Genomic DNA, 105,511 nt, shown 5'->3' on the forward strand with positions numbered 1-105,511 from the left:
TGAGAAGGCGCGCGATTGTTTTTATTCAGAAGCATTTTAAAGCACCAGAATCAAATTACATGACCGGGCTTCTTTTTGGATTTCTCGGAAAAGATTTTGGCGAAATGACAGATCTTTATACGCGACTTGGAATCATTCATTTATTTGCTTTGAGTGGCATGCAGGTCAATTTTTTTATCGCAGGATTTAGAAAAATTTTGCTTCGGTTAGGGATGACAAAAGAAAAAGTCGGGATTTTACAACTTCCTTTTTCTCTAAGTTATGCGTTTTTGACAGGACTTTCTGTCTCTGTTATACGGGCGTTACTTCAAAAAAACATCCGTTTAAAAGGAATGGATAATGTTTCTGCAACACTCATTTTGATCCTGATTTTGATGCCAAAAAGCATGTTGAGCATTGGCGGTCAATTGACGCTCTTTTATGCATTTGTCATTCAAATGATAGCGCCCAAAGTAGAGCGTTTAGGAAAAATCAAACAAAGTTTAGTTTATGCGCTCGCCTTATCTTTTCTTGTTTTACCCGTTTTAATCTTTGATTTTCATGTGTTCCAACCGTTTTCAATTTTATTGACATTTGCCTTTAGTTTTTTGTTTGATGTTTTGCTTCTCCCCTTACTTTTATTGAGCTTTTTATTTTCATTTTTAGGCATCATTTTGCCGATTCATGCGTTGTTTAACGGATTAGAAGCTGTCATTCACGGGATTGATCAAATCATTCATTATCCTTTGGTTTTTGGATCAATTGGAAGCTGGACGTTTCTATTGCTGTTGATTTTAGCGGGGCTGTTGATTGATTTTTGGAAAAATAAGAACTTTCGATTGTGTTTATTTATTTTAATTTCCTTGTGTTATTTGAGCTGCAAAATTCCGCTTCACCCAAGCATTACGATGATGGATGTCGGACAAGGAGATAGTATTTTTTTGCAGGATCAATGGAATCGACAAAATATTTTAATTGACACAGGAGGAAAAGTCAGCTTTAAACAAAAATCAGAGTGGCAAAAGTCAATTTGTTCAAGTAATGCTGAAAATACCCTTATCCCAGCACTTCAAGCGAAAGGAGTCTCTCAAATTGATCATCTGATTTTAACACATACAGATGATGATCATGTAGGAGATTTTGTTACTTTGGCTGATAAAATAAAAATCAAAGAAGTGTGCGTTACACCAGGTGAATTAACGTGCCCTGATTTCATTAAAAAATTGAAACAAGCAAGGGTTTTGATTCATGTGCTTAAGGTTGGCGATAAGATTCCCATTTTTGATAGCAGCTTAGATGTTTTATCTAATGGATATACGCGTCACGGAGATAATAATGATTCTGTCATTACGTATGGAAATTTTTATGGCACTCACTTTTTGTTCACTGGTGATTTGGAGAAAAAGGGAGAATTAGAACTTTTAAAACAGTATCCGACGCTTAAAGTTGACGTTTTAAAAGCAGGACATCATGGCAGTAAAACGAGTTCAGCACCCGAATTTATTAACGCCATTCAACCTAAAATTGCTTTAATTTCTGTTGGAAAAAATAATCGCTATGGGCATCCCAACCAAGAAACACTTGTCACATTTAAAAAATATCACGTTGCAGTGTTCCGCACCGACCAACATGGTGCCATCGCGCTTACGAATCGCTTAAAACAATGGCAAATGACAACGGTAAAATGATATAATAGAGAAACAAAACTGTCAGTACTGACAGAAGATCAAACTGGTTTTCAAAAGGCTGACGAGAGAATGAAAAGGAGTGACCAATGGCCATTATCAGTCTTGAATATTATAGCGAAGTACTTGGGATGAATCGAGAGGTAAAAGTGATTTATCCAGAGCAAAATAAAGTCGAAAACTTTACAGGAAAAGAGATTCCTGTGCTGTATCTTTTACACGGAATGTCTGGAAATGAAAATTCGTGGATCAATCGCTCTGGAATTGATCGCCTAATCCGAAAGACCAATCTCGCGATTGTAATGCCGTCAACAGATTTAGGGTTTTATATCAATACCACATACGGCATGAATTATTTTGATGCAATTGCGCTTGAACTCCCAAAAGTGATTCACAACTTTTTTCCAAATTTATCAACAAAACGTGAGAAAAATTTCATCGCAGGGCTTTCTATGGGCGGTTATGGTGCGTTTAGATTAGCGCTTGGGACAAATACCTTCAGTTATGCAGCAAGCCTCTCAGGCGTTCTTACATTCAACGGCATGGAAGAACATTTTGATGATAACCCTGCTTACTGGGGCGGACTTTTCGGAACAATGGAAAATTTTAAAGGATCTGAAAATGAGATTCTTCCTCTTGCAGCACGTTTTGAGGGAGAACGTCCAAAATTGTATGCTTGGTGCGGAAAGCAGGATTTGCTCTATTCAGGCAATGAGTATGTCGCAAATGAGCTTAAAAAGATGAATTATGACCTCACTTATGAAACTGCAGACGGCATCCACGAATGGTATTATTGGACCAGAAAAATTGAAACGGTATTTGAGTGGTTACCGATTAACTACATCAAAGAAGAGCGCGCATTTTAACAAAAAAACAGTTCTGTCAGTACTGACAGCATTTCTTAAGTTAAAATAAAGTCTATCTTATTGCCAGGCTTTATTATAAACGTTGAACCTAAAAATTATTGTTATCTAAACCCTCTTAGTTGGGTTATTTCTGTACATTTTAAAAAACTTTTAGTCATTAAAAATTTTGCTTAAAGTTGTTTAGACCATTAAAAAGTGGTAATATAAAAAATAAATAAAAAATAGAGGAATGCATGAAAAAAGTAACAATTAAAGATGTTGCACTCAAAACAGGTCTATCAGTAAGCAGTATTTCTAGAGTATTTAATAATTATAGCGATATCAGTGCTGACACAATCAAAAAAGTGACTTTAGCTGCAAAAGAACTTGGATATACTCCCAATAGTGCAGCAAAGCAACTTTCAAGTAAGAGGAAAAAAATCATTGCTTTAATTTTGAATGAAATTAATGTCACTCGAGGTGTTGCAATGCCTCTGGAAATTTTGGGTGGAGTTGTTGATAATTTAGATAGAACTGATTATGAATTTGTTTTTTATGCAACGAATTCAGAAAAACAAACTCAAAAAAGTTTAAGACAATTTTGTAATGAAAAAGATATTACAGGATTGATTATTCAAGGGTTGCGAATTTCAGATCCCTATTATCAAGAACTTGAAACGTTTGATTTACCGACAGTTGCAATTGATTTGGATATTCAAAATGAAAGAATAGGAACTGTTTCAACAGACAATGTAAGCGCCACATTTGAAATGACCCAATTATTAAAGCAATCAGGAAATAAAAGGATTATCTTTTTAAATGGAACAAAAACTGCAACCGTTGCTCAAGCACGTGAAAGAGGATATCGAAAAGCAGTTCAGAATGCTCAAGTATATGATGCAAATTTCTCAGAAAGTGAAGCCTACAAATGGGCAATAAATTACAGTAATGAAAATGGATTTGCTCAAATTGACGCCATTTTTGCTGCAAGTGATTTGATGGCGATTGGAGTGATTAAAGCTTTTAGAACGTTGCATTTAGATCAAAAAATTGCAATTGTTGGGTTTGATGATATTACTTTGGCGAGCTATGTGACTCCTTCTTTGACGACTATTCGACAAGATATAGGAAAAATCTCTGAATATGCAGTAAAAGATTTGATTCGTCAGATTGAAAAAAATGAGATTAATCATCGATTTGTTCCATATCAGATTATCGAGCGAGAAAGTGCAAAAATAAAAATATAATTTTTTTATTTTTTCTTGACAAATGAAAACGATTACTATATAATGATCTTAGTTAACTAAAACGTTTTAGTTAGTGCTGTATTTTCCTCAGTTAAGAGGACGAAAGGCGAAAAACATGAGGTATTTGATGCTAATTCAACGTTTATTAGCAAGCTTGATTGATTTGATCATTGTATATCTTCCTTGCTTAATCCTTGTTCATCTTATTTTTTCAGAAAAAGAACTTTCAAGTATCGCTAATTTATTAGCTGGAATCTTATTTGTTTTATATAATATGATTTCTGAGAGTAGTTTTCAAGGAAAAACAATCGGAAAATTTTTTGCGAAACTGAAAGTTAAAACAGTATCAACTGAATTAATGGAAGTAGGACAGCGTGAATGTGCTAAGTTATTATATTTTTTACCTTTTATAGGGTGGGCTTTTATTGTGATAAGTTTGGTTCTTTACTTAACAAATCACAAATTTTTGCATGATATAATCGGCAGAAGCGAGGTAATAATCAATGTTTGATGAAAACCATTTACCTCTTTTCCTTAAAATGCCTGTTTTACCATTAGCCTTTGTTTTTATTTTAACAATTGCAGTAGCTTATGGTATTGCATGGGGGTATCGTAATGACTATGATGGTTTGAAAATGTTAAAAATGTATCTGATTTACGGTCTTCCTTTTTCAATACTCAGTATATTTTGGGCGGTATTATTTTGATTTTTCGAAATCAGCATTATTTTGATCATTTATAGATTCGAGATATTTTTTAATTGTAACTAAAACGTTTTAGTTAGTTCGATTTTCTAACATAAAAATAATAAAATCATAAAGGAGAACTAAATTGAGTCTGATGAATTATGATCAGAAAAAACTTTGGCAAATTGAACAACAAGGTTTTGACGAACAACTTCTGGGAAAATCCGAAGCAATAATGGCTTTAGGAAATGGCTACCTTGGGAGTAGATCAAGTGAGGAAGAAGCATATATTGGAGAAATTCGCGATACTTTTGTTGCTGGAACGTTTAACTCGTTTGACGAAAATGAAGTCACAGAATTACCTAATCTTCCTGATATGTGGGGAATGTCATTTATTTTTAATGGGAGACGTTTTTCACTTGTCAATGGTCAGGTGAGGGATTATAAAAAAAGATTGAATCTTAAAAATGGAGAATTAACGCGTGAATTTATTTGGGAGTTTGAGGATCTAAAAATGAAATTCGAGTTCCGACGCTTTGTATCTCAAGCACGTCGTCATTTACTTGTAAGTCATGTGCGATTGACCAATTTAACGCGTATTCCCATTCATGTCAAAATGCGATCAGGCATTAATGGACAAGTTTCAAATGAGGGAAGTCAACATTTTACAGATGGTGAAAAAGGATTAGTTGAGGGAAAATTTATTCAAATGATGCCCGTGACAACTCACTCAAAAATTCAAATTATTCAAACTGTGGAACATAAGTTTAATATAACGATTTCAGAAAGACCAGAAACCTGTCGCCGTTCCTTTTTTATGAATTACGATTTTGATTTAGACGTGGAGAGTACGATTAATATTGAAAAAAGAGGCTCAATTTACACTTCGAATGATAAAGATATAGAAGATCATGAATTAAGTGCCCTAAGATCTGAAGGGGTTCATGAACTTCAAAAGATTGATCATTTAGATTATGAATTACTTCTTCAAGAATCCGCACGCGTTTGGCAGAAAATTTGGGAGAAACACCCTATTGAAATAAAATCAGAAAACTTCCGCGATCAGCTGGCGATAAGATTCGCAAAGTATCACTTGCATGCTATGGCACCAAGTCACGACGAAAGAATGAATATTGGCGCAAAGGGACTATCAGGAGAAGGATATAAAGGCCATGCGTTTTGGGATACGGAAATATTTATGTTGCCTTATTTTAATTTTACTCATCCTGATATAGCAAAAAAGTTGGTCACCTATCGCTATTTGGGGCTTGATGGAGCACATAAAAAAGCAAAAATTAATGGATATGAAGGGGCACAGTATCCGTGGGAAGCAGCAAACCCTGCTGATGGGGAAGTCACACCTGTCTGGGGTGCAGCTGATATTATAACGGGGCAGTCCACAAAAATCTGGTCAGGATTTATAGAACAGCATATCACATCAGATGTTGCCTTTGGTGTGAAACAATACATAGATGTAACAGGTGACCATGAATTTGAACTCGAAAAAGGTGACGAGATTCTGATTGATACAGCAAAATTTTGGGCAAGTCGCCTAGAATATAATCATGCGCTTGATAATTATGAAATTCGAGATGTTATTGGTCCTGATGAATATAAAGAGCATATCAACAATAATGCCTATACAAACTATACAGCACAATGGAATGTCGCCTTTGCCATTAAGCTTATTGAAGACTTAAGGAGAGATGAACCTGATTTTTATGAAAAATTAGACAAAAAACTAAATCTGTCAGTACTGACAGAAAATTTGTCAGCTAAAGTTGATAAAATTTTCTTACCTAAAGCAACTGATGGAGGAATTATACCACAAGATGATAGTTATCTTACAAAAAAAGTAATAGATTTAAGTAAATATCGAGAATCGGATGGTGTGGATAGTTTATTTCATGATTTTAATTTGGAACAGGTCAATCAGATGCAAATTACGAAACAAGCGGATGTTTTACTTTTGATGCTGTTGTTTGAAGATTTGTTTGACCGCGATCAGAAGTTGAAAAACTTTGATTATTATGAGCCAAAAACAACTCATGATAGTAGTTTAAGCTTTTCTACACACGCGATTTTGTCTGCAGATTTGGGAAAACTTGAGCAATCTTATGATTTCTTTAATAAAGCCATTAATATTGATATGGGAGATTATATGAAGTCATCTGACGCAGGGATTCATGCAGCGAGTCTTGGCGGTATTTGGCAGATGATCGTGTTTGGATATGGCGGAGTGCGGATGGTGAAGAGTCGGCTTCGAATTGAACCCCATTTACCAAAAAAATGGTCACTTCTGAAGTATGGCTTTGATTATCGTGGAGAAAATATTTCTGTCAGTACTGACAGAAAACGAATGATTGTGACAAAACCAGATAATGGGCATGAGATCAAATTTTTGAATAAAGACCAAGAATATACTTTAAAAAGTCAATTAATAATTTCCATATAGGAGGAAAATAAAATGAAAACTTGGAAAAAAGTTGCGCTCACAGGTGCAACAATGATGTCGGCTGCTTTTCTTGTTGCATGCGGAAACACAGCTTCAAAAAAACAATCAGGGTCAGTTAAGGGGGAAACATTAACTGTCGGGTATTGGAAAGGTTCTGATACTGAAAATGCGACGTTTGACAAACTGGTCAAAACATTTGAAAAAAAATATGATGTGACAGTCAAGCCCAAAGTCTATACTAATATCACACAACAACTCCCAACAGACCTATCAGGAGGCACTGCGCCTGATGTTTTCTATATTGATTCAAGTTTTTATCCGTATCTTCAAAAAGAAGGTGTACTCAACAAATTGAGCAAATCAGTAGCTGATCCAAGTAATTTCTACAAGACTTCGATTGGTGCCTTTACAACGAATGGTAATGTTTATGCTGTACCAAAAGACGTGTCCACGCTCGCTCTTTATGTGAATAAAGATATTTTTGCCAAAGCTGGCATTGATATCAATGCTATCCCAAAATCCTATGAAGATTTTCTAAAATGGGCACCTGCACAACAAGCCAAACTTGATGCGACTTATGGCACGGGCAAAGTCTATATGATGAATATGAATGCTGATTTGACAAGAAATTGGCAATTTATCACATCAGGAGATCAAAACCCTATAACTAAAGCTGGTAAAGGTGTTTCTAAACTTTCTGATCAAACAATTTTGAAAAATTTGACCTTTGTACAAAAGATGTTTAACGAAGGTATCGTAGCTACTCCACAACAAGTTGGTGCAGGTGATGAAGGAACGGGATTTGCTACAGGTAAATTTGCGATGGCATTGACAGGAAACTGGAATTACCAAGTTTATAATACGCAGTATAAAGATTTGCACTACACGATTATTCCTAACATGACTTACGATGGTCAAAAACAAACGATGCAATATACAGTGGGCTGGGGCGAATATAAGAATACAAAAGTGACTAATCTTGCAAATGATTGGATCAAATATGTCACAGGTAAAGCTGGTATGACCACATGGACTTCTGGGGTAGGAACACTTGCAACACGTCAAGATGTTAATGACAGTTCAACATTTATTAAACAAAATCCACTTTTGAAGATCCATTCAGACGAATTAACATATGCCCAACCTTGGCAAGATGGTGTGAACTTGACCACGGTTGTAACTTCCTATGATAACTTCATCACGAATGCTTTCAAAAAAGATGGAACACCAGCACAGCTTAAGTCAGCTTTGAAACAAGCAGATCAAGATGCAAACAGCAAGTTAAGTAAATAAGCGGCTCAGAGATTCGCTTTGATAAAAAATTACTGACAGACCGCATCATCAGTCTGTCAGTAAAATTTTTATCTTAGTAAAGGCTATTTACACAAATGAAAAGGAGTTTTCTATGGAAATGAAACCGTCCAAATCGAGACGCAGTAAAAGAGCGTTTGGCGAGATGATTCAAGGTTATGGCTTTCTTGCTCCCGCCTTGGTTATCATTTTGATTTTCTTTGTACTTTCAATCCTATTTGCAGTGTATCTGAGTTTTAACAATGTTGATTTAATTTCTCACACTTACACATGGAATAATTTTAAAAACTGGGCAAATTTGTTCACTGATAAGCAGTTGATTCGTGCACTTCAAAATACAAGCTTTTTTGCTTTGATTGTGGTTCCAGTACAGACTTTCATTGCACTTGTCATTGCTTACATTCTAGCCAATAAGTCTATTCATGGTAAAAAGATTTTCCGATTGGTTTATTTTTTACCTACGTTGACGAGCTCTGCAGCATTGACAATGATTTTTATGTTTTTGTTTAATTTAAATGGTCCCGTGAATGGTGTACTGCAAAGTTTGCATTGGATTAATCAACCGATTAATTTTATCAATGATACACACTGGACATTGAAGATTATCATGATGATGAATATTTGGTCAACGGTTCCTTATTTTATGACAATCTATCTTGCATCGCTCGTAGATTTGCCAGATTCAATGTATGAAGCAGCAGAAATTGACGGCGCTAATGTTATTGATAAGTTGCGTTATATTACGATTCCCTATTTACGTCCTATCACGACTTTCGTCCTTTTGACAGGAATTATTGGGACGTTTCAAATGTTTGATCAAGCTTACATCTTTTCAGGCGGTACGGGAGGTCCTGCAAATTCTACATTGACAGTTAGTCTTTTAATTTTCCAATATGCTTTTGGTACAAATAATCAAATGGGTTATGCTGCGGTACTTGCGATATTACTTGCTGTGATTATCTTTATCGTGACACGGATTGCTGAAAAACTTAACGGAGGGAATGGAATCAGATGAAAAAAACAAAGAAACAAAAAGTATTGAAAAGTCTGCTTTATATTGTTCTTATCGCTTATGCAATCATTACCTTTTATCCGTTTTTATGGGCAGTTGCGGCGAGTTTCAAACCCTTGTCAGAAATTACGAGTGGCTCAATGTCCCTGATTTCAAAGCATTTTACAACAGAGCAGTACCAATACTTATTTAGTCCGAAATCAGGCTCAATGTTTGTGACATGGTTTTTCAATTCAATGATTGTGTCTGTCATAGGGACGGCAATCAATGTGTTCTTAAACACTATGGCTGGTTACAGTTTGGCACGCCTGAGTTTTCCAGGGCGCAAGCAATTTTATTACGGAATTCTAGCCATGATGATGGTACCAGCTCAAGTGCTTTTGATTCCAAATTATTTGATTGTCAAAAACTTGGGGATGTTAGATACTTTCTGGGCTTTGATTTTGCCTGCAGCAATTAATATTGGAAATATTTTCATGATGCGACAATTTTTCTTAAGTTTTCCTAAAGATGTCGAAGAAGCAGCGCGAATTGATGGCTTATCGCGTGTGGGTACTTTTTTCCGTATTGTCATGCCACTTGCCAAACCCTCAATTGCAACACAGGCGGTCTTTGTCTTTATGGGGTTCTGGAATAATTTATTAGCACCGATGCTTTATATGCATACACCAAGTAAATTTACGCTAACGCTTGGTTTGCAAGTTTTACAATCTGCAGATCAAGGAGGACAAATGTGGAATCGTGTCATGGCAGCTTCTATACTGACGATTATTCCAATTATCATCTTGTATATCCTATTCAACGGTTATTTCTTACAGGGGGTACGAATGGATGGTGAAAAATAAAGTCTGTCAGTACTGACAAAGTAATAGAAAAAGAATATAATTTTACAGAAAACCAAAAGACTTCGAGTTGATAAAAAGCAAAAGAAGAGCGCGCATTTTAACAAAAAAACAGTTCTGTCAGTGCTGACAGAACTGTTTTAGTTCACATAATTTTCTAAATAAGGCAAATTATAAATCATGATCTTATTTTCGATGATATCAATCACACGTTCAGCTTTTAAATCATGAATGATCCGATTGACACTGGTTCGGGTTGAAATGCCACAGAAATTTGCAATGTCTTCATTGGTAATTGGAAAATCAATGAGAATCCCGTCTTTTTTCTGAATTCCAAAACTATCCACCAAATTATAAATACAAACGCAAACGGCCCCTTTTTTACCATTCGTCATCATCTCTTGCAAAATTCCCAAATTCAATGACAACCGACGTTGGTAAAATTCATCCACAATCCGAAGTAATTCAACATCAGTACTGACCCACTCCCAAAAATCTTTGCGAGGCACTTTATAAAAAGTAGCAAAATCAGTTTCAACACGAACATTAAAAAGAGCATAGACATTATTGGTTTGTTTGTTCTCAAGTAAAGAAACAAAATCAGGTTCAGTCACATAAGCAATATTAAATTCACGTCCATCGCGCAAAATATTGCTTATTTTTGCGACACCATCTTTTAAAATATAAATATAATCTGATTCAATCCCTTGATACATAACATAGCTGTGTTTTTTTCTGGTAATGGTTCCAACTTGTTTGTTTTTTAGCATTTCCATTAAATAATTAAAATTTTGCAGCATTCAATAATTTCCTTCTAATTCCACCTTTTTCTAGGAGGTTAAACTATTTCAATAGTAATTATACACTATTTTAGCGTAATCCATTACCCAAGAACTTTCTTATGGTTTTTACCATGAATTAAATAATAAATAATCCAAACAATCACTACCGCAGGCGCACTCAAAAGATAAAGATTACGGAATCCAACCATCCCGTGACCAAGTAATGGAATGATTGCACCTAACACGATAGGTCCACCGCCAACACCTAAATCAAGGAATCCAAAGAAAGTAGATGTAGCAACACCAATCCGTTCTTTGCCTGCTTCACGAATTGCAACTGCTTGGCCAAATGGAGCAACGCCCCCATAACCAAGACCAAAAGCAGCTCCCGCAACAAGTAACATTAAAAATCCAGACGTTGGATGGAAGTAACCAGCAACGCCAACTAAAAGCATCGCAACCGCAAAGAAGAGGAAAGTTGGATGAAAGACCCAATTGTCTCCCTTAGAATCGAAAATCCGACCAGTGAAAGGACGAGAAATAAAAATCAAAATGGCATACATTGTAAAGAACAGTGAACCTGCAGCAGGAACATGCAAATCCATTGAGAATGGTCCCATACCAGTCAAGATGGCTGAGTCGATAAATCCTGCAAGAAACGCGATAATTGAAATCGGAAGAGCAGATTTTTCAATGTATTTATCAATTCCCTTAGGTTGATGAGCCAGCGCGTGCTCACGTTCCTCAGCAGAGAATTCTTTCACCCGAACAAAGAAAATCATGATGAAAGTTAAAATAAGTAAAGCAAGGGCTAAAGTTAATAACGTTTTAAATCCAAAAGAAGAATAAATTTGAATACTTAATGCAGGACCAACGGCAGCAGCAAGAGTAACAGATAAGGCATAATAACCAATTCCTTCCCCCCGACGACTTGCAGGAACAACGTGTCCAGCAATCGTTCCTGAAGCTGTTGCACCAATCCCAAAACCAGCACCTTGGATGACACGAATTAAGAATAACAAAGGAATATTTGTTGTAAAATAATAACCAAAAGTCAAAATCAAAAAGATTAATCCACCAATATAAAGCAGACGTTTCATTCCTAATTTCGTCACCATAATTCCGGTCCAAACCCGACCGATCAAAGCACCAATAACAAAAATACTTGAAAGTGACAAACTAATCACTGTGGATTGATGCAATTGATTTAAAGCATAAGTCCCAATGGACGATGTTAAGACATAAAAGACAATATAAAATAAAAAGCTAATCAGCGTATTTATAATGAAAGTAGCGGTAAATATACTTTCCTTTTTCATAATTTTCCCATTTCTAATGTTTGACAGAAAGATGATAAGTAAAAAACTTATCGAACGACATAGACATCACAGAGTGAATGTCCGATAATATATTGTGAGACAGAACCCATTAAAATACGTTCCAAACGACTCATTCCAGTCGCCCCAATCACGATAAGATCGATGGCTTCTTTTTGTGGAATCGTCGTGCTCAATAAAACTTTTGGAGCACCCATTTCAAGAACAGTTTTAACAGAATGAATGCCTGCATCTTTTGCTTCTTGCGCAAAATCGTTCAAAAACTTTTCTGCTCCTTGCTGATGCGCATCGGCCCATTCTGGATCAAGTGAAGCAGCAGTTGAAAAAGAACGCAAATCAATGATGTGTGCAATTACAAGTTCTGCTTGATTTGAATAAGCCAGTTCAATAGCCTTATCTAGTGCTTTAAGTGACTCAACAGAGCCATCAAGACCAACTAAAATTCGTTGAGATTTATTTTTCATAATGCTCGTTTCCTAGGGGTGTGAGAATCTGCCGATGAAAGGGCGACAGATTCTTTGCAATTAGTTAATTTGTTGGATATTTCTAACTACAAATGCTAATTTCTTATCATCTGTAACCATAAATCCCCGATTTTTTGCGACATACTCAATCGCATTTTCCATTGTTTCAAATTCACGAACAACAGTAGGCATTTCTGCTTCCCCCATAAAGTTAGGGGTAACATCTTCTTCAAAGGGTGACAAACCTTTAAATTTAAATTTCATTTTAAAGACTCCTTATAAATAAATAAATTTTTTATGTTGTTATATCGTTTTCTACTATTAAAAAATAATCCATTTTCAAGTTTTATCTTTTGCTAGCTCCCAATCAATTTAACAAGTAACCTTATTTTAAACAAAAGAAATCCGATTCGCCACAATAAAACTAAACAACATTTGCTAACATAAAATGTTTCGCACTGAGGATGAAGCCCAATGAAATAAGCAAAGAAAACGAATACAATTATAATAGGAAAGAAAAACGAAAAAAATTTTTTTAAAAAAATAATGCTCAAATGAATGATACATCACTCAAAGTAGATAACAAAAGGCTTTAAACTATGTTTTATAGCTAAAAAACTAAAGATAATTACGAAAATTTGATATTTTATTTTGACAAACAAAAAGAATAAAGCTATAATTTGCTAGTAATATTAAATTGCGGAGCGTCAGATTCCGCTAAAATATAGAAAAGAGGTCTAAATATGACTATTGCCGCTCTTGGTGCTATCGCCATCGGTCTTGCTGCACTTGGTGCCGCTATTGGTGACGGGCTCATCGTCTCAAACTTCCTTCAATCAGTTGCACGCCAACCTGAACTTGAAGGAAAACTTCGTGGTTCTATGTTCATGGGTATTGCCTTCGTCGAAGGTACATTCTTCATTGCCCTTGCTATGGCATTCCTTTTCCGTTAAGATTTCGTTTTTAACAAAATTTTAAACTAGAAAGGAAGAACAGTATATGGAATCAACCTGGACCTTCAATATTGGACCGATTGCTTTTGATGGAACGATCACTGTGATGACCGTGATTACTTTAGCCATTGTATTTTGTCTGATATTCTGGGCTAGCCGCAACATGCAGCTAAAACCTTCTGGTAAACAAAACGTTCTTGAATGGGCGGTGGATTTTGTAAATGGCATAGGAAAAGATATGCTTGGTGCAAAAGAATCCCCACGTTACTCCCTCTTGAGCTTTACCCTGTTCTCATTCCTTCTTGTTGCTAACTCGATTGGCTTGATCACTAAATTGAGTAATACTCACGATGTCTCACTTTGGAAATCTCCAACAGCAAATGCCACAGTCGATTTGACTTTAGCATTGATGGTTGTCGTTCTTTCAAACGTCGTCGGAGTCCAAAAATTTGGCTTTGGAAAATATCTAAAAGTCGCCTTTTGGAAAGATCCAAAAGCATTACTTCCAATGAATATTTTGGAAGAGTTCACGAATACATTATCGCTTGGTCTTCGTCTTTACGGAAATATTTTCGCAGGTGAAATCATGCTTGGCTTGATTGCAGGAATGGTAAGTTCTACACCATTCATGTATCCCGTCGCAATTATTCTTGAAATTGCATGGATTGGATTCTCACTTTTTATCTCAGCCCTTCAGGCTTATGTTTTTGTCCTTTTGACAAATCTGTACATTAGCCACAAAATCTTAGAAGAAGAATAGGAGTAGATTATGTTTACATTGTTAGAAACTGCTCCGAATACCGTTATTGGTAACGTCATTGTTGCGAGCGGAGCTTTCATTATCCTGCTTGTATTGCTTCGTGTTTTTGCATGGAAAGCAATCACAGGAATCTTTGAACAGCGTGCAAAGAAAATCTCTGACGACATTGATGCTGCAGAAGTTTCAAGAACTCAAGCAGCACAATTAGTTGATCAAAGAACATCAGAACTCGCTGGTTCAAAAGCAGAAGCAGCAAACATCATTCAAACCGCCAATGATACCGCGAAACAAAATCGTGATAAAATTGTAGCCAATGCGAATGAAGAAGCTGCAAATACTAAAAAACGTGCTCAAGGAGAAATTGAACAAGAACGCAAAGAAGCGCTCAATTCAGTTAAAGGAGATGTTGCTGATATCTCAGTTAAAATCGCTGAAAAATTGATTGGTCAATCTCTTGATGTGAATGCACAATCTGAATTAATTGACACTTATATCTCTAAGTTAGGAGAATAAGATGACCAAGATAAATTCACAAAAATACAGTAAAGCCCTCCTTGAGGTTTCAAAAGAACAAAATAAAGTCGAAGAAGTATTAAAAGAAGTCAATGAACTCATTGAATTATTTAATCGGGCTTCATTAGCTGCCATTTTTGGGAGCGAAGTTTATTCTGAACAAGCGAAATCTCAACTTGTGGACACATTGAATCAATCAGCATCAGATCTGATGCACAATTTTCTAAATACTGTACGAGCAAACGGACGTTTATCTGATCTTTATGAAATCTTGCTGGAAGTAAAAAATACGGCAGATGACATGTTTAAAATAGGAGATGTTGAAGTAATCTCAAGTGTTGCATTAACGTCAGCCCAATTAGATAAAATGAATCAATTAGCTCGTGCAAAGTTTGATTTGAACACCGTAAAAATCATTAATACTGTTGATCCCAGTATCCTTGGCGGTTTTGTGATCAACTCACGAGGAAAAATTATTGATGCTTCAATTAAAACTCAATTAGCGAAAATCGCTAAAGAAATATTATAAGAAAGGAGCATATTCTTGGCAATCAATGCAAATGAAATCAGTTCGCTGATTAAACAACAAATTGAAAATTTCACACCAGATTTTGAAATTGCTGAAACTGGTGTTGTGACCTACGTTGGTGATGGGATTGCGCGGGCCTACGGTCTTGAAAATGCAATGAGTGGTGAACTTGTTGAATTTTCAAACGGTGTTTATGGGATGGCGCAAAACCTTGATGCTACTGACGTTGGTATTATTGTACTTGGTGATTTCCTCTCCATTCGTGAAGGAGACACTGTTAAACGTACAGGTAAAATTATGGAAGTACAAGTCGGCGAAGAACTTATCGGACGTGTCGTAAACCCTCTTGGACAACCTATTGATGGACTTGGAGACCTAAATACAGGTAAATTCCGTCCAGTAGAAGCCGCAGCTCCTGGCGTTATGCAACGTAAACACGTTGCTGAACCACTTCAAACAGGACTTAAAGCAATCGATGCCCTTGTTCCTATCGGACGTGGACAACGTGAATTGATTATCGGAGACCGTCAAACAGGAAAGACATCCATCGCAATCGATGCGATTTTGAACCAAAAAGGCAAAGATATGATCTGTATCTATGTTGCAATCGGTCAAAAAGAATCAACAGTTCGTACACAAGTTGAAACGCTCCGTAAATACGGTGCACTAGATTACACGATTGTCGTCTCAGCTTCAGCTTCACAACCTTCACCACTTGTATATATCGCGCCTTATGCTGGCGCTGCAATGGGTGAGGAGTTCATGTATAATGGGAAACACGTTTTAGTTGTTTATGATGATTTATCAAAACAAGCCGTTGCTTATCGTGAACTTTCACTCTTACTTCGTCGTCCACCAGGACGTGAAGCTTATCCAGGGGACGTTTTCTATCTTCATAGTCGTCTTTTGGAGCGTGCTGCAAAACTTTCTGATGACTTAGGCGGAGGTTCAATGACTGCTTTGCCATTCATTGAAACACAAGCAGGAGATATTTCGGCTTATATCGCGACAAACGTTATCTCAATTACAGATGGTCAAATTTTCTTGGATACAGATTACTTTAATTCTGGTGTTCGTCCTGCGATTGATGCTGGATTCTCAGTATCACGTGTTGGTGGAGATGCTCAAATTAAAGCCATGAAAAAAGTAGCAGGAACACTTCGTATTGACCTTGCTTCTTATCGTGAACTTGAAGCTTTCTCACAATTTGGATCAGATTTGGATGCAGCAACGCAAGCAAAACTTGAACGTGGGAAACGGACGGTTGAAGTTTTGAAACAACCTTTGCATAAACCTCTACCTGTTGAAAAACAAGTAATTATTCTTTATGCTTTGACTCATGGCTTCCTTGATGATGTTCCAGTTTCTGACATTCTTGATTTTGAAGAAAAAATGGATAATTTCTTTGATGCAAATTACGCTGAATTACTGAAAGTTATTTCTGAAACAAGCCAATTGCCTGACGAAGAAAAACTGGATGAAGCCATCAAATCCTTCAAAAATACAACGAATTACTAATAGGAGGTTCACTTTATGGGAGCTTCACTAAACGAAATAAAATCAAAAATTGCATCAACGGCTAAAACAAGTCAAATTACTGGAGCCATGCAGATGGTTTCTGCTGCAAAATTGCAGAAATCGGAAAATCACGCAAAAAAATATCAAACGTATGCTTCAAAGGTAAAGCAAGTAACATTAGACCTTGTGTCTCATGATAAAGGACCTTCAAAAAATCCGATGATGTTAAAACGCGAAGTAAAAAAGACAGGTTATTTAGTCATTACCTCAGATCGAGGACTTGTCGGAGGATATAATGCGAACATCCTAAAATCTGTAATGTCTGAACTGATGAAGAAAAAAAATGATGATGCTTTTTCAGTGATGGCTTTAGGCGGAATGGGAGCAGATTTTTTCAAGGCTCGGGACATTAAAGTTTCATACGAATTACGTGGTCTTTCAGATCAACCGAATTTTGAAGAAGTCCGTCACATCGTCTCAGAAGCTGTGAAATTATATCAATCTGAAGAGTTTGACGAACTTTTCGTCTGCTACAATCACCATGTTAATTCATTAACGAGTGAAGTTCGGATGGAAAAAATGTTACCTATCTCATTTGATGATGTCACATCAACACCAAGCCTAGATACGTTTGAGCTTGAACCAGATCGTGATCAGATTTTAGACCAATTGCTTCCGCAGTATGCTGAGAGTTTAATTTATGGCTCTATTGTAGATGCGAAAACGGCAGAACACGCTGCAGGAATGACAGCGATGCAAACTGCCACTGATAATGCGAATTCAGTAATTCATGATTTAACGATTCAATTTAACCGTGCCCGTCAAGCTGCAATCACGCAAGAAATTACGGAAATTGTCGCTGGAGCGGCTGCACTTTAACACATTTTGAAAGCAGTGATCTTGATTTTATCTTTCACGTTTTAGCTGAGAGCTAAAGTACGTATCATACGTTCATGGATCAGCATGCTATTTAAATCAAACATTAAAAATAATACAAGGAGGAAAAACATTGAGTTCTGGTAAAATTACTCAGGTTATTGGTCCTGTTGTTGACGTTGAATTTCCGTCTGGCAGCACCTTGCCTGAGCTTACTAATGCCCTTGTCGTTTATAAAAACGTCGATGGTGTTAAAACAAAAATCGTACTTGAAGTTGCACTTGAACTTGGTGATGGTGCTGTTCGGACGATTGCCATGGAATCAACTGATGGTTTGACTCGTGGACTCGAAGTCCTCGATACGGGTAAACCGATTTCAGTTCCAGTCGGTCCTGAAACACTTGGACGTGTATTTAACGTTCTTGGAGATACAATTGATCCAGGAGAAGCATTTGGAGAAGATGCACCGCGTAGCCCGATTCACAAAAAAGCACCAACATTTGATGAGTTGTCAACAGCGAACGAAATTCTTGTTACAGGAATTAAGGTCGTTGACTTACTTGCCCCTTACCTCAAAGGTGGGAAAATTGGACTTTTTGGTGGTGCCGGAGTTGGTAAAACAGTCCTCATTCAAGAGCTAATTCACAACATTGCACAAAATCACGGAGGAATTTCCGTATTTACAGGTGTTGGAGAACGAACACGTGAAGGGAATGACCTTTATTTTGAAATGAAAGAATCTGGTGTTTTGGAAAAAACAGCCATGGTCTTTGGTCAAATGAATGAGCCACCAGGAGCACGTATGCGTGTTGCACTGACTGGTTTGACACTTGCGGAATATTTCCGTGATGTGGAACACAAAGATGTGCTTTTGTTCATTGATAATATCTTCCGTTTCACTCAAGCAGGTTCTGAAGTTTCTGCCCTTTTGGGTCGGATGCCTTCTGCGGTTGGTTATCAACCGACATTAGCTACTGAAATGGGACAGCTTCAAGAACGGATTACATCAACAAAAAATGGTTCAGTCACTTCAATTCAAGCCATCTATGTTCCTGCAGATGACTATACTGACCCAGCGCCAGCAACAACATTTGCTCACTTGGATGCGACGACAAACTTGGATCGTAAATTAACTCAAATTGGGATTTATCCTGCTGTTGATCCGCTCGCTTCAAGTTCTCGTGCACTTTCACCTGAAATTGTTGGAGAAGAACATTATGCTGTAGCGATGGAAGTTCAACATGTTTTGCAACGATATAAAGAATTGCAAGATATTATTGCGATCCTTGGGATGGATGAATTGTCTGAGGATGAAAAGACTTTGGTTGGACGTGCGCGTCGAATTCAATTCTTCTTGTCACAAAACTTTTCAGTTGCAGAAACATTCACTGGTGTTCCTGGATCTTATGTTCCTGTTGAAAAAACAGTTGAAGATTTCAAAGGAATTCTTGATGGTAAATATGATTCAATCCCAGAAGATGCTTTCCGTGGCGTTGGTCCTATCGAGGATGTCCTTAAAAAAGCCAAAAACATGGGCTACTAAGATCGGAGGTCGCTAAATGGCTGAAGAATTAGAAGAAATGACTGTTCAAGTGATTACACCGAGTGGATTGGTGTATGATCATCATGGTTCTTTTGTACTTGCGCATACTTTGAGTGGGGATATGGGGATTCTACCTCATATGATTAATACCATTTCAGCATTGAAAATTGATGAGCTTAAAGTTCGTCGTCCAGAAGATAAAGATGGTAGAGTTGATTATATCGCTGTAAATGGCGGGATTATCGAAGTGAACCATAATCTGGTCACGATTATTGCAGATTCTGCAGAACGAGAACGCGACATTGATGTTTCTCGTGCAGAGCGCGCTAAAATCCGTGCAGAACGCGAAATTGAACAGGCTAAAGCCGAACATAAAGTGGACGATGTCAAACGGGCTGAGGTCTCACTTCACAGAGCTTTGAATCGATTAAATGTTGCTAATCATCTTTAATATCAAAGCAATTAATAAAAAACATTGTAAAAAAATTTCTTACGATGTTTTTTTGTGTGTTAATTTATAAAAACAATTGCGAAAATTGAATTATAATGATAAAATGGCTACAACTGAAAAAAGTAAGAAAAGGCAGAAGATGGTTGACAACGACTTTAGTGATTTGCTTCAGGCACTGATTTTATTAGAAAAGAAGATTAGGCAAATCGATGAATTAAAGCGAGAATTAAAAAAAGAAATCAATAAAATGATCAATCAAAGAGCAATTTTACTCTCAGGTGTGGTTTCAGTGATTTTAGTTTATATTTATGCGATTAATTATTCATTTTTATTTGAACAAGGGGCAAAAAAGGTTTCATTATTAGCTTCTTTTTTACAGATGTTTTTAGTGGGATTTGTTTCTTGGGGATTTAGCTTGATAATCAAAGAGTTTTTTAGAAGTTTATTATCCAAAAATGTGATTCCAGGGGGAAGGAAGCACATCGAGCGGATTCAAAAAAGAAAATATGTAAGTAAGAAAGAGGCAATTGAAAAAGAAATTGATGAAATTTTAAATCAAAAAGTGATTTTGAACTCTCGTGTGATGGTTGATTTGTTAAATTCGAGAACGCTGAATTATTTGATCGATGCTGTAAAAACAAAAGAAGTCAATTCTATTGATGAAGCGATTCATCTCTTGGAACTTGAAATTCAGGATGAAAAAGCCTATCACTTTTTACTGCCCGATGAGAATGTTGTAACGTATGCAAAGCATTTAAGTTTGTAAAATAATGTTTGAATGAAAGGACATGATGATTTTATCTTTAATAATTCCTTGTTATAATGAAGAAAAAAGCATTCCACTTTTTTTTGAGCGTACTGAACGTGTTCGGCTTCAATTAAAAGTGGATTTTGAGTATTGGTTCATTGATGATGGTTCACAAGATCAGACCTTATCTTATTTAAAGCGATTGAATAAACAACATGAGTATGTTCATTATCTTTCTTTTTCTCGTAATTTTGGCAAGGAAGCGGCGATGTTTGCTGGATTGCAGGTCTCAACGGGAGATTTTGTGACGATTTTGGATGCGGATTTGCAAGATCCTCCAGAAGTACTTATTGAAATGGTTGAAAAAATAGGATTAGAAAATGTAGATTGTGTGGCTGCCAGACGAATGAATCGTGTGGGAGAGGCTTATTTGACTTCTCTTGGATCAAAAGCTTTCTATTTTTTGATGAATAAAATGTCGCGCACTCCTGTTGTTGATGGGGTTCGAGATTTTCGCTTGATGCGTCGTCAGATGGTTGATTCAATTTTAAGTTTGACAGAATCAAGTCGTTTTTCAAAGGGATTGTTTACGTGGGTGGGATTTTCTACGGAATATGTTAGCTATCCCAATGAACAAAGAGTATCAGGATCAACAAAGTGGAAGTTCGGAAATAAAATTCGGTATGCGATGGATGGTTTAATTAATTTTAGCGAAATCCCTCTTAATTTTGTGACTTATAGCGGGTTATTGATGGTACTTATGACGATCTTGGCCATTATTGTTTTGGTTATTCGACAGTTGTTTTTCCATCACTCCGTTTCTGGATGGACTTCTATGGTTGTCATTTTACTTTTTTGTTTTGGTTTTACTTGGTTGACCTTAGGGGTAATCGGAAAATATATCAGTACCGTATTTTTGGAAGTCAAAAAACGACCAATTTATATCATTAAAGAAAAAAAATAATTTTTTGTTTCAAAATATTTCAAAATAATTGCATTTTGATGAAAATAATGTTAATATAGAAGCAGTTATTCATTGAATTGAAATATATTGGAAAGGGATTGGTAGGGTTAGTGAGAGGTTTTGAATACCAAGGTCATCAAAAATGGAGCGTTTTTCTATTTTTTTTCGTCACGATGATGGGCATTATTTTTTTTTCACAAAAAGCTCTTGCACAAGACTGGAGCACGTTTTCAAAAAATAGCTTGGCTGATAAGGGAAATAGAACTTCTTTTGATCATCAGATCAAGAATAATCCAATTCTTTTTTTACAAGAAAAGCATAGTGAGGGAAAAAAAGTTGTTTTTTCGTGGCAGAAGCATGATCGTGCTTTAGAAAATCAACTGCACCAGGAAGAGGAATTTCTCAAGAGCGAAAAAGGCGCTGTCAGTACTGACAAAAAGATTTTGCCCGATTTTTCTATTTTAAAAGATGACAGTATTGTGATTCCAAAGCTCGATTTTCCCAAAAAAGCAAATCAAATGGCAGTTTTTTCTAAATTTCAAAAGCAACATAAGACACATTCGTTCTTGCTCAGTGAAGGTAATTTAAAGAGTGATTTGGCTGCGTGTGGAGGAGTTGTTTCTGGTGGAGCTGCATCGTCACTTTTATTTTCTTTTGTCAGGCGAAAACTCTTGGGTTATAAGAAGTAGAATTTAATTCAAAAACGTAAAAAAAGTCAGCGCTCTGGCTTTTTTTGTGCTAAAATAAAATCAGTGTTTCTAAGGAAATGATCACGATTGAAAGATGAGGCAAAGTGATGCGTAAAGTAGGAATTATTGGACTGGGTCATGTTGGAGCTACAGTGGCTTTGGATATTGTTCAAGGTGGTTTTGCGGATGAATTGGTTTTGATTGATAAAAATCCTGAAATTGCTAGAGCAGAAGTATTTGATTTATGGGATTCATTAGCATTACAGCCCTATCATGTGAAGATTTATGCAGGAGATTATCATGATTTGAGGGATGCTGATGTTGTATTATCGACTTTGGGGCACATTGATGCGATCAAGCCTGGTGGAGACCGATTTACAGAATTGCGTTTAAATGCACCTGAGGTGAAACAGGTTTCTGACGATTTAAATGCGTCTGGCTTTTCAGGGATTCTAATTGCAACAACAAATCCTAATGATGTTATTGTAGAGATGTATTCACACTACTTGAACCTTTCGCAATCACGGATTTTGGGGACGGGGACTTATTTAGATACTGCTCGAATGAAAAGACAAGTCGCAGGACATTTAAACTTAGATCCGCGGTGCGTTGAAGGGTATGCGTTAGGTGAACATGGGAATTCACAATTCGTGGCTTGGTCAACCGTACGTGTGGCAGGACGTTTATTTTCTGAGATTGCAAAAGAAAAAGGATTGAACTTGGATGCGATTGAAGAAGATTCGCGTCAAGGTGGATTTGCCGTTTTTAACACAAAACATTATACGAACGTTGCGATTGCAGCGGCGACGGTGGGATTGATGAACCTGGTCCTTTCAGATGCAAAAAGTAGTGCTATTTGTTCACATTATGATCCACAATTTAATTCTTATATTTCTACCCCAGCGCTGATTGGGAAAAACGGGGTCGAAGGTCTGATTGAATTACCTTTGACGGCAGATGAAAAAGTTAAACTTCAAGCCTCTGCTGATGAGATTCAAAACAAGATAAAATTATTTAGTTAAGAACAAAAAACCACTTTTGTCAGTGCTGACAAAAGTGATTTTTAATGAATAAGTGCGAAAAAGATTCTGTCAGTACTGACAGAATCTTAAAATTATGCGTTTAATACTTTTGATAAGAAATCTTGTAAACGTGGGTGCTTAGGATGATCAAAGAGATCTTCTGGTGTCCCATCTTCAAGAATAACTCCACCATCGGTAAAGATAACACGATTGGCCACTTTACGCGCAAAGCCCATTTCATGAGTCACAATCAGCATGGTCATTCCTTTTTGAGCTAAATCTTGCATAACTCCAAGAACATCCCCGACCATTTCAGGATCAAGAGCAGAGGTTGGTTCATCAAATAACATGACGTTTGGATCCATTGCAAGTGCTCGTGCAATCGCAACACGTTGTTTTTGTCCACCAGAAAGCATCGCTGGCATCGCATCCTTCTTATCCATTAAACCAACCGTTTCAAGCAATTCGACTGCTTTTGTTTGAGCTTCACTTTTGGTTAATTTTTTAAGACCTACAGGAGCGTACATGATGTTTTCAAGCACGGTCATATTTGGGAACAAGTTGAAATGTTGGAAAACCATTCCTACATTTTGTCGGACAATATTAAGGTTTGTTCCTTTGTCTGTTAAATTGTAACCATCAACGAAAACATCTCCAGAAGTTGCAGATTCAAGCCCATTTAATGTTCTTAAAAAAGTGGATTTACCTGAACCGGAAGGTCCGATGATACACACCACATCGCCCTTATTGAACTTTGTTGTGATGCCTTTTAAAACTTCATTTTTGCCATAATATTTGTGAAGATCAGTGACTTCAATTTGTGTTTTTGCCATTTAGTTTAATCCTCCTTATTTCAATTTCTTTTCGACGTAACGTCCGAGCCACATGATTAATAAAAGAATAATCATGTAAATCAAACCAATGATTCCATAAACACGAAAGGCTTGGAAGTTACGCGCAACGATAATTTGTCCAGTTTGAAGCAATTCTACTAAGCCAATGACTGAGACCAATGTTGTATCTTTTGTCGTGATGACAAATTGATTGATCAAACTTGGAATCGTAATCTTAACGGCTTGTGGTAAAATGACTTTTCGCATCGTTTTGATGTAAGGCATACCAAGTGAGCGAGAAGCCTCCATTTGCCCAATTGGGACGGCTTTAACCCCACCACGAACAATTTCAGCAATGTAAGATGATTCGTTTAGCGTCAGCGCAATAACGCCTGCTGTGAACTCATTGAGCGGCGATTGGTGTCCAGTAATCATCTGGAGCAAGTTTGGAATTCCATAGAAAAGGAAAATCGTCAAAACAAGAAGTGGAAGCGAGCGGTTGATGTCAACATAAATTCTTGAAATCGCACGCAATGTAGGACTTGGAGAAACAGAGAATAATCCAAAAATAATCCCAACAATCATGGCTAAAACAAAGGAAACTAAAGCCAATTGAAGTGTAATCCAAAGTCCTTTAATGATTTGTTGCCAGTTGTTTTTAAGAATACCACCAACCGTTGTTTCATTTACGGTTTCTTTACTTGTGGATGAAGCGTTTGTTCCTAAGTACTTCCCAACAATCTTATCATATTGACCAGATGTTCGCAGTTGAGCTAATCCGTTATTGAACATTTCAATCAATTCAGGATTTTGCCCTTTTTTAACTGCAAAACCATACTGTCCATCAGCGATAGGTGGAAGTGGGGTTTTAAATTGCTTGCCTTGTTTGATGGCGTATTTGATCACAGGTTCGTCATCCATCAAAGCTTTGATGGAGCCATTATCAAGTGAGGAATACATTGTTGTAGCATCCGTAAAAGCTTTCACGGTAAAGCCATACTTAGAAGCATTCTGAGTGAGATAATCAAAAGAGGCTGTTCCGTTTTTAGCTCCTACCGTTTTTCCTTTAAGATCGCTCCAGGATTTGATGCTATCGTCTGTTTTTGGGACAGCAACAGTGAGGTTTGATGAAAAATACGCATCAGAATAATCAAAAACTTGTTTTCTAGCATCAGTGATGGTCATTCCTGACATCATCGCATCGGCATGACCTGCTTGAGTTGCATCTACTGCGGATTGGAATCCAATAAAATTCCATTTAATTTTGAACCCTTGATTTTTCGCGATAGCATTGAGCAAGTCAACATCAATTCCAGTGAATTGTTTATTCGAATTTTGAAATTCAAAAGGCGCAAAACTATTATCCGATGCAATGGTATAAACAGCTTTTTTCGGTGTTGCTTTTTTAGCAGTGCTGATGTATTTTGCTAAGATTTTATCATAAGTTCCATCAGCTTTCATTTGCTTGAGCGCACGATTAAAGTCATTTACTAACGCTTTATTTTTGCCTTTCATAACAGCAAACCCAAATCCACCAGGAATGGAAATAGAAGGCATATTTATTGATAAATTTTGACCTTGCTTAATGGCATAAGCGATGACAGGATAATCATCCATTGCACCGACAATGTTACCTGCAGCGAGTGCCGCATACATGTGTGTACCATCTGAATAAGTCTTAATCGAATAACCATATTTATCTTTGTTGGCAATTAACCAAGTTTGAGAAGCCGTCCCATTCTTAGCACCAACTGCTTTTCCTTTTAATTGACTATAATCAGTAATTTTATTTGCTTTTGTTGTGGCAATCGTCAAAGCAGATGTATAGTATGGATCAGAGAAATCAAAAGTTTGTTTACGTTGATCTGTGATGGACATGCCTGCAATGACTGCATCTGCTTGCCCACCTTGGAGATTTTGAAGTGCCGCATCAAAACCAGGGTAACTCATTTCAAGTTTCCAGTCATTAATCTTTGCGACCTCTTTGATGAGATCCACATCAATACCGACCCATTGTTTATCTGAATTCTGGAATTCAAAAGGTGCATAACTGTTATCACTTGCAACTTTAACAGTTGTTGAAGCGTGAACTGAACTTGCGACGATTGAAAATCCAGTGAAAAAGGCTAGCAAAGTAGCCAAAGATAGAAATAACTTTTTCATTTTCTTCCCCCTATTTTAGTATATTGGAATATTATATCACAAAAAAAGTGGATTACCAATATAATATGTTATAAAATATCACATAAAACACGTTGAAAACGTGAGAGAACGGACAAAAAAGTGATAATTTGTCATTTTTTTAATAAAAAATAAGAATTTTATGAAGAAAAGCTCATGATTTATAAATCATGTGTGCAAGCATTGTCAAAACGGATGAATTAGTGTAAAATTGAGAAAGTGACTTGTTTGCTAAAAAATTGGAAGAAAACAGGAATGTAATATGTTGATAAATTTATCTGTCTTTGGTTTTTTTAATGAATGGATCGCCCACTTTTTAAGTACGCCAGGTGCGCATTTTTGGGTTTATGTTTTACTTGGAGCGATTATTTTTATTGAAACAGGACTTGTGATTTTTCCATTTTTACCAGGAGATTCGATTTTGTTTTTTGTTGGATCAATGGCTGCGCTATATCCAGGTAAATTATCCCTTTTTTGGTTGATGGTAATCATGGGAACGATTGCGTTTTTAGCTAACGTTTTAAATTATGAAATTGGACGACGGTTTGGGGATGTGATTCCAAAGCACCCGAAATTGAGTCGATTTTTAAAACCTGAATATATGGATGAAGCGCATCTCTTCTTTAAAAAATGGGGCGCTTGGGCGATCTTTTTGGGACGATTTATGCCAATTATTCGAACCATTATTCCATTTACAGCGGGGGCTGGTAAAATGCCACAGAAAAAATTCTTATTTTTCAACTTTTTAGGTGGTTTTTCTTGGGTCATTGTTGCACTTGGGGCGGGATTTTTGTTTGGACAAGTCCCATTCATTAAGAAAAATTTTGAATTTGTGATGATTATGATTGTGATCATTTCACTATTGCCTGCAGTAATTGGTGGGGCTAGAAAATATTTTTCTTTGAAAAAATGATGTTTTCTTTAATAGAAAAAATGACTATAAAAGGATATAATAGTATTTACAAATTACTTTTATTTGTAAGTGCTATTTTTTTCATTAAGGAGCTTGCATGGAAATTTCTGGATTCACAAAAATGGCGGCGGTGGTTGCTCGCCCAATCAAACACTCACTTTCTCCTTTCATTCATAATGCTGCATTTTCAAAAACACAAACGGATGGCGTTTATTTGGCGTGGGATGTCGCAAAAGAAGATCTTCCTGATATGATTGCAAATATAAAAAAGCTAGACATGTACGGAATTAATCTTTCGATGCCGTATAAGCAAGAAGCGATGCCGTATATGGACGAGTTGACTGAGGAGGCAAGGGTGATTGGTGCGATCAATACAGTCGCATTGATTGATGGAAAATTAATCGGACATAATACAGATGGCATTGGATTTTTTAAAGCATTGGATGCTCATCATTTTTCGATGAAAAATCAAGAACTCACGATTTTAGGCGGCGGCGGAGCTGCGATTGCAATTATTGCACAAGCGGCACTTCTTCAAGCGAAAGCGATTCATGTTTTTGCACGGCACTCACAGTCGTATGAGCCACTAAAGGCACGTCTTGAACTTCTGTCAGCACTGACAAAAGTCCCAATCGATTTAACGGCGCTTTATCATCCAGAAAATAATCAAAATCAGCAAAAAGATGCGCGCAATCAGCAGCAGACAAAAAAAGAAGAAGGATTGAAACAGCTTTTACAAGATAAAATAAACGCTTCTTGTCTTTTGGTTAATGCAACCTCAGTCGGGATGGAGGAAAAACAACTGCCGTTGTCCGAAAATATAAAACTTCATCCACAGATGCTTGTGGTAGATGTGATTTATAAAGTTCTTGAAACGCCCTTTTTAAAATGGGCAAAAAATCAAAATGTTACTGCGCTCAATGGACTTGGGATGCTCTTGTATCAAGCTGCTGAAAGTTTTGAAATGTGGACGGGTAAAAAAATGCCTGTTGAAGAAATAAAAAATGAATTAAAAATGAAAATCGAAAAGAGTTAAAGGAGAAGGTCTTATGAAATTAAACGTGAATTTAAAAACACATCCGTATGATTTGATCATTGAGCGCGCAAGTCTTACTACTGCAGGAAACTGGGTTGCATCACTTTGGAATAAGCAAAAGATTTTACTCATTTCAGATGATCATGTGTTTCCTTTATATGGTCAAACAGTGGAGCAATCACTGCTTGATCAAGGATTTGAAGTGGCACACTTTGTTTTTAAAGCAGGGGAAGCCAGTAAAAATTTAAACACTGCCAATGAAGCGTGGAGTGCTTGTGCTGCGGCAAATTTGACACGTTCAGACGGTGTTATTGCACTGGGAGGTGGCGTTGTTGGAGATTTGGCTGCTTTTGTTGCCTCAACATATATGCGTGGCATTCATTTTTTGCAAATTCCAACGAGCTTAACCGCACAAGTGGATAGCTCGATTGGAGGGAAAACAGCAATTAATTCGGAGGTGGCTAAAAATATGATTGGAACATTTACTCAACCAGATGGGGTTTTGATTGATCCAGATGTGTTGACGACACTTGGAACGCGTGAATTTTGTGAAGGTGTTGGAGAAGTCATCAAATGTGGATTGATTGCTGATCGTGAACTTTGGGAGTTGCTTAAATCCGCGAAAAATGCACAAGATTTACTCGAAAATCATGCTGAAGCAATCATTTATCGCTCTTGTGAGGTGAAACGCAAGGTGGTTGTGGAAGATGAGCATGATTATGGCGTGAGATTACATCTGAATTTTGGACATACCATCGGACATGCAGTTGAATTAACAGCAGGCTATGGTCAAGTGATGCACGGAGAAGCTGTGGCAATTGGGATGGTTCAGATTTCTAAAGTTGCAGGAAAAAAAGGACTCATGCCAGAACATTTATTTCTTGAAATTGCTGAAATGGCACGTAAATTTAATTTGCCAACACAGTATGATCCTTGGGATGAAGCAGCGCTTTTTCAAGCACTTTTGCATGATAAGAAAGGAAGAGGAAAAAATATTAAAATCATCCTCGTGCCTGAGATCGGACGTGCAGAAATTCATGCGATTGAATTTTCAGAAATGAAAGCGTATCTTGAAAAGTAAAATCATCGCACAGCTTTTGATTAAAATAGGAGAGTGAGAGCTCCTTAAAACTCTAAATTAACACTTTGGAGGAGTAATGTATTTATATCTTGGTTTTGCTTTATTTGGTGGGTTTTTACTTGCCAATCAAAATCCAATCAATGCGGATTTCAAAAAAAGTTTGGGCTCTCCTTTTATTACTTCAGCCATTTCTAATCTGGTGGGATCCATTTTTCTTGGAATTATTACAGTGACAACGACGCGTCAACTTTTTCCAAGTGTTGGGTTCGTGATGAGTCATCCTGCATGGATTTGGTTGGGCGGAGTGCTTGGTGGGATTTTTTTAACATCAAATGTCCTACTATTTCCACGATTAGGTGCTGTTCAAACGGTAATCTTACCGATTCTTGGGCAAATTTTAATGGGAACTTTGATTGATACTTTTGGGTTTTTTGGCGCACTGCAAATTTCGTTTACAAAAATGCGTTTTTTAGGAATTTTGATCACTTTAGTGGGCGTTTTTGTTGCTGTCGTCTTTCCTAGTTTTAATAAAAAAAGAGCGTTAGAAAAGCCCAAGCATCTTTTCTTATGGTGGATTTGGGCAATCATTGTAGGGGGACTTTCTGCGATTCAACAGGCCATCAATGGCCATTTAGGCGTGCTTTTACATCTCCCAGCACAAGCGGCATTTGCTTCGTTTTTCATCGGATTTTTAGCGATTTTAGTGGTTTCGATGGTGGTGGATCATCGCATTTTGAAAATTTCTGAACTCAAAAAAGCAAAAGTATGGAATGGATTGGGAGGGATGCTTGGTGGATTATTTGTTTTGGCGACCGTCCTTGCTGTTCCTAAGATTGGAGCTGGATTGACCATTATGATGGGACTCATCGGACAGATTTTTGGATCAATGTTGGTCCAGCAATTTGGATTTTGGCGCTCTGAGCGTTATCGCGTTCAAATCTGGCAAATGATTGGAATTTTGGTGATGTTATTTGGAATTATCGTGGTGAAATTTTTATAAAAATGATGAACGGTTCTTAATGAAGCATTTAGAAAAGAGGAAAAGTAAAAAATGAGTGAGCAAATCATGTTTAATCAAAAATCGTTTGAGGTTTTTGATTGTGAAGGGTTAGAGGCGCGGATGGAGAAAATCAGATCTGAAATTCAACCTGTTTTTCAAGCTTTGGGAGAAAAATTTTTAGAATTTTTAAATCACAACTCTCCTGAAACGACGTTTTATCTGCACATTGCACAGCACCGCAGAAGAACAACCCATGCACCGGAAAATACCTGGTCTGCGATTTCAACTCAAAAGCGAGGATATAAGATGGAAGCGCATTTTCAATTGGGAATTTGGCATTCGTACGTTTTTTTGTACTTATCTCTTATCGATCAGCCTAAAAATCAGGAAAATTATGCAAAGCGGCTAAAACAGGTGAGCTTACCTGAGAATTTTGTCGTTTCAAAAGACCATACGCAAGAAGCATATTTTCCAAGTCAAGTCTTTTCAGATGTGGTCAATCGATTGGAAAAAGTGAAGAAATCTGAGTTGGAATGTGGTAGAATTTGGAAAGCGGAGAGATTTGATGGAAAAAATGATGAGAGAATTTTTTCAGAAATGTTAAAAACAATGGCGGATTTGCTTCCAATTTATGATATTTTAATGAAAGAATGAGTGAAAAATGATAAATTTGATATGGGATCTTGATGGAACATTGATCGATTCTTATCCTGTTTTTTTAGAAAGTTTAGAAGCGGTCTTTGAACACCACCATCTTCCTTTTGATCAAAAAGCGGTCAATCAAACGATCAAAAAGAAATCTGTCAACGCACTTTTAGAGCAACAGCAAGTTGGGTTTGAGCTTTTGAAGCATGAATTTACAATGGTTTCAAAAACTAAAAATGATAAAATTACACTGATGCCAGGAGCTAAAGTGGTGCTTGAGTGGACGAAACAATCGGGGGTTCGAAATTTTATTTATACGCATAAGGGGAAAAATGCGTTTGATTTATTGGATCAACTTGAGATTTCTGGCTTTTTTGAGGAAGTCGTGACGAGTGATCACGGATTTAAACGAAAACCAGATCCTGAAGGAATTCAATATTTACTTCAAAAGTACCACTTAAACAGACAAGAAACGTATTATGTTGGAGATCGATCACTTGATATTGAAGCCGCACAGCAAGCTTTGGTCTCATCCATTAAATTTATCGAACATCCTTATTCCATAAAAATCGATCAATTAACGGATCTTATTGATTATTTTAATGATAAAAAAATAAAAACACAATGAATGAAACATTTAAATGAGCGTTGAAAACAAAAAAGGAGAAAAAATGAGATATTTTACAGCTGGAGAGTCCCATGGACCACGCTTGACTGCGATTATTGAGGGAGTGCCAGCAGGGCTTCCACTCTTGGCACAAGACATTAATAGTGAACTCAAGCGACGTCAGGGCGGTTATGGGCGCGGAGGGCGGATGAAAATTGAGTCTGATTGCGTCGAGATTACCAGTGGCGTGCGTCACGGAAAAACGATCGGTAGCCCCATTACTTTGTCGGTGATTAATAAAGATTTCAAAAATTGGACGCAGATTATGGCTGTAGAGGATGTCCCTGACAAGATTAAATTGCAGCGCAAATTGACAAAACCACGTCCTGGACATGCTGATTTGGTCGGCGGGATGAAATATGATTTTGAGGATTTACGTAATGTATTGGAGCGCTCTAGTGCGCGTGAAACGACCATGCGTGTGGCTGTTGGTGCCGTCGCAAAGAAGCTTTTAAGTGAGCTTGGGATTGACATTGGCAATCACATTGTTAATTTTGGTGGATTTGACGTTTCTGTCAGTACTGACAGAAATTTGACGGTAAAAGAAATCCATGCGTCAGCACTGACAAACGATTTGTCCCTTGTTAATTTAGATCAAGCACAAGAAATTCGTGCCTATATTGATGAGATCAAAAAAGCGGGCGATACAATTGGTGGAATTGTTGAAGTGCGTGTAGAAAATGTCCCTGCAGGGTTGGGTTCTTATGTTCAATTTGATCGGAAATTGGATGCAAAAATTGCAAGTGCTGTGGTGTCAATTAATGCATTCAAAGGTGTGGAATTTGGGTTAGGATTTGAAGCAGGAAAACGGCGTGGTTCAGAAGTGATGGATGAGATTTTCTGGGATGAATCACAAGGCTACACGAGAAAATCAGATCGCTTAGGTGGATTTGAAGGTGGGATGACAAATGGCGAGCAGTTGATTGTGCGCGGTGTGATGAAGCCCATTCCCACACTTTATAAGCCTTTGATGTCTGTGGATACGAAAACTCATCAGCCCTACAAAGCATCCGTTGAGCGCTCAGATCCGACCGCATTGCCAGCAGCTGGTGTGGTGATGGAAAATGTTGTTGCCACAGTTTTGGCACAAGAAATCTGTGAAAAATTTCCATCGGATAACTTTAGTGAACTTCTGTCAGCACTGACAGCGTACAAAAAACGGTTAAAAGAATATTAAGAGAAGAGAAATCAAAACAAATGAATTCATCACTAGATCAAATTAAAGTCATGATCAATAAAAGAGAACTTATGATTTTTGATGAGATGCGCGAGTGCAATCAATTTATCGATAGTTTTACAATTGATTTTTATGATAATATCATTTTTGGAACGCCAAAAGAAACTTATCCAGATAAGATTGAAATGTCCATTATTTTTTATAATCCAAAAACGCAGAAACCTAAAGGGCAAGAAGTGGTTCTATTAGATGTTGAGATGCCTAAAGAAAAAAACTAGTCAATGCTAGTTTTTTTTAATATCTTACAAATTTGTAAGTTTATGTCATCGAATTCTTGATAAAATGAAGATATAAAATAAAGAGGATAAAAAAATGAAAAAAGTACTTATTGGTATGGTTGGTTTCATTATTGTGATTTGTGGTTTGGGCTATGGATGGTATCAGATGAGCTATGGTGGAACTCAGTATTATGTTCAGATCAGACAAGATGGTGAAAAAAAGATTGAGAAAAGTGATACAGGAGAAAAATTTGATTTTTATTATTATCATCAAAACGCTTATGATAAAAATGGAAAATCAAAAATGGTTCTTTTTTCAGCAGACCACAATCTCAAGCACGACGCTTATCTTAAATTAACATATAATGCCAAAAAAGGCGTGACAAGCTGGGAAGAAGTAAAAGAAAGTCAACTTCCAAGTCCAACTGCAAAAGCATTGAAAGCAAAATAAAGGAGTAAAAATGATGACGTTTTTTCAATTAGATATCGCTTTATTATCATTTACCGCAATAGCTGTAAGTCTTATGGCAGGCTGTTTATCTTATAGTATTCACACAGTGAAAAAGAAATTAGTAAAAGAAGAGGAAGATTAAAATGTTATTAGAAGTGAAACATCTCAAAAAAGTATTTAAAACGCGGTTTTCTAAAGAGGAAACGACGGCTTTAGTTGATATTGATTTTAGTGTGGAAGAAGGCGAATATATCGCCATTATGGGAGAATCTGGATCTGGAAAAACAACGCTGTTAAATATTCTCTCCACATTAGAACGGCCCACGCAAGGTCAAGTTTTACTTAATGGGGAAGAAATTACGGCCATAAAAGAAAATCAGTTGTCAAGTTTTAGACGTGATCATCTTGGATTTGTTTTTCAAGAGTTTAATTTGTTAGACACATTGAGTGTACGAGATAATATTTATCTTCCACTGGTTTTATCAAAACAAGCCCCGGAATTGATGAAAACGCGTTTAGATGCATTAGCGCCAAAATTAGCCATTTCAGAATTACTTGATAAACAACCTTTTGAGCTGTCAGGAGGACAAAAACAACGTGTTGCTGTAGCGCGCGCTTTGATTAGTCAACCTGATTTAGTTCTTGCTGATGAACCAACCGCAGCGCTTGACTTTAAGAATTCAGAAAATCTACTTGAATTGTTTGAAGAAATCAATAAAAGTGGACAAACCATCATCATGGTGACACACTCTACTCTTGCAGCAAGTCATGCAAAACGCGTTTTGTTCATTAAAGATGGCGTACTTTATCATCAATTGTACCGCGGAGAAAAAAATTCACAAGCATTTGCTAAAGAAATCACGCTATCAATGACATCATTTTTAGGAACCAGCGCGCAAGGAGAACAACATGCTTAGTTTAAAACTTGCCATGCGCAACATTAAAAAAGGAATGCGAAGTTTTGGACCATTTTTACTCGCTAGTTTAACCATTTATGTCATGCTTTTTGTGTCAACAGCAATTGCCGTTTCTCCTTCTTTGAAGCAGTTGCCCTTTGGTGGGGCAGCGTTGGGGCAAATGATGAGTCTTGCGATTGTTGTATTGACGGTTTTTGGAGCCATGATTTTGGTGTATAGTTATCGGTTTTTACAATTGCAGCGCTCCCGTGAATTTGGACTTTATGATATTTTAGGTTTTGGAAAAGGACGGATTGCGCTGGTCTCATTTTTTGAACTCTTGATGAGTTATGTGATCACGCTGATTTTAGGCTCCGTTATTGGCATTGCATTTTCAAAATTTTCATTTTTAGTTTTTGTGAATTTGATTGGTGGAAAAGCGTTTAATTTAAAAATTGATCCGATTGCAATTTTGATTGTCTCTTTTATTTTTCTAATCTTCTTTGTTTTATTGTTGTTGATTGGAACGTTCATCATCTGGAGATCCTCTAGTCTTGATTTACTTAAGGAAGCTTCAAAAGGAGAAAAAGAACCGAAAAGTAATATTTTCTTAGCACTTTTAGCTGTGATTTTACTTGGTGCAGGTTATTATATCGCGATTTCAGTAGCAAATCCGATTACTGCTTTGACGAAATTTTTCTTTGCTGTGATTTTGGTTATTTTTGGAACTTATTTTTTCTATGTGAGTTTTACAGTGTGGTATTTAAAACGTAAGAAAAAACGTCCTTCTTATTATCAACCAAATAATTTTATCACGACAAGTTCGATGCTCTATCGCATGAAAGCCAATGCTGTTGGGCTTGGAAACATTACAATTCTTTTAAGTATGGCAATTGTAACGATGGTGGTTACGGTCGGAATCTTCTTTGGAACAGAAGGAACCATTCGCGCACAATATCCGAAAGAAGGACAAGTGACTTCGTTCACTCTAAATCGAGAAAAATTAACCACAGCGATTCAAGAAACGGCACGTCAATCGAATATTCCCATTGAGAATCTTCAAGTGATCAAACCGCAGTACAATTTGATTAATAACGTTAAATTGGATCAAAAAACGCTAACGGTTAGTCAAAAACTTCCCAATCAAGAGATGATGTCTTTTGTTTTAGTCACACAAGCAGATCTTGAAAAATTGGGAAATAAGCTTCCAAAACTCGGAACAGATCAGATGGCTTTTTATCGTTTGTCAGGCAAAAAAGCACCGCTGCAATCAGTAAATTGGTTTGGAGAAAAATTTGACATCACTCACGAAATGACATCACTCAAGCATTTTCCAGAACAATCTCACTATATGGACTCGATTTTACTTATTGTCAGTGATGACAGCACGTTGAATCGGATGATGACAAGTTTTAATAAGACTTTGGAAAATGGAAATACACAGCTGATAGAAACAGTGGCGATGTTTGATATTGATGCACATCAATCGGAAAATTTTGGTAAAGTTTTGGCAAAAGTGAGTCCTCAAAAGCAAAACATGTACTCAAGAACACAGACGATTAAAGAAGCGCAATCGTTCATTGGTGGATTTGTCTTCATTGGTTTTCTTTTGGGCGTGAGTTTTATTTTAGGTGCTGCATTGATTATTTATTATAAACAACTCTCAGAAGGCGCACAAGATCAACGTTCATTTAAGATCTTGCAAGAAGTTGGACTCTCAAAAATTGAAGTTCAAAAAACAATCACTTCTCAAGTACGTTTGATTTTCTTTTTACCTATTGTAGTGACACTGATTCATTTTGGGTTCGCCTACATCATGGTAAGTAAAATTATCGGTGCTTTTGGCATCAATGACACAACAATGATTGCCCTTGTAAGTCTTGCAACGATAGTGGTTGTGGCACTTATTTATTATGCCATTTATAAATTAACCAGTCGCGTATATTATAAAATCGTTGAGCGATAATCAAAAAATTCTGTCAGTACTGACAGAATTTTTTAGGTTTAGAATATTTTGAAAAAAAACGGTATAATAGAGAAAATAAACATGGAGGGAAAACGTGAAGAAAGTAAACTTAAAACCTATTAGCTTGACGGATTTGGATGATGTGATGGCGCTTTATTCAGATGAAAGTGCAATGCAATTTTTTGGAAGAGCAATTACAAAGGATCCAAACGAAGTAAAAAAGATCATCCAAAGTAATATCAATTGGAATGAAACTAAAACGGGGATTCGATATGTCGCTTACGATGACAAAAAATTCATTGGAATAATCACATTGAAGCGCTACGATGAGCGATTTAAACGTGCAGAGATTGATTATATTGTAGCATCAAATTATCGTCAAAAAGGTTATGCAAGCGCAATTTTAAAAGATTTTTCTACTCTAGTATTTTCCAAATGGGATTTGAATCGAATTTCTGCTTATGTCGATCCTAAAAATCTTGCTTCCCAACGGCTTCTTAAAAAAATGGGATTTCTAAATGAGGGATATCTTAGAAATTGGGGGATATCAGCAGATGGAAAAGGTGAATCACTCTATGTTTACAGTTTGATTAAAGAAGATTTAGAAAGATGAAAAATGAATAAGATTTTTATTGTAGAAGATGATGAAACGATTGTAAAATCCATTCAATTAGCGCTAAAAGAGACTTTTCAGGTAAAAAGCGTTCTTAATTTTCGCGCTGTGAAACAAGAAATAGTGGAATTTGGCGCAGATTTGGTCTTGATGGACATCGGTCTTCCTTTTTATAGCGGATTTTATTGGACAACAGAACTCAGAAAGATTTCTCAGATTCCTATTATTTTTATCTCATCTTCATCGGATGACATGAATCAAATTACCGCGATGAATCAGGGCGCTGATGATTTTATCACAAAACCTTTTTCGCTCTCACTGTTACAGGCCAAAATCAAAGCATTGTTACGCCGCTCTTACGCATTTTCTGGTGCAGAAAAACTAGAATTCCTGAACTATACACTGACAGAAAACACACTCACGACAGACAGAGAAAGTATTGATTTGACAGCTTCTGAAAATAAGATTTTGACACTTTTATTTCGAAAAAAGGGAGAAGTAATCACAAAAGAAGTCATTTTGCATGAATTATGGCAAACCGATGAATTTATTGACGTCAATACACTCAATGTCAAAATGACCAGATTGCGTAAAAAGTTAAGTTCGGTTGGCCTTGACGCGCATATCATCACGAAACGAGGGGCAGGATATGTCTTGGCGTAATTATTTTCAAGCAAAATTTCCACAAATCGGTGTTTTTATTCTTCTGATTGGCATTTACATTATCAATTTTTGGCTGTGGCATTTGCCCTTGATTGCTTTTTTGAATTCGACCTTTCTTGCAACCATTATTTTTATCATTTATCTCCTTTTTTCTTATACACGCTGGCGCAATTTTCAAATGAAATGTGCTGATTTAGAAAAAGAAAACGCGCGTCTCCAAAAATTAATTGAAGATCAATCCCGACAAACACAGGAATTTACTGACATCATTAAAGTTTGGGCGCATCAAATGAAAGTGCCGCTTTCTGCGATTGATTTGATGACTCAAACTCAGATTGATGAAAAAGAATTAAGAAATCAGATTTTTACATTAGATAATTATTTGAAAATTTTATTAGAATATCAGCGCATCACTAACCTCTCTACAGATTTCAGATTTACTTCATTTTCTTTGTCAGTACTGACAAAAAAAATAATCAAAAAATACAGCTCATTTTTTATTCAAAAAGGACTTTTTGTGACGTTTGAAATGGATGAAGAGTGGATTCTCACGACTGATGAGCGCTGGTTTGAGTTGGCACTTGAGCAGTTTATTAATAATGCAATAAAATACACCAAATCTGGTGGACTCACCATTGTGATAACACCTGGCAGTATTGCGATTAAAGATACAGGAATTGGGATTTTACCTGAAGACTTGCCGCGCCTTTTTGAACACGGGTTCACAGGATTTAATGGAAGAATTCAGCAAAAATCAACTGGATTGGGATTATATTTATCCCGACTCATTCTTGATCAATTAGATTTTAAGATCACCATCACCTCAAAAATAGAGGTCGGAACCACCGTAACCATCCAAAAAAATAAATAATAAGTGAGAATAAAATGAAAAATATCATGATTATCGGTCTCGGATTGATTGGAAGCTCGATTGCTTTAGGAATTAAGCGGGATCACCCCGAGGTCAAAATTTATGGAGTGGATCAAGAAAAAACACTGGATTATGCACTCAAAAATGACATCATTGATGAAAAATCAGCGCTTGGTGCGGTCAATCAAATGGATGTTGTTTTTTTGGCGACACCGCTTGATAGTGCACTTGAGCTGATTCAATCACTCTCTGAACTGGTTTTTGATCATCCAATCTTGATTACAGATACAAGTTCGACGAAGGTGGAAATTTTAGCGCAAGCAAAAGCACTTTTGACACAACCATTGGTCACGTTTGTCGGCGGTCATCCGATGGCAGGATCACACAAATCTGGTGTCCATGCGGCAGATGTCAATTTATTTGAAAATGCGTATTATGTTTTGAGTCAAGAAAATGAAACACTAAAAACGCTCCTTTCTGGCTTACATGCGAAATTTATTATTGTCGATGCGAAAGAACATGATCAAGTGACTGCTCAAGTTTCTCATTTTCCTCACATTATCGCTTCATCATTGATTCAACAGTCTAATCACTATGCCAAAAATCATCCGCTTGTTAATTCCTTAGCAGCTGGTGGTTTTCGTGATATGACGCGCATTGCCGAGACGAATAGTAGCATGTGGACTCCCATTTTATTGTCAAATCCCAAAGCGATTATCCAACGGATTGAAAGTTTCAAAGCGCAATTAGATGGTGTTTCTAAGATGATTTCCCAAAAAGATGAGAAAGGGATTAATAATTTTTTTGATTCTGGCAAAAAAATGAGACAACGCATGGAGATTTTGGAAGGACGAGGGGCCATTCCTAATTTTTATGATCTTTATTTATCTGTTCCTGATGAAAAAGGAATTGTTTTGCGTGTTTTAGCACTTTTACAAGACATTTCCATCACAAATATCAAAATTTATGAAGAAAATCGAGAGGATATTCACGGTCAACTCCAAATCAGCTTTAAAAATGAAGCAGATTTGCAACGTGCGAAAGCCCTCATTTCGATAGCAACAGATTTTAAAATCGGAGAATAAATGGACATTAACTTAGAACTTGCGAAAAATGAACGGATGGAAACACCACGCTTGATCCTCAGAAAAATCGAATTATCGGATGCTAAGGATCTCTTTGAATACATGAATGATGAAAAGGTCGCTGCGATGTCAGGGATGAAGAGTAAAGAGAACATCTTATCTGTAGAAAAAAGTATTGCCCATTGGTTTATTCCAGAGCGTCTCATCATTTGGGGACTTGAGGACAAAAAAAGTCATCGCATCATCGGTCAAATTGAGCTTCATATTGATGGGGGACAAGCAGAGCTTGGATGGATGCTAAATGCTTCTTTTTGGGGACTTGGATTGATGCCTGAGGCGTGTCAACATCTGATCCGGTTTGCTTTTAAAAATTTAAAGCTTCAAGTTTTGACAGCAAAATGCAACTTTGAAAATCATAATTCAATCCGAGTGATGGAAAAGTGTGGCATGAAAAAATATGGACAGGTGTTTGATACAATTTCGGGCGAACTTGTTTTATCAGAATATTATGCACTTAAGCAAGATGAAATGAAAATCAGTCAAAATAAGAGAGAAGATTTTTCTGAGCAGTAAACAATACATCTATCACAGAACTGATGATTAAGAAAACACCTTAAAGGAGGAGATTTTTCTTATTGCAAAAACTTTCAGTTTTCTTTCGTGACTTGTGATATAATATAGGATAAATAAAATGATAGGAAATGCTGATGAAATTACAGACAAATGCTAAAGGACTTCGAGGCACCATCAAGGTTCCTGGGGATAAATCAATTTCGCATCGCTCAATTATGTTTGGTGCGATTGCGCATGGAAAAACAGAAGTTTTTGACATTTTGAGAGGAGAAGATGTCATTTCAACCATGAACGCTTTTCGTGCGATGGGAGTTGAAATCCTGGATGAAGAGGGAAAAATCACGATTTTGGGCAAGGGTTTTGAAGGATTGAAAGCACCCAAAACGCCGTTAGATATGGGGAATTCTGGGACGACGACACGCTTGATTTCGGGAATTTTAGCGGGATTACCTTTTGAAACAACGTTATTTGGAGATGATTCTTTATCAAAACGTCCGATGGATCGTATCGCACAGCCCTTACGAATGATGGGAGCTGAGATTTCAGGACAAACGAAGCGGGATTTACCTCCGATACAGATCAAAGGCACTCAAAATCTTCATGAGATGGATTATGAACTTCCTGTAGCATCAGCGCAGGTGAAATCAGCGCTTATCTTTGCAGCATTGCAAACAGATAAAAAAGCAGTCACGCGAATCATAGAAAAAGAAAAAACACGGGATCACACTGAGGACATGTTGGTTCAATTTGGAGGGGAGATTGCGGTTTCTGGGAAAAATATTTTAGTTCCTGGAGGGCAACGATTAACAGGACAAAAAGTTGTTGTTCCTGGAGATATTTCATCAGCAGCTTTCTTTTTAGTTGCTGGGTTGATTGTGCCAAATAGTGAAATTGAGCTACGTAATGTTGGAATTAATGAAACAAGAACTGGAATTCTTGATGTGATTGAGAAGATGGGTGCTCAGGTGATTCGACTTCAAGAAGATCGCATCAATAAATCAGCGACGCTTGTTGTTCGGACGAGTGAACTTCATGGGTGTGAAATTTCTGGTGAAATGATTCCTCGTTTGATTGATGAATTACCGATTATTGCACTTTTGGCGACTCAAGCAAAAGGTGAGACGATCATCTCTAATGCTGAGGAGTTGAGAGTTAAAGAAACGGATCGTATCGCAGTGGTAACGGAACTTTTGAGTAAGATGGGAGCTGAGATTACACCGACTTCTGATGGGATGATTATTAGAGGGAAAACGCCACTTCATGCGACGGATGTCAATACTTTTGGGGATCATCGCATTGGAATGATGGCTGCGATTGCGGCACTTTTGGTGCCAGAAGAAGAGATGAATTTAGCACGTTTTGAGTCCATTTGGACAAGCTATCCTGATTTCTTTTCAGATCTGGAAAGTTTGATGCCATGAGCGTGATTTTGATCGGATTTATGGGAGCTGGAAAAAGTACAGTAGCAAAGGCATTATCGGCAGATTATATTGATTTGGATCGAGTGATTGAACGTCAGATTCAACGCTCGATTGCATCTTATTTTGAGGAATTTGGTGAAGCACAATTTCGTGTGCTTGAAGGAGAAGTGTTGGCTGAGCAGCTCAAGAAGAATCTCCCGATTGCGACAGGTGGTGGAATTGTTGAGCGAATCGAAAATCGTAAACTTTTAAAGCAGCACATGCAAGTGGTTTATCTAAAGGCGGATTTTTCAGTGCTTTTTGATCGAATTTTAAATGATGCGACGCATGTGCGTCCACTGGCAAAAAATGGCGAAGCAGTGCTTAAAGCACGCTATTTAGCGCGTGAAAAATATTATGAAACATTGGCGAATTTGGTCATTAATGTGAATCAAAAAACACCTGAAGAAATCGCACGTCACATACGAGAGTGGCAAAAGGAGGGGGAAATTTAAAATGGAAGTGGCATATTTAGGTCCGATTGGTTCTTTTTCGTATCGGGCAGTCAAACTTGCGTTTCCGGATGCAAAATTAACGCCCGTTGCAACGCTTGTGGATGTCATCGAGGCTTATGAAGAAGGACGGGTGGATCTGGCACTGGTACCGATTGAAAATTCGATTGAAGGACCTGTGAATCTTACGATTGATCAATTATTCCATCAGAGTTCAGCACATGTTGTCGCAGAAATTGTGCTTCCGATTGTTCAAAATTTACTTGTTGTGGACGCCAAACGGGCACCTGAAAAAATATTTTCGCATCCACAAGCACTGGCTCAAACAAGAGAATATTTATCTGAGCATTTTCCACAAGCAAGCAGCGTTCCTGTAGCATCAACAGCACTCGCTGCGGAAATTGTTCAACAGCATCCAACACTTGCTTATGCTGCAGTCGCAAATCTTGATGCGGCAGATTTTTACGGACTTGTGCCATTGGCAAAAGGCATTCAGGATGTTGCGCAAAATAACACACGATTTTGGGTTTTAGGGGAAAAACAGCCTCACATTGCGCTGCCTTCTACAGCACAAAAAGTAACTTTGGCGCTGACTTTGCCTGAAAATTTACCGGGCGCATTGCATAAAGCAATCTCAACGTTTGCTTGGCGGGGAATTGATATGACAAAAATCGAATCTCGTCCATTAAAAACCGTTTTAGGACAATATTTCTTTATTATTGATCTTGTCAGTAATGACAACATTAAATATGCTTGTAAAGAAATGGAAAGTTTAGGGATTACAGTCAGAAACCTTGGAAAATACTGCATTTATGAAGGGGAGAAATGAAAATTTATTTTGTGCGTCACGGAAAAACACAGTGGAATTTAGAGCGTCGCTTGCAGGGGCAAACTGGAGATTCTCCGCTTTTGAGTGAGGCTTATGGACAGATTTCACGCGTTCATGAGTATTTGAGTACAGTTCCGATTGATTTGGTCCTTTCAAGTCCGTCAAAACGAGCAGTGACGACGAGCAAGCTTTTGACAGAACTTCCGATCAGTACTGACAAGAGATTGGCCGAGTGGAATTTTGGGGCATTAGAAGGCAAACCAATAAAAGAGGCGATTGCGCTTTATCCAGAAGAGATGCGGACGTCACGTTATGATTTGGCGCATTTTGATGGGTCTGCTTTTGGGGCAGAATCTGTTTTGTCAGTACTGACAAGATTTGACACACTGGCACAGACGCTCTTAGACAGTGGGAAACAAAACGTTTTACTGGTGGGACATGGTGCAAGTGGGACCGCTGGAATGCGCCATTTAGCAGGATTTCCAATTGAGGAATTGCGTGCTGAGGGCGGATTAAATAATAATTCTCTGACGATTTTGGAGTCGAAAAATCAAGGGTTTGAGATGAAACTTTGGAATCAGAGCTTATAAAAAATGCAAAAGACAGAAAAGAGCAGACCTGCTTATTCCGTTTTTTTTATTGCATTTTGAGAATAAAATCATTATACTTAAAGAATGAACGACAAAATCTATTTTACTGGTGAAATTGCTGCGCTCTTTTTTTCGAACTCAAGTAATTTTTATAAGGTATTACTTCTTGAAATTGACGATACGAATGCAGACTATGAAGACAGTGAAATCGTTGTGACAGGAACAATTGGTGAAGTGATTGAAGGCGATTCTTACACGTTTTTTGGGCATTTAACCACACATCCTAAATATGGTGAGCAGTTAGCTGTTGAAACTTATGAAAAAGCTGTTCCGACAAGTACAGCAGGATTAATCAACTATTTTTCTTCTGATAAATTTCCTGGCGTGGGAAAGAAAACGGCGGAAAAAATTGTCGCACGGTTTAAAGAAAATACGGTAGATCACATTCTTGAAGCACCAGAAGCGATTTCAGATTTACTTACACCTGCAAAACATAAACAATTTATTAAAAAATTAAGAGAAAATCATGGGATGGAAAAAATCCTCTCAAAGCTTGCTGAATACGGACTTTCAAGTAAACAAACTTTCCAAATTTATGAAATTTATAAGGAAAAAACATTAGAAATTATCGAAGAAAATCCATATCTTTTAGTTGAAGAGGTGAAGGGAGTTGGATTTAAAACTGCCGATCAAATGGCTAAAAATCTAGGAATCACATCAGACAGTGAGGAACGCTTCAAAGCAGCGCTCATGCACATCTTAAAGACAGACCCGATGGAGAGTGGAGATACTTATATTGAAGCTAAAACCTTACTTGATCGCACAGTGATGCTTTTGGAAGAAAGTAGAAAAGTTGAAGTGGCCACAGAAAAAGTTGCCAACGCACTACTTTCGCTTTTAGAAGAAGGTAAAATTCAAAAAGAAGGAACAAAACTTTTTGAAAATAGCTTATTTTTTGCCGAAGAGGGGATTAAAAAAAGTCTGTCAGCACTGACAAAGCGCCACGGACAAGATTTTAAAGAAGAAAAACTGCTGTCAGTACTGACAGAAATTGAAAAAGATTTGGGAATCACTTATGACGTCCTGCAAAAGCAGGCGATTATTGGGGCGATGAATCACCAATTTTTTGTATTGACGGGCGGACCAGGGACAGGAAAAACCACAATCATCAATGGATTTATTGAACTTTATTCAAGAATTTATAAGGTTGATTTGGATGAAACGCATTATAACGATGCTTTATTTCCGATTTTACTTGCAGCACCGACTGGACGTGCCAGTCGCCGGATGAATGAACTGACGGGACTTTCAGCAGCAACGTTGCATCGGCATCTCGGATTGAACACAGATGATGCTGAAGATGAAAAAGGGCAAGAACTATCAGGATCGCTTTTGATCGTGGATGAATTTTCAATGGTGGATACGTGGCTTGCCAACAAACTGTTTCAAGCAATTCCTGCATCAATGAAAGTGTTGCTTGTAGGAGACAGTGACCAGCTGCCTTCTGTTGGTCCTGGACAGGTGTTTGCAGATTTATTGCGGAGCGATAAAATTCCAGCAGTTCGACTCAATAAAATTTTTCGCCAAGATTCAGATTCCACGATTACATCGCTCGCACATGCCATCAAAGAAGGACAACTTCCAAAGGATTTTACAGCGAAAAAAAAGGATCGTTCTTATTTTGAAAGTTCCACGCAACAGGTGCCCGAATTCATTTCACAGATAGCTACTGCTTGGAAAAAAAGGGGAAATGATCCTTTTGAACTTCAAATTTTAGCCCCCATGTATAAAGGGCAAGCTGGAATTAATCACCTCAATGCACTGTTACAAGAATTGTTTAATCCTAAAGGAGACCGCCTTGAATTTAACTTCAATACCGTCCAATATCGCGCCGGAGATAAGATTTTACATCTGGTCAATGATGCACAAGCCAATGTTTTTAATGGTGATTTAGGCGTTATTACGGATCTTGTCGCAGCAAAATTTACAGACAGTAAACAAGATGAGATCATCATGGATTTTGATGGACAAGAACTGACCTACCCCCGTGCAGAGTGGTATAAAATAACTTTAGCTTATGCGATGTCGATCCATAAATCACAAGGTTCAGAATTTTCTACCGTCATTGTTCCAATGGTTTCAAGCTACTCACGCATGCTTGAGCGAAACCTCCTATATACAGCAGTGACACGTGCCAAACAAAGCTTGATTTTATTAGGAGAATCACGTGCATTTGCCCAAGCTGTAGCCAAAGAAGGATCAAATAGAAAAACCTATTTAGTTGAGCGATTGACCGATGAAACACAAAAAACAACGGACACGCTAGAGGTCAGCTTACACACACAAAAAAAATCATCACTTCCAAAAAAAGAAAGTTCAAATGAACTCACCCTCTTTTCAGAAGATGAGCCGATTAGCACTCAAAGTTACGCATTGACTGAAAAAATGATTCAATCCGGTGAGATTGATCCCCTTATTGGACTCACACCAACAGATCTTAAAATTTTTCAAGTCAAAGCATAAAAATAAGGTGTCAGGACTCAAAAAGGAGATTACATGACAAAAATTGCAATACTTTCTGATATTCATGGCAATCAGACCGCATTTGAAGCCGTTTTGGAAGATTCCAAAAAAGAAAACGTAGAAGAATATTGGATTTTGGGAGATCTATTTTTACCCGGACCCGCACATCAGGACATGATTGATCTGATGAAAAAAATGCCTATCACTATCATGGTGAAAGGGAATTGGGAAGATTGTGTATTAGAAATTTTGGATGGTACAACGTTAGATGATGCTTCAGAGGTTTACATCGCACGATTGAGTGAGTATTTATGCGAACATTTAACTCCTGAGAGCATTCAAATGATCCGTGATCTCCCATTGGTTGATCATCGCATCATTCATGGACTAACGATAGGAATTTCGCATAATCAACGCGATAAAAATTGGGGAGGAGCGTTACTCCCATCCTCAAATCAGCAGAATTTTGATGCGCTTTTTACAAAAGATCAAGACATCGCAATCTATGGACACGTGCATCACCAAATGCTGAGATATAGCTCAGATGATCGCTTAATCATCAATCCAGGAACAGTCGGCCAACCCTTTTCATTTTGGAAAAAATTAAGAAAGGATCGCCGCGCACAATATACGATTTTAGAGATTGATCACGCACAACACGTGGATGTTCATTTTAAAAAAGTCGCCTATGACATCGACATTGAACAAGCTTATGCCAAAAAAAATGAGCTTCCTTATCTTGAACTTTATGAAGAACAACTCAACACAGGCATCACTCATACTCATGACCTTGATTTTCTTGAAAAAATAAACCAAGAAAATGGCTATGTTGATGCTGTCAAAGATTATTTTAACAAAAAAACACGCGTGCCAAAGTGATCGTGTGTTTTTTGTCAGTGCTGACAGAAAAATAAAAAAGCTTGTCAGTACTGACAAGACAATTTATTATCCCAATTTAGCAGCAAGACGTGATTTATCACGTGCAGCTTTGTTAGCATGGATAAGGCCTTTTGAAGCAGCTTTATCGATTGCTGATGAAGCGGCTTTGAAAGTATCTTCACTTGGAGCTGCTACAAATTTTTTGATTGAAGTCCGCATTGCAGATTTTTGTTCTGAGTTGCGAACGTTAGCAGCAGTGTTCAATTCAGCACGTTTGATTGCAGATTTGATATTAGCCATTTTGTCCTCCCAATTTTTTTAATACCTATTAATTATACAGAAAAAAACAGGATTTGTAAACCATTGACCACCATGTTTTTAAAAATACATGCCGCTATTTGTTAAAGCACGTGACTTTTATTGTAATATCCTCATAATAATAGTAAAATTAGATGAGGACGTGATTCATTGATTTGTCAAATGAATTTTACAGCTCAATGATTTTTTTATCAAGAATAATCATGATAAAATAAATCTGTATTTATTATTGATTAAGATTATATTTCTGTCTTTACGCCCATTTTTAGGACATAAAATTGAAAAAATCTTAAAATTTTGGAGGTAAACATGTTAACTATTGAAAATTTAGCTCGTTTTCAATTTGGAATGACCACTGTTTTCCATTTCTTCTTTGTTCCGTTTTCAGTCGGAATGCTTTTCATGACTTTTTTATTGGAATGCATTTATGTGAAAACAAAAGATGAAAAGTGGAAACAACGCACGAAGTTCTTCGGATCAATCATGCTGCTAAGCTTTGCAGTAGGGGTTGTTACTGGGATTATTCAAGAATTTCAATTTGGGATGAACTGGTCAGATTATTCTCGTTTTGTAGGAGATATTTTCGGCGCACCACTCGCAGTTGAGGCTCTACTTGCCTTCTTTATGGAATCCACCTTCCTTGGGATTTGGATGTTTGGCTGGGATCGACTCAATAAAAAAGTCCACCTTTTGACGATTGGACTCACATTTTTTGGATCTGTGCTCAGTAGTTTATGGATTTTAACAGCGAATAGTTTTATGCAAAAGCCAGTCGGCTATGAAGTCGTCGATGGGCGTGCAACATTGACAAACTTTTTTGCTCTGGTTACAAACAGTCAAACAATCCTTGAGTTTTCACACGTGGTCACAGGGTTCTTTTTAATGGGAGGATTTGCAGTAGCTGGGATTTCAGCCTTCCAAATCTTGAAAAAACGTGGGGATGCAAACTTTTGGAAACCTGTTTTACGCGTTGGTCTTTTAATTGCATTGATTGGTTCTGTTGGGAACTTTGTTGCTGGCGATCAACAAATGCTTGAAGTGAAAAATTCACAACCCATGAAATTTGCAGCCACTGAAGGAGTTTATGAAAGAACTGGCGATCCTGCAAGCTGGGATATGGTAGCGTTTTTCGATGAAGCGCAACACAAAGAAATTTTCGGCGTTCGTATTCCTTATCTTTTGTCTATTTTGACTTATCATAGACCTTCTGGATCAGTAGAAGGAATGAATGAAATCAATAAACAATTGCAAGAAAAATATGGATCCGATAAAAATTATTATCCACCGACAACGGTATTATTCTATACCTTCCGGATTATGGCTGGCTTAAGCATGTACTTCATTTTGACGTCCATTTTAGGCTTGTTCTTTACGCGAAAGAAAAAACCATGGATGTTTGGAAACAAAATCATGCTTCGAATTTTTGGATGGTCGTTATTCCTTCCCTTTGCTGCCATCACCTCAGGGTGGCTCGTGACTGAACTTGGACGGTATCCATGGACGGTTTATGGCCTTTACACAATCAAAGAATCTGTTTCACCTAATGTTTCTGTTGGTTCATTATTATTCTCAAATATTGTTTACTTCTTACTCTTTTCATTGCTTGGCGCTTTGATGATCATGTACACACGGCGCATGATGATAAATAGTGATGTCGAACACGCTTCTACATCATACGTTGAGCTTGATCCATTTAGTAAAGAAGCATTTGAAGCAAAAGAAGAGGAGGAAAAAGAATGACAGTGATGCAATTAATATGGTTTGTTCTTATCGGCGTTTTGTTTGCTGGTTTCTTCTTTTTAGAAGGATTTGACTTTGGTGTTGGAATGAGTGCGATGGTTCTTGCCAAAGATAAACGTGAAGTAGATCAAACCATTGGAGCGATTGGTCCAGTTTGGGACATGAATGAAGTTTGGCTTTTAACAGCTGGTGGTGCAATGTTTGCTTCATTTCCTTACTGGTACGCTTCATTATTCTCAGGATTTTATAACATTCTTTTATTAATCTTAGTTGGATTAATTTTGCGCGGGGTTACTTTTGAGTTCCGCCACCACACACATTCTGAAAAAGCAAAAGCAGCATGGGTAAAAGTGCTTGGAATTGCCAGTTTTGCGATTCCGTTTCTGTTTGGATTACTCTTTACAGGAATGATTCAAGCGGTTCCAATGGATGCTAAAGGAAATGTTTACTCAACGTTTACGACATATGTTAACCCACTTTCTGTTGTAGGTGGTGTTGCTGTTGCTTTACTTTGTTTACTTCATGGGCTCAATTATTTAGCACTAAAAACCCAAGGAGAGTTAAGAACACGTGCGCATCAATGGGCAAATAAACTCTATTTTGTTTTGTATGCAGGTGAAGTGGTCTTTGCAGTATTACTTGCAATTTACACGGATTTCTTACAAAAACATTTGATTGGGACATTGATCACTTTAGTTTTGATTGTTGGATTATCTGTAATCGCTCATATCGCAGTGATGCAACACAAAGAAATGACGGCATTTCTTGCCTCAGGTTTGACATTTATTTCATTAGTGGCTCTGATTTTCCAAGGCATGTTCCCTCGTGTGATGATTGCAAAAGATCCAGCACATTCAATCTTGATTAAACATGCGTCTTCAACACCATATACACTGAAGACCATGACGATTATTGTAGCATGTTTTTTACCATTTGTATTGATTTATATGGGCGTATCTTACTGGGTTTTCCGCAAACGTCTCACAAAATAAGCATTGAATTAAAAGCAGTGGTGTCAAGTTCTAAACTTAAGACCACTCTTTTTATTTTAAAATCTAGTATAATGAAAAGAGCAATCAACTATTCACTCCCCACTCGATTTAAAATAAAAATGAAAAGGAAATAAAATGATCGATAAAGCGCTTTTTAAATTACCCGGATTACGCAGTAAAATGCCATTCATCGGGACTTTGGCTATTCTACAAGCTTTAGTTATCATCGGACAGGCATTTTTCATGTCCACAGCCATTACCAGGATGTGGCACGGAAAAGGACTTCAACCTGCCCTTTTATCAATCGGAGGATTCGCCCTTTGCTTTTTAGCACGAGAAGTCATTAATTTCTTTAGACAGCGCTTTTTAGACCATTATGCCTACCAAGCTTCTATTGAGATGAGAACTCAACTTCTGGACAAAGTATTTAAATTAGGCCCACAAGTCGCTGCTGAAAAAGGGTCGGGATCTTTGACGACGACTGCAATTTCAGGAATTGAGGACGTTGAAACTTACATCAAGTTGGTTTTATCAAAGATTCTGAATATGATGATTGTGCCAATGGTGATTTTAGTGGCAGTGATTTTTTTAGATTGGAAAAGTTCGATTGTTTTAATTTTAACCTTCCCAATTTCGATTTTATTCATGATCATCCTTGGTTATGCCGCTCAAGGACGTGCAAGTCAGCAATATGAATCCTATCAAGTCTTGTCTAACCACTTTTTAGATTCTTTGCGTGGAATTTCAACATTAAAATATTTTGGACGATCAAAAGAATATGCCAATTCGATTTATCATACCTCAGAACGTTTTCGTACCGCAACGATGCGCACATTAAGAATCGCTATTCTTTCTACCTTTGCCCTTGATTTTTTCTCGACATTATCTGTCGCAACGATGGCGCTTTTTTTAGGACTCCGCTTGATGGACGGAACGGTAACTTTATTTCCAGCACTTATGGCATTGATTTTAGCACCAGAATATTTCCTGCCATTACGTGAATTTGCAAGTGATTATCACGCAACATTGAATGGAAAAAATTCATTTCAAGCCGTCCAAGCCGTCTTAGCAATGGATGAGGGACTCTCTTTTCAGCTAGCTGCCCCAGTTTTTTGGACGGATCACTCAAAATTAACGCTGTCAGCACTGACAAAAGAATATGAGAATCAGCGTGGAGTAAAACAAGTTTCTGTCAGTATCGAGGGGATGAAAAAAGTAGCGATTGTTGGTGCTTCTGGCTCAGGAAAATCAACATTACTCAACTTGCTCTCTGGATTCTCAAATCCCACATCAGGTCGATTTGAATTGAACAATCAAAAAGAAATGACCTCGCTTAATGATTTGAATTGGCGAAAATCTGTCTCGTTTATTCCACAGAATACCTATCTTTTTTCAGCAAGTTTACGTGATAATTTAGCATTTTATCAACCTGATGCGACAGATGAAGCAATACTGGTCGCAGCAAAACATGCTGAACTTGAAAAATTAGTTGAAACACTTGGACTAGACTGCATGATTGGGGCAGGCAATCGGACGCTTTCAGGTGGTCAAATGCAAAGAATTGCTCTGGCGCGTGCTTTTCTATCAAACGATCGAAATATTATCTTACTAGATGAGCCAACGGCGCATTTAGACATCGAAACAGAGCTTGAAATTAAAGAAAATATCCTTCCAATTTTTGAAAACAAATTGGTCTTTCTTGCGACACATCGCTTGCATTGGCTTTCACAGATGGACATGATCATCGTACTCAATGAAGGAGAAGTCAAAGGGATTGGAACTCACGAAACATTGCTCAATGAAAGTCCATATTATCAACAATTAATTTCAGAAATGAGAGGGTAAATCATAAAATGAAAATGAAAGAAATTTTATTTAGTAACAACTGGATTACGCCCTATTTAAAAAAATATCGTTCAGGGTTACTTTTGGCTATTTTTTTAGGAACAATTACCATGCTTTGTGCAGGACTTTTAATGTTTTCGAGTGGATATGTGATTTCAAAATCCGCAACAAAACCTGAAAATATCTTAATGATTTATGTCCCAGTACTGATGGTTCGCGTGTTTGGAATAGGTCGTCCTGTGATTCGATATGTAGAGCGTTTGACCTCTCATAATTGGATTTTGAAAATCACCAGTGAATTACGGAAAAAACTTTATTTAAGACTAGAAAAAAGTTCAGTCACGATTGCGAATCAACTTAAAATTGGTGATTTACTTGGTATTTTAAATGAAGATTTAGCAAATTTGCAAGATTTATATTTAAGAACGATTTTTCCAGTGCTCATTTCTGGAAGTTTAAGTCTTGCATTGTTGCTCGCTGCTTCCTTTATTTCTTTGACTTTAGCCTTGATTTTAGCTCTATTTTTAGGTGCCTCATTAGTATTGATTCCATTTTTTTCTTACAAGTGGACCGTTGCAAGTGATACAAAACTTAAAAATTATCGCAATCAACTTTTTTCAGATTTAACAGATGACATTTTAGGCTTGCAGGATTGGACTTTATCAGGTCGTAAGAAGGATTTTCTAAATAATTACCGACATGCAGAACAAGAAACACGAAATGTTCAAAAAGGATTGTTTAGTTTCTCAAGAAAAAGAGGAATTGTGTTACAGCTGATCTATTCCGCTTTAGTTGTTAGTCTTTTGATTTGGTCTGGATTAAACTTAACATCGGGTGAATCGCTCAATTACATTGCCGCAATTTCACTAATGGCTTTTCCATTGTTTGATGCTTATGGTCCCTTGTCAGAAGCGGTCGTAGAAACTCAACGGTATGGCGATTCTGTAAAACGATTGAATGATTTACCTGATCCAGATGAAGCGATGCGGCATCAACTCATTGAAAAAGAAGAACTTACGATTGCTCAGATGAGTTTTGGATTTGAAGAAAATCAACCGCTCTTAAAAGAAATTAATTTAAAGATTCATAAAGGTGAGAATATCGTTATTTTAGGTCGTTCTGGTGTTGGAAAATCAACGCTTGCAAGTCTTATTCGAGGCGATTTGATCCCAACAAGTGGGACGATTAAATTTGGAGAGGTCGAACCTCATCTTGCATCAAATGTAGAAAAAAAGATTGGCGTGATCAATCAAAGTCCATATCTTTTCAACGCAACTGTAAGAAGCAATCTCGCGCTGGCTAATTTAGAAGCGACAGATGAGCAAATTTGGGAAACCTTGGCACTGGTTGGTCTAAAAAATAGAATTGAGCATTTGCCTCAAGGTTTAGATGAATGGATCAATGAGGCAGGATCGCAATTTTCAGGAGGTGAACGTCAAAGACTGGCACTTGCACGTATTTTACTATCAGATGCGTCATTGATTATTCTCGATGAACCTACCGTATCTTTAGATCCGATCACTGAAAATCAAGTATTGAGTCTCTTTTTTGATCGTTTAAAAGGAAAAACAGTACTTTTTATCACGCATCATTTGCTGGGCATTAAAAGAATGGACCGGGTCATATTTTTACAAGAAGGACGTGTAAAGATGGACGGAACTCCAGAACAATTATTAAATGAAAATGAAGATTTTAAACGACTTTATCAATTGGATCAAGGACTATAAAACAAGAATCAGCTCATGCTGATTCTTGTTTTTTATTGACACAACGAAATAATAAATATATAATTATTTCGTTAGATAAAAAAATAAAAAACTAACTAAATGAAGTCAAGTCATAAAGGAGAATAAAAGACATGTCTAAAAAAACAAATGAACTCCTCCACTTATTTTCAAAACTTTTGAGAAGTCCCCAGTTTGTGATGGCAATGCACATGGAAATGATATCCGCGCGACTTCATAATCGCAATAAACGCAATGGAGCACAAGGATTACTCGTTGAGCTCGGAAAACAAGACGGATTAACAAACTCAGAAATTTCTGAGCTTTTAGATATCAAACCATCAAGCGTCACTGCACAAGTCAAAAATCTTGAAGAAGAAGGATTTGTAGCACGTTGTCAAGATGAAAATGATAAGCGCGTGAGTCGGGTTTTTCTGACAGAAGATGGGAAAAAGGTTAATGAACAGCGTACAGACTTGAAAGATAATATTGGAAGCGAAATTTTTGATTGTCTTTCTGATGAGGAAATAGAAACGTTAGCCATTTTGCTTGAAAAATTGGTTGATATCAACGGTGGTGAGACGTACGATCTTTTAGAATGTGATCCTTTTGGTGGTCTGCGTGGAGGATTTTATGGTCGAAATTTTGATTTCAAAGAGATGCGTCAAGCAGCAGAAGAAATGCGGCGTGCAAGGAATGAAATGAGACATCAAATACGAAATCAAGCTTTGTTTGGTCAAGATTTTAAAGTCATGAAAGATCAACTTAAAGAGAATTTTAATCATCGTTTTGATGGAGATCACAATCCATTTCGTTTTAAAGATGGGATGAAAGAACGTCGTAAAAAAAACGACGGTGAATTGCATAAACCTTGGAATTTTGGACAACACCCTCAAAAACAAAAACCAGAAAAAAAAGAAGATGAGAATTGGAATGATTTTTAAGAAAAAATGAGCGATTTCGCTCATTTTTTTTGGATTGAATGTGAAGAGAAAACTCTCTTTTTTATGAAATATAGAATTGCAAAGATAAAGATGCCACCTAAAACAAGAACGGTGTAGCGGGAGTACTGATTTAACACAAGAGCAATCGTTTCCCAATTGTCTCCTAAAGCCCGCCCTAACATGACTAATACAATGTTCCAAATTAATGTCCCTAATGTCGTCAGCATTAAAAAGCGAGGTAATTTCATTTGGGCAGAACCAGCAGGGATAGAAATTAAACTACGAATCAAGGGAATAAACCGGCAAAAGAAAACTGTTTTTGCGCCACGTTTCAAAAACCACTGTTCAGCTTTTTTGATGTCTCCTTTTTTTAGACGTAAAACGGGCCCAAGTTTTCCCGAAATTAAAAGCTCAAGGCGCTCGACATGAAGCATGCGCCCGATAAAATAAAGGATTAATGCACCCAAAACAGAGCCAATAGTGGAAGCGATAATCATTCCAAAAAGATTTAACTGGGTATAAGTCGTCATGAATCCTCCGAAAGTTAAAATGACTTCTGAGGGGATAGGGGGGAAAATATTTTCAATCATGATGAGAAAAGCGACACCGAAGTAGCCAAATTGATTCATGATTTGAACGATCATTTCTTGCATGTTCTCTCCTTTTACTGGATGGGGTTAAAAAAATAGGCTTTGTCAGTGGCAAGGTCTATTTTTATGTTTCTTTTATTTTACCTCAAAGAGCTTAAGATAAACATAATTTTACTTATTCAGCAGCGAGTGCTTCGATGGTATTTAATTTGGCAGCCCGACCACTTGGTGCAAGACTTGCAAATAATGCAATCAACACAGCGATAATGACTGCAAAAATGATATTTCCAACCGAAATTTGAACGATGCTTGCGCCATCAAGGAATCCAGATAGAGCGCTGTTGATCCCCCATTCTCCAATAAACGCAGCAACGATAGCAATTACAGCAGAAGCCACACCAAGAATCAAACTTTCAAATGTGAACAAGCGTGAAATATCTTTTCGACGTCCCCCTAATGCTCGAATCACACCAATTTCTTTTGTCCGCTCCGCAACTGACATATATGTCGTAACAACAATCATAAAGATGGAGACAATTAATGAAATTCCTGCAATAGCAGCTAAGACGTAGGATACGATATTCGTGATGTTTGTCAAAGTATCCAAAATCGTTCCTAAATTGAAGGTTGCAAAAGCTTTTGTTCCGTTAATTTTGAGCTCTTGAATGGCTGTTGCGACAGTTTTCACGTGATCAACTTTATCCACGCTGACCACGGCATATGTAGCACCAGTTGCAGCTCCAGCACTTGAGAGTGCTGATTTTAATGTATCATAAGTGACCAGAACAGAAGTTCCGTCAGATGCCCCAGTACCAGCGGTAGATGGATTTTTTAGAATGCCAGAAACTTTGAATGCCTTTGTGACTTGCACAGTGCTATTTGCTGCTGTTTTTGCTGAGAACGTCAGTGTGAGCGTTTCGCCAATGACAGCTTTGTAATCACTGTTAAGACTTTTAGCTTCTTTTTGGTAAATTGCAATTTCACCATCACTTGGTTTGTGTCCAGCAACATAATCATCATTGATATTAGACGCATTGTAGGTTGTGATGGTAAATAATCCTGCTTTTGATTGATCTTTGTACTTAAGTGTAGTAAGACCACTCAAGTCATAAGTTGGTTCAACTTTTGTGACATTTTTTGTGTCTTTCAATTGATCTAAATGCGTTTGATCTAATAAATTGGCAGGTTGACCAATTCCTTGTTGAGATTGACGAAGGGCCTCGTTATTATTGATTTTATTATCTGTCGTGGTTCGTTTAAAAACGGTAATAATGTTAGGATTGACATTAGAAGTAATCATGTGATTCATGTATTTCGTCGCTCCATTCCCTAAACCAAGAAAGAAAATGACAGAAAATAATCCGATTGCAGTCCCAATCGCAATTAATAAATTAATTTTCCACGCATTTGTGAAGTGCTTAAAGGCTGTTTTGAAGGTATCAGAAAAAGATAATGCTTTTGATTTGACGCGTTCATGCTCAATCACAGGATAAGCGGGCTTAATACGCTCATCACCAATAATTTGACCATCTGCAAGTCGAATGATACGAGTGCCGTATTCTGCTACTTCTTGGGAGTGAGTTACCACAATAACGGTCTTTCCAGATTGAGCAATGTCACGCAGTAAAGCCAATACTTCTTTTGTATTTTGACTATCAAGTGCGCCGGTTGGCTCATCGGCAAGGATAATTTCAGGATCAGAAGCCAAAGCACGGGCGATTGCGACACGTTGTTTTTGACCACCAGAGAGCTGGCTAGGTTTCTTCTTGCGATGTTCGTAAAGTCCGACTTGTTTGGTGAGTTCAAGGGCTCTTTTTTGACGTTCTTTTTCAGATAAATCCGTCATTTTCAAACTAATCATGATGTTATCAAGCACAGATAAATAACTGACTAGGTTGAAGGATTGGAAGATAAAACCAATGGTATCACGACGATAAGCGTCCATTGCTTTTTCTTTTTTTGTTCTTTGAACAATCCCATCTACAATGACATCACCCTCATATTCCCGATCAAGCCCACCAATAATATTCATCAGCGTGGATTTACCACCGCCAGATTCCCCAAGTAAACTAACAAAGTCACCACGCTCGAAGTCTAAATCAATGCCTTTGAGAACAGGAAATTCTTCTTTTCCGAGGAAATAGGATTTTTTAATGTTTTTTAATTCTAATACTGTCATAAAATTCTTTCTAAATTTAGCTTCATAAAAATGAAGAAACAATTGCGTACCACATTAGAATAACATAAAAACCTTAAGTGTTTTTTAAGACTTAAGGCTGATTTTAGTGTTTTTCATTCATTAAAAAATCTAAAACGTTCATTCCAGAGCTGGTTTTTGATTTGTAAAGTTCTGTAAATCCGCATTGTGCACAAGAAATCGTGATAAATTTTTTATGCTGAACATTAAAAAGTTTTGAAAATTCGCCACCTGTGGATTGAAAATGATCTTGTTCAAAGTGATGATTTCCGCACTTGATACAACTGTATTGCCGCTCATAGCCGTTCATGTCAAATCCTCCTTAAAATTGCTTTCTTTTGTTTCTATTATACATTAATTCATGACAAAAATTGAATCATATCCATTTTTCATGTTAAAAAATACAGGAATGTGATTTTTTAAAAAATAATTTGATATAATGGAGTTCACATGAATTTTTAATAATGAAAGAAGAAAATGATGGGATATACAGTAAATTTTAAAACAGTTGAAACAAAAGGATTAGAGCAATCCCCTGTTGCGCAGGCACTAGCAGGACTGAGGGCAAATGAGGCGCGCTATTTTTGGAACAAATACAAAATCGAATATGTTGTCAAGCCGGCAAGCGAGCGAAAAAGTGAAGTGGATTGGTTAGAAAAATTATTAAAAGAAGAACGTGATTTGATCTTTTCTTCAAAAATTTTAGAGGTTTTTGTTTATGAAGATGAAACGCTTTACTGGCCAGAATTTTATTTTGAGGATGGTTTAGTCATCAATGTACTTTATGAGAAACAAGCAAGTACGCCAGGGAAAAAACCAAAGCGGGCTGTTGGATTGAAACTCTCTGAGGGGATGGAAATTCCAAAAGCATTAGAAGGTAAATTTAAGTTTGCACGTCAAAAATCAAAATTAGCTGGAGAAATTCGTGGCAGTTTCTTTGTTTTGAAGCAAGAATGGCACTAAAAGAGTAAAATCAAGGGTAATTTTTAAGAGCTATTGAGTGATTGAAAAAAATTTTTGTCAGATGTGAAACGATCGCGTCAGGATTTGCTTGATTTTTTTGGTATAATAGAAGGTGCACAAATAGAAAGTGTCAAGTACGCTGAATTTTTTGAACGTGCGAAATAAAATCAAACGTTCTTCTTACTTGTCCCTTTTTTGAGTAATTTGTGCTTACATTTTGATATAAAACAGATCAGACATGGAGGTGTGATTTTGAAGACAGAAGTCCGCGAGAAGTTGCGCGTGGCCTTATTGATGGCTTTATCAGCAGGATTTATTGATGGGTTTACTTTTTTTCATTATGATGGTCGATTTGCTGGAGCACAGACAGGAAATGTGATTCAAGCAGGTATTTCACTTGCGCAAGGGAAATTTAATCAGTTTTGGGATTTTGCGATTCCCATCTTCTTTTTCGTGGCAGGTGTGATGTTTAAAGTGTTCTACGCTCATTATTTGATGAAGCGAAGAAAATTTGATGCCCTTTATTTATTGAGTATTCAGCTGATTGGAATGACAGTATTTACAGTGATGTACGCAACTTTTTTGAATTTGCCAAATTCTGTTTTTGTTGGAATTGTTTCATTTTTTATGGCCATTCAATTTGACACATTTAATCGCGCACATGGTCTTGGTTATACTTCTGTTTTTACAACAGGAAACATCAAAAACTTTTCAGTGAATTTAGCACAATGGATTTTGACAAAACGAACTGAAAATCTTCATGTTGTTCGTGTCCTTGGTGCCATTATTCCGACATTTTTTGTTGGTGCATTTTTGGCAACAATTCTAGGAAAATATTTCGGTGCTTGGACACTGATGGGAGCTTGTATCCTTTATTTCCTTGTGTTTTTGATTTATCGGACAGAAAAAATTTAATGATAAAAAGAGCGCTGTCAGTACTGACAGCGTTTTGAAATCTGGTGTTTTTACTACAAAGGGCTTAAAAAAATTTCTGTCAGTACTGACAAAAATTTTTAAGTAGATTAAACCAGTCAAAAGGATCAAAAAACTGACGATTCAAATGGAATATAATAAAAATAACTTTTTCTTTTTAGTCTCTTTTGACCCTATTTGTGTGACATCTTGGTATAATGAAAGAAAGAATAAAGGAGGAAATCGGATGAAATTAACAGCACTTGGGGTATGGGGAGGCTATCCAACGAGAGACGCAGGGACGACGAGCTATCTGTTACAAAGTGAGTCAGGGTATAACTTACTTTTGGACTGTGGCTCAAGAGCAGTGACAGAGCTTGAGCATGAGCTGCAGCCGACACAGCTTGATGCCGTGATTTTGTCACATTATCATGAAGATCATATCGCTGATCTTGGAGCGCTTCGACAGTATCGGCAGCTCTTTCCTCTTGGAGAAGCTGGATGGGATGGCATGATTTTACCAATCTATGGGCATGCTGAAAACGAATATGAATTTTCAAAATTAACGCTTGAGCATGTCACTCAAGGTCATGCTTATGATACTGAAAATGGATTAAATCTTGGCCCGTTTGAAATTAGTTTTTTAAAAACAGTTCATCCAGTCACGAATTTTGCCATGCGTATTTTTGAGAAAAAAACAGGTCAAACCATTGTTTATACTGGCGATACAGGTTATTTTGATGCGTTAATTGATTTTTCAAAGCATGCGACGATTTTGCTCGCTGACGTTTATTTCTTCAAAGAAAAATCCAAAATGCCTAATCACTTATCCTCCGTTGAAGCAGGTGAAATTGCACAGCGTGCGGGCGTAAAAAAGCTTATTTTGACACATCTCCCACAATTTGGAGATTTAAACCTTTTGCAAAAAGAAGCACAAGATGCTGCAGGTTCTGTCAGTGTTGATCTGGCTTACCCTCACGAAAAATGGCAGTTGTAAGTGATGACAGAAGAAAAAATTGTATTGACACCAGCTGAAAAAGAATTTTTCATGAATGAAGCACTGATTGAAGCTAAAAAAGCCGCTGATAACGAAGAAGTTCCAATCGGATGTGTTCTTGTCAGTGCTGACAAAAAAATAATTGCTCGTGCATTCAATCGTAGAGAACTCGATCAGCGCTCAACGCATCATGCAGAGATTTGTGTGATTGATCAAGCTAATGCGCGCATCGGAAATTGGCGGCTCACAGACTGCGCGCTTTTTGTCACAATTGAACCTTGTGTGATGTGCGCTGGTGCGATTGGATTAGCAAGAATTCCACAAGTCTATTTTGGCGCAAGTAACCCAAAATTTGGCGGCACAGTCAGTCTTTATCAGATTCTCACTGATGAGCGACTAAACCATCGCGTCCAAGTAGAATCAGGGATTTTAGAGGAAAAATGCGCAGAAATTATGCAGACTTTTTTCAGAAATCGCCGCAAAAAGTGACGCAAAAAGTTGAAATACCAAAAAATTATGATATAATAATGATGGAGCAATAAGTCCCTTACGAAGCGTGTCAGGACCTGACGGTAGCAGCACTAAGTATGTGGCTTATGTGCTCTTTTTTTACAAATTCCTTTTCAAACCAGCTCTTCTAAAGTTCCAAAATGAGCAATCAAGAATAAATATTGAGTAAGAATTAAATTGGATATTATTTGAAGTACAAAAATTTTTTTGAATTTCAAAAAAGATGTTGACGTTTTCATTTTTTTGTGGTAAGATGAAGATATCTTAAATAGTGGCATGTTACTGTTAAGTCAGGCATAACCGAATTGAATTGAAAGATGTTTTTCTTTCTCTTTAATTCGGTTTTTTTATTTTTAACATGTAAAATAATTAAAGGAGATTGTACAATGGATGTACAAAAATTGGCAAAAGAAATACTAGAGTTAGTCGGTGGTAACGCTAATGTTTCTCACTTAGAACATTGCTCGACAAGGTTGAGATTTACGCTCATTGATGATTCTAAAGCAAATTTAGAGGCATTAAAAAAAACACCAGGAGTACTTGGAGCAGTCCAAAATGTTCAAACTCAAATTATTATTGGAAACTCGGTCGTGGAAGTGTATAATGAAGTTGACAAATTACTTGAAAATGATTTAGTGAATACTTTGGAAACAAATGCTAAAAAAATAAAATTATCAACACGATTATTAGATTTTATTGTTAGTATTTTTCAACCCCTTATTCCTGCTATTGCTGGAGGAGGAATATTAAAATCGTTTCTCATGTTGGCAGCATTATTAGGTTTATTAGATAAAACAACTCAAACCTATCAAATATTATTTTTTATTGGGGATGCACCGCTACGATTTTTACCATTATTAGTGGCAATGACGACCGCAAAAAAACTCAAGGTAAATCAACTTGTTGCAGTCTCAGCAGTTTCAGCTCTTTTAACTCCAGATTTAACCATGATGTTGACGAAAGGAGCACATTTATTTGGACAATCCTTAATCAATGTTAATTATGCTTATCAAGTATTTCCCGCAATTTTAACGGTAATTTGTTATGCTCAATTAGAAAAAGGTTTTACAAAAATTGTTCCAAAAGTAGTTCGAACGTTCTTTGTTCCGATGTTTAGTTTGGTGATTGTTGTACCATTGACTTTATTCATTTTAGGTCCTATCGGATTTACATTTGGACAAGGATTTGCTTCAGTGATTATGTTTATGTTTGAAAAATTTGGATGGATTGCTGTTGCGATATTAGCGACTCTCCTTCCATTTATGGTTGTTACCGGAATGCACAAAGCCATGATCCCGTACGTGATCACATCACTTGGACAAACTGGGAAAGAAATCATTTATAATGCTGCCTCACTAGCACACAATATCTCTGAAGCAGGAGCAACGTTTGCAGTAGCATTAAGAACAAAAAATAAAGAGCTACGCTCCACAGCCATTTCTGCTGGGATTTCGTCTCTATTTGGAATTACTGAACCAGCATTATATGGAGTGACAATTCTAAATAAACGTGTTTTATATGGCGTGATGATAGGGAGTTTTGTTGGTGGGGGATCGCTTGGGTTAATGGCTGTTGAAGCCTACGTAGCCGTAGGCCCAGGTCTTGCAACGCTATCAATGTTTATTTCTGAAAAATTACCAAACAACTTACTTCATGCGGTGATTGGATTAGTTATTTCATTTTTTGTCTCATTTATTGCCACAGTCATCTTATGGAAAGAACCAGATAATGAAGAGAACATTAAAAATTTAAAAGCAACAGTATTAAAAACACCAGTAGAAGGTAAAGTTCTTCCACTTGAAAACGTTAATGATGATGTTTTTTCCGCAAAAATACTTGGAGACGGTGTTGCAATAATTCCTGATAAAGGTGAAATTTATTCTCCTAGCGATGCGACTGTAACAATGGTTTATGCAACGAAACACGCTATTGGATTAAAAACAGATGATGGACAAGAAATATTAATTCATATTGGCATTGATACAGTAAATTTAAAAGGAAAATACTTTGATGTTCATGTAAAAGAAGGACAAAAAGTAAAAAGTGGAGAGCTTCTCATTACTTTTGATATTGAAAAAATTCAATCAGAAGGTTTTGACCCAACCACAATTATGGTCTTAACACAACCTAAAGCTGCTAAAATTGTTGTAACTGAATCAAATTATGTTTCTCAATTTGAGCAACTCATTACATTATAAGATGGAGGATTAACATGTCAGGATTTAAAAAGGATTTTCTCTGGGGAGGTGCATTAGCTGCAAATCAAATAGAGGGTGCGTGGAACGAAGGAGGAAAAGGGTTATCAGTTGCAGATGTGGCCATGTTTAAATCTAACTTAGATATAAATGATTACGCTGGACATAATTTGGTCACAAGTAAAATGATAGAAGATGCGGTAAAAACAAAAGATGCAAAAGATTATCCTAAACGAAGAGGAATCGACTTTTATCATAGATACAAAGAAGATATTGCACTCTTTTCGGAAATGGGGTTTAAAACATTACGTCTTTCAATCGCTTGGTCAAGGTTATTTCCAACTGGAAAAGAAGAAGTTCCGAATCAAAAAGGAATCGATTATTATAAAAAAATATTCGAAAGTTTGAAAGAAAAGAACATCGTCCCAATCGTAACCTTATCACACTACGAAATGCCATTACAATTGAGTATAGAGTATAATGGATGGGTTGATCGAAAGCTTATTGATTTCTTTGTGAAGTATTCAAAAGTATGTTTTGAAGAATTTGGTTCGTATGTCAAATATTGGTTGACGTTCAATGAGATTGATAGTGTCAGTCGGCACCCATTTATCACAGCGGGAATTGTCGAAGATCAATGTGAGCATTATACTTTAGATGAAGCAATCTATCAAGCGCTTCATCATCAATACGTAGCAGCTGCTAAGGTAACAAAAATGTGTCATGAAATGATTCCAGAGAGTAAAATGGGTTGTATGCTAACAAAATTGACCACTTATCCAAACACCTGCCATCCCGAAGACGTTCTTTTGTCTTTGGAAAGAAATTTAGACAATTATGCGCATGCAGATATTCAAATTTTTGGGAAATATCCAGATTTATATCTAAGAAAGTTAAAAAATAATAACATTCAAATTAAAGTAGCTCCAGAAGATGATGAAATTTTATTGCAAGGAAGATCAGATTATCTTGCATTCAGTTACTATATGTCGAGAACAGAATCAGCGGATCCAAATAAAGAAAAATCGGCTGGCAATACAATAATGAGTGTCAAAAATCCATATTTAGCATCTACAGAATGGGGATGGCAGATTGATCCAGTAGGCTTAAGAATTTCCTTGATTGAATTATATGATCGCTATCAGATTCCCTTAATTATTGTGGAAAATGGGTTGGGTGCGGTGGATACTTTAGATAAAAATAATAAAATCCACGATCATTATCGCATCAATTACCTTAGGGCACACATACAAGAGATGAAAAAAGCGATTGATATGGGGGTGGATCTCTTTGGATACACTAGCTGGGCACCAATTGACTCCATCAGTGTTTCTACCTCTCAAATGAGTAAACGGTATGGTTTTGTTTATGTTGATCAAGATGATTTTGGCAACGGAAATCAGCAAAGATATAAAAAGGATTCTTTTTACTGGTATAAAAAAGTAATCGAAACAAGTGGAGATGACCTAGCTTAGGAGTTGATTTTGATAAAAATTAAAAAATTAATGAATTCAAATGCAGTACTCGCCGTTGATGATGAAGGGAGTGAGTATATTCTTTTAGGAAAAGGAATAGGATACGGTAAAAAAATAGGCAGTGTCATTGAAGAAAATACTGTAAATCAAAGATTTATTCCGCTAAAAAATTCAAACCTTAAAGAGTATATGAGCATTCTGGAAGCAATTCCTCCTGAGCTTTTAGAAATTACTCGGAAAATAGTTTCAATAGCAGAGCAAGAACTTGAAAAACCATTAAATCCGAGTGTCTATTTTATGTTGGGAGATCATTTAAATTTTGCGATTGAACGTTTGAAAAATAATATTTTTGTAACTAATCGAGTTTTTTGGGAAATAAAAAATTATTATCCAAAAGAATTTAAGATTGGAGAATATTCACTAAAACTTTTAAAAAAAGAATTTGGCTTATTTTTACCAAAGGAGGAGGCAGCGAATATCGCTTTTCATATCATCAATGCGCAAAACTCAGATGAAAACCAAGCAGATGGTATGAATTATGCTAAGTTAATTTCTTCAGTAAATAATCTGATTAGATACAGTGTTCACGGGGAGCTAGACACAGAAAGCATTAATTATCAGCGTTTTATTTCTCATTTGAAGTTTTTCGCTGAAAGATTTTTTAACGGAAATCTTTTGAGTGAAGAAAATAATCAATTATTTGAACAAATTACCCTTATGTATCCTAAAGCAACGGAAATTTCTTTTTTGATAAAGGATCATTTAGAAACCATCTATTCAAAAAAGATTACTATGGATGAAATTACGTATCTCGCGATTCATATTAATCGTTTGTTAAATAGTCAAAAAATAGATGGTTTTAATAAATAATTTCTAAGTTAGCCAGGAGCTGTATCCGTCAGTGCTGGTGTGAAACTCACTGCTCTAGCACTGACGGATACTATGCAGCAATCAAAGCCAATTAAAAAACAGTTATGCAGGTTTTCGTAAAGTGAAAATCAAAATCAGTATTTTTCATTTCACAAGCAAAAAAATCTCATATCAAAAACCTGATTTCATCAAAAAATCAGGTTTTTTTCATCAAAATATATCATATGTGATATTTGTTTTTGTAAATTTCAACTTCATTTTTCATGATGTCAGCTAATTTAAAGCATCCCAATGTTTCAAAAGCGGCAATACACCTTTGGACTTTCTCTAATCGTTCAGGATTTTGTGGCGTCTCGCAAAATTGAAGTAATGCGCTGTGATATTCTAATCCAGCACGATCATAAAGATTTAAGTCAGAGCTGATATGTGTTTCCAAATAATTCAACCAGCCCTGAACAGGAGAAAAATGCTCGGTTTCAATAAAGTGACTGATTGTATTTAATAAAGCCAAATTAATTTCTTGTTGTGTTCGTTTGGAGACAATATTTTGATGTTTTGGATAAATCATTTGATTTACTAATGCTCTAGCTTGTACATCACTAAAAATCTCAGTGGTATTTGAAAATAACCACGCTTCATAAAAACTCCATTCCTTTATTCCACTCAAATAATTTACTAAAAATTGAATTTCATTTTTTGAGATTTGATAGTTGGGATTAAGACGATGGAGTGCCGCTTTAATATCAATCACATTGAGTTGATAACGTTGATTTTCTAAGTGCTTCGATTGTTTTTCTATCGCTTCTTTCAGTAAATATTCTAGTTTAGACGTATTTTTATTCCAAAACGCTTGACCGACTTGTCGATTGAAAAAAATATTTTCATGATGGAGAAGTGCGATTTCAGAGCGTGTCCGTTCATATTCTTCTACTGAAATGTTGATGGAATCAAGTAAGAAAAAGAGCTTTTCTACTGAAATCATTGATTTTCCAGCTTCGAATTTTAAAAGTTGTGGATAAGAGATGTGCTCACCCGCTAAAGCTTTTGCTTCAATATTTTTTGATTGACGCAGTCTTTTCAGCGCAAGTCCAAAGGATTGATCCATCTGTTTTGTTCCTCTCATATCTGATATTTTTTGATCTCATTTTTATTGAATCTCCGAGTGACATGTATTATTATACCACTATCAACAGCAGTTGAAAAAATTTATAAATAAATGAGGAACATCATGAAAAAAATTGAAAAACAGGTGGATTTTATAAGCGAACTTGAAAAGTTAAAAATTGTGACAAGACATAATAAAACGTTAGACGATAGATTTGAAAATAGTGCGGAGCATTCGTGGCAAAGTGCAATCACAGCAGTTATTTTAGAAGAATATTTTCCGATAACACTAGATATGGAAAAAGTAATGAAAATGTTACTTATCCATGATTTAGGGGAAATTTATGCAGGAGATACTTGGCTTTATGATGACAAAGGAAAAAAATACGCGCATGAAAAAGAATACTCTTCAATTCACAAAAGTTTAGGAATACTTCCTCAAAAACAAGCGCAAGTTTTGCAACAATTATGGTTAGAATTTGAAACTGGAAATAGCCCAGAAGCAAGATATGGACGGGTGATAGATGCGTTAATTCCACTGATTAATCATTTAGTGATATCGAAAAAAAATTATAATCCAGATCAATTAAGTACGGAAATGGTTTTAAAAAAGAAAAAATTTATCGAGAATGAATCTCAAGAGTTGTGGAATCTTGTCTTAAAACTTATCGCATTAAGTGTCAAAAAGGGAATTTATAAATAAGAGAGGAACATCATGAAAAAAATTGAAAAGAAAAATGCAAGTGTATTGATCACAAGCAGTAGTATTTCAAGAGCAGGGGATATTTTATTTGATTATGCGAGTAATACTTTTTTAGCGAGCATTAATCGTCATTCACTGATGCTTGTGGGAATTTATCAAACACTAGAAAATATGATCAGTGTTATCTTCAATCTTTTTGGAGGTGTGATTGCTGATCGTTTTCGAAGAAAACGGATCTTAATTCTCACTGACTTTTTCAGTGGATTGACCTGTTTAGTGGCGGCACTCATCAATGTGAGTCACATCTTAATTTTTGCCATCATTGGTGGCACTGTTGTTTTATCGTTGTTGAGTTCATTTTCAAATCCAGCTTATAAAGCGATCACTAAAGAAAGTGTTGAAAAAGAGACAATCGCAGAACTTAATTCCAATTTGCAAACGGCAAGTATGATTATGAAAATCTTTATTCCACTTGTTTCTGTAGGAATTTATCATATTATTGGGATTCATGGAGCGCTTGCTTTAGATGCTGTGTCATTCTTTATTTCTGCAAGCATTGTTTTGCTTATTTCTCCCATCATTGAAGAAGTAAAAATGCGTGAAAAATTTTCATTTTCGTTAATTTTTAAAGATCTTGCGAGTGGTTTTACTTATCTTTTTCACAAGAAGCGTATTTTTATTTTGATTATTTTAGCTGCTTTTGTCAATTTTTTTCTTGCTGCTTATAATCTTCTTTTGCCTTTTGGAAATCAAATGTTTCCAAAAATTATAGGAAATATTTATGGAAGTTATCTCACAGCAGAAGCAGTAGGCGGAATTATTGGTGCAGTCATCAGTGGAAAAATCAATAAAAAAATGGATGTGAATCAACTCATGTTGTATCTTGGAATTTCAGGAATTTCACTCGGATTAGCTCCAGTGTTTTATCACATTTATCCGACACTATATCTCCTTGTCCTTTCTCCTGCACTTTTTAATCTTTTTTTAGCACTTTTTAATATTCAATTTTTTTCTTTTGTTCAAAGAGAAGTTGAGAGTGAATTTTTGGGACGCGTTTTTGGGATTATTTTTACAGTGGCTATTTTATTTATGCCTCTTGGAACACTCCTTTTTACACTACTTTTAACGCCAAGCTTTGAATATAATTTTCTTTTTGTTGGCATGGGAATATTAATTTTATCCATTTTGTTTACAAAAATATACCAGAAGTATGCTTAAATTTTACAATCATACAAAAGAAGGTTTGAAAAATCAGTAAAATTAAGGTAAAATAGTATTATCTATTTGGAATTAAAGAAAGGCTCTTCATGTCGTATTCAAATTTGAAGTTGTTTGCACTCTCTTCTAACAAAGAACTGGCCCAAAAAGTAGCTAGAGAAATTGGAATTGAGTTAGGAAAAGCGACCATTAGAACATATTCTGATGGCGAAACGGAAATACATATTGATGAAAGTGTCCGCGGAGAGCATGTCTTCGTCCTTCAATCAACCAGTGCTCCAGTAAATGAAAATTTAATGGAACTCTTGATTATGATGGATACTTTGCGTCGCGCAAGTGCTGCCTCAATCAATATCGTAATGCCTTATTATGGCTACGCTCGCCAAGATCGTAAAGCAAGAGCACGTGAACCCATTACGTCTAAACTTGTTGCAAATATGGTTCAAATTGCTGGAGCTGATCGCTTAATTACATTTGATCTTCACGCACCGCAAATTCAGGGATTCTTTAATATTCCAGTGGATCATTTGATGGGATCTCCATTGATTGCGGATTACTTTAAGCGCAATTTTGTTGCTGCTGGAGATGATGTTGTCGTGGTTTCACCAGACCACGGTGGAGTTGGACGTGCTCGGAAATTAGCTTCATTTTTAAAAACACCACTTGCCATTATTGACAAACGTCGTCCACGGGCAAATGTTGCTGAAATTATGAATATTATCGGGGACGTGAAAGGCAAAAAATGTATCTTGATTGATGATATGATTGATACAGCTGGAACGATCACATTAGCAGCAAACGCACTCAAAGCGTTGGGGGCAACAGAAGTTTATGCTTCATGTACACATGCTGTATTGTCTGGCCCAGCAATCGAAAGAATTGAGAAGTCAGCGATTACAAAGTTGGTTGTTCTTGATACGATTGAAATCCCTAAAGCGCGCAAAAGCGATAAAATTGTGCAACTTTCAATTGCTAATTTACTTGCGGATGCAATCATTCGGATTCATGAAAAACGTCCGTTGTCTCCTTTATACGAACTTCGTCGTCCATCAGAGAACATTTAATCACTGATGAGAAAACAAAAAAGTCCATTCAAGCGACCGTTGGTCGCTTTTTTAAAAAAATGAAAACTAATGAAATTTTAAAGATTCAAGAACTCTATGAAAATGTAGATCAAAACCTTCTTAATGAACGAGAAAAAAAGCTATTAAAACTATTAAATATGGATCAAACACGGGCGTTATTTGATGAATTAAAAGATGGAAAATATCGGATCATTCAATTTAAAACGGCTTCTTTTGAAGAACTCGCGCAGAGTTTGAAAATGATCCTTCCAGAGCTTGAACAGATTGATTTTAATCAGCATTTTGTTATTGAGCGATGGTCTAATGAAACGCTGAGTAAATCAGAGCTTTTTGATGTGTTTCAAACATTATCTCAAGATATGGGAATTATGATTTCTGCTTTTGTCGGAATTTTTGTAGAGCAAGAAGAATTGGGAGCACTTTTTGAAGAAGAGCGCGCGGCGTTTTCTGAGAATAAAACGTTCAGTGAATATTTATTTTCAACAGTGCTTTCCTTATCAAAAAGTCAAACGTTACATCAACTTAAAATCCAATTGCATGAGCATCCAGAAGATCAATTGATTGTTAAAAGTCTTTATGAAACTTCTGGAAATCAGGCTGCGGCTGCTAAACTCTTATTTGTTCATCGAAACACTTTGCTCAATAAAATTAAAAAATTTGAGAAGTTTTATGGTTTAGAACTCAGTGGTAGTGATCTTGTTTTGGCATATCACTTGTTGTAAGTTTGTAAGAATTACTGGAAATCACAGCTTTTTTTGTTATAATATTATTATCGAAATAATCAGAAAATTAAAGGATAAAAAATGGAATATAATCATCAAGAAATTGAAGCCAAATGGCAAAAATTTTGGGCGGAAAATGATACTTTTCGCACTCAATCAGATAAAAATCGTCCTAAATTCTATGCGCTCGACATGTTTCCTTATCCATCAGGTGCTGGACTTCACGTGGGGCATCCAGAAGGATACACTGCAACCGATATTTTGAGCCGTTATAAACGTGCAAAAGGATTTAATGTCCTTCATCCAATGGGATGGGATGCGTTTGGACTGCCTGCTGAAAATTATGCGATGTCAACTGGACATGATCCTGCCGATTTCACAGCGGAAAATATTGCAAATTTTAAACGTCAAATCAATAGTTTAGGTTTTTCTTATGACTGGGATCGAGAAGTCAACACAACGGATCCAAAATTTTATAAATGGACGCAATGGATCTTTACGAAAATGTATGAAAAAGGCTTAGCTTATGAGGCACAAGTCCCTGTCAACTGGGTTGAAGAGCTTGGGACAGCAATCGCAAATGAAGAAGTCCTTCCAGATGGCACCTCTGAGCGTGGAGGATATCCTGTCGTTCGTAAGCCAATGCGGCAATGGATTTTGAAAATCACAGCGTACGCAGAGCGATTGCTTGCCGATTTAGATGAGTTGGATTGGCCTGAGTCTATCAAAGAAATGCAACGCAATTGGATTGGAAAATCGACGGGTGCAGATGTGCGCTTTAAAGTGGTGGATTCGGATCATACGTTTGAGGTTTTTACAACGCGACCTGATACGCTTTTTGGAGCGACGTACTGTGTTTTGGCTCCTGAGCATGCGTTGGTTGATGCGATAACACGTCCTGAGCAAAAAGAAGCTGTCGCAGAGTATAAACATCAGGCGAGTCTAAAATCTGATCTTGCCCGGACAGATTTGGCCAAAGAAAAAACAGGTGTTTTTACGGGTGCTTATGCAATTAATCCTGTAAATGGAAAACCAATTCCGATTTGGATTGCCGATTATGTATTAGCGAGCTATGGACATGGTGCAATTATGGCTGTTCCTGCTCATGATGAGCGAGATTGGGAATTTGCAAAAGTTTTTGGTCTTGACATCATTCCTGTTTTGGAGGGTGGAGATGTTACTGTTGCAGCTTTTACTGAGGACGGTAGTCACATAAATTCCGAGTTTTTGGATGGCTTAGATAAAGAAAACGGCATTGCTAAAATGCTTGAATGGCTTGAAGAGCATCAGGTTGGGGCAAAAAAAATCACCTATAAATTGCGCGATTGGCTCTTTAGTCGTCAGCGCTATTGGGGAGAACCAATTCCGATTATACATTGGGAAGATGGGACTTCAACGGCAGTCCCTGAGCAAGAATTACCTTTAATTCTACCTGTAACTTCTGATATTAAACCTTCAGGAACGGGAGAATCTCCTTTAGCAAATTTGACCGATTGGCTTGAAGTTACTCGTTTTGATGGTGTCAAAGGACGGCGTGAAACGAATACGATGCCTCAATGGGCAGGCTCTTCTTGGTACTATTTGCGATATATTGATCCGCATAATGATCAGGCACTTGCAGATCCTGAATTATTAAAACAATGGCTTCCTGTTGATATTTATGTTGGTGGAGCTGAACATGCAGTGCTGCACTTACTTTATGCGCGTTTTTGGCATAAATTCCTCTATGATTTGGGAATTGTTCCTACAAAAGAACCTTTCCAAAAATTATTTAATCAAGGGATGATTTTAGGGACTTCTTATCGGGATGCGCGTGGGGCGCTCGTTGCAACGGATAAAGTTGAAAAACGCGATGGTGGATTCTTTAATATTGAAACTGGAGAAGCGTTAGAGCAAGCACCTGCTAAAATGTCTAAATCACTAAAAAACGTGGTTAATCCTGATGATGTGGTGAAGCGATACGGAGCAGATACATTACGCGTTTATGAAATGTTCATGGGGCCACTTGATGCAAGTATTGCTTGGTCAGAAGAAGGACTTGAAGGAGCACGTAAGTTTTTGGACCGTGTGGTGCGGTTGATTAGTTCTGATAAAGTCGTTGATACAAATGATAAATCATTGGATAAAGTCTATCACGAAACAGTAAAAAATGTGACGGAACGTCTGGATGGAATGCTCTTTAATACGGCAATTTCACAGTTGATGATTTTTGTGAATGCTGCAAATAAAGTGGATACGTTACCTCGTGACTATGCAAAAGGATTTGTTCAATTGCTAGCACCATTTGCTCCTCATATTGCTGAAGAACTTTGGGTGAGTTTAGGGCAAGAAGCAGGGATTTCTTATGTGGCTTGGCCAGAATTTGATGCCAGCAAATTAATCGAGTCTGAAGTGGAAATTGTTGTCCAAATCAATGGAAAATTAAAAACAAAGGTGAAAGTTTCTAAAGATTTGTCACGTGAAGCATTGGCTGAGCTTGGACAAGAAGTGGTGAAAAAACATTTGACTGGAAATGTTGTGAAAGTCATCGCAGTCCCGAATAAACTGGTTAATATTGTGATGAAATAAAATAGAAATGATCCAAGATGACGTTTGGATCATTTTTTGATTGTGTTCAGTTCTTTTGTGATGAAAAAGTGCTGAGAAAAAGTGACAAAACTGATCACGATTTCACAATTTAATTCTGTCAGTACTGACAGAAATTTTTGATACAATAAAAAGGAGATGTGGAGGAGAAAATGGCGTTTTTTAAAACAAATGATGGGGTGGATATTCATTATCACACTTATGGTAAACAAGAAAATCAAGCGATCGTTTTAATCAGCGGCTATTCAGCAAGTGAGGTGACGTGGATTTGTCAAATCGAAGCATTGATGAATGCGGGATTTTTTGTCATTACTTACGATCATCGTGCGCACGGACGTTCTCAAAAAGTCAATTATGGATTGAGTTTGTCACGATTGGCGATGGATCTTCATCAGTTAATTGAGCATCTAAAATTGGAAAGTCCTGTTCTTTTGGGACATTCAATGGGAGCTGCGACAATCATGGCTTATGAGGAATTATTTACTGATCGTGCGATTTTACTTGTAATCACTGAAGACCAAGGACCAACATTTTTAAAACATCCAGATTGGTTGGATGGAAAAGAAGGGCGGTCATTTCATGAACTGGAAGGATTTATGCTGGAATTTCCTCGAATGAAATTAACAGAAAAGCAGCTGTCAGACGATCTTAAACGAGAACTTGGGAAAAATATGTATCCTTTTAATTTCAAAACTTACCAAGAATTGTTATTCAATGTAATCGTGCAAGATTGGAGAAGTACGATTGCTCAAGAATCAAAACCCCACTTGTTTCTTTCTGGAGGAAAGTCTCCGATTTTTTCTCCCGCATCAGCAAAAGCTGCGCGTGCACTGTCGCATCATCCAGCATCACAATGGATTGAATTTGAAGGGTGTGGTCATATTTTACATCTCGAGGATGCTGATAAATTTAATCAAACAGTCATTAATTTTATTCATGAAAATCAAAAAAACTGAGAAATTCTCAGTTTTTTGTTGCTTTTATTGAAGCTGCGTTGCATTTACTGTGACGTCTGATTTTCTATAATCAACGATTTCGATATTTGGAGCGATTAATTCTCCTGAACCCATGATTTCAATCAAAGGCCCATTCATCCGAATTTTCATGTCCTGATCCAGATACATTTTTGCCCAAGAATAGTAATAAATTGGGCCAAAATTTGACGGAATACTGGCGTCAAAGAAAGCGGGAATTTTTCCTTTATTTACGGCAACGATGCGATAGCGCGTGATTCCACAGCAGTCTTGGGAAATACTTTTTCGGCTCAAAGTATGGTTGAAATCTAATACAAAATCAGCAGCTTCATTTTCTGTCAGTACTGACAGACGTTTTTTGACGTGATCATCAAATGTAATGTTCATTTTTCTACCTCTAATTTCATTCTATCAGAGCTGACAAAAAAGTGCGAGTGCTTTGTTTATGAGAAAAATCTAATTATATTTTAATTAACTACTTATATTGTTTGGCGATTAATTAAAAAATTGTTAAAATGGAATAAAGTAAAGAAAGGAGGTGCTCAATGAGAACAAAACATATCGAAAATATCGAACAAGAGCATCCACACACAACAGAAACGAGTCATAGTCCAGCGATTGAAAGTGCCATTTTGAAATTGGTCGTTGATAGTTATATTCATGGGGCGCAAACTTGTCAGCTCCACGATGGAAAAGTATTAGGCGTGAGTATTCATCAAGGCGAAGCAGACAATATCCATCTCTTCATTGATGATTGTCATAAACTCACCGTTGAAGTGAAAAACGGCAACAGTCGTCTGTCAATTTTGACAAATAATCAACCAGAAGATATTGATTATGTGCTTCCGTTTACAAAATGTCTTGGATTATCACACGTCGCAGTGATGAAATCTTTTGATGAGGAATAACGTTAAGTAATGAAAAAAATTTCACAAAGTGAAAATAGAAATTGAAATCAAAACGAACGTGCTGTTTAGGGAACACTTCTTTTTTGAAAAATTAAAAATTGATTTTCTCATGAAAAGTTCATGAAAAACTTAGAAAGTTTGTGAAAAAATAGAAGAATATTTCACATATTATTTTGTTCACAAAAACTTTACAAAGAACTTTAAAAAAGTTATAATGAAAGTTGAATTATTATTATTTATAACTTATTAGGAGAAACATCTCAATGTCTAAGAAGAAAATCGTAGTCCTTGGGGCTGGTTTCGCTGGGGTTTCGGCAACTCGTCAACTTTCAAAAACGTTGAAAGACGAAGCTGAGATCACTCTGATTGACCGTCACAGCTACCAAACAAGCATGACACAACTTCATGAAGTTGCAGCAGGTCGTGTGCCATTTACAAATGCGCAATATGATCTTCAAAAATTACTTGGAAAACGTAAAAACGTTAGTCTTGTTACAGATTCCGTTGTAAAATTGGATAAAGAAGGCAAAAAAGTCATTACGAAAAATGGCGTATATGACTATGATTACGTTCTTGTAGCGATTGGTGGAGAACCAAATGATTTTGGTGTTCCTGGCGTGAAAGAATTTGGATTTACACTTTGGTCAATGGATGATGCGTTAAAAATCAAACGTCAATTGGAGCGGATGCTTCAAATGGCGTCTGTTGAAACAGATGATGAAAAACGTAAAGCCATGTTGACTTTTAATATTGCTGGATCAGGATTCACTGGAATCGAAATGGTCGGTGAATTGATTGATTGGCGTAAAAAAGCTGCGCGCGATTGGAAACTTGATGAAAGTGAAATCACGCTCAATGTCGTTGAAATGATGCCAACCATCTTGAACACTTTGGATCGTAAGCAAGCAGATAAAGCGCATGCTTATCTTGAAAAGAAAAATGTTCACATTCTCACGAATCACGGAATTACTGCAGCAACACAGGATCATATCGTTGTTTCAGTCGGTGCTCGTGGAGAGGATCACGTTGAAAAACAAATTCCATCTTATACATTAATCTGGACAACAGGGGTTCAAGGCAACACAGAAGCTCAAGCTTCAGAATTAACTGAAACAGAGCGTGGTCATCGTTTGCTTGCCAATGATTATATGGAAGCAGTTGGTTTTGAAGGTAAAGGAATCTATGTTGCTGGTGACGTTTCTGGTCACATGACTGATGGACGTCCTCAGCCACAAATCGTTGAAGCTGCTGAACAAACAGGTCATACTGCAGCAGCAAATATCATCGCTGAGATTAAAGGTGGAGAAAAACACAAATTTGTTGGGAAATATCAAGGAACAATGGTTTCGGTTGGCTCTCAATGGGGTGTTGCTGTTATTGGAAAAACACGGTTGACTGGTTTTTGGGCAATGGCCATGAAGAACTTTATTTACGTGCTTTATACTTTGCAACTTCGGTCTGCTTACTACTGTTTTACCTACATCAAAAATGAAATTTTCCATACAGAAGATGAACGGAATTTGTTCCGCGGTCATGCTTCACGCCGTGGAAATGTGCTTTGGCTTTTCCCACTTCGGATTTTCTTTGGCTTGGCTTGGTTGCTTGATGCCGTTCCAAAAATCTTTGGAAATGCTAGCCAAAGTTGGATGGGAAGTTCGCTTAAAATTTCAACATTCTTGAAAGATAATGGCGGATGGCTCCAAACCCCTGCAGAACTCAAAGCGGCAGCCGCTCATACAGCTTCTAAAGCCGCAGATGCAGCAACAGGAGCGAGTGCGGCAGTACATACAGATTCTACCAACGTTTCTGTACAACAGGCTGTTGCTGCGCTTGCTAAACACGGAATTAACATCACGAACATTAATCCAGCCAAAGGCATTACTTATGAATATGGAACAGTTCCAGCACCAATCACAAATGGGGTACCTCACTGGATGCAATCCATCATGAAAATTTTCATGCCAAATACTGAAACAGGATACAATATCGCTTTGTTCTTACAAAAAGTGATGTCATTTGTAGAGTTAGGCCTTGCACTTTGTTTGATTTTTGGTGCATTTACTTTCATCGCTTCAGCAGGGACAGCGGTACTCACTGTTATGTTTGCAACAACAGGAATGTTGACATGGGTTTCACTGTGGTATATTCCAGTAGCTATTGCATTGATGGCAGGATCTGGTCGTGCCATTGGTATTGACAAATGGCTTCAACCTTGGCTTCAAAAAGTCTTAGGAAAAGCGTGGTATGGTAAATCTAAGTCGATTTATAAGGAACGTTAATTAAAAATACTCACTTCGGTGAGTTTTTTTATTTAGATGAAAAATATGTTATAATTTTTAAAGAAAAAAATTTTTAATAAAATAAAAGTAAAAAGGAGTGATAAAGAATGGAAAACTTAAGGTATCGGAGTGTTTTTGATATTATCGGTCCGGTAATGATCGGTCCTTCAAGTTCACATACCGCTGGCGCCGCACGCATTGGAAAAATTGTGCGCTCGATTTTTGGAACATTACCAGAAAAGTTGGAAATTCATTTATATGAATCCTTTGCTAAAACTTATCGTGGACATGGAACGGACGTTGCGCTTGTTGCGGGGGTTTTGGGAATGGATACAGATGATAAAAATTTACCAGATGCGCCAAGAATCGCTTTTGAACAAGGGATGGAAGTGAGTTATGTTCCTCATCCACAAGAAAAAGCAGCACATCCAAACACAGCACGCTTGGTGTGTAAAAAGGGGAATCAAACAATGACTGTGACGGGGATTTCCATTGGTGGTGGAATGATTAAAGTGACGGAGTTAAATGGATTTGATATTTCATTATCTGCTGGGCAGCCTACTTTTGTGATTATTCACGAAGATGTCCCAGGAATGATTGCAAAAGTCTCAAGTGTTTTATCTGAGCATGAAATTAATATTGCAAAAATGAATGTCACTAGGGCAGCTAAAGGAGAGAAGGCCATTATGATTCTTGAGGTAGATACTCCAAATATTGATGAAGCATTAGCGGAAATGAGGAGTATTCCACGGTTGCATGCGGTGAATTTCTTTAATTAAAAAATGAAGGGGGCGGTTGATGTTTACAAATGTGAAGAGTTTGATTGAAGAATCAAAAAAATATCCTTCTGTTGCAGAAATGATGATTGAAATTGAAATTGAGCAAACAGGAAGAAGTGAAATTCAAATCAGAAACTTGATGGAGCGAAATTTAGAAACAATGCTTAATTCGATTTCTGAGGGGTTAAAGGGGAAAAAATCGACTACTGGGCTTACTGGTGGGGATGGTTTGTTGATGGATGAGTACATCAAATCCGAAAAAGGATTATCTGGGGATATTATTTTGGGCGCTGCTCGTGATGCTGTCGCGGTCAATGAGGTCAATGCGCAGATGGGATTAATCTGTGCAACACCAACAGCGGGCTCTGCAGGATGCTTACCTGGGGTTTTAACAGCAGCCACAAAAAAACTCGGATTGACACGAAAAGAACAGCTTGATTTTTTGTTTTGTGGTGGTGCGTTTGGACTTGCTATCGCAAATAATGCGACGATTTCTGGAGCTGAAGGAGGGTGTCAAGCAGAAGTTGGCTCTGCATCAGCAATGGCTTCAGCTGCACTTGTTTTAGCTGCGGGAGGATCAGTGGAACAGGCGGGAGTTGCAGTGGCGCTGACACTTCAAAATATGTTGGGATTGATTTGCGATCCTGTTGCGGGATTGGTTGAAATTCCGTGTGTTCATCGCAATGCAATGGGGGCTTCCCAAGCAATGATTTCAGCGGATATGGCACTTGCTGGAGTGAAAACAGTGATTCCTGTGGATGAGGTGATTACTTGCATGTACAATGTGGGTCGAAATTTGCCTGCTGCGTTTAGAGAGACGGCAGAAGGTGGACTGGCGCAAACCCCTACGGGGAAAAAAGTGATGGCTGAGGTTTTTGGAGAAAATTAAAGGCAAAAAGCCTTTTTTATTTGATCAAAATATTACGAATTGTGTACAAAATGATGTCATTTCGATTTTAATGTAATAAAATCTGACATGGATTGGGACAAAATCGAGCGATAGGTGTTATAATATCTAACATTAAGAAAAAGGAGAATTTTATGAATACAGGTTCAATTGCATTTATTCTGATTTGCTCAGCTTTAGTGCTGCTAATGACACCAGCCCTTGCCTTCTTCTATGGTGGATTAGTTCGTAGAAAGAATGTTTTAAACATGATTATGATGGTGCTCGCGCCAATGGCAATCGCTTCTATCCTTTGGGTTGTTTTGGGTTTTACGATGTCATTTTCAGGATCGGGAAGTTTTGTTGGGAATTTTAATCATTTGTTTATGAATGGTGTGGATATGGCGAAAAATACGCTTTTTCCAGCGAATCAAATTCCTGATGGTTTATTTAGCGGATTTCAAATGATGTTTTCCATTATTACAGTTGCCTTAATAACAGGATCGGTTGCTGGAAGAATGAGATTTACACCCTTACTTATTTTCATGGCGCTTTGGCTGATTTTAGTTTATTATCCTTTAGCTCACATGGTTTGGGGAGGTGGATTGTTGGCGAAAATGCACGCGATTGATTTTGCTGGTGGAGATGTCGTCCATATTTCAAGTGGGGTGACGGGCTTGGTGCTCGCACTGGTTGTTGGAAAAAGAAGAGGATTTCGTGCGTTAGAATATCGGCCACATAATATCCCGTTTGTTGTTTTAGGTGCTGGATTACTTTGGTTTGGATGGTTTGGATTCAATGCTGGCTCTGCGCTTGCTGCAAATGGTGTGGCCATCAATGCTTTTATGACGACGAATACGGCTGCTGCTGCTGCGATGCTTTCTTGGATGTTGATTGAAAAGATTATGATTGGAAAACCTTCGGTGGTTGGTACGTGTTCTGGTGCTGTGGTTGGACTTGTTGCAATCACTCCGGGTGCTGGTTTTGTCTCACTTTGGGGATCCATTATTATTGGTTTACTTGTCAGTCCAGTGAGTTATTTCATGATGTCTGTTGTGAAGCGTAAATTGGGTTATGATGATGCGTTAGATGCTTTTGGATGTCACGGGATTGGTGGAATATTTGGAGGAATTATGACAGGGATATTCACCACACCTGCATTTGCGCTTGAAAAAGGGTATTCTGGATTAATTTATGGTTCTGGAAAATTACTTTTGGCAAATGTTTCAGCGATTGTCATTACAATTGTCTTTACAAGTGTTGTGAGTTTTGTGATCATTAAAGTGATTGCATTGTTTATGCCAATTCGTGTGACAGATCGTGAAGAAGCGATTGGGTTGGATGATAGTGAGCACAATGAAACAGCTTATCCAACGTTCTTAGGCTTGGATGCGTAAGGAGAAAAAAATGAAAAAAATTGAAGCGATTATTCGGACAGAAAAATTGGAAGATTTGAAATTAGCGCTCGAAGAACATGATTTTACAAATGGAATGACGGTCTCACAAGTCTTGGGATATGGGAAACAAAAAGGATTTACAGAATACGTTCGTGGTCAAAAAGTAAAAACAGCGTTGCTTGCAAAAATAAAAGTGGAATTAGTTTGTGTTGATTTGGATGTGGATAGATTAGTTTCTATTATTGTTGAAGCGGTACAGACGGGTGAAGTTGGAGATGGGAAAATCTTTGTACAGCCTGTTGAGCGTGTGATGCGGATCCGAACAGGCGAAGAAGATGTCGATGCACTATAAAAAATAAAACTTAGCAAAAAGCTAAGTTTTATTTTTGTTATTTTAGTGATGTTTTTACTTGACTTTTTTAGTTTACAATTGTAAACTGTAATTATGGAAAGAATAATTTCAAGAAGGAGGTGAAAAATGGAAGAAGAATTGAATATCTCCAACGCTGAAATGATTGTCATGCGCGTGATTTGGTCGCTTGGTGAAGCACGTGTGGATGAAATAACGTGTCAAATTTCAAAAGATTTGGACTGGTCACTTGCGACGGTGAAAACTTTATTGGGGCGTTTGGTGAAGAAAAAAATGCTCTCGACAGAAAAAGAAGGGCGAAAATTCATTTATCGACCGTTGATGAAAGAATGCACTGCGGTTGATTTGATGGGAAAATCTTTACTAAAAAAAGTCTGTGCAACTAAAGAAAGTCAGCTGATTTCAGGAATGATTGATCAGGCTGCATTGACCAATCAAGATGTTTCAGATTTGATTGAACAGTTAGAGAACAAAGTAACGGTTGCCGAGGTTTCTTGCACGTGTTTGCAAGAATTTGGTGTGTGTACATGCGCACACGAAAGTAAAAAGGTCTGCGTTTGTGTGGATCAAAATGAACAACTCACTGTTTAAATGTGAATCGTATGAAAAAAGGAGAATAAAATGACAAAAGAAACATTAAAAATTGAAGGCATGAGTTGTGAAAACTGTGTTCATCATGTAACAGAAGTATTGAAATCTGTTGCGGGAGTGAAATCTGCTAAAGTGTCACTGAAAAAAAATGAGGCTGTGGTGAAGTACGATGATGAGACAAGTGTTGATGCTATGCGTGCTGCTGTCGCTCAGGCAGGATATAAAGTGATCTAAACTAAGGTTCTGTCAGTGCTGACAGAAAAAAACAGCTTCAATGGGGCTCTGTCAGTGCTGACAAAAATTATTTTTCAGTGCTGATGGAGTTTTCTTGACTTAATACGTCCGATTCTCTAAACCTCTATTAGGTAGGTAATCAGAGAGCTTTATAATTCCCTTGGCTGGGCTGCTGGCTGGGGAATCTTTTATTTTATTAATTTCATCTATCTTATCGGCTACCTCTTTGCCAGCATTTTTATAAAGATAAGCATAATATTTATGAGTAGTGCTGGGGTCAGAATGTCCCATTCGTTGTGCAAGAAGTGCGTCAGAAATTTTAACAACATTAACGAGGTAAGAGGCGTGTGTCTTGCGTAATCCTTTAAGGGAAATAACTGTTACTCCTGCTTTCACACAATACTTTTTAAGTCGGTCGCGGACAGTTGCAACACGTAGTATTTTTCCCTTGTTGTCATGGAAAATCAAACCATTGTTAATTTCCATAATTTCTTGAATTTGTTTCCAGCGTTGTAGTTTTTCAAGTGTTACCTCATCAAGACTAATCGGACGCATGCCAGATTCTGATTTAGTATGGTTTTTGATGTATCTTTGCTTATACTTGGGATTAGGTATAAATTTATTTGGTCTTTCTGCTTCGACAACTTGGCTATTTACCATGATTGTTTTATTTTCAAAATCCACATCTTCCCATTTGCGAGCTACAGTTTCAGAGGCACGTTCGCCAGTCCAGCCATAAAGATGAAAGAGAGTGCCGTACATCAAGTCATCAAAGTTCTCTGATTTGAATACGTTGAGAAATTTCTCAAATTCATCAATTTCCCAACCGTCCATTAACTTTTTGCGGTAATTTTTAACATTGCCTATCGTTTGCGTGGGATTATTAGTGATATAATGCAAACGGTCTGCATAATCCATAACTTGTTGAAAATACATGTATATATCATGAATTGTACCGATAGCATATGGTTCGCCGTTGTCCTTTTTCATGTTTTTTAGATAAGTCTTGAATTTCTCACAATCGGCCGTTGAAATATTTTCAATCGGTACATTTCCAAAGCGCTCTAATGTACGTTTATCACAGTTTAATCGTGTGGTAAGCGTATTATGAGAGACGGTAGGAATCCAGCTTGGCATAAAGTAATCGGTATAAAATTGTTCAAAAGTCAACTTATACACTGCTTTACCGTGCTTTTTATTGTACTCTGCACGTACACGCTCCAATTCGTTAAAAGCTTCTTTTTCAGTTTCAAATGGTTTCCCTCTCCAGTCAGACCTGCCTTTCTTTGTTACTCTATGCCCGTCAATCGGGTCTCGTCCAAGTTCTACCGAGTAAAAGAGTTTTCTTTTGTTGTCGTAAAATACACCACGATATTTTTTACTTTTAACTGTCATGATTTTTCTCACTTTCTTGTGTGAGCGAAAATCCGACAATTCTTTCAACAGCAGACGCAGGAACTGCGCCTAACCGTTTGTTGTTGTAAAATGGATAACCACATTTTACCATATATTGTTTTGCTTGGGCAATGACAGAGCGTGCGGTATGCTCTTTATAGCCAAATTTCATTAAATCTTTATAAGTTATTGTTGTCATGGTTATTTCTCTCATTTTCTGTTAAAATAGAGAGGTCAGTAGGTTTCTTATCTGCTGACCTAGGATTGAAGCCGTTACCTTGACCGTGCAAAGTTTTAGGTAATGGCTTTTTGTTATTTAATATATAATCGGTTTTTTCCCAGTGGAACTGTGAGAGGGTACCTTCTTTATCAATATCAAGATTATAGATTGATAAACTAGGACTTACTGGTTCAAGGGGGACTTGCTCACCAACTACAAGCGAGGGCTTAAATGTTGCAAAGTATTCATCAGGTAAATCCTCATAGCTGATTGACGGTAGCTTTAAGCCACGACTGGGAAAATACTTTGGCTGATGAAAACCTATAGGCGATTCTATTAAGGCCTTAGAGATATATTTTGTGATATAGCTCGCCGTTTTCTTTTTACTGTGGATATATGAAACAGTGCTAAATCCTTTATTCCACACGGGCGCATTGTAGATTTGTCGTCCTTTTTCTTTGATTAGCCTGCCAGTTTTTGGGTTTAAAGCCCTTGTCAATGGTGGTGCAAACTCTCTTGTGAGACCGTGAAAATGTATGCGCCCACTTTTATGCAGCTCAGGAACGAAAATGAAATCAAATTTTCCAAATTTTTCACGCATATATTTCAACCATGCTTTTAAGGATTTAATAGCATATTCATAATTCTTTGCATTTACTTTTTTATCATCAAAAGTAAGTGTCCAGAATAAATTGAAATCATTTGCAAGGATATAGTATCTGATTTTTTGTTTAGCACGTTGAGCGCTTTGGTAACGCACTTTTATTTTTTTCTCTTTGCTATCAAGTTCAGAGCCTTTTACTGTATCTGATTGTTCATGAAATCGTATATTACCATGATGATACCTAACGATTTCTATATAATTGTCAAACTTTATAACTTTCGCATTGTAATAACCAAAATGTTCTTTTAAATAATTGTACCCGTCTAAATTCATAGCTTAGACCTCGTCTCTATCATTTTTATCAGCTTATGTTGCTTATCTGTCAAGTAGGAAGTGAGCAACTTTAGCTGATAATATTAGTTTAGCAAAATAAAATTACAAAATATAGAGGGTTTCAAAAAATATCAAAAAAGTTCAAAAGGCACCAGATGGGGGATAGAAAAAGTAAAAGCAGGTACATACGTACCTGCTGGGGTGTGCAGAGCTACGCTCTGCTTTATAAAATATTAAACTAATTATTGAAAAGCAGAGCTCAATATAATTTAGCTCTGTTTTTTATTAATCTTTCGGCTCTCTATTCTGCTTAACTAGAGCAATGAGCTGTAAAAAGGGTTGCATTTCCTCATCGGTCAAGCCGCCCATACTTATAGACAATTCATCTGAAATTCCCAAGAGATAATCTGCGGAAGTTCCTAAAATATCACAGATGTTGATTAACACAGCAACTGACGGATAAGATTTTCCTTGTTCATAAGCTGCGATAATTGCCGTAGAGACCCTAAGGCGGACAGCAAGTTCGCCTTGTGTCATTTGTTTTGCTTTTCTTATGGCTTTCAATTTATCGCCAAAATATTCCATACCTACCATATCTTTAATTATAGAAAACGGACAGATATAATTATTATCTCTTGTGATAATTATATTGTTATTTTTGCCTTTTTTTGATATAATGATTGGGTGTTACACCTAATTTTATTACTATATTTTGGAGAAATAACAATGAAAAAAATCGTTCTTCTGGGAGCAACAGCTATCGCCCTGTTAAGTTTAACTGCGTGTGCAAACACAGCTAAGAATACTACGTCAAAAAACAGCGCAACATCAAATCAGACAACTACACAGACTAATCAACCTTTTGCGTTCTATAAGGACGCAAAGACGAACTCACGGATTTACTATGAAATTTCTCAAGATTCTAGCGGAGGGTTTGGTAAAGATTCTGCAATTAATGCTATCATCTATGTTAATCATGGCAAATATACGTTTTATGGAACAAATAATAATTACTCAGGTAGTGTCAGTCTCCAAAAACATCTATCACTTGGAGATTTGAAGGGAAAATCAAACAGTAAAATATTAAAACTAGCCAAGCAACAAAACGAGTTATTTAATAGTTCCCTATTAAGTGCCATGAAACAAACAATTAATACAGCACAAAGTAACCCTGGTTCCGTAGGGTTGACATCGCAAGATATACAAACAACTACAACGCTGGCAAACGAATATAAATATAACGCACCCTCTCCTCAAACTTTGGAAGTTGAAGCAACTTCTGATTCATCGGGAAACAACTTGGGTCAAGAAGCTATCTTATTACCACAGGTTGGTTCTGAGGTAAAGTATCACGATTCTATGGGAAAGCCGTCAGGAAATTTTTATTTCATTGGAACAGGGGATATAAACTTTTTGCCTGATGAAATTGTCCCCTATTCACTGGGATACATGTTAGGGGCTTATGTTGTTTACGACAAAACTTATACAGTATCGAAACTCTCAGCCGGAAGTGGTGATGATATATATCTTGCAACAGAAATACCAACGAGCAGTAAAGCCTATATTAAGACTGATTCTCTCAACGAAAAAGGAATGAAACAAGTTAATGAAATAAGTTCTGAAAAACTTAGAACTTGGTAAGAAAGTAGAAAGGAAATTTAGCATGACGGAAATTTTAAGCAAAAATGAGGAAAACACTATTGTTATTAAGGAGTTGACACCTGAACAATTTGAGGCTTTAGTAGTTCTCTTTGGGAGTCCTATAACATCTGAAAATTTTGTAAATGAAACTAATAAGCAATATCGAGAAAAAGGACTGATAATACAAGGCACAAGCTATAGTTATAGCGTCTATAGCCCTAATAATTATGATAAGGATTTATACACGATTACGTTTCAAAAAGAGGCATAGAATGAATCAAAAGACAAAAATAATTACCACTGTAGCTATTGCAACCATTGCAGTGGGAGGCGGTACTTTTGGATTTGTGCAACATAGTGACTCAGTCCACGCGGCACAAGTCGAACAGGCTAAACACGAAACACCGCAAGAGCTGACTTCTCTCAGCCAAATTCCAAAACCCTAAACACTGAAAATTTCAAAAGGAAAATTCACACAATGAAAACAACAAAAAAACACGTTATTACTACACTTGCAGTCGCACTAGGTCTTGCTACAATTATTACTCTAAAAACAACAGCAGTAAGTGCAACAACCGCGACATCAAAAGAAGTTCCAATTTATCGCTTATATAATGATAAGACTGGCGAACATCTTTTTACCTCCTCACTTTATGAAGCCGAAGTGCTTTACACAAAATCATGGACGTATGAGAATATTGGCTGGATTGCTCCCTCAACGGGAAAACCTGTCTATCGTCTTTACAATCCAACACTTCATAATCATCTCTATACCACTGACACATATGAAGTCAAAGTACTTACAACTCGTCAGGGCTGGGTAACGGATAACAACGGGAAACCTCTGTTCTATTCAGGTGGGAATAATAAGGTCTATCGTCTTTATAACCCGACCAGCACACAACATCTGCTCTCAACGGATACCTACGAATATAATGTTTTGGGTCAGCATGGCTGGAATAAAGAGGGGGTTAAACTTTATGACATTGGACAGCCAACAAGTGCACAAATAAAAAATGCACAGAATGCAGTAACAGCTTATTGGAATTTAACACACAAAGATAAAAATCCTTTTGGATTCTAATAATTTTAAGCAATATTTCAAAAGAAAACGGATCGCATAAAGCGCCGTTTTTCTTTGTGTCAGATTGAGCTTTTGGCGTCAATCTGACTAAGGAAAGTTTGAAAACCTCGGTTTTCATTCGGGCTTATGCCCGACAGCCTCGCAGAGCTCGGAGTATTCACAGAATACTGCACCGAGGTGCGGTTATCTATGACAGTTGCTTTGATTTCATGATGTTTATACGGTATGATGTTAGTAAGTCAAAGATATATCGAGGTGCTTAATATGTCATTTAGCATTGATTTAGCTGGTAGGACAATGGACGACATGAGAGAGGTTATAGTTCATCATATCAGTCGCCAGAGTGAAAAAGAGGGGCTTGAAGTTGCGGAACATACAGATAGTCATATCATGCCAAAATTGACGAGCTATAATATTAGACTTGTTCATGAGCCTGATTTGATGAAACACTTGAAGCAAGAAGTAAAAGCTTATGAGAAGGCAGAGGGAACAAAATTTAAAAGCAATCGTAATGCTTTTCTAACGGGAAATATTACCTTATCTTTTGAGAGCTTAACGGCTCTTGGTTGGAAATATGCAGAGAATGAAGACGGAGAATTACAGGCTTTGCCTAGCGATAAGCAAAGTTCAGAAGCGATAAAAAACGTCAAACTTGCTTATACTGACCTCGTTCAATCTGCTCATAAACAATCTGAACGGTATGGAAAAATTAGAGAATGTGCTATACATTTTGATGAAACTAGCCCACACTTTGATTTTATAGCTTCTGGTCTTGATGTAAAAATTATGAATCGTGATATTCGCACCATTTTGCGAGGAACGACAAAGGAAGAAGAACGTTATAATCAGACTTTAAATAATGAAGCACGGAAAAAATCTAAAGAATTAGGCAAAAAAATTAAAGTTGATAAATCATTAATTCGAGGTCTGACAAAAGGCGAAGCAGGTCGAGCTATGCAAGACCACTTAGCAGATTTTTCAAACTTTGACCTAAAAACAAGGCAAAAATTTGATTTGGTGCGTGGAATTTCTAAAAAGGAAAGAGTCAAGACTAAAGCAACAAATGCAGGTTTAAAGCGCATGAATGGTAAACTAAAATCAGAAAACGCTGATATTTTGACTCAGGCTAAAGAGATTAAACAAAGTCAAGAAATGTTTGTCGTCATGGTTGAGGAAATGTTTGTCGTCATGGTTGAGGGTATTAAAGAAAGAGAAACACAGCAAAATCGCCGAGAGCAAGATTTAGAACAACATGAGATGAAGTTAATTCATATTAAAAAGCGCCTATCTGATGAACAGTCCAAACTTGAAGAATTACGTAAAAAAGTATTGGAGATGTTTAACGAGCTTTTAGAAATGGCAAAATCAAAATTTGAAATTAAAAAACGTGTGCGAGAGCTTAGCGAGACTTACAGTCCCGTTACAGATGAAAATTTAGATGATTTTGTGCTTGCCCTTTCTGATTTAAGTTCAGAATTTGATAGTAAACCTATGCAGAAAGCGAGTGAGCTAGTTCTTTAAGTCGGACATAGCATTTTACTCTTTATAAAAGATTTGAGACAATGATAGTCACGGAGGTTAAACTAATGAACGAAAAAATTAGTATAGAAGCATTTAGTGCTGCATTGGAGGAACTATCACAAGAAAGTCCAAACGGGGGTGGTTCGGCTCAAGAGATTGAACCTGCGTTCGATTTGGCGGCTGGGTTAGCTGACTTATCAACTAATCAGCAAAATCAACTGTAAAAAAATAGAGATAGGACAAATTTAGTCTATCTCTATTTTTTCAGCCAAAATTATTTTTGGCTGGAAATTTGGCAGGGGAACAAGTTATTTTAGCGGTTTTTTTTATCCATTTTACGCAATCAAATGTTGAAAAATTGCGGTTACGCTCACAAGTTGTATAAATAATAGTTTTTTTCTTGACATTTTACGTTTACAAGTGTAAACTATAAGTATAGCGCATCAAGAAAAAGGAAAAAAGGAGAAAAAGATGAGAAGTCAAAGTTTTGTGATTACTGGAATGACCTGTGCGAATTGCGTGAACACGGTCTCAAAAGCACTCAATGCGTCAGATCATGTGTCGGAAGCGACAGTGAATTTGGCGACAGAGAAGGCGAAAGTTTTAGCCGATGATCAGCTGTCAGATCAAGAAATCATTCGGTTGGTTGAAGCAGCAGGATATGGGGCGATTGTCAATGATAAAGCCCATCAAGAAAAAATTGCGCAAGAGGCAAAAAAAAGAGAAAAACGCTTGTATTTCTCTCTTGTGGGCTCGGTCATTTTGACATTGCCATTATTATTTGAAATGATTTTGCATGTTTTTCAATGGCACATTCCAGGATTGACATTTCTTTCAAATCCGATTTTTCAGCTTGTTTTGGCGACACCCGTACAGTTCATCGTGGGGGCGAGATTTTATGTGGGAGCATATCATGCTTTGAAAAATAAATCAGCCAATATGGATGTTTTGGTAGCACTTGGGACATCGGTCGCTTATTTTTCAAGTTTAATTTTGTCAGTGCTGATGGGCAAAGCCAATGCGCTAAATTTTGAATCCTCCATGGTGATCATTACGCTAGTAGTTATGGGAAAAGTACTTGAACATCGTGCAAAAGAAAAAACAACGGATGCCATCACAAGTTTGATGAGCGCACGGGCTACAACAGTCCATCGTTTATCGGGAGATGTTGCGATTGAAGCCATCAAAAAAGGTGAAAAAATTAGGATTCTTGCAGGTGAAAAAGTACCTTTGGATGTTAAAATTTTGTCAGGAACTGCATCTTTTGATGAATCACATCTGACTGGTGAGGATTTGCCGGTGGTCAAATCTGCTGGCGATGCGTTGTTTGAGGGAGGAATTAATCTTGACAGTGAAATTATTGCTCAAGTCGTCCATGATTTGAACGATTCTACGATCTCAAGAATGGTCGAGATGATGTCAGAAGCGCAAAGTGCTAAGCCAAATATTCAAAAAATGGCGGATCGAATTTCTAATATCTTTGTACCGATTGTATTGATTATTGCACTTTTGACATTTGCAATCACGTGGTGGGTTTCTGGAGTGCTTTTGACAGCGATTATGCATGCCGTAGCGACGCTTGTTATTGCTTGTCCTTGTGCGCTTGGGCTTGCAACACCAACGGCAATCATTTCAGGAACAGGGCTTGCTGCAAAATATGGTTTATTGATTAAAAATGCGAATGCGTTAGAATTAGCGCAGACGATAAAAACGATTTTCTTTGATAAAACAGGAACGATCACAACAGGAAAATTTGAACTAATCGCTTTTGATGGAAATCAAAAAGCGCTTGAAACGTTGTATTTGTTGGAATCACGCTCGAATCATCCTCTGGCAAAATCACTTACAAAAACTGTCAGTGCTGAGCGCTTTCATTTGACTGCAACTGATAAGACCTTGCTTACTCGCGTTTCTGTCAGTACTGACAGTCTCCAAAATGTGACAGAAATTGCTGGCCGAGGCGTGACAGCCACTATTGATGGACAGCAGTTTTATGCAGGAAATCAAAAACTCATGCAGGATTTGGGACTTGATGTGCCTGAATCAAAAGATACAGTCATTTATCTCGCAAACGAGAAACAATGGCTTGCCACAGCGACCTTTGGCTCAACCATCAAACCAGAAGCGATTGATACGATTCAGCAGCTAAAGAAAAGGAAAATCAAGACTGTGATGCTGACTGGCGACAATGCACATTCTGCACAAAAAATTCAGTCTTACGTTCATTTAGATGAGATAAAAGCGGGATTAGCGCCTGAAGAAAAGGCGCAAATGATTCAAAAAACTCCAAATGCGATGATGGTTGGTGATGGCATTAATGATGCGATTGCACTGGCTTCAAGCAGTGTTGGTGTTGCGATGGCGACAGGATCAGATATCGCAATGGAGGCAGGAGATGTTACTGTCATTGGTGGAAAACTCAATAAAATCACTACGTTATTAGATGTTTCTGATAAAACAATGAGAAAGATCAAACAAAATTATTTTTGGGCATTTTTCTACAATGTCATCGGAATTCCGTTGGCAGCATTCGGGTTATTAAATCCAATGTTAGCAGCGGCAGCCATGAGTTTATCTTCTGTCAGCGTCATTTTGAACTCACTTTTGTTGACCAAAACCCATTTGAAATGAGTGAAAAAAGCACGTTAGTGCTTTTTTTGTAACCGATCGTAGCCGATAAAAAGGAAGATTCCGATAAAAAATGCAGCAAGACCGAGCTTAAAGCCATCAGGGACGAAACGCATGTGAATCTGGTGAGTTCCTTTTTCCAGTTTGATTTTCATAAATCCGCCCTGCGCACGTTTGATTTTTTCGACTTTTCCATCAACAGATGCCGCCCAACCTTTGTCATAGGGCAGACTGACAAAAAGATCGCCGTTCGATTTTGCAGTGACCTCAAAATTGACCCCGTTTTTTTCTTGAGTTACACGGACAGGACTGGATTTCATTTCTGTCATTACTGACGAAAATTTTTTCGTATCAAGCGCCCAAAAGGACGTTGTATCAAAGGAAACTTGTGAGTTTTTAGGAAAACTGATGGTCACTTTGATCCGTGTTTCTTGAGTGAAATACCCCAAATCAAAGTAGTGACCGACATCATCAGTGCTGACAGAATAGCCAGAAAGTGGAGAAAGTTGCCCTGTTTTCAGCACTTTTCCAACTGTCAACATCATACTTTTTGAGTTCGTTGAGCTGTAGGTGAGATTGGGTACAGACAAGTAAAATTGACTGTTTGCAGGCGCAGTAATCCCGTAAGTCACCGCGACATCACTGGTCTGATTTGGTTTTTTAGAAAGTGTGACTTGGTTTGAAAACCCTGTAATCTTATCCTCAGTTACTTCGCTATTGGGATAGACTTGCTGATAAAAGTGGTGGATTTGGTTGGTTAATGCATTGATAAAGTTGGTCTGATTTGTGAGGGATTCATTATCTTGGCCAGACAAAAAACTAAAATCATGATAAGCTCCTGGAACAAAAATTCCGATGTTTTGAGCATTCGTATTTTCTGTCAGCGCTGAGAATTTTTTGTCAGTACTGACAGCTTTAAATCCATACTTTGCAGGCTGTGAACTGTTGATATTATAACGAATCGCAAAAATTCCATCCATTAAAAGTGTATTTTGTGGGTAACGCAAATTCAAATAGGTGCTATCCGTATGAAAACCGAGCGCTTTCATGGCTGAACTAGAATGACTATTTCTCACGGATGAAAATTGGGACACACTGTTATAGTTATATTTCATCCCATCATTTGCTGTATCAGGTACAGTATTTTCAGTCCTGACCAAAGCAGAAGCACTCAACTGTCGTACCTTTTGTGCCAGCGGATTTAAAAATTTCGTTTGATCATTATAATAGGAACGATCCGCAAAATTCCACTCTTTTTGAACACCTGCCACTTGAAAAAAACCATTTATCCCGGATTCAAATGCCATAAAAACAAATAAAATCACAAATAATAGCGTTTTTGGGATCCATTTTTTAAAATATCCTAAACCTAAAATCACGTAAGCCAAAGCAAAAAGTGCTGTTAATAAAATATTTTCAAGTTTCAAATACGCATAATTTCCAAAAATCACCGCTGCACTAAAGCCGATTCCAAGTAAAATAACAACAAGAAACACGCGCCAAAGTACCAATTGATCGATGCGCGCCAAAGCTTCACAGGCTAAAATCAGGATCAATATACTCCATAAAAATGCGTAACGATGCAAAAACATATTCGGAGAATGCATCCCTTGCCAAAACAAATCCAACACTTGAATATTAAAAGAAGCAACAAGAATCAAAATCAATCCTAAATAACTGACTTTTACTCGCCAACTTAGTCCTTTAATAAAGAAAAATAACACCGCCAAAATCAAAGGAAAAAGCCCCACATAAATCATCGGAACCGCACCATATTGCGTAGTATCATAACTTCCCACGAAATTTTTAGCGAACACATCAAACGGTTTTGCTCCAGCTGAAAAAAGCTGTGTAACCTGTGAAAAAGCATCCGAATTATTACTTTTTAAATCCAAATACATCGGCAAAAGCATCACTAAACTCGATATCCCAGCACAAAGTGAAGTTACGATAAAATCAACCCCCACTTTCCAGGACCATCGACCTAAAGCGGTACGTGCCAAAAAATAAAAAACCAAAAATAGCGCAACCATAAATCCAAAATAATAATTTTGAATAAATAAAATCGTAACACTCACAAAATAAAGCCAGCGTTTTCTTTTGTCCTGTAAACGGTGGAGTCCCCAAATCACCAAAGGAAGCAAAATGAATACATCAAGCCACATGATGATTTCGATTTGACTCGTCACAAAGCTCATCAAAGCATACGCACAAGAAAGTCCTAAAATCACCCATCCAGAGAGCTTTTGATAACAATTCTTAAAAGCAACATAAAAACTTAATCCCATACTTCCCGTCTTTAGTAAAGTCAGTAAATATAACGCATCGGGCATCTGATGGACATTAAAGAAAAACGTAAGCGGCATGAAAAAACTGCCCATATAATAAGCTGAAAAAGCATATAAGTTCAACCCCAGGCCACTCGTGAAAGTATAAAAGAACCCCTCGTGTCCACCAGAGTGCAAAATATTGCGATATAGCGCGTGCAATGCCACATACTGATGATAAGAATCTCCCGCCAAAATCGAGCGTGAACTTCCCCAATAAATTCCATTGGCAAAAAGTACGATTCCCATCAAAGCCAAAGGAATCACGACACTCAGCCCTAAAAACCACTTATTTTTCTTTATAAAATTGATCATATCCCTATTATAACTAAAAATCCTTAAAATCTCGCCCTTAATCCACAAAAAAAGAATCATCCCAGATCCCTTTTTAATTTTTCGCTCAATTCACTTGCGATTTCCTTTAATTTTTTCAACTGATTGACCTGCGAAATCTTATACCCAATATAATAAGGCGACGTAATAAAGCGCGGAACAACCTTACAAATGTACTGATTGTCAAGATGATGGAAAAATAAATTATAAGAATCACACCGTCCATTTAAATAATCATTCAAAAGATACTGCGTAATCACTTGCACATCATCAGCCAACGTTTCAACTTGGTCCAACTGATGAATGATCACATTAAATTCCACAAATCCCATGATGGGGTGCGTAGAAATCGTAATCGTCACCCCATTTTTCTTGATTTCTACCCCTTCAAAATGCTCTTTTGAAATGTGTTGGTAGCCATCAACCTCTTTTAATCCCACAATTTGCATGTGAGGATGACGCAAAGTCCCACCAGAGCGCGGCCCAAAGTTTTTAAACATCAAAACGGACCGATAGTGCTTTGACGCAATCAATTCATCCCAGCAATCAAAAGCAAACTGAAAAACCGACCGATTTTCCTCTTTTGAATAAACAGAAACATCCCCAAGATGTTTGTCTGACTCAATGATGACCGTCATGAGAGCATCTTCAAGCGTAGCATATTTATTTTTTAGCCAAATTTTATGTCCTGAGGTCCGCAAAAGATCCGTTAATTGCTCCACCTCACAAAACGGACAAGTTTGATGCGTTTCTTGTCCCTTTTCATACTTGACACTATTGACATCAGAGTTAAATACTAATGGATTTTCTATTTCATGAATCATGTTCCTATTATAGCACACCTTGTCAGACGACACAAAATTCCAAGTCACTTACGCCACTAAATTTTAAACAAACCCATAAATACAGAAATCAAAATAAAGCATCAAAAAATCTTTATGCTTAAAAAATATATTTTTTCGAAGTAGTGATATCTCGATTTTACCAAAGATTTCAATCTTCGTATGATGAATCCTTTTTACTTTTAGTGATTTAACATTGACTTCTTTATCTACCAAAGCCGTTTCTACAAAGAAGAAATTTTAGTGTACAGCCATTATAAAAGAATATTCCCCACTTCAAAGGAACAATCAAAATCCATCCCTTTTTTTATTTGTCAAAATCTGCTATACTGAGTAAGTTACCTATTATTTTTCAGCCTTCAACTGAAATAATAAAATCTAAAAGAAAGAGATGGTAAAAAATGGTAGATAACTCTAAAACTCGTGTCGTCGTCGGTATGTCTGGCGGCGTTGATAGCTCAGTGACAGCACTTTTGCTCAAAGAGCAAGGCTATGATGTCATTGGTGTATTCATGAAAAATTGGGATGATACTGATGAATTTGGTGTCTGTACTGCAACAGAAGATTACAAAGATGTTGCCGCAGTAGCTGATCAGATTGGCATTCCCTACTATTCCGTGAATTTTGAAAAAGAATATTGGGATCGTGTATTCGAATATTTTCTGGCAGAATATCGTGCGGGACGCACACCAAATCCTGATGTGATGTGTAATAAAGAAATCAAATTCAAAGCATTTCTTGATTATGCGATGGCGCTTGGCGCTGATTATGTCGCAACAGGACATTATGCAAAAGTCAGTCGAGATGAGAATGGTACTGTGCACATGCTGCGCGGCGATGATTCTAACAAAGATCAGACGTATTTTTTAAGTCAACTCTCACAAGAACAACTTCAAAAAGTCATGTTTCCTATTGGAAACATCGAAAAACCAGAAGTTAGAAAAATTGCTGAAAAAGCAGGACTTGCAACAGCTAAAAAGAAAGATTCCACAGGCATTTGTTTCATTGGAGAAAAGAATTTTAAAACTTTTTTAAGCACTTATCTGCCAGCAAAAGCAGGACGCATGATGACGCTTGACGGAAAAGATATGGGAGCTCACGCTGGTTTGATGTATTATACAATCGGTCAGCGTGGTGGTTTAGGTATCGGAGGTCAGCATGGTCAAGAGGATTCTCAACCTTGGTTTGTGGTCGGAAAAGATTTGGCGACCAATACGCTTTATGTTGGACAAGGGTTTCATCACGAACACCTCTATTCCACGAGTTTATCTGCAAGTCAAGTTAGTTTCACAAAAACAATGCCTGAAGTTTTTGATTTGAAATGCACTGCAAAATTTCGCTATCGGCAAGAAGATACAGGTGTTACTCTCCATGTCAATGGAGATCAAGTTACCGTTGATTTTGATGCACCAGTCCGTGCAATCACACCAGGTCAGGCTGTCGTTTTTTATGATCAACAAGAGTGCCTTGGTGGTGCACTGATTGATTTTGCCTACAAAGATGGAAAAGTCATGCAGTATCAATAAACAAAAAATAGCACTGCGCTATTTTTTTTTATATCTTTTCTTATTTTAATCTCATTTTGTTATAATGTAATTATAATAATAGGAACAGGTAAAAAAAGATGGATTTAAAAAGAAAGCGCATCATATTTGTGAATTTTGTCGCGATCTTATGTTTTTTGTGCATAGGAATTATTTCAACACATCGATGGACAAATCAAGCAAAAATTCCAAATCAAAGGATCAAAAATCACGTTCAATTTTATAAAATGGATGAGATTTATGAAATGAAAATTAATCAGATTCTCACAGGGGACTTTTCAACTTTGCAAGGAAAATGGAAGAGTAACCCCTCTCTTGAAGGAATTCAATTTGTCATCAAAGAAAATTGTGTCTGGTACGGGAATCAACGCTATTTTCTCAGTGTAAAAGGTCAAGAAAACAGTGGTGCGGTAGCATTAGAACGACCTGAAATAGAAAATGCAGCGCCTTTTATCTTCTATCCTAAAGGCACGCCAATTCCTGTGTTACTAGAAAATGGTCAAATTGATCGCACAGGGATTTTTGATCCGACAGATCAAGGCAAGGATCGCATCATAATGGCTCAGACGATTTTAAATAAGGAATTGATTAAAAGCGTGACCGCTTATCATGAGTGAACCATTAAAAATTACTCAAAAAAGTTAAGAAAAATGTTGAATTTTAAAAATAATAGAACAGATTTCAAAAGTTTTTGAAAAAAGTTTTGAAAAAGACTTTTCATTTATAACAAAGTATGATATAATACGGTTTATGGCTGTGTGCCAGCCAAATTGTTGGAGGAATTTTTTTTACAAATGAACGAATTTGAAACATTATTAAACAGCGTTGAAGACGTTAAAGTACGTGACGTCGTTAAGGGTGAAATCCTTTCTATTGAAAACAACCAAGCACAAGTGGCTATTGTTGGTACAGGTGTAGAAGGTGTCCTTACACTCCGCGAAATCACAAGCGACCGCGATGCTGATATCAATACATTTGTTAAACCAGGTGACGTCCTTGACTTGCTTGTTATTAAGCAAATCGTTGGTAAAGACGCAGAAGGCGCAAACGTATATCTTCTCTCATTGAAACGTCTTGAAGCTCGCAAAGCTTGGACTGACCTTGAAGGAAAAGAAGGCGAAATCGTCACAGTTAAAGTCACAAAGGATGTCAAAGGTGGACTTTCCGTTGACTTCAATGGTGTTCGTGGATTTATCCCAGCATCAATGATTGACACTTACTTTGTGAAAGATACTAAGAAGTTTGTCGGCGAAGAAATCGAAGCTAAAATCATCGAAGTGAACGCTTCTGAAAATCGGTTCATCTTGAGCCGTCGTGCTGTTGTTGAAGCAGAAGCTGCAGAAGCTAAAAAAGAAGCATTTGCTCAACTTCAAGAAGGCGATATCGTTGAAGGAACTGTCTCTCGTGTGACTAACTTTGGTGCTTTCGTTGACCTTGGTGGAATTGATGGATTAGTTCACGTCTCTGAATTAAGCCACAACCGTGTAAAACGTCCTTCAGATGTTGTTAAACCAGGCGATGAAGTACAAGTTAAAATCTTGAAACTTGATGAAGAAGCTGGTCGTCTTTCACTTTCTCTTAAAGCAACTCAAAAAGGGCCTTGGGAAGAAGTTGAAGAAAAAGCACCTGCTGGATCAACTGTTGAGGGAACTGTAAAACGTTTGACTGACTTTGGTGCATTTGTTGAACTTTATCCAGGTGTTGAAGGTCTTGTTCACGTTTCTCAAATCTCTTGGGAACGCGTTGAAAATCCAAAAGACGTGCTTAAAGTGGGTCAAGTTGTAAACGTTAAAGTACTCGATGTTAAACCAGAAGAACAACGAATCAGCTTGTCAATCAAAGCGCTTGAAGAAGCACCAGCTCGTCCTGCTCGTAACAACGACAATGACGGTGAAAAACGTGATCGCAAACCACGTGCACCACGCAAAGCCGCTAAACCTTCATACGAATTACCAGAAACTCAAGAAGGCTTCGGTCTTGCAGACTTTTTGGGCGAAGATTTCGACATGAGCGAATTCTTGAAATAAGAAATAAATCGAGATGCCTTTGGCATCTTTTTTTTATGTGATATTGTGTTTTTGTTTCGATCAGGATCTCCTCATTAAAAAGTGTGAAAATGGATAAAATGCGTCGAACACGTTCATTTTTTCGGTGTTTTTTTATTTTTCAACTTTTCAATGCCTGCGAGCTCTTGGGCTGTGTTATAATAAGCAATATGAACTCAACCATTAAAGCAAAATTAGAATTATTGCCTGAACATCCAGGCGTTTATTTACATAAAGATAAAAATGGAACGGTGATTTATGTTGGAAAAGCTAAGAATCTGAAAAATCGGGTCAGATCTTATTTTCACGGGTCGCATAATACGAAAACAGAACTTTTGGTATCTGAAATCGAGGATTTAGAGTGGATTGTTGTGGGCTCAAATGTTGAGTCCTTGGTGCTTGAGATTAATTTGATTCAACGTTATAAACCAAAATACAACATTTTGCTAAAGGATGATAAATATTATCCCTTCATCAAAGTGACAAATGAGAAGTATCCCAGATTAGTGGTGGTGCGTCAAGTGAAAAAAGATGGTGCTTCTTATTTCGGACCTTATCCTGATGTGAAAGCCGCAAATGAAGTAAAACGGTTGATGGATCGGATTTTTCCTTTTAGGAAATGTGGATTAAATGAGAAAAAAGTGTGCTTTTATTATCATATCCATCAATGCTTGTGCCCTGTCGTTAATCATACAGACCCAGAAGTTTTCAAAATAATGACTGAAGACGTACGTCAATTTTTGACTGGAAATGATCAAAGAGTGATTGAAACACTCAAAAGTAAAATGGAGAAGGCATCAAATCAGCTGGACTTTGAACAAGCCGCCCAATATCGTGATACTATCCAAGCCATCAGTACGTTAAGAACTAAACAGCGGGTGATGAATCAAGATTTGAAAGATCGCGATGTTTTTGGTTATTACACAATCAATGGCTGGATGTGTGTGCAGGTCTTTTTTGTGCGCCAAGGGAAAGTCATTCAACGCGATGTGAATATGTTTCCAGTGTATAGTGATGCTGAGGATGATTTTTTGTCGTATGTGGGACAATTTTATCAAAATCAAAATCACATCCTACCTCAAGAAGTATTGATTCCGCAAGGCATCGAAAAAGAAGATGTTGAGGCTGTTGTTCAAGCGGCTTCAGCAACTTCGTCAGTACTGACAGAAAATCTTGTCAGCGCTGACAGGCTTGTTTTTGGAGATAAAAATCAGTCAGAGTCCGCTCAAGTCTGGCGTCAGCAGATATTTAGTCCTAAGATGGTAAAATTTTCAGATCAAGATGTCGAACAATCGATTGTCAAACTGGATCGGGAATTGAATGCAGAAAAGATCAAAAAAACGCAAGCACGTTTGAAAGTGATTCAACCAAAACAAGGGGAGAAAAAACAGCTGGTAAATATGGCGATGAAAAATGCCCAAGAGCAGTTGATTTTGAAATTTCGCGTGGCAGAGCGAGAGTTGGAACGCTCAACGCATGCTGTTGAAAATTTAGGAAAAATTCTTGGGATTCCAAAACCTGTGAGAATCGAGAGTTTTGATAATTCTAATATCATGGGAACATCACCAGTTTCTGCGATGGTTGTGTTTATTGATGGAAAACCTAGCAAAAAAGATTATCGGAAATATAAGATTAAAACTGTCGTTGGAGCAGATGATTACGCTTCAATGCGAGAGGTTATGACAAGACGTTACTCACGAGCCATCAAAGAAAAAACAGTACTTCCAGATTTGATTGCGATGGATGGTGGTGCAGGTCAGGTCAATAGTGCAAAGCAAGTGTTAAAAGAATTGGGTTTGAAGATTCCTGTCGCTGGGATGCAAAAAAATGATAAGCACCAAACGAGTGAATTACTCTTTGGAGATCCGCTTGAAGTTGTTGATTTGGGACGTCAATCACAGGAATTTTTCTTACTGACCAGAATTCAGGATGAAGTGCATCGTTTTGCAATTACCTTTCACAGACAATTACGTGGAAAAAATATATTTTCGAGTAAATTAGACGGAATTCTTGGTCTTGGACCAAAACGAAAGCAAAAATTACTAACGACTTTTAAAAATTTGAAAGCGTTAGAAGCTGCAAGTATCGAAGAAATTGAAGCGATTGGATTACCTTTTGATGTCGCAAAACGCGTCAAAGAAAAGCTGTCAGAATCTTTTCAAGTCAATGAAAATTGGGAATCGCTCAAAGATCAAGTACCAGTAAAACGAGAAATAAAAGCGCTAAAAAAATAAAAAATTGACAAATGCAATAATGTTTGATATAATCAATAAAATACCAATTGTCTGATTTATCAAGGAGAATGAAATGAAAAGAAAAGGATACTTAGGTTCAATTTTTAGATTTCTTGGCTTGTATTTACTCATTATGCTGATTACGATCATTCCTTTTAGTCAGTTCAAACAGACCGATTTTGAGGTTGAACTTTGGGTCTTGACATCAGCACTCGTGACCATTGTCGTATCACTTGTATTACAAATCAACAGTATTGCACGTTCAAAACAAAAGTTGTTACAAGAAAAAAGTGACATTTACGCGAGTGAAAAAAGTCGTGATTCTTTAGTGTTGAAGACGAATGAAGTGATTGAAAAATTTAAAACAGTGGAGCGATCACAGCATACCGACTCGACTCAACAGCAAATTAAAACGACCGAAAATGTGATGCAATCTATGGATCAAGGTGCTTTATCGAAAAATAAAACACCAAAGAAAAAGGAAAGCGATGCACTTGAAAATATCGAGAAGATTACGGATTCAGAAAGTTTGAAGAATTTTGTCGAACAACACACGAATCTGAAAACAAATGTCTGGGTTTCAGAGTTGATTGAGCGTATTGTGCGTAAGGAAAATGAGATTCTTCATCAAATTTTAATTTTTAATGAGAGTGTCGCCAGTTATAATACACAAATTAATAGTTTTCCTGGATTTCTTTTTAAACGAAGATTTGGATGGAAAGAAGAAAATTATCATCTGATGGAAAAAAACGCGACAGAAGAGGATAAATTTTTAAGTGATTTAGATCATATCGAATTTTAAAAGATTAGAAATTAACTTTTCAAGTTAATTTTTTTGTTATGTTATAATGAAAATAATGAAAATTAATGAAGAAAATATTAATCAATTTCAAATGAATTTGTTAGCGTGGTATGATTTCAACAAAAAGCCATTACCGTGGAGAAAAACAAAAGATCCTTATCGCATCTGGATTTCTGAAATCATGAGTCAACAAACACAAGTGGAAACAGTCATTCCATATTATGAGCGATTTATGAGAAAATTTCCGACCATTCAAACCCTCGCGCAAGCAGAGGATGCAGTGGTTTTGAAGGCTTGGGAAGGTTTGGGCTATTATTCTCGTGCACGCCATTTAAAAATTGCCGCTCAGCAAGTCATGACAGACTTTGGCGGAGCATTTCCAGAGACCCTGACAGACATTCGATCACTCAAAGGAATCGGTCCTTACACGGCTGCTGCGATTGGTTCAATCTCCTTTGATCTTCCTGAACCCGCAATTGATGGGAATTTGATGCGCGTGACGAGTCGATTGTTTGAGCTGGACACAGATATTTCTAAATCTAATGCGCGAAAATCTTTCGATGAAGTTTTGAGGCCTCTTGTCAGTACTGACAGACCTGGTGATTTCAATCAAGCGCTGATGGATATTGGTTCGACAGTGTGTACTCCAAAAGTGGTTCATTGTGAGCAGTGTCCGCTAAGCGAATGCTGTGATTCTTATAAACATCATACTGCATTAAATTTCCCCATTAAAACGAAAAAGACGAAGGTTAAAAATTATTATTTTGCTGCCTTTGCGATACAAAATTCTGCCGGGGAATGGTATTTGGAAAAGCGAGAAACCACTGGTTTACTTGCGCACATGTGGCTTTTCCCAATGCTTGAGCTGACTTCTACTGAATTCGATGCTGTCAGCACTGACAGCATTCCAAAACCTCCTCCATTGCCTGAAACAATCTCAAAAACAACTTTTGTCAGTACTTACAAACATCTTTTTTCTCATCAAAAATGGCAGATTGCGCTTTTTCGATGTAGCATAGAGGAAAATTACGAACCTAATCCTGATGCATTAGATGAAAATAAGAAATGGATGAAAGATTTGACCAATATTCCACTTGCCGGTCCGCAAGTCAAAATGTTTGAGATTTTAAAAAAAAGAGTGAAAAAAAGCGGTTAAAAGAACGATTTTTTGGTATAATAGAGTGCGCGCAAATAAAAAGTGTCAAGAAAGCGGGTTTTGGAATCTACTAAAGGGAACCAAAACGAATGCTTCCTTCCGCTTTTTAAGCGATTTATGTTTACATCTTGATATAAAAAGAGATAATATCACATTCAAGGAGATAATTATGGCAACTATTGATTTTAATGCTGAAGTTGAGAAACGCAAAGACGCGTTGATGGAAGATTTATTCACACTTTTACGCATTAATTCAGCGGAAGACAAAGCTCACGCAGATGCAGAAAATCCATTTGGACCTGGTCCAAGAAAAGCATTGGACGCCTTTCTTGCGATTGCACAACGTGATGGCTATGATACAAAAAATTATGATAATTATGCAGGACATTTTGTCTATGAAAATGGCGCAGCAAATGATGCTGAAACACTTGCAATTATTGGACATTTAGACGTTGTTCCTGCAGGTTCTGGATGGGATTCTGACCCATTTAATCCAGAAATCCGCAATGGTAATCTTTACGCACGTGGCGCTTCAGATGACAAAGGTCCCACGATGGCATGCTATTACGGCTTGAAAATTTTAAAAGAGTTAGACGTCAAATTATCAAAGAAAATTCGTTTCATCGTTGGTACAAATGAAGAAACAGGCTGGGCAGATATGGACTATTATTTCGAGCATTGTGAGCTTGCACTCCCAGAATTCGGTTTTTCTCCAGATGCGGAATTTCCAATCATCAACGGTGAAAAAGGAAATATCACAGAATACCTCCATTTTTCAGGAAAAAATGATGGTGAAGTCCTTCTCCAAAGCTTCACTGCTGGACTCGCAGAAAATATGGTTCCAGAATCCGCAACAGCGGTCATTGTTGGTGCGAAAGGACTTACAGAGCAATTGGATTCTTTCATCGAAGAATACCAAGACAAAGGATTGCGCTATGACTTAGTAGAAGATGGTGCCACAGCAACAATTACACTTTACGGAAAAGCCGCTCATGGAGCAATGCCCGAAAAAGGGGTTAATGGCGCCACTTATCTCGCACATTTTCTTGATCGATACAACTTTAATGGCGGAGCAGCAGCCTTTTTACGCGTTGCGTCCGAGCGTTTACTTGAAGATCATGAAGGAAAAAAACTTGGTGTTGCCTATGTTGATGACCTGATGGGAAATACTTCCATGAATGCAGGTGTTTGGTCATTTGACGCATCCAATGGTGGAACAATTGCTCTTAATTTCCGCTTCCCACAAGGCAATAGTCCAGAGCGGATGCAAACGATTTTACAGGCCATTGAAGGTGTTGAGCAGGTCACTTTGTCCGCACATGTGCATACACCGCACTATGTTCCAATGGAAGATCCACTCGTCTCAACTCTGATTCATGTTTATGAAAAACATACAGGACTTAAAGGATACGAAACCATCATTGGTGGTGGGACATTTGGACGGCTACTTAAACGTGGCGTGGCTTACGGTGCAATGTTTGAAGGAGAACCAGATTCTATGCATCAAGCCAATGAAATGAAACCTGTCGAAAATCTCTTTAAAGCTGCAGTTATTTATGCAGAAGCGATTTATGAATTAGCAAAATAAAGCAGAATCCAAGCAATGTGACTTGGATTTTTCTTTTTGTTGACATTTGTTTACGTATAAGCCAATTATTTGTAAATAAGATTTCCTAATATTAAAATAAGAGTGTTGATGACACATCAGCAGTGATTTTTCGAGTAAATGAGAGCAAAAAATGGCTTTCTTTCCCGTAAATAAATCAAAAAAGGAGTAATTATGTCACAAGAAGTAATTGAAGCATTATCTTCCGTTTTGGAAAAAAAATATATTATTACGGATCCATCTAAAAGTTTACGCTATCGCAAAGGTTATCGCTCAGGTCGTGGCGACGCACTCGCAGTCGTCAAACCAGGGACATTGACCGAATTGTGGCACGTTTTAGAAATTGCCCATGAACACGGCGTGATCATCATCATGCAAGCTTCAAATACAAGTTTAACAGAAGGTTCTGTCCCTGATGGGGGCTATGATCGTGAGGTTTTGGTTGTTTCCGGAGCACGAATCAAAGGACTTCAGCTGATTAATCAGGGCACACAAGTACTCGCATTTCCTGGAACGACCCTCTACAAACTTGAAAATGCCCTTAAACCACTCAACCGTGAACCTCATTCAGTGATTGGATCATCTTGCCTTGGTGCATCTGTCATTGGTGGCATTTGCAATAATTCAGGAGGTGCTTTAGTGCATCGCGGCCCAGCATACACAGAACTCTCTCTTTTTGCTCAGATTGATGAAAATAACACCCTTCAACTTGTGAATCATTTGGGAATGGACTTAGGAAATACACCAGAAGAAATCTTAAAAAACTTAGAAGAAGGAAATTATGATCCTGAACGTGTTCCAGAATCTAAAAAATATGGACATAATCATTCCTATCAATCTCGTGTACGAGATATTGATGCTGATACACCCGCTCGCTACAACGCTGATCCCAATCAACTCTACGAAGCTTCTGGCTCAGCAGGAAAAGTTGCCGTTTTTGCCGTCCGACTCGATACATTTGAGAAAGAAAAAGACGAAAAAACATTCTATATTGGCACAAATGAGCCACAAGTCCTAGAAGATATCCGTCGAGAAGTCCTTTCAAACTTTAAACATCTCCCCATCGCAGGAGAATACATGCATCGTGAAATTTATGATGTTGCAAAAAAATATGGAAAAGACTCATTTATGGTCATTAAATTATTAGGAACAGATTTTCTCCCTTACATGTTTGGAATGAAAGCTGATACAGAGCGCATCTTAGATAAAACAAAATTATTTAAACCCTATTTGCCTGACCGTGTTTTACAAAAAATGCGCGTGCTCTTTCCAAATCATCTTCCAAAAAGAATGGAAGATTTTCATGAAAAATATGATCATCATCTCTTATTAAAAGTCTCTGGAGACGGGTTTGATGAAGCAAATCAATACCTTACGCAATACTTCAAGCAAGCACAAGGAGATTTCTTTATCTGTACACAAAAAGAATCAGAAGATGCTTTCTTACATCGCTTTGTTGCTGCAGGAGCGGCCATTAGATATCAAGAAGTTCACCAAGATACCATTGATGACATTCTTCCACTAGACATTGCATTACGCCGCAATGATCAAAATTGGTTTGAAACATTACCAGAAGAAATTTCCAACCAATTTGTTCATAAATTATATTACGGACATTTTCTTTGTCATGTGCTACATCAAGATTATATTGTTAAAAAAGGAGTCGATGCGCACGCACTGAAAGAGAAAATGCTAAAGATATTAGATGAACGTGGAGCGATTTATCCAGCAGAACACAATGTCGGACACCTGTATAAAGCAGCGCCAACACTCGTTAAGCACTATCAAGACGATGACCCAACAAACAGCTTCAACCCAGGAATTGGACAAACCAGTAAACGTAAAGATTGGGCATAAAAATCGAAAAGACCACTAGGTCTTACATTAAAAACGTTCAAGGAAATCTTGAACGTTTTTATTTTCTCTAAAAAACAAAATAAACGATTTCAGTTAATTTAATAAAAATAACTCAAATATCCTCCTAAAAATAAATTAAAAATAAGCTAAAACCGCTAAAAATAAGCGCTTAACTCAAGCTTGACTTAACTCAAAATAAATTTAAAATAAAAGAGAAGTAGTTTGTCTTACTATCGGAGGGGATTCCCCTCACGTCACTAAAGGGGGTAAAACATGAGACAAGACAAGACAAGACATTCCCAAGCAGGTAGGTGTTTCTTTTTGTGGCGTTGTCCGCGTTTAGAGATGGAGGACAATG

At 37.2% G+C, this 105,511-nt stretch carries 103 protein-coding genes and 1 other RNA gene (1 of these 104 running past the window's edge); 86 read left to right on the forward strand and 18 right to left on the reverse strand.

Going from position 1 to position 105,511, the window contains the following annotated elements; all coding sequences use genetic code 11:
- The 9 genes from GHI93_RS05205 to GHI93_RS05245 all read left to right on the forward strand — a co-directional run.
- Positions 1-1,667, forward strand: the 3' portion of a protein-coding gene (locus GHI93_RS05205; RefSeq protein ID WP_246177035.1) for a DNA internalization-related competence protein ComEC/Rec2. 550 nt of this gene lie to the left of the window's left edge; only the last 1,667 of its 2,217 coding nucleotides appear in the window; the start codon falls outside the window, past its left edge; its stop codon occupies positions 1,665-1,667.
- An 86-nt stretch (positions 1,668-1,753) separates the two neighbouring features.
- Entirely contained in the window at positions 1,754-2,530 is a 777-nt protein-coding gene (locus GHI93_RS05210) for an alpha/beta hydrolase (protein WP_153496017.1), read from the forward strand.
- A gap of 233 nt (positions 2,531-2,763) precedes the next feature.
- Positions 2,764-3,756, forward strand: coding sequence for a LacI family DNA-binding transcriptional regulator (locus tag GHI93_RS05215; protein WP_153496018.1), 993 nt, complete (start codon positions 2,764-2,766; stop codon positions 3,754-3,756).
- Between the two features lie 127 nt (positions 3,757-3,883).
- Positions 3,884-4,267 carry an RDD family protein gene (locus GHI93_RS05220; RefSeq protein ID WP_246177036.1) on the forward strand — a complete coding sequence of 128 codons (384 nt, stop codon included), beginning with the start codon at positions 3,884-3,886 and terminating at the stop codon, positions 4,265-4,267.
- The gene (locus tag GHI93_RS05225) at positions 4,260-4,463 is read left to right on the forward strand and encodes a hypothetical protein (RefSeq protein ID WP_246177037.1); all 204 of its coding nucleotides are present in this window, start codon (positions 4,260-4,262) and stop codon (positions 4,461-4,463) included. Before GHI93_RS05220 ends, GHI93_RS05225 begins: the two co-directional genes overlap by 8 nt.
- Positions 4,464-4,596: 133 nt before the next feature.
- A complete protein-coding gene (locus tag GHI93_RS05230; RefSeq protein ID WP_153496113.1) occupies positions 4,597-6,897 on the forward strand; it encodes a glycoside hydrolase family 65 protein in 2,301 nt (766 codons plus the stop codon).
- 12 nt (positions 6,898-6,909) lie between these two features.
- Positions 6,910-8,190: a sugar ABC transporter substrate-binding protein gene (locus tag GHI93_RS05235; protein WP_153496020.1), complete on the forward strand. Its 1,281-nt coding sequence runs from the start codon at positions 6,910-6,912 to the stop codon at positions 8,188-8,190.
- A gap of 118 nt (positions 8,191-8,308) precedes the next feature.
- Positions 8,309-9,223 carry a carbohydrate ABC transporter permease gene (locus GHI93_RS05240; protein WP_153496114.1) on the forward strand — a complete coding sequence of 305 codons (915 nt, stop codon included), beginning with the start codon at positions 8,309-8,311 and terminating at the stop codon, positions 9,221-9,223.
- Positions 9,220-10,065: a carbohydrate ABC transporter permease gene (locus GHI93_RS05245; RefSeq protein WP_153496021.1), complete on the forward strand. Its 846-nt coding sequence runs from the start codon at positions 9,220-9,222 to the stop codon at positions 10,063-10,065. Before GHI93_RS05240 ends, GHI93_RS05245 begins: the two co-directional genes overlap by 4 nt.
- 137 nt (positions 10,066-10,202) lie before the next feature.
- Here the strand turns inward: GHI93_RS05245 and GHI93_RS05250 are convergent, their stop codons facing one another.
- The 4 genes from GHI93_RS05250 to GHI93_RS05265 form a co-directional block, all read right to left on the reverse strand.
- On the reverse strand, positions 10,203-10,862 hold the full coding sequence (locus tag GHI93_RS05250; RefSeq protein ID WP_153496022.1) for a Crp/Fnr family transcriptional regulator: 660 nt from the start codon (positions 10,860-10,862) through the stop codon (positions 10,203-10,205).
- A gap of 83 nt (positions 10,863-10,945) precedes the next feature.
- Complete coding sequence (locus GHI93_RS05255) at positions 10,946-12,163, reverse strand: MFS transporter (RefSeq protein ID WP_153496023.1); 1,218 nt, start codon at positions 12,161-12,163, stop codon at positions 10,946-10,948.
- Between the two features lie 47 nt (positions 12,164-12,210).
- Positions 12,211-12,645 (reverse strand): universal stress protein, encoded by a 435-nt coding sequence (locus GHI93_RS05260; protein ID WP_153496024.1) that lies wholly within the window; start codon positions 12,643-12,645, stop codon positions 12,211-12,213.
- Positions 12,646-12,705: 60 nt separating this feature from the next.
- Positions 12,706-12,909 carry a hypothetical protein gene (locus tag GHI93_RS05265; protein WP_153496025.1) on the reverse strand — a complete coding sequence of 68 codons (204 nt, stop codon included), beginning with the start codon at positions 12,907-12,909 and terminating at the stop codon, positions 12,706-12,708.
- A 479-nt stretch (positions 12,910-13,388) separates the two neighbouring features.
- On the opposite strand from GHI93_RS05265, the gene GHI93_RS05270 reads away from it, so the two are divergent.
- From GHI93_RS05270 to GHI93_RS05325, 12 genes are all read left to right on the forward strand, one after another.
- Positions 13,389-13,598 carry a F0F1 ATP synthase subunit C gene (locus tag GHI93_RS05270; RefSeq protein WP_153496026.1) on the forward strand — a complete coding sequence of 70 codons (210 nt, stop codon included), beginning with the start codon at positions 13,389-13,391 and terminating at the stop codon, positions 13,596-13,598.
- 46 nt (positions 13,599-13,644) lie between these two features.
- Positions 13,645-14,358 (forward strand): F0F1 ATP synthase subunit A, encoded by a 714-nt coding sequence (gene atpB / locus GHI93_RS05275; protein WP_153496027.1) that lies wholly within the window; start codon positions 13,645-13,647, stop codon positions 14,356-14,358.
- Between the two features lie 6 nt (positions 14,359-14,364).
- Entirely contained in the window at positions 14,365-14,871 is a 507-nt protein-coding gene (atpF, locus tag GHI93_RS05280) for a F0F1 ATP synthase subunit B (RefSeq protein ID WP_343030318.1), read from the forward strand.
- Between the two features lies 1 nt (position 14,872).
- Positions 14,873-15,400 carry a F0F1 ATP synthase subunit delta gene (locus GHI93_RS05285; protein ID WP_153496029.1) on the forward strand — a complete coding sequence of 176 codons (528 nt, stop codon included), beginning with the start codon at positions 14,873-14,875 and terminating at the stop codon, positions 15,398-15,400.
- Between the two features lie 15 nt (positions 15,401-15,415).
- Positions 15,416-16,918 carry a F0F1 ATP synthase subunit alpha gene (gene atpA, locus GHI93_RS05290; protein ID WP_153496030.1) on the forward strand — a complete coding sequence of 501 codons (1,503 nt, stop codon included), beginning with the start codon at positions 15,416-15,418 and terminating at the stop codon, positions 16,916-16,918.
- 15 nt (positions 16,919-16,933) lie between these two features.
- Positions 16,934-17,797 (forward strand): F0F1 ATP synthase subunit gamma, encoded by an 864-nt coding sequence (locus GHI93_RS05295; protein WP_153496031.1) that lies wholly within the window; start codon positions 16,934-16,936, stop codon positions 17,795-17,797.
- A 130-nt stretch (positions 17,798-17,927) separates the two neighbouring features.
- The gene (gene atpD / locus GHI93_RS05300; RefSeq protein WP_153496032.1) at positions 17,928-19,337 is read left to right on the forward strand and encodes a F0F1 ATP synthase subunit beta; all 1,410 of its coding nucleotides are present in this window, start codon (positions 17,928-17,930) and stop codon (positions 19,335-19,337) included.
- Between the two features lie 16 nt (positions 19,338-19,353).
- Complete coding sequence (locus GHI93_RS05305) at positions 19,354-19,788, forward strand: F0F1 ATP synthase subunit epsilon (protein WP_153496033.1); 435 nt, start codon at positions 19,354-19,356, stop codon at positions 19,786-19,788.
- Positions 19,789-19,891: 103 nt separating this feature from the next.
- Positions 19,892-20,554: a hypothetical protein gene (locus tag GHI93_RS05310; RefSeq protein WP_153496034.1), complete on the forward strand. Its 663-nt coding sequence runs from the start codon at positions 19,892-19,894 to the stop codon at positions 20,552-20,554.
- Positions 20,555-20,579: 25 nt separating this feature from the next.
- Entirely contained in the window at positions 20,580-21,500 is a 921-nt protein-coding gene (locus GHI93_RS05315; protein WP_153496115.1) for a glycosyltransferase family 2 protein, read from the forward strand.
- A 176-nt stretch (positions 21,501-21,676) separates the two neighbouring features.
- Complete coding sequence (locus GHI93_RS05320) at positions 21,677-22,189, forward strand: hypothetical protein (protein WP_211368880.1); 513 nt, start codon at positions 21,677-21,679, stop codon at positions 22,187-22,189.
- Between the two features lie 107 nt (positions 22,190-22,296).
- Entirely contained in the window at positions 22,297-23,211 is a 915-nt protein-coding gene (locus GHI93_RS05325) for a lactate/malate family dehydrogenase (RefSeq protein ID WP_153496036.1), read from the forward strand.
- Between the two features lie 92 nt (positions 23,212-23,303).
- Here the strand turns inward: GHI93_RS05325 and GHI93_RS05330 are convergent, their stop codons facing one another.
- Both GHI93_RS05330 and GHI93_RS05335 read right to left on the reverse strand, forming a co-directional pair.
- Entirely contained in the window at positions 23,304-24,044 is a 741-nt protein-coding gene (locus GHI93_RS05330) for an amino acid ABC transporter ATP-binding protein (protein WP_153496037.1), read from the reverse strand.
- A gap of 15 nt (positions 24,045-24,059) precedes the next feature.
- Positions 24,060-26,207, reverse strand: a complete 2,148-nt coding sequence (locus GHI93_RS05335) for an amino acid ABC transporter substrate-binding protein/permease (RefSeq protein ID WP_153496038.1) — start codon at positions 26,205-26,207, stop codon at positions 24,060-24,062.
- 280 nt (positions 26,208-26,487) lie between these two features.
- On the opposite strand from GHI93_RS05335, the gene GHI93_RS05340 reads away from it, so the two are divergent.
- The 23 genes from GHI93_RS05340 (at position 26,488) to GHI93_RS05445 (ending at position 46,873) form a co-directional block, all read left to right on the forward strand.
- The gene (locus tag GHI93_RS05340) at positions 26,488-27,138 is read left to right on the forward strand and encodes a VTT domain-containing protein (protein WP_153496039.1); all 651 of its coding nucleotides are present in this window, start codon (positions 26,488-26,490) and stop codon (positions 27,136-27,138) included.
- Positions 27,139-27,235: 97 nt separating this feature from the next.
- Positions 27,236-28,174: a shikimate dehydrogenase gene (locus GHI93_RS05345; protein WP_153496040.1), complete on the forward strand. Its 939-nt coding sequence runs from the start codon at positions 27,236-27,238 to the stop codon at positions 28,172-28,174.
- Between the two features lie 13 nt (positions 28,175-28,187).
- On the forward strand, positions 28,188-29,255 hold the full coding sequence (gene aroB, locus GHI93_RS05350) for a 3-dehydroquinate synthase (RefSeq protein ID WP_153496041.1): 1,068 nt from the start codon (positions 28,188-28,190) through the stop codon (positions 29,253-29,255).
- 76 nt (positions 29,256-29,331) lie between these two features.
- Positions 29,332-30,255 (forward strand): DMT family transporter, encoded by a 924-nt coding sequence (locus GHI93_RS05355; RefSeq protein ID WP_153496042.1) that lies wholly within the window; start codon positions 29,332-29,334, stop codon positions 30,253-30,255.
- A gap of 66 nt (positions 30,256-30,321) precedes the next feature.
- Positions 30,322-30,909 (forward strand): DUF1054 family protein, encoded by a 588-nt coding sequence (locus tag GHI93_RS05360; protein WP_153496116.1) that lies wholly within the window; start codon positions 30,322-30,324, stop codon positions 30,907-30,909.
- A 7-nt stretch (positions 30,910-30,916) separates the two neighbouring features.
- Positions 30,917-31,528 (forward strand): HAD-IA family hydrolase, encoded by a 612-nt coding sequence (locus tag GHI93_RS05365; protein ID WP_153496043.1) that lies wholly within the window; start codon positions 30,917-30,919, stop codon positions 31,526-31,528.
- A 43-nt stretch (positions 31,529-31,571) separates the two neighbouring features.
- Complete coding sequence (gene aroC / locus GHI93_RS05370; protein WP_153496044.1) at positions 31,572-32,744, forward strand: chorismate synthase; 1,173 nt, start codon at positions 31,572-31,574, stop codon at positions 32,742-32,744.
- A gap of 20 nt (positions 32,745-32,764) precedes the next feature.
- Positions 32,765-33,022 (forward strand): hypothetical protein, encoded by a 258-nt coding sequence (locus tag GHI93_RS05375; RefSeq protein ID WP_153496045.1) that lies wholly within the window; start codon positions 32,765-32,767, stop codon positions 33,020-33,022.
- 94 nt (positions 33,023-33,116) lie between these two features.
- A complete protein-coding gene (locus GHI93_RS05380) occupies positions 33,117-33,473 on the forward strand; it encodes a YxeA family protein (protein ID WP_153496046.1) in 357 nt (118 codons plus the stop codon).
- A 10-nt stretch (positions 33,474-33,483) separates the two neighbouring features.
- Positions 33,484-33,615, forward strand: coding sequence for a hypothetical protein (locus tag GHI93_RS13165; RefSeq protein WP_281347478.1), 132 nt, complete (start codon positions 33,484-33,486; stop codon positions 33,613-33,615).
- Position 33,616: 1 nt separating this feature from the next.
- A complete protein-coding gene (locus GHI93_RS05385; protein ID WP_153496047.1) occupies positions 33,617-34,390 on the forward strand; it encodes an ABC transporter ATP-binding protein in 774 nt (257 codons plus the stop codon).
- The gene (locus GHI93_RS05390; RefSeq protein WP_153496048.1) at positions 34,383-36,335 is read left to right on the forward strand and encodes an FtsX-like permease family protein; all 1,953 of its coding nucleotides are present in this window, start codon (positions 34,383-34,385) and stop codon (positions 36,333-36,335) included. Before GHI93_RS05385 ends, GHI93_RS05390 begins: the two co-directional genes overlap by 8 nt.
- A 94-nt stretch (positions 36,336-36,429) precedes the next feature.
- On the forward strand, positions 36,430-36,948 hold the full coding sequence (locus tag GHI93_RS05395) for a GNAT family N-acetyltransferase (protein WP_153496049.1): 519 nt from the start codon (positions 36,430-36,432) through the stop codon (positions 36,946-36,948).
- 3 nt (positions 36,949-36,951) lie between these two features.
- Positions 36,952-37,611: a response regulator transcription factor gene (locus tag GHI93_RS05400; RefSeq protein WP_153496050.1), complete on the forward strand. Its 660-nt coding sequence runs from the start codon at positions 36,952-36,954 to the stop codon at positions 37,609-37,611.
- Entirely contained in the window at positions 37,598-38,482 is an 885-nt protein-coding gene (locus GHI93_RS05405; protein ID WP_153496051.1) for a sensor histidine kinase, read from the forward strand. The genes GHI93_RS05400 and GHI93_RS05405 overlap by 14 nt, the downstream gene beginning before the upstream one ends.
- Before the next feature lie 14 nt (positions 38,483-38,496).
- Positions 38,497-39,567 carry a prephenate dehydrogenase gene (locus GHI93_RS05410; RefSeq protein WP_153496052.1) on the forward strand — a complete coding sequence of 357 codons (1,071 nt, stop codon included), beginning with the start codon at positions 38,497-38,499 and terminating at the stop codon, positions 39,565-39,567.
- Complete coding sequence (locus tag GHI93_RS05415; RefSeq protein ID WP_153496053.1) at positions 39,568-40,140, forward strand: GNAT family N-acetyltransferase; 573 nt, start codon at positions 39,568-39,570, stop codon at positions 40,138-40,140.
- Between the two features lie 134 nt (positions 40,141-40,274).
- The gene (gene aroA, locus GHI93_RS05420) at positions 40,275-41,561 is read left to right on the forward strand and encodes a 3-phosphoshikimate 1-carboxyvinyltransferase (RefSeq protein WP_153496054.1); all 1,287 of its coding nucleotides are present in this window, start codon (positions 40,275-40,277) and stop codon (positions 41,559-41,561) included.
- The gene (locus GHI93_RS05425) at positions 41,558-42,055 is read left to right on the forward strand and encodes a shikimate kinase (protein ID WP_153496055.1); all 498 of its coding nucleotides are present in this window, start codon (positions 41,558-41,560) and stop codon (positions 42,053-42,055) included. Before aroA ends, GHI93_RS05425 begins: the two co-directional genes overlap by 4 nt.
- Position 42,056: 1 nt before the next feature.
- Positions 42,057-42,881 (forward strand): prephenate dehydratase, encoded by an 825-nt coding sequence (pheA, locus tag GHI93_RS05430; protein WP_153496056.1) that lies wholly within the window; start codon positions 42,057-42,059, stop codon positions 42,879-42,881.
- Positions 42,878-43,471 carry a histidine phosphatase family protein gene (locus GHI93_RS05435; RefSeq protein ID WP_153496057.1) on the forward strand — a complete coding sequence of 198 codons (594 nt, stop codon included), beginning with the start codon at positions 42,878-42,880 and terminating at the stop codon, positions 43,469-43,471. The genes pheA and GHI93_RS05435 overlap by 4 nt, the downstream gene beginning before the upstream one ends.
- 84 nt (positions 43,472-43,555) lie before the next feature.
- Positions 43,556-45,994, forward strand: coding sequence for an SF1B family DNA helicase RecD2 (gene recD2 / locus GHI93_RS05440; RefSeq protein WP_153496058.1), 2,439 nt, complete (start codon positions 43,556-43,558; stop codon positions 45,992-45,994).
- Between the two features lie 33 nt (positions 45,995-46,027).
- Positions 46,028-46,873 carry a metallophosphoesterase family protein gene (locus tag GHI93_RS05445; protein ID WP_153496059.1) on the forward strand — a complete coding sequence of 282 codons (846 nt, stop codon included), beginning with the start codon at positions 46,028-46,030 and terminating at the stop codon, positions 46,871-46,873.
- A gap of 66 nt (positions 46,874-46,939) precedes the next feature.
- Here GHI93_RS05445 and rpsT read toward each other — a convergent pair whose 3' ends face one another.
- Positions 46,940-47,173, reverse strand: coding sequence for a 30S ribosomal protein S20 (gene rpsT, locus GHI93_RS05450; protein WP_153496060.1), 234 nt, complete (start codon positions 47,171-47,173; stop codon positions 46,940-46,942).
- Positions 47,174-47,500: 327 nt separating this feature from the next.
- On the opposite strand from rpsT, the gene GHI93_RS05455 reads away from it, so the two are divergent.
- The 5 genes from GHI93_RS05455 (at position 47,501) to GHI93_RS05475 (ending at position 54,436) form a co-directional block, all read left to right on the forward strand.
- Positions 47,501-48,931 carry a cytochrome ubiquinol oxidase subunit I gene (locus GHI93_RS05455; protein WP_153496061.1) on the forward strand — a complete coding sequence of 477 codons (1,431 nt, stop codon included), beginning with the start codon at positions 47,501-47,503 and terminating at the stop codon, positions 48,929-48,931.
- The gene (gene cydB / locus GHI93_RS05460; RefSeq protein ID WP_153496062.1) at positions 48,928-49,923 is read left to right on the forward strand and encodes a cytochrome d ubiquinol oxidase subunit II; all 996 of its coding nucleotides are present in this window, start codon (positions 48,928-48,930) and stop codon (positions 49,921-49,923) included. The genes GHI93_RS05455 and cydB overlap by 4 nt, the downstream gene beginning before the upstream one ends.
- A gap of 135 nt (positions 49,924-50,058) precedes the next feature.
- The gene (gene cydD / locus GHI93_RS05465) at positions 50,059-51,768 is read left to right on the forward strand and encodes a thiol reductant ABC exporter subunit CydD (protein ID WP_153496063.1); all 1,710 of its coding nucleotides are present in this window, start codon (positions 50,059-50,061) and stop codon (positions 51,766-51,768) included.
- Between the two features lie 8 nt (positions 51,769-51,776).
- A complete protein-coding gene (cydC, locus tag GHI93_RS05470) occupies positions 51,777-53,495 on the forward strand; it encodes a thiol reductant ABC exporter subunit CydC (RefSeq protein ID WP_211368881.1) in 1,719 nt (572 codons plus the stop codon).
- A 131-nt stretch (positions 53,496-53,626) separates the two neighbouring features.
- Positions 53,627-54,436: a MarR family winged helix-turn-helix transcriptional regulator gene (locus GHI93_RS05475; RefSeq protein ID WP_153496064.1), complete on the forward strand. Its 810-nt coding sequence runs from the start codon at positions 53,627-53,629 to the stop codon at positions 54,434-54,436.
- 20 nt (positions 54,437-54,456) lie between these two features.
- Here the strand turns inward: GHI93_RS05475 and GHI93_RS05480 are convergent, their stop codons facing one another.
- The 3 genes from GHI93_RS05480 to GHI93_RS05490 all read right to left on the reverse strand — a co-directional run bounded on the left by GHI93_RS05480 (position 54,457) and on the right by GHI93_RS05490 (position 57,533).
- Positions 54,457-55,089, reverse strand: coding sequence for a DedA family protein (locus GHI93_RS05480; protein ID WP_153496065.1), 633 nt, complete (start codon positions 55,087-55,089; stop codon positions 54,457-54,459).
- A 112-nt stretch (positions 55,090-55,201) separates the two neighbouring features.
- Positions 55,202-57,205, reverse strand: a complete 2,004-nt coding sequence (locus tag GHI93_RS05485) for an ABC transporter ATP-binding protein/permease (RefSeq protein ID WP_153496066.1) — start codon at positions 57,203-57,205, stop codon at positions 55,202-55,204.
- 103 nt (positions 57,206-57,308) lie between these two features.
- Complete coding sequence (locus GHI93_RS05490) at positions 57,309-57,533, reverse strand: zinc ribbon domain-containing protein (RefSeq protein ID WP_153496067.1); 225 nt, start codon at positions 57,531-57,533, stop codon at positions 57,309-57,311.
- Positions 57,534-57,703: 170 nt separating this feature from the next.
- Between GHI93_RS05490 and GHI93_RS05495 the strand changes: the two genes are divergently transcribed.
- From GHI93_RS05495 to GHI93_RS05530, 8 genes are all read left to right on the forward strand, one after another.
- On the forward strand, positions 57,704-58,186 hold the full coding sequence (locus tag GHI93_RS05495; protein ID WP_153496068.1) for a phage tail protein: 483 nt from the start codon (positions 57,704-57,706) through the stop codon (positions 58,184-58,186).
- A gap of 246 nt (positions 58,187-58,432) precedes the next feature.
- A complete protein-coding gene (locus GHI93_RS05500; RefSeq protein ID WP_343030317.1) occupies positions 58,433-59,101 on the forward strand; it encodes a YoaK family protein in 669 nt (222 codons plus the stop codon).
- A 244-nt stretch (positions 59,102-59,345) separates the two neighbouring features.
- Positions 59,346-60,095, forward strand: coding sequence for an MBL fold metallo-hydrolase (locus tag GHI93_RS05505; protein WP_153496070.1), 750 nt, complete (start codon positions 59,346-59,348; stop codon positions 60,093-60,095).
- A 3-nt stretch (positions 60,096-60,098) separates the two neighbouring features.
- The gene (tadA, locus tag GHI93_RS05510) at positions 60,099-60,584 is read left to right on the forward strand and encodes a tRNA adenosine(34) deaminase TadA (protein WP_153496071.1); all 486 of its coding nucleotides are present in this window, start codon (positions 60,099-60,101) and stop codon (positions 60,582-60,584) included.
- A gap of 33 nt (positions 60,585-60,617) precedes the next feature.
- An RNA gene (gene ffs / locus GHI93_RS05515) (signal recognition particle sRNA small type) lies at positions 60,618-60,713 on the forward strand.
- Positions 60,714-60,991: 278 nt separating this feature from the next.
- Positions 60,992-62,803 carry a beta-glucoside-specific PTS transporter subunit IIABC gene (locus GHI93_RS05520; RefSeq protein WP_153496072.1) on the forward strand — a complete coding sequence of 604 codons (1,812 nt, stop codon included), beginning with the start codon at positions 60,992-60,994 and terminating at the stop codon, positions 62,801-62,803.
- 14 nt (positions 62,804-62,817) lie between these two features.
- Positions 62,818-64,275 carry a glycoside hydrolase family 1 protein gene (locus tag GHI93_RS05525; protein ID WP_153496073.1) on the forward strand — a complete coding sequence of 486 codons (1,458 nt, stop codon included), beginning with the start codon at positions 62,818-62,820 and terminating at the stop codon, positions 64,273-64,275.
- 9 nt (positions 64,276-64,284) lie between these two features.
- Positions 64,285-65,145, forward strand: a complete 861-nt coding sequence (locus GHI93_RS05530; protein WP_246177038.1) for a PRD domain-containing protein — start codon at positions 64,285-64,287, stop codon at positions 65,143-65,145.
- Between the two features lie 220 nt (positions 65,146-65,365).
- Here GHI93_RS05530 and GHI93_RS05535 read toward each other — a convergent pair whose 3' ends face one another.
- Entirely contained in the window at positions 65,366-66,250 is an 885-nt protein-coding gene (locus GHI93_RS05535; protein WP_170272397.1) for an Rgg/GadR/MutR family transcriptional regulator, read from the reverse strand.
- Between the two features lie 123 nt (positions 66,251-66,373).
- Between GHI93_RS05535 and GHI93_RS05540 the strand changes: the two genes are divergently transcribed.
- The 6 genes from GHI93_RS05540 (at position 66,374) to GHI93_RS05565 (ending at position 73,519) form a co-directional block, all read left to right on the forward strand.
- Positions 66,374-66,952 carry an HD domain-containing protein gene (locus tag GHI93_RS05540; RefSeq protein ID WP_153496075.1) on the forward strand — a complete coding sequence of 193 codons (579 nt, stop codon included), beginning with the start codon at positions 66,374-66,376 and terminating at the stop codon, positions 66,950-66,952.
- Positions 66,953-66,964: 12 nt separating this feature from the next.
- On the forward strand, positions 66,965-68,170 hold the full coding sequence (locus GHI93_RS05545) for an MFS transporter (RefSeq protein WP_153496076.1): 1,206 nt from the start codon (positions 66,965-66,967) through the stop codon (positions 68,168-68,170).
- A gap of 89 nt (positions 68,171-68,259) precedes the next feature.
- Positions 68,260-69,234, forward strand: coding sequence for a ribose-phosphate diphosphokinase (locus tag GHI93_RS05550; RefSeq protein ID WP_153496077.1), 975 nt, complete (start codon positions 68,260-68,262; stop codon positions 69,232-69,234).
- Positions 69,235-69,293: 59 nt separating this feature from the next.
- Positions 69,294-69,977, forward strand: coding sequence for a helix-turn-helix domain-containing protein (locus tag GHI93_RS05555; RefSeq protein WP_153496078.1), 684 nt, complete (start codon positions 69,294-69,296; stop codon positions 69,975-69,977).
- An 81-nt stretch (positions 69,978-70,058) separates the two neighbouring features.
- Positions 70,059-72,545 (forward strand): leucine--tRNA ligase, encoded by a 2,487-nt coding sequence (leuS, locus tag GHI93_RS05560; RefSeq protein WP_153496079.1) that lies wholly within the window; start codon positions 70,059-70,061, stop codon positions 72,543-72,545.
- 170 nt (positions 72,546-72,715) lie between these two features.
- Positions 72,716-73,519, forward strand: coding sequence for an alpha/beta fold hydrolase (locus tag GHI93_RS05565; RefSeq protein ID WP_153496080.1), 804 nt, complete (start codon positions 72,716-72,718; stop codon positions 73,517-73,519).
- A 24-nt stretch (positions 73,520-73,543) separates the two neighbouring features.
- Here GHI93_RS05565 and GHI93_RS05570 read toward each other — a convergent pair whose 3' ends face one another.
- Positions 73,544-73,924 (reverse strand): iron-sulfur cluster biosynthesis family protein, encoded by a 381-nt coding sequence (locus tag GHI93_RS05570; RefSeq protein WP_153496081.1) that lies wholly within the window; start codon positions 73,922-73,924, stop codon positions 73,544-73,546.
- Between the two features lie 158 nt (positions 73,925-74,082).
- On the opposite strand from GHI93_RS05570, the gene GHI93_RS05575 reads away from it, so the two are divergent.
- The 8 genes from GHI93_RS05575 (at position 74,083) to GHI93_RS05610 (ending at position 80,981) form a co-directional block, all read left to right on the forward strand.
- Positions 74,083-74,445: a hypothetical protein gene (locus tag GHI93_RS05575; RefSeq protein WP_153496082.1), complete on the forward strand. Its 363-nt coding sequence runs from the start codon at positions 74,083-74,085 to the stop codon at positions 74,443-74,445.
- A 263-nt stretch (positions 74,446-74,708) separates the two neighbouring features.
- A complete protein-coding gene (locus tag GHI93_RS05580) occupies positions 74,709-76,724 on the forward strand; it encodes an NAD(P)/FAD-dependent oxidoreductase (protein ID WP_153496083.1) in 2,016 nt (671 codons plus the stop codon).
- Between the two features lie 107 nt (positions 76,725-76,831).
- Positions 76,832-77,503: an L-serine ammonia-lyase, iron-sulfur-dependent subunit beta gene (sdaAB, locus tag GHI93_RS05585; protein WP_153496084.1), complete on the forward strand. Its 672-nt coding sequence runs from the start codon at positions 76,832-76,834 to the stop codon at positions 77,501-77,503.
- Between the two features lie 19 nt (positions 77,504-77,522).
- The gene (gene sdaAA, locus GHI93_RS05590; RefSeq protein ID WP_153496085.1) at positions 77,523-78,392 is read left to right on the forward strand and encodes an L-serine ammonia-lyase, iron-sulfur-dependent, subunit alpha; all 870 of its coding nucleotides are present in this window, start codon (positions 77,523-77,525) and stop codon (positions 78,390-78,392) included.
- 152 nt (positions 78,393-78,544) lie between these two features.
- A complete protein-coding gene (locus GHI93_RS05595; protein ID WP_153496086.1) occupies positions 78,545-79,786 on the forward strand; it encodes an ammonium transporter in 1,242 nt (413 codons plus the stop codon).
- 10 nt (positions 79,787-79,796) lie between these two features.
- Entirely contained in the window at positions 79,797-80,138 is a 342-nt protein-coding gene (locus tag GHI93_RS05600) for a P-II family nitrogen regulator (RefSeq protein ID WP_153496087.1), read from the forward strand.
- Between the two features lie 126 nt (positions 80,139-80,264).
- A complete protein-coding gene (locus GHI93_RS05605) occupies positions 80,265-80,747 on the forward strand; it encodes a CopY/TcrY family copper transport repressor (protein WP_153496088.1) in 483 nt (160 codons plus the stop codon).
- A gap of 30 nt (positions 80,748-80,777) precedes the next feature.
- On the forward strand, positions 80,778-80,981 hold the full coding sequence (locus GHI93_RS05610; protein ID WP_153496089.1) for a heavy-metal-associated domain-containing protein: 204 nt from the start codon (positions 80,778-80,780) through the stop codon (positions 80,979-80,981).
- Between the two features lie 99 nt (positions 80,982-81,080).
- Here GHI93_RS05610 and GHI93_RS05615 read toward each other — a convergent pair whose 3' ends face one another.
- The 4 genes from GHI93_RS05615 to GHI93_RS05630 all read right to left on the reverse strand — a co-directional run bounded on the left by GHI93_RS05615 (position 81,081) and on the right by GHI93_RS05630 (position 84,118).
- The gene (locus GHI93_RS05615; protein ID WP_153496090.1) at positions 81,081-82,376 is read right to left on the reverse strand and encodes a tyrosine-type recombinase/integrase; all 1,296 of its coding nucleotides are present in this window, start codon (positions 82,374-82,376) and stop codon (positions 81,081-81,083) included.
- A complete protein-coding gene (locus GHI93_RS05620) occupies positions 82,366-82,575 on the reverse strand; it encodes a DUF3173 domain-containing protein (protein WP_153496091.1) in 210 nt (69 codons plus the stop codon). The genes GHI93_RS05615 and GHI93_RS05620 overlap by 11 nt, the downstream gene beginning before the upstream one ends.
- Entirely contained in the window at positions 82,556-83,533 is a 978-nt protein-coding gene (locus tag GHI93_RS05625) for a rolling circle replication-associated protein (protein ID WP_211368882.1), read from the reverse strand. The genes GHI93_RS05620 and GHI93_RS05625 overlap by 20 nt, the downstream gene beginning before the upstream one ends.
- Before the next feature lie 285 nt (positions 83,534-83,818).
- A complete protein-coding gene (locus GHI93_RS05630; RefSeq protein WP_153496092.1) occupies positions 83,819-84,118 on the reverse strand; it encodes a helix-turn-helix domain-containing protein in 300 nt (99 codons plus the stop codon).
- A gap of 141 nt (positions 84,119-84,259) precedes the next feature.
- On the opposite strand from GHI93_RS05630, the gene GHI93_RS05635 reads away from it, so the two are divergent.
- The 7 genes from GHI93_RS05635 (at position 84,260) to GHI93_RS05665 (ending at position 90,410) form a co-directional block, all read left to right on the forward strand.
- Positions 84,260-85,174 carry a hypothetical protein gene (locus GHI93_RS05635; protein ID WP_153496093.1) on the forward strand — a complete coding sequence of 305 codons (915 nt, stop codon included), beginning with the start codon at positions 84,260-84,262 and terminating at the stop codon, positions 85,172-85,174.
- A 22-nt stretch (positions 85,175-85,196) separates the two neighbouring features.
- Positions 85,197-85,445, forward strand: a complete 249-nt coding sequence (locus tag GHI93_RS05640) for a hypothetical protein (RefSeq protein ID WP_153496094.1) — start codon at positions 85,197-85,199, stop codon at positions 85,443-85,445.
- 1 nt (position 85,446) lies between these two features.
- Entirely contained in the window at positions 85,447-85,620 is a 174-nt protein-coding gene (locus GHI93_RS05645; RefSeq protein ID WP_153496095.1) for a hypothetical protein, read from the forward strand.
- Positions 85,621-85,652: 32 nt separating this feature from the next.
- The gene (locus GHI93_RS05650; protein WP_153496096.1) at positions 85,653-86,258 is read left to right on the forward strand and encodes a hypothetical protein; all 606 of its coding nucleotides are present in this window, start codon (positions 85,653-85,655) and stop codon (positions 86,256-86,258) included.
- Positions 86,259-86,522: 264 nt separating this feature from the next.
- Positions 86,523-87,779 (forward strand): hypothetical protein, encoded by a 1,257-nt coding sequence (locus GHI93_RS05655; RefSeq protein WP_153496097.1) that lies wholly within the window; start codon positions 86,523-86,525, stop codon positions 87,777-87,779.
- A gap of 41 nt (positions 87,780-87,820) precedes the next feature.
- Positions 87,821-88,003, forward strand: coding sequence for a hypothetical protein (locus tag GHI93_RS05660; protein ID WP_153496098.1), 183 nt, complete (start codon positions 87,821-87,823; stop codon positions 88,001-88,003).
- Between the two features lie 247 nt (positions 88,004-88,250).
- Entirely contained in the window at positions 88,251-90,410 is a 2,160-nt protein-coding gene (locus tag GHI93_RS05665; protein ID WP_153496099.1) for a heavy metal translocating P-type ATPase, read from the forward strand.
- 14 nt (positions 90,411-90,424) lie between these two features.
- Here the strand turns inward: GHI93_RS05665 and GHI93_RS05670 are convergent, their stop codons facing one another.
- Both GHI93_RS05670 and GHI93_RS05675 read right to left on the reverse strand, forming a co-directional pair.
- Entirely contained in the window at positions 90,425-93,049 is a 2,625-nt protein-coding gene (locus GHI93_RS05670) for a YfhO family protein (RefSeq protein ID WP_153496100.1), read from the reverse strand.
- Positions 93,050-93,105: 56 nt separating this feature from the next.
- Entirely contained in the window at positions 93,106-93,891 is a 786-nt protein-coding gene (locus GHI93_RS05675; protein ID WP_153496101.1) for a DUF4931 domain-containing protein, read from the reverse strand.
- 419 nt (positions 93,892-94,310) lie between these two features.
- On the opposite strand from GHI93_RS05675, the gene mnmA reads away from it, so the two are divergent.
- From mnmA to dld, 8 genes are all read left to right on the forward strand, one after another.
- A complete protein-coding gene (mnmA, locus tag GHI93_RS05680) occupies positions 94,311-95,435 on the forward strand; it encodes a tRNA 2-thiouridine(34) synthase MnmA (RefSeq protein ID WP_153496102.1) in 1,125 nt (374 codons plus the stop codon).
- Between the two features lie 263 nt (positions 95,436-95,698).
- Positions 95,699-96,070 (forward strand): hypothetical protein, encoded by a 372-nt coding sequence (locus tag GHI93_RS05685; protein WP_153496103.1) that lies wholly within the window; start codon positions 95,699-95,701, stop codon positions 96,068-96,070.
- A gap of 177 nt (positions 96,071-96,247) precedes the next feature.
- Positions 96,248-97,480 carry a 30S ribosomal protein S1 gene (rpsA, locus tag GHI93_RS05690; protein ID WP_153496104.1) on the forward strand — a complete coding sequence of 411 codons (1,233 nt, stop codon included), beginning with the start codon at positions 96,248-96,250 and terminating at the stop codon, positions 97,478-97,480.
- A 188-nt stretch (positions 97,481-97,668) separates the two neighbouring features.
- Entirely contained in the window at positions 97,669-99,732 is a 2,064-nt protein-coding gene (uvrC, locus tag GHI93_RS05695) for an excinuclease ABC subunit UvrC (protein ID WP_153496105.1), read from the forward strand.
- Positions 99,733-99,805: 73 nt separating this feature from the next.
- On the forward strand, positions 99,806-100,534 hold the full coding sequence (locus GHI93_RS05700) for a LemA family protein (RefSeq protein ID WP_153496106.1): 729 nt from the start codon (positions 99,806-99,808) through the stop codon (positions 100,532-100,534).
- Positions 100,535-100,589: 55 nt separating this feature from the next.
- Positions 100,590-101,690 (forward strand): A/G-specific adenine glycosylase, encoded by a 1,101-nt coding sequence (gene mutY / locus GHI93_RS05705; RefSeq protein ID WP_153496107.1) that lies wholly within the window; start codon positions 100,590-100,592, stop codon positions 101,688-101,690.
- A gap of 169 nt (positions 101,691-101,859) precedes the next feature.
- Entirely contained in the window at positions 101,860-103,278 is a 1,419-nt protein-coding gene (gene pepV, locus GHI93_RS05710; protein ID WP_153496108.1) for a dipeptidase PepV, read from the forward strand.
- 192 nt (positions 103,279-103,470) lie between these two features.
- Positions 103,471-105,153: a D-lactate dehydrogenase gene (gene dld, locus GHI93_RS05715; RefSeq protein WP_153496109.1), complete on the forward strand. Its 1,683-nt coding sequence runs from the start codon at positions 103,471-103,473 to the stop codon at positions 105,151-105,153.
- Positions 105,154-105,511: the final 358 nt, after the last annotated feature.

This window comes from Lactococcus hircilactis (assembly GCF_009601015.1).
Classification (GTDB): Bacteria; Bacillota; Bacilli; order Lactobacillales; family Streptococcaceae; genus Lactococcus; species Lactococcus hircilactis.

What these genes read in the sequence shown, in the direction of transcription:
- GHI93_RS05405 (WP_153496051.1), top strand. Translation starts at nt 37,598, where the DNA reads ATGTCTTGGCGTAATTATTTTCAAGCAAAATTTCCACAAATCGGTGTT.
- GHI93_RS05410 (WP_153496052.1), top strand. Translation starts at nt 38,497, where the DNA reads ATGAAAAATATCATGATTATCGGTCTCGGATTGATTGGAAGCTCGATT.
- GHI93_RS05305 (WP_153496033.1), top strand. Translation starts at nt 19,354, where the DNA reads ATGGCTGAAGAATTAGAAGAAATGACTGTTCAAGTGATTACACCGAGT.
- GHI93_RS05665 (WP_153496099.1), top strand. Translation starts at nt 88,251, where the DNA reads ATGAGAAGTCAAAGTTTTGTGATTACTGGAATGACCTGTGCGAATTGC.
- GHI93_RS05485 (WP_153496066.1), bottom strand. Translation starts at nt 57,205, where the DNA reads ATGACAGTATTAGAATTAAAAAACATTAAAAAATCCTATTTCCTCGGA.
- mnmA (WP_153496102.1), top strand. Translation starts at nt 94,311, where the DNA reads ATGGTAGATAACTCTAAAACTCGTGTCGTCGTCGGTATGTCTGGCGGC.
- GHI93_RS05385 (WP_153496047.1), top strand. Translation starts at nt 33,617, where the DNA reads ATGTTATTAGAAGTGAAACATCTCAAAAAAGTATTTAAAACGCGGTTT.
- GHI93_RS13165 (WP_281347478.1), top strand. Translation starts at nt 33,484, where the DNA reads ATGATGACGTTTTTTCAATTAGATATCGCTTTATTATCATTTACCGCA.
- GHI93_RS05540 (WP_153496075.1), top strand. Translation starts at nt 66,374, where the DNA reads ATGAAAAAAATTGAAAAACAGGTGGATTTTATAAGCGAACTTGAAAAG.
- GHI93_RS05580 (WP_153496083.1), top strand. Translation starts at nt 74,709, where the DNA reads ATGTCTAAGAAGAAAATCGTAGTCCTTGGGGCTGGTTTCGCTGGGGTT.
- aroC (WP_153496044.1), top strand. Translation starts at nt 31,572, where the DNA reads ATGAGATATTTTACAGCTGGAGAGTCCCATGGACCACGCTTGACTGCG.
- GHI93_RS05240 (WP_153496114.1), top strand. Translation starts at nt 8,309, where the DNA reads ATGAAACCGTCCAAATCGAGACGCAGTAAAAGAGCGTTTGGCGAGATG.
- GHI93_RS05650 (WP_153496096.1), top strand. Translation starts at nt 85,653, where the DNA reads ATGAAAACAACAAAAAAACACGTTATTACTACACTTGCAGTCGCACTA.
- GHI93_RS05575 (WP_153496082.1), top strand. Translation starts at nt 74,083, where the DNA reads ATGAGAACAAAACATATCGAAAATATCGAACAAGAGCATCCACACACA.
- GHI93_RS05455 (WP_153496061.1), top strand. Translation starts at nt 47,501, where the DNA reads ATGTTAACTATTGAAAATTTAGCTCGTTTTCAATTTGGAATGACCACT.
- GHI93_RS05345 (WP_153496040.1), top strand. Translation starts at nt 27,236, where the DNA reads ATGGAAATTTCTGGATTCACAAAAATGGCGGCGGTGGTTGCTCGCCCA.
- leuS (WP_153496079.1), top strand. Translation starts at nt 70,059, where the DNA reads ATGGAATATAATCATCAAGAAATTGAAGCCAAATGGCAAAAATTTTGG.
- GHI93_RS05355 (WP_153496042.1), top strand. Translation starts at nt 29,332, where the DNA reads ATGTATTTATATCTTGGTTTTGCTTTATTTGGTGGGTTTTTACTTGCC.
- GHI93_RS05640 (WP_153496094.1), top strand. Translation starts at nt 85,197, where the DNA reads ATGACGGAAATTTTAAGCAAAAATGAGGAAAACACTATTGTTATTAAG.
- GHI93_RS05415 (WP_153496053.1), top strand. Translation starts at nt 39,568, where the DNA reads ATGGACATTAACTTAGAACTTGCGAAAAATGAACGGATGGAAACACCA.
- GHI93_RS05550 (WP_153496077.1), top strand. Translation starts at nt 68,260, where the DNA reads ATGTCGTATTCAAATTTGAAGTTGTTTGCACTCTCTTCTAACAAAGAA.
- GHI93_RS05315 (WP_153496115.1), top strand. Translation starts at nt 20,580, where the DNA reads ATGATTTTATCTTTAATAATTCCTTGTTATAATGAAGAAAAAAGCATT.
- pepV (WP_153496108.1), top strand. Translation starts at nt 101,860, where the DNA reads ATGGCAACTATTGATTTTAATGCTGAAGTTGAGAAACGCAAAGACGCG.
- GHI93_RS05330 (WP_153496037.1), bottom strand. Translation starts at nt 24,044, where the DNA reads ATGGCAAAAACACAAATTGAAGTCACTGATCTTCACAAATATTATGGC.
- GHI93_RS05260 (WP_153496024.1), bottom strand. Translation starts at nt 12,645, where the DNA reads ATGAAAAATAAATCTCAACGAATTTTAGTTGGTCTTGATGGCTCTGTT.
- GHI93_RS05660 (WP_153496098.1), top strand. Translation starts at nt 87,821, where the DNA reads ATGATAGTCACGGAGGTTAAACTAATGAACGAAAAAATTAGTATAGAA.
- GHI93_RS05400 (WP_153496050.1), top strand. Translation starts at nt 36,952, where the DNA reads ATGAATAAGATTTTTATTGTAGAAGATGATGAAACGATTGTAAAATCC.
- GHI93_RS05600 (WP_153496087.1), top strand. Translation starts at nt 79,797, where the DNA reads ATGAAAAAAATTGAAGCGATTATTCGGACAGAAAAATTGGAAGATTTG.
- recD2 (WP_153496058.1), top strand. Translation starts at nt 43,556, where the DNA reads ATGAACGACAAAATCTATTTTACTGGTGAAATTGCTGCGCTCTTTTTT.
- GHI93_RS05545 (WP_153496076.1), top strand. Translation starts at nt 66,965, where the DNA reads ATGAAAAAAATTGAAAAGAAAAATGCAAGTGTATTGATCACAAGCAGT.
- GHI93_RS05250 (WP_153496022.1), bottom strand. Translation starts at nt 10,862, where the DNA reads ATGCTGCAAAATTTTAATTATTTAATGGAAATGCTAAAAAACAAACAA.
- GHI93_RS05295 (WP_153496031.1), top strand. Translation starts at nt 16,934, where the DNA reads ATGGGAGCTTCACTAAACGAAATAAAATCAAAAATTGCATCAACGGCT.
- rpsA (WP_153496104.1), top strand. Translation starts at nt 96,248, where the DNA reads ATGAACGAATTTGAAACATTATTAAACAGCGTTGAAGACGTTAAAGTA.
- GHI93_RS05225 (WP_246177037.1), top strand. Translation starts at nt 4,260, where the DNA reads ATGTTTGATGAAAACCATTTACCTCTTTTCCTTAAAATGCCTGTTTTA.
- GHI93_RS05685 (WP_153496103.1), top strand. Translation starts at nt 95,699, where the DNA reads ATGAAAATTAATCAGATTCTCACAGGGGACTTTTCAACTTTGCAAGGA.
- pheA (WP_153496056.1), top strand. Translation starts at nt 42,057, where the DNA reads ATGGAAGTGGCATATTTAGGTCCGATTGGTTCTTTTTCGTATCGGGCA.
- sdaAB (WP_153496084.1), top strand. Translation starts at nt 76,832, where the DNA reads ATGGAAAACTTAAGGTATCGGAGTGTTTTTGATATTATCGGTCCGGTA.
- GHI93_RS05555 (WP_153496078.1), top strand. Translation starts at nt 69,294, where the DNA reads ATGAAAACTAATGAAATTTTAAAGATTCAAGAACTCTATGAAAATGTA.
- GHI93_RS05255 (WP_153496023.1), bottom strand. Translation starts at nt 12,163, where the DNA reads ATGAAAAAGGAAAGTATATTTACCGCTACTTTCATTATAAATACGCTG.
- GHI93_RS05365 (WP_153496043.1), top strand. Translation starts at nt 30,917, where the DNA reads ATGATAAATTTGATATGGGATCTTGATGGAACATTGATCGATTCTTAT.
- GHI93_RS05595 (WP_153496086.1), top strand. Translation starts at nt 78,545, where the DNA reads ATGAATACAGGTTCAATTGCATTTATTCTGATTTGCTCAGCTTTAGTG.
- GHI93_RS05625 (WP_211368882.1), bottom strand. Translation starts at nt 83,533, where the DNA reads ATGAATTTAGACGGGTACAATTATTTAAAAGAACATTTTGGTTATTAC.
- tadA (WP_153496071.1), top strand. Translation starts at nt 60,099, where the DNA reads ATGACAGAAGAAAAAATTGTATTGACACCAGCTGAAAAAGAATTTTTC.
- aroA (WP_153496054.1), top strand. Translation starts at nt 40,275, where the DNA reads ATGAAATTACAGACAAATGCTAAAGGACTTCGAGGCACCATCAAGGTT.
- GHI93_RS05310 (WP_153496034.1), top strand. Translation starts at nt 19,892, where the DNA reads ATGGCTACAACTGAAAAAAGTAAGAAAAGGCAGAAGATGGTTGACAAC.
- GHI93_RS05335 (WP_153496038.1), bottom strand. Translation starts at nt 26,207, where the DNA reads ATGAAAAAGTTATTTCTATCTTTGGCTACTTTGCTAGCCTTTTTCACT.
- GHI93_RS05520 (WP_153496072.1), top strand. Translation starts at nt 60,992, where the DNA reads ATGGATGTACAAAAATTGGCAAAAGAAATACTAGAGTTAGTCGGTGGT.
- GHI93_RS05495 (WP_153496068.1), top strand. Translation starts at nt 57,704, where the DNA reads ATGGGATATACAGTAAATTTTAAAACAGTTGAAACAAAAGGATTAGAG.
- GHI93_RS05675 (WP_153496101.1), bottom strand. Translation starts at nt 93,891, where the DNA reads ATGATTCATGAAATAGAAAATCCATTAGTATTTAACTCTGATGTCAAT.
- sdaAA (WP_153496085.1), top strand. Translation starts at nt 77,523, where the DNA reads ATGTTTACAAATGTGAAGAGTTTGATTGAAGAATCAAAAAAATATCCT.
- GHI93_RS05480 (WP_153496065.1), bottom strand. Translation starts at nt 55,089, where the DNA reads ATGCAAGAAATGATCGTTCAAATCATGAATCAATTTGGCTACTTCGGT.
- GHI93_RS05630 (WP_153496092.1), bottom strand. Translation starts at nt 84,118, where the DNA reads ATGGAATATTTTGGCGATAAATTGAAAGCCATAAGAAAAGCAAAACAA.
- cydD (WP_153496063.1), top strand. Translation starts at nt 50,059, where the DNA reads ATGATCGATAAAGCGCTTTTTAAATTACCCGGATTACGCAGTAAAATG.
- GHI93_RS05265 (WP_153496025.1), bottom strand. Translation starts at nt 12,909, where the DNA reads ATGAAATTTAAATTTAAAGGTTTGTCACCCTTTGAAGAAGATGTTACC.
- GHI93_RS05620 (WP_153496091.1), bottom strand. Translation starts at nt 82,575, where the DNA reads ATGACAACAATAACTTATAAAGATTTAATGAAATTTGGCTATAAAGAG.
- GHI93_RS05535 (WP_170272397.1), bottom strand. Translation starts at nt 66,250, where the DNA reads ATGGATCAATCCTTTGGACTTGCGCTGAAAAGACTGCGTCAATCAAAA.
- GHI93_RS05245 (WP_153496021.1), top strand. Translation starts at nt 9,220, where the DNA reads ATGAAAAAAACAAAGAAACAAAAAGTATTGAAAAGTCTGCTTTATATT.
- GHI93_RS05375 (WP_153496045.1), top strand. Translation starts at nt 32,765, where the DNA reads ATGAATTCATCACTAGATCAAATTAAAGTCATGATCAATAAAAGAGAA.
- GHI93_RS05475 (WP_153496064.1), top strand. Translation starts at nt 53,627, where the DNA reads ATGTCTAAAAAAACAAATGAACTCCTCCACTTATTTTCAAAACTTTTG.
- GHI93_RS05525 (WP_153496073.1), top strand. Translation starts at nt 62,818, where the DNA reads ATGTCAGGATTTAAAAAGGATTTTCTCTGGGGAGGTGCATTAGCTGCA.
- GHI93_RS05235 (WP_153496020.1), top strand. Translation starts at nt 6,910, where the DNA reads ATGAAAACTTGGAAAAAAGTTGCGCTCACAGGTGCAACAATGATGTCG.
- GHI93_RS05270 (WP_153496026.1), top strand. Translation starts at nt 13,389, where the DNA reads ATGACTATTGCCGCTCTTGGTGCTATCGCCATCGGTCTTGCTGCACTT.
- dld (WP_153496109.1), top strand. Translation starts at nt 103,471, where the DNA reads ATGTCACAAGAAGTAATTGAAGCATTATCTTCCGTTTTGGAAAAAAAA.
- GHI93_RS05645 (WP_153496095.1), top strand. Translation starts at nt 85,447, where the DNA reads ATGAATCAAAAGACAAAAATAATTACCACTGTAGCTATTGCAACCATT.
- GHI93_RS05340 (WP_153496039.1), top strand. Translation starts at nt 26,488, where the DNA reads ATGTTGATAAATTTATCTGTCTTTGGTTTTTTTAATGAATGGATCGCC.
- cydC (WP_211368881.1), top strand. Translation starts at nt 51,777, where the DNA reads ATGAAAATGAAAGAAATTTTATTTAGTAACAACTGGATTACGCCCTAT.
- GHI93_RS05435 (WP_153496057.1), top strand. Translation starts at nt 42,878, where the DNA reads ATGAAAATTTATTTTGTGCGTCACGGAAAAACACAGTGGAATTTAGAG.
- aroB (WP_153496041.1), top strand. Translation starts at nt 28,188, where the DNA reads ATGAAATTAAACGTGAATTTAAAAACACATCCGTATGATTTGATCATT.
- GHI93_RS05285 (WP_153496029.1), top strand. Translation starts at nt 14,873, where the DNA reads ATGACCAAGATAAATTCACAAAAATACAGTAAAGCCCTCCTTGAGGTT.
- GHI93_RS05505 (WP_153496070.1), top strand. Translation starts at nt 59,346, where the DNA reads ATGAAATTAACAGCACTTGGGGTATGGGGAGGCTATCCAACGAGAGAC.
- GHI93_RS05635 (WP_153496093.1), top strand. Translation starts at nt 84,260, where the DNA reads ATGAAAAAAATCGTTCTTCTGGGAGCAACAGCTATCGCCCTGTTAAGT.
- mutY (WP_153496107.1), top strand. Translation starts at nt 100,590, where the DNA reads ATGAAAATTAATGAAGAAAATATTAATCAATTTCAAATGAATTTGTTA.
- atpB (WP_153496027.1), top strand. Translation starts at nt 13,645, where the DNA reads ATGGAATCAACCTGGACCTTCAATATTGGACCGATTGCTTTTGATGGA.
- GHI93_RS05570 (WP_153496081.1), bottom strand. Translation starts at nt 73,924, where the DNA reads ATGAACATTACATTTGATGATCACGTCAAAAAACGTCTGTCAGTACTG.
- GHI93_RS05320 (WP_211368880.1), top strand. Translation starts at nt 21,677, where the DNA reads ATGGGCATTATTTTTTTTTCACAAAAAGCTCTTGCACAAGACTGGAGC.
- GHI93_RS05565 (WP_153496080.1), top strand. Translation starts at nt 72,716, where the DNA reads ATGGCGTTTTTTAAAACAAATGATGGGGTGGATATTCATTATCACACT.
- GHI93_RS05490 (WP_153496067.1), bottom strand. Translation starts at nt 57,533, where the DNA reads ATGAACGGCTATGAGCGGCAATACAGTTGTATCAAGTGCGGAAATCAT.
- GHI93_RS05380 (WP_153496046.1), top strand. Translation starts at nt 33,117, where the DNA reads ATGAAAAAAGTACTTATTGGTATGGTTGGTTTCATTATTGTGATTTGT.
- GHI93_RS05220 (WP_246177036.1), top strand. Translation starts at nt 3,884, where the DNA reads ATGCTAATTCAACGTTTATTAGCAAGCTTGATTGATTTGATCATTGTA.
- GHI93_RS05670 (WP_153496100.1), bottom strand. Translation starts at nt 93,049, where the DNA reads ATGATCAATTTTATAAAGAAAAATAAGTGGTTTTTAGGGCTGAGTGTC.
- GHI93_RS05390 (WP_153496048.1), top strand. Translation starts at nt 34,383, where the DNA reads ATGCTTAGTTTAAAACTTGCCATGCGCAACATTAAAAAAGGAATGCGA.
- uvrC (WP_153496105.1), top strand. Translation starts at nt 97,669, where the DNA reads ATGAACTCAACCATTAAAGCAAAATTAGAATTATTGCCTGAACATCCA.
- GHI93_RS05215 (WP_153496018.1), top strand. Translation starts at nt 2,764, where the DNA reads ATGAAAAAAGTAACAATTAAAGATGTTGCACTCAAAACAGGTCTATCA.
- GHI93_RS05360 (WP_153496116.1), top strand. Translation starts at nt 30,322, where the DNA reads ATGTTTAATCAAAAATCGTTTGAGGTTTTTGATTGTGAAGGGTTAGAG.
- GHI93_RS05210 (WP_153496017.1), top strand. Translation starts at nt 1,754, where the DNA reads ATGGCCATTATCAGTCTTGAATATTATAGCGAAGTACTTGGGATGAAT.
- GHI93_RS05655 (WP_153496097.1), top strand. Translation starts at nt 86,523, where the DNA reads ATGTCATTTAGCATTGATTTAGCTGGTAGGACAATGGACGACATGAGA.
- GHI93_RS05230 (WP_153496113.1), top strand. Translation starts at nt 4,597, where the DNA reads ATGAATTATGATCAGAAAAAACTTTGGCAAATTGAACAACAAGGTTTT.
- GHI93_RS05605 (WP_153496088.1), top strand. Translation starts at nt 80,265, where the DNA reads ATGGAAGAAGAATTGAATATCTCCAACGCTGAAATGATTGTCATGCGC.
- GHI93_RS05610 (WP_153496089.1), top strand. Translation starts at nt 80,778, where the DNA reads ATGACAAAAGAAACATTAAAAATTGAAGGCATGAGTTGTGAAAACTGT.
- GHI93_RS05425 (WP_153496055.1), top strand. Translation starts at nt 41,558, where the DNA reads ATGAGCGTGATTTTGATCGGATTTATGGGAGCTGGAAAAAGTACAGTA.
- GHI93_RS05615 (WP_153496090.1), bottom strand. Translation starts at nt 82,376, where the DNA reads ATGACAGTTAAAAGTAAAAAATATCGTGGTGTATTTTACGACAACAAA.
- GHI93_RS05325 (WP_153496036.1), top strand. Translation starts at nt 22,297, where the DNA reads ATGCGTAAAGTAGGAATTATTGGACTGGGTCATGTTGGAGCTACAGTG.
- GHI93_RS05445 (WP_153496059.1), top strand. Translation starts at nt 46,028, where the DNA reads ATGACAAAAATTGCAATACTTTCTGATATTCATGGCAATCAGACCGCA.
- GHI93_RS05700 (WP_153496106.1), top strand. Translation starts at nt 99,806, where the DNA reads ATGAAAAGAAAAGGATACTTAGGTTCAATTTTTAGATTTCTTGGCTTG.
- cydB (WP_153496062.1), top strand. Translation starts at nt 48,928, where the DNA reads ATGACAGTGATGCAATTAATATGGTTTGTTCTTATCGGCGTTTTGTTT.
- rpsT (WP_153496060.1), bottom strand. Translation starts at nt 47,173, where the DNA reads ATGGCTAATATCAAATCTGCAATCAAACGTGCTGAATTGAACACTGCT.